This window comes from Streptomyces sp. BK340 (assembly GCF_007827595.1).
Taxonomy (GTDB): Bacteria; Actinomycetota; Actinomycetes; order Streptomycetales; family Streptomycetaceae; genus Streptomyces.
This window is the reverse complement of the sequence record NZ_VISR01000030.1, coordinates 1-115,343: the sequence shown is the minus strand read 5'-3', so window position 1 is coordinate 115,343 and position 115,343 is coordinate 1. Positions and strand designations below refer to the sequence as shown.

The window sequence follows — 115,343 nt, the reverse complement described above, 5'->3', positions numbered from 1 at the left end:
CGACGCGGAGCGCGACAAGGCGCTGCAGGTGCTGCGAGACGGCGTCGCCATGGGCCGTCTGTCGCACGACACGTTCGTACGCCGCATGGAACTCGCGCTCGCCGCGCGCCGCGCCGACGAACTCGAAGCCCTCACCGCGGACCTGCCCCGCGAGAAGCGCCTCTCCCGCGCGGTCTTCGGCACCGTCGAGGCCGTCTCCGGCTTCACCGTACGACTGCGCCGGGCCTGGCAGGCCGAGCGGCTGCCCAAGCTGCGGCTGCCGAACCCGGCGAACGGCCATCCGCTGCGCATCGGCCGCGACCCCGCGAACGGGCTGCGCCTGAACCACGAGACCGTCTCCCGCGTGCACGCCGAACTCCGCCGCCAGGGCGACATGTGGGTCCTCAGGGACCTCGGCTCCACCAACGGCACCACGGTCAACGGCCGCCGCGTGGTGGGCGCCGTCGTGGTCCGCGAGGGCGACCAGGTCGGCTTCGGGCGGATAGCCTTCCGGCTCTCTGCGGACTGAGACACCGTCCCGCATTCGAACTGACGCACCGCTGTGCGCCCGTACGGTCCCGTTCGGGCGAGTCGGGCTGCAGAACGCGGGCCGCCGCGCCGATGCTTCGGGAATGACGTACATCACCCGAGCGACAGCGGCCGCAGGCGCCCTGCTGGCGTCCGTCGGCCTGCTCGCCGCGGGCCCGGCCCAGGCGGCACCGCGCCCCATGCTCACCGGCAACTGGCTCGACCTCACCGTCACCCGCGGTGACGCCCGGACCGGTTACACACGCCACGCACTGCTGCTCTGCGACCCGCCCCTCGGCCACGCGCACGCGGCCGAGGCCTGTGCCGAACTCTCGGCCGCCGACGGCGACATCGACCGCATCCCGCCCAAGAAGATCTTCTGCACGATGATCTTCGCGCCCGTCACCGTCCACGCGCGCGGGCGGTGGCACGGACGGTCGGTCGACTTCCGGGAGACGTACTCCAGCAAGTGCGTCATGAGCGGGCGGACGGGAGAGGTGTTCGCTCTGGACGACTGAGTCCGGCCCGCGCGGCGGGTACGGCGGACGGCGGGCGCGGGAGGCTTCGCGGAGGCCTCACGCCGCCCGTTCCCGGGCCTGCTGGGCCGCCACCAGCACCGTCCGGGACTGGTGCTCCACCTGGTTCTCCAAAGGCACCCAGCGGGCCCGGAAACGCTCCGCGAACGCCTCGCACCAGGAGGCGACCAGCTGTTCGAGCAGGGGCGCCGCCCGGTCGTCCGTCTCCCGCAGCACCCGCAGCAGCATCGCCGCCGCCCGCAGCGGCAGCCGCCGCCCGAAGGCGTCCACACTGCCGACGTACGCCATCGTCGTGCCGGCCGGCGGTGTGTGCATCCAGTCCTGCGCCAGGCCCGGTATCAGCTCCAGCGCCCACCGCGCGGCCCGCAGCAACGGCCCGTCCGCATCCTCCAGCCGGGGCAGCACCTCGGCGAGCACCCGCTCCACCTCCAGCGAGTCCCGCAGCAGCCGCTGGGCCAGGCGGCGTATCGCCGCCGCCGGTGCCGGGTGCGGCGCCGGGTCGTCCACCAGGTCGCTGGCCCACATCGGCACCTCCACCACGGCCGTCAGACCGCCGTAGCGGTGCGCGTGGTACCAGGTGCTGTGCCGCGCGTCGTCCGGCAGGCTCGGGTAGGCGACGCCCGTCTCCGGTCCGGGCATCACATGCACCCCGGGCCCGGAGGCGGGCCAGCCCGCGGCGTCCGAGGCACCTGTCTCGACCGGGATGTGCAGCTCGGCGGCCGACTTGGCGAACGGCTCCGCCAGGCCCGGCACGTCCTTCGTCAACTGCACCCAGCTGCCGCCGAGATCGGTGCCGTGCAGGGTCACCTGGAGATAGGGGCGCAGTTCGTCGATCACCCCGGTCAGGGCCCGAGTCTCGGGCGGCAGGCGGTCCGGCGGGAGCACCGCGGGGGACCACTCCGGCTGCTCGGCGCCGGTCGGCCGGTAGAAGCCGAGGTGGTAGTCGAGCAGACTGCGCGGCGCCGGGGTGACATGCAGGCTCGCGCCGTCCGGGTCGGCGCACAGCAGGAAGTGCCAGGAGGTGTCGGCCCGCAACTCCCGCTCGGCCAGCACCCGTTCGGCCAGCACCCGGAGGGTGGAGCCGCCCGTCGGCTCGTTGGCGTGGGCGCCCGCGACGACCAGTACGGCGCGGCGGGCGTGTCCCACCGACAGCAGGTGCAGTGGCCGGCCGGCTCGCGAGAGGCCCACCTGCCTGAGCGCACACAGCCCGGGCTCCTGAGCGGCCAACGCTCGCGCGGAGGCGACCAGTTCGGGAACGCTGGGGTAGCGCAGCTCCGGCAGGAGACTCACCCCCGACTTGTCCGCCCGGCTTCGCCCTCCCAGTGCCGCACGGCGTGGGTGAACTGTCAAGCACACGGTCAGGAGGCTCCAGGGGGCGCCCGGACGCATTCACGGGCGGTGCCGGACCGCCGCGCCCCCGGGGTCTCACTGCTGGTGCAGTCCGCGTCCGGCGAGCGTCAGGAACACCTCGCCCACCGCCTCCGACAGCGTGGGGTGCGCGTGCACGTGCCGGGCCACGTCCGAGGGCTGGGCGTCCCAGCCGACGATCAGCTGGCTCTCGGCGATCATCTCCGACACGTTCGGTCCGACCAGGTGCACACCGAGCACCTGCCCGCCGCCGGCCTCGGCGACGACTTTCACCATGCCGCCCTGCCCATGCACCATCCCCTTGGCGACGGCGGTCAGCGGCATCGTGCCGACGTCGACCTCGTGGCCGCGCGCGCGTGCCTCCGCCTCGCCGAGCCCCACGGAGGCGGTCTGCGGCGACGAGTACGTCACCCGGGGCACGGCCGCGTAGTCCACCGGAGCCGACGGCAGCCCGGCCAGTGTCTCGGCCACCAGCAGGCCCTCCGCGAAGGAGGCGTGGGCCAGACCGAGCGAGGGCGGCGGCAGCAGGTCGCCCACCACATGGATCCCCGGTACGGCCGTCTCCAGCCGGCTCCAGTCCGCCGGTTCGACGAACCCCCGCTCGTCCGTCGTCAGCCCGGCGGCGGCCAGGTCCAGGCCCTCGGTGACCGGCGCGCGGCCGACGGCGACCAGCAGCCGCTCCGCCTCCACGGTCCGGGTCTCCCCGCGGGCGGTGCGCACCCGCGCGCGTACGCCGTTCTCCAGCACCTCCGCGTCCAGCAGCCGCGCGCCCGCCTGCACGTCGACGCCCCGCTTCCTCAGGCCGCGGGTCAGATGCCGGCTCACGTCCGCGTCCTCCAGCGGCATGATCCGGTCGGCGGCCTCCACCAGAGTGACCTCCGCGCCCATCGACCGGTGGAAGGAGGCGTACTCCGCCCCGATCGCACCCCCGCCCAGCACCAGGACGGACCCCGGCAGCCCCGGCGCGAACAAGGCGTCGTCACTGGTCACCACGCGCCGCCCGTCGGGCACGAGCCCCAGGAGCGTGCGCGGTCGCGAGCCGGTCGCGAGGACGATTCCGCGGCGTGCGGTGAAGTCGAGCGCATCGCGCACGGATTCGGCGTGCACGGCATCCGCGTGCGCGAGCGTGGAGTCGGCTTGCACGCTTTCCACGCGCACCGTGCGGGCTCCCGTCAGCCGCGCACTCCCCCGCACCACTCGTACACCCGCGTGTGCCAGATGCGCCTCCACCCCCTTGTGGTTGCGCGCCACGATGTCGTCCCGCGTGGCCACCAGCGCCGGCCAGTCGACGGACTCCAGCGTGGCCTTCACACCCCACCGTTCGCGGGCCTCGACGATGCCGTCGACGAGCTCGGCGGCGTGCAGCATCGCCTTGCTGGGGATACAGCCGCGGTGCAGACAGGTCCCGCCGACCTTGTCGCGTTCGACGAGGACGACGTCGAGACCCAGGGCGGCGGCGCGCAGGGCGGTGCTGTACCCGCCCGTGCCGCCGCCGATGACGACGACGTCCGGCGTGTGCGTTGCTTCTGTGCTCATGACCTCCACCCTCCGTCCCTCCCTTGCCATGAGTCCAAGGCAATGTTTTTGTGGAACCGATGCAGGATCCTCATGGGAAGGCTGGGAAGGCGGCACGGTGAGCCTGCGACAGATGGAGTACTTCCTGACGGTCGTCGAGGAGGCGTCCTTCACCCGCGCGGCGGAGCTGCTGCATGTCACCCAGCCCGCGCTCTCGCACCAGATCAAGGCCCTGGAGAAGACGGTCGGCGGCGACCTGCTGGAGCGCATGCCGCGCGGAGTGCGCCTCACCCCGATGGGCCGTGCCTTCCTGCCGCACGCGGAGCTGGCCGTCCGCAGCGCCGCGCAGGCCCGCCGGGCGGCCCGCGCCGCCGCCGGCGCCGAGGGCGGCGAGCTGCACATCGCGGCCCTGCACTCCATCGCCGTCGGCGCCCTCCCCGACGTCTTCGCCCGTTGGCGTGCGGCCCACCCCGGAGTCCTGCTGCGCCTGCGCGAGTACGCCACCTCCGAGGCCCTGGAGGAAGCGGTCCAGCGCGGCACCGCGGACCTCGCGATCGGTCCCGAGCCCGTCGGCGCGCCCGGCACCGTCGTACCGGTCGGCGAGGAGGAAGTCGTTCTCGTCGTGCCTTTCGACGACCGGCTCGCGGGGCGTACGAGGGTGACGCTGCCGGAACTCGCCGACCGCGCCTGGATCCGCTGCGCCATGGAACCCGTCGTCCACGGCGAGCGCTTCCTCGACTGGGCGTGCGGACAGGCCGGATACCGCCCCCGGACCGCCGTGTGGACCGAGCACACCTCCACGGCCGTGCGCATGGCCGCCGCCGGGGTCGGGGTGTGCGTGGCGCCCGCCCACGTCGTGCGGGGCGCCGTCGGCGAGGACTGCGTCGTCCTCACCCCGGACCCGGCGTGGAGACGCGCCCTGACGGTCTACACGCGCGTGCCGCCCACCGGAGCGGCCGAGGCCTTCGTGAACCTCCTGTGCACCACCTGGCCCTCGCTCGGAGGAGCCGCCCCCCGGGAGCACGAGGACCACACCCTGCCCGCCGCACACACCGGCTGACCGGGCCCGTCCCCGCGGCCCCCAACGGTCCGCTCCGGAGGAGTGCGAGGTCTGCGCCGTGCCCGGCGCGCGAGCGGGCGGCGTCCGCCTCTCGGCCCTGCGGGCGTCAGTCCCTCAGTCCTCGGCCTGCCGCTCCAGCAGTGCCACCGGCAGCCGCTCGAAGAGGTCCGCCACGCGCGCGTGCCCGGTGAACTCCCGCCCTGGGGTCAGGATGTCCGCCCAGCTGCCCGGCGGGAGCTCCAGCCGTGTCTCGCGCCAGCCGCCCGACTCGGCCAGCCGCAGGGACAGGCGGGTCACCGCCGTGACCACCGTGCCGGAGCGCGTGAACGCCACGCAGTGCTCCGCGGCCGGTCCGTCCGCGGTGAGCGGGGCGTACGCGGCCGCCGTGCCGAAGGCGTCGGGCCGCCGCGCGCGCAGCCGCAGGGCCGCCGCAGTCAGCGCGTCCTTCTCACCGGGTGCCGCGGGGGGAAACGACACCGGCCGTCGGTTGTCCGGGTCCACCAGGGCCCGGTACTCGCCCTCCGTGCCCTGGTACAGGTCGGGCACCCCCGGCATCGTCAGATGGACCAGCGCGGTGCCCAGGACGTTCGCCCGGACGTGCGGCTCCAGTGCCTTGCGGAACGCCACCACACGCTCTCCCGGAGGCCCGCACGGCCCGGCCGTGACGAAGGCCGCCGCCGCGTCCTCGTAGGGCGGCTCCTGCTCCGTCCAGCTCGTGTACATGCCGGCCTCGCGCACATGCTTCAGCAGCGCCCCCTGGACCCGCTCCTCCTCCGCCGAGCCCAGCCCGAAGACCGTCTGCCAGGCCGCCCAGGCCAGCTGCCCGTCGGGCACGCCCTCCTCGGCCAGGGTCACCTCGGCCAGCAACTCCGCCCAGCGGTCCGGGCACTCGGTGAGCACGGCCATGGCGGCGCGCACATCGGCGCTGCGCTTGGTGTCATGGGTGGACACGACCGTACCGGTGCCGGGCCAGTCGCGCTGTACGCGCGCGCAGTACGCGTGGAAGTCCTCCGGGGACACGCCGGGCGCGCCGGGGTCGCCGCCCACCTCCGCCGCGGACAGCAGCGGCACGTACCGGTAGAACGCCGTGTCCTCCACGGCCTTGGCGCGCAGTGCCGACGCGGTCTGCGCGAACCGGGAGCGGAACTCCGCCCGGTCGCCGTGGTCCGGCGCCGACGGGTCACCGGGCGCCTCGACCAGCAGCCGGCGCACGATGCCCACGGCCTCGGCCTCCTCGGGCACCACGAAGGCCAGCCGGGCCTCCTCGGCGGCCTCCTCGGTGACGACGGCGGCCGCGTCACCGGAGGCGTACGGGCGGTACACCCGCAGCCGGACCAGCAGTTCCTCCAGGGCCGTGCGCAGCGCCCAGGGCGCCCGGTCGCGCAGCGAGAGGTCCGGGGAGGCGGCGCACAGCCGGGCGGCCACCCGGGTGAGCCGGTCGGTCTCGGCGGCCAGCTCGTGCGTGATCACCTTGTAGGCGGCCCGCCGCGCCGTGGCCTCCCAGTTGCCGCCCCGGTCCGTCTGCGGCGCCGCGAACGCCCGGTACCGCCCCAGCAGTTGATACGCCCCCGTGCGGTCCGTGAACAGGCCGTCGACGTGGCGCAGGGCGTCGTAGCCCGTGGTGCCCGCGACGGGCCAGGAGGCGGGCAGCCGCTCACCGTCGGCGAGGATCTTCTCCACGACCGTCCAGCGCCCGCCGGTCGCCTCGTGCAGCCGCTCCAGGTAGCCGTCCGGGTCCGCGAGGCCGTCGGGATGGTCGATCCGCAGTCCGTCGACCACGCCCTCCGCGAGCAGCTGCAGGATCTTGGCGTGGGTGGCGTCGAACACCTCCGGGTCCTCGACCCGCAGCCCGATCAGCTCCGAGATGCTGAAGAAGCGCCGGTAGTTCAGCTCGGTGCGGGCCAGCCGCCACCACCCCGGGCGGTACCACTGTGCGTCCAGGAGCTGCGCCAGGGGCAGTTCCTCGGTGCCCTCGCGGAGCGGGAACGCGTGGTCGTGGTAGCGCAGGACACCGGCGTCGACCACCAGGTGGTCCAGCTCCGTCCCGAGCGGACCGCCGAGCACGGGCAGCAGCAGGCGTCCGCCCTGCGCCTTCCAGTCGATGTCGAACCAGCGCGCGTACGGTGACCCGGGTCCCTCGCGCAGCACCTCCCACAGGGCGTGGTTGTGCCGGGGGGCCATGGCCATGTGGTTCGGCACGATGTCCACCACCAGACCGAGGCCGTGCTCCCGCGCGGTGTCCGAGAGCGCGCGCAGCCCCTCCTCGCCGCCCAGTTCCTCGCGCACGCGCGCGTGGTCCACGACGTCGTAGCCGTGCGTGGAGCCGGGGACGGCCTCCAGGACGGGGGACAGATGCACGTGCGAGACGCCGAGCGAGGCCAGGTACGGTACGGCCGCCGCGGCGGCGGCGAACGGGAACGCGGGCTGGAGTTGCAGCCGGTAGGTGGCCGTGGGCACCCCCGGTCCGGGTCGCGCAGAAGTCATGGAAACCTACGTACCCAGCCCGCCGGCTTTCGTGTCATCGCCTCTGCACGCACCCACGCGCGCTGCTCGTCGCCCGTACGAGCGGTTCGCTGACCGCCGCGGGACCGGCCGGCGGCGCGCTCGCCCTCGGCCAGGTGGCCTGCGGGCCGCTGGTGGGCCGGCTCGCGGGCCCCGGAACGGGCAGCGGACGGTCGTGCTCGCGTTCTCGCTCGCCAACGCGCTGGCCGTGGCAGCTCTGGTCGCCGGCGCCCTGACCGGCCTGTCCGCGCCCGTCCTGGCCCTCCTGGGGGCGGTGGCGGGCGCCACCGTGCCGCTCGTCGGCCCGCTGGCCCGCACCCGGCTGCTCGCCCTCGCCCGCCGCGCGGGCGCCCCCGAGCCCACCGTCGGCGCCGCGCTCTCCTTCGAGGGCACCCTGGACGAACTGTCCTTCGTCCTCGGCCCGGCCCTGGTCGGTCTGGCCGCGGTCCTCGCCCACCCGGCCTACGCACTGGCCGGCGCGGCCCTCCTGGTGGCCACCTGCGGCACCGGCTTCGCCCTGCACCCGACCGCCCGTGCCGTCCGTCCCGGTCCGCAGCGCGCGCGTGCCGCGACCGCGGCCCGCGCCCCCATGCCCCGCTCCGCCCGCGCCCTGTGCGCCGCCCTCGCCCTCCAGGGCGCCATGTTCGGTGCCTGCCAGGCGGGGATCGACCAGCGCCCTGGTCGGCGGCCAGGCCCTCGCGGTCGCCGGCACCGGCCGCCTCGCCGAGTCGTACGGCCTCCCGGCGGCGAGCACGGCGGCCGCGCTCGCCTTCGCCATCGCTCTGACGGCCCGTCCGGCGGCCTGCCCGGGGCAGCCCGAAGGCGCCCCGCACACACGCGTGCACGACGAGCTGACGGACGGGGCGCCGGATGCGGCACCGCCCGCGGGAGCGCCGCTGTCCGCTCCGCCGGCCGCCGCAGGCGCAGCGGATGCCGAGGCCCGCCGCGGGGCTCCGCCGCGTCGGTGACGAACGGCGGGGCCCGGTCCGGTTCCCTGCCGCGGTGGAGCAGGGTCCGTCGCCGCCCGGCGCCGAGACGGCCGCCGGCCGCCGGGCGGACACGCACCCTGCAACGACCGCGGAGCCCCTTCCTCAGGCGGGCCGCTGCAGCACCGTCAGACTCCGGTCCGGCAGGGTGATGCGGTCGCCGGCCGCGACCTTCGCGCCGGTCCCCGGCGGCACCCCCTCCGTGCGGGCCGTGTCGACGACGACCTGCCACTGCCGGCCGTGGTCGACCGGCACCAGGAAGTCCAGCGGCCCGGGCGAGGCGTTGAACATCAGGAGGAAGGAGTCGTCGGCGATCCGCTCCCCGCGCGGACCCGGCTCGGAGATCGCGTTGCCGTTGAGGAACACCGTCAGCGCGGACGCCTGCGCCGAGTCCCAGTCCCGCTGGGTCATCTCGGCGCCCTCGGGGGTGAACCAGGCGATGTCGGACAGATCGTCGTGGGTGCCCTCCACCGGCCGCCCGTGGAAGAAGCGCCGCCTGCGGAACACCGGGTGGTCCCGGCGCAGCCAGACCATCGCGCGGACGAACTCCAGCAGGTCGCCGTCGACCTCGCCCCCGCCCTCGCCCCCCTCCTCGGGCCACTCCACCCAGGACAGCTCGTTGTCCTGGCAGTAGGCGTTGTTGTTGCCGCGCTGGGTGCGGGCGAACTCGTCGCCGTGGCTCACCATGGGCACGCCCTGGGAGAGCATCAGCGTGGCGAAGAAGTTGCGCATCTGGCGGGCGCGCAGCCCGAGCACGGCCGGGTCGTCGGTCTCGCCCTCCGCACCGCAGTTCCAGGACCGGTTGTGGCTCTCGCCGTCCCGGTCGTCCTCGCCGTTGGCCTTGTTGTGCTTGCCGTTGTAGGAGACGAGGTCGTGCAGCGTGAAACCGTCGTGGCAGGTGACGAAGTTGATGGAGGCGAGCGGGCGGCGGCCGTCGTCCTGGTAGAGGTCCGAGGAGCCGGTCAGCCGGGAGGCGAACTCGGCGAGCGCCCGCGGCTCGCCCCGCCACAGGTCCCGGACGGTGTCGCGGTACTTGCCGTTCCACTCGGTCCACAGCGGCGGGAAGTTGCCCACCTGGTAGCCGCCCTCGCCCACGTCCCACGGTTCGGCGATCAGCTTCACCTGGGAGACCACCGGGTCCTGCTGCACCAGGTCGAAGAACGACGACAGCCGGTCCACCTCGTGGAACTGCCGGGCCAGGGTCGCCGCGAGGTCGAAGCGGAAGCCGTCGACGTGCATCTCGGTGACCCAGTAGCGCAGCGAGTCCATGATCAGCTGGAGGACGTGCGGGGACCGCATGAGCAGCGAGTTCCCGGTGCCCGTGGTGTCCGTGTAGTAACGGGGGTCGTTCGCGAGACGGTAGTACGACGGGTTGTCGAGGCCCTTGAAGGACAGCGTCGGGCCCAGGTGGTTGCCCTCGGCGGTGTGGTTGTAGACGACGTCCAGGATGACTTCGATGCCCGCCTCGTGCAGCGCGCGGACCGCCGACTTGAACTCCAGGACCTGCTGGCCGCGGTCGCCCCAGGAGGCGTAGGCGTTGTGCGGGGCGAAGAAGCCGATGGTGTTGTAGCCCCAGTAGTTGCTCAGCCCCAGATCGGCCAGCCGGTGGTCGTTCACGAACTGGTGTACGGGCATCAGCTCCAGCGCCGTCACGCCCAGCTTGGTCAGGTGCTCGATGATCGCCGGGTGCGCGAGCGCCGCGTACGTGCCGCGCAGTTCCTCGGGCAGGCCCGGGTGGCGCATGGTCAGGCCCTTCACGTGGGCCTCGTAGATCACCGTGTGGTGGTACTCGGTGCGCGGGAGCCGGTCGTCTCCCCAGTCGAAGTACGGGTTGATCACCACCGAGGTCATGGTGTGCGGCGCCGAGTCCAGGTCGTTGCGCCGCTCGGGGGCGCCGAAGTGGTAGCCGTACACCTCCTCGCCCCACTCGACGGCACCGCTGATCGCCTTCGCGTACGGGTCGAGCAGCAGCTTCGCCGAGTTGCAGCGCAGTCCGCGCTCGGGGGCGTACGGGCCGTGCACCCGGAACCCGTACCGCTGTCCCGGCATGACGCCCGGCAGGTACGCGTGCCGCACGAACGCGTCGCTCTCGCGCAGTTCCACCGCCGTCTCCGAGCCGTCGTCGTGCAGCAGACACAGCTCTACTCGGTCCGCGGCCTCCGTGAAGACCGCGAAGTTGGTTCCGGCGCCGTCATAGGTGGCGCCGAGCGGATACGCCTCGCCAGGCCAGACCTGCATGGACACGACTCTTTCAGGTGGGCCGCCCCGCCGGGGCCGCGTTGACTCCGAGTCTGCCCGAAAGTGAGGGAACCACCTGTGACTTACGCCCCTCTTACCGGCCGACCAGTGCATGCGGCGAACGCACTACCTGCCGTGTGCCGAACCAGTGGGGCAGACACGTACTCCCGGGGACCTTGGGGGAGTAGGGGGAAGATGTGCGCGAGATAGTGCACCGCCATCTGGGCAAGGTGGTGGCGGGTGCGGCCCTGGCAGTGGCCGGGACCGCGGTGATGGTGGGGATCACCCTGCCGGGCACGGCAGGGGCCGACGAGTCGGGAGGACCGAACGGCACGCAGGCCGCGCAGCAGGCGGGACAGGGCCCGGACGCGGTCCAGCCGGGTGTCGTGGAACAGGCGCCCGCCGAGGGGAAGAAGGGCACCGGCCGTGACCCGCTGACCGACGACGAGATCAACCGCGTCGCGAAGCTCGCCATGAACCAGCAGCTGCTGAACACGGGTGAGAACGTCGACGGCGGCCACGGCCCGCAGCGGCTGAGCGTCGATCTGGCCGACCCGGAAGCGAACGAACTGGACGACCCGAACGCGCCGCGCCGGGCCGACGTGACCTTCTACGACTACAAGACCGACACGCTCGTCACCAAGACGGTCGACCTGGAGACCGGCAAGGTCGAGCGGACCGGCACCCAGCACGGCGTCCAGCCGCCGCTGAGCCGTGCCGAGAACGCCGAGGCGGCGAAGCTGCTGATCGCCGACCCGCTGGGCGCGGGCCTCAAGGCGGACTACAAGGACGCCACCGGCCACGAGCTGACCTCTCCGGACCAGCTGCTGCTCAACGGCGCCGTCTACCGGGCCACTCCGGGCGGCCGGCCCGCCGCGCTCGACAAGTGCGGCGAACACCGCTGTGTACGGCTGTTCCCGAAGGTCAAGAACGGCCCCTGGATCGACGCCCGGTGGCTGGTCGTCGACCTGAGCGCCCGCAAGGTCGCCAAGCTCGACCGTCGCTGAGCGACGGCAGCCCACCGTTCACTTTCCGACTTGCTCGTCCTGCAAGGGAGCCTCTTCGTCATGCCCGTCAACCGAATCAGCCGTGCCCGCGCGCGGGCGGCCGTCGGCGTCACCGTGGCGGCACTGGCCGCCGGTGCCGCCGCCGGTGCCGGACCGGCCGTCGCCCAGCCCGGGTCCGCGCCCGCGGCGGCCGCCGACTGCAGCACGGCCTACAAGATCGAGCAGAAACTCTCCAGCGGCACCACCTGGCGGATGTGCTGGCGCTACGACAGCAAGGCCGGCCTCGTCCTGGAGAACGTCTCGTACCAGCCCAAGGGCGAGACCAAGCCGATCAAGGTCCTCAACAGCGCCCGCCTCGCCCAGATCGACGTCCCCTACGACGACGGCAGCGTCGAGTACGACGACCTGACCGGCTTCGGCTTCGCCCAGGGCCTGGTCAACCTGGCGCCGGGCGAGTGTCCGGGCGGCACCATCAAGAGCGTCCGGGTCCCGGACGCCTGGGACCCGCAGCACCCGGACGTCAACGGGCTGTGCACGACCACGCGTTCGCGCGGCCACGCCTACCGCATGCAGGGTGACAGCGCCAACAAGGTCTTCCAGGCGCAGGGCAAGGACCTGCTCGTCTACACGGTCAACCAGGTCGGCTGGTACGAGTACATGACCGAGTGGCGCTTCCAGGACGACGGCACCGTCAACATGAACGTCGGCGCCACCGGCAGCCTCTCCTACGACGACTACGACGCCGGCGACGGACGCGGCTGGCCCATCGGCAAGGGCGCCAAGGCCTACGCCACCAGCCACAGCCACAACGTCTTCTGGCGGCTGGACTTCGGCCTCGACGGCTCCTCCAAGACGAAGGTCGAGCAGTACGACTCGGCCGTCACCGCCCCCGCGCACGGCCAGCAGGCGCCCACCAACAAGACCACCCGCACCAAGGTCACCAAGGAACTCGCGGGCGACTACAAGACCTACCGCTGGTGGCGGATGGTCAGCGCGACCGGAAAGAACCAGGACGGGCACGCCCGTTCGTACGAGATCGTCCCCGGCCCCACCACGAAGTACCCGGGCCGCAGCTTCACCAAGCACGACGTGTACTTCACCGAGTACAACAAGTGCGAGCAGTTCGCCAGCAACAACCCGGGCGCCTGCCCGGCCGGTGCGGGCAAGTCCGTCGACAAGTGGGTCAACGGCCAGACGCTCACTCACCCGGTGGTCTGGATGAACGTCGGCTTCCACCACATAGCCCGGGACGAGGACCAGCAGCCCATGCCGATCCACTGGCAGGGTTTCGCCATCTCCCCGAGGGACGTCACGGCTATGAATCCGCTCACTCCGGACGCGCTGGCGTGGCAGAACGGCCACTGGCGACCGCGTAGTTGAGAAACCGACCTGTCCATCCGGCTGCATCGCCGACCGCTCCCGGAGTACCCTTCCTTGATCGTTGAGACGGGGAAGGCCCGGGGTGGCGGAAGGCGGTGCACGGGTGGGCTCGGGAGGGCTGGAGCTGCCCCCTGGTGACGAGGGTCACGAGGGAAACTCCACAGACGTCCCGCCCGGCGCGGTGTCCCTGGCCCGCCCGATGGACGCTACGGGGTCCATCGGGCCGGAACTGGACTGGGACGCCGACGCCTGGCTCGAGGTGCGCACCCGCGCCCAGCGGGCGGGCCGGGCCTACATCTGGCTGAACCTCGTGGAACAGCGGCTGCGCGCGGTCGTGGCCGCCGTGCTGCGCCCCATCTACGAGCCCGTCCACGGCGACGAGTGGGTGGTGGCCGCGGCCGGGCCCGCCGGGCAGGAGTGGGTGCAGCGGGCGGTAGCCGTCCGCGAGGTCAGCCGCCGCAAGGGCTATCTGCTCGACCCGGCCGACGACAACGTGCTCAGCTTCCTCACGCTGCCGCAGCTGCGCGAGCTGATGGTGCAGCACTGGCCGTGCTTCGAGCCGTACTTCGACGAGCGCCGCGACCTCGAACTCGCCCTGGACGAGCTGGAGGTGACCCGTAACGTCGTCTCCCGCAACCGGGCGCTGTCCGGCGCGGTCCTGGACCAGGCCGAGCGGGCCTCGGCCCGGCTGCTGGAGACGCTGGGCGCGGGCGGCGACGTGCCCTCCGCGCGCCGGCTGCCCGTCGACGCGGTCGAGGACCTGGTCGGCGACCGGTACGCGGACGTCGTCGCCGTCCATCCCGACCGGGTGCGCCTGATGCGCCGGTTCCCGGCCGAGGACATCTTCGGGGGCGCCCGCCGCCTCGACGCCATCGGCATCGGCCTCAACCTGCTGGTGCAGAACTTCTCCGGACGCCGTCTGGTCCGGCTCGCCGAGTCCGGCTGCCGCGTGCGGCTGCTCTTCCTCAACCCGGCCTCCAGCGCGGTGAAGCGCCGCGAGCGCGAACTCGGGATGAAACGGGGCGAACTGAGCCGGTCGGTCGAGATGAACATCCTGCACATGCGCCGGGTGCGGTCCCGGCTGCGCGACCCCGGCGCCTTCGAGATCCAGGTCTACGACGAGACGCCCCGTTTCACCGCCTACCTCGTGGACGGCGACGGCGCCGACGGCATCGCCGTGGTGCAGTCCTATCTGCGTGGGGCGCGCGGGATGGAGTCGCCGGTGCTGGTGCTGCGCAACGGCAGCCGGCTGGTCAAGTCGAACGATGTGGTCGAAACCGGACTCTTCCCGATATATCGCGAGGAATTCGAGATGGCTTGGGCGGATTCGCGCCCGGTGTCCTGAACCGTCCACCCCGGCAAGCGGAACGCGGTCCTCGGATTGTCAGTGCCGCGTGCGATGGTGGAGGCCACTGGGGGAAAGCACCACCAAGAAGGGGGGCCGCCGATGGGCTGGCACCGGGAGCTGCTGATCGGCTTCGACCTGGAGACGACCGGGACCGATCCGCGCGAGGCGCGCATCGTCACCGGCTCGGTGATCGAAGTCAGGGCCGGTGAGCCCCTGGGGCGCCGGGAATGGCTGGCGGATCCGGGCGTGGAGATCCCGGCCGACGCGGTCGCGGTCCACGGCATCAGCAACGAACGCGCGGCGGCCGAGGGCAGCCCCGCCGACCAGGTGGCCGACGCCATCGCGGACGTCCTGGTCTCCTACTGGAAGACGGGCGTCCCGGTCGTCGCCTACAACGCGGCCTTCGACCTCAGCCTGCTCTCCGCGGAGCTGCGCAGGCACGGCCTGCCCTCGCTCTCCGACCGGCTCGGCGGCCGCGCCCCGGCCCCGGTCGTCGACCCCTACACCATCGACCGCCGGGTCGACCGCTACCGCCGCGGCAAGCGGAACCTGGAAGCGGTCTGCGCCGAGTACGGCATAGTCCTCGACGCGGCCCACAACGCCTCGGCCGACGCCCTTGCCGCGGCCCGGCTCGCCTCCGCGATAGCCGACCGCCATCCGAAGATCGCGTCCCTGGGGCCGGCCGAACTGCACCGCAGACAGATCGACTGGTACGCCGAGTGGGCGGCGGACTTCCAGGCGTTCCTGCGCCGCAAGGGGGACGCGGACGCGGTGGTCGACGGGGTGTGGCCGCTGCGGGAGCCGGCGGACCTGGCGGACGAGAAGGTCTGAGGCGGGCAGGTCACGCGGGGGCGGGGCTCGCGATGCGGGCCACCCGCGGGCCGGCGAGCCGCGCGTAGTCGGTGCCGGCGAGACACAGCGAGCGGTCGAGCCGGGCGGCGTTGAAGTACAGCCGCGGCCCGGCGACGACGTCCGGATCGGCGACGAGTTCCAGTTCGGGATCGAAGCTGAACGGCAGCACGGTGCCGGGCACCGAGCGGGCGAGCCGCTCGGCTGTCTCGGCGTCGCTGAAGCCGACGTACCGTGCCTCGAACAGCGCCTTCACGGCGTCCAGATCCACCCGCCGGTCCCCGGGGACGACCGCGAGGACGTGGCGCGTGGTGCGGCGGTCGACCTTGACCCGCAGCACGATGCACTTCGCGGCCTCGCTCATCGGATGGCCGCGCAGCGCGCTGACGGTCTCGGTGGCGCCCTCGGGCGCGTGGTCGATGAGGCGGTAGTCGACGCGGGATGCGTCGAGCAGGGAGATCAGCTGCTGATAGGTGTCGTGGTCCGGCATGGGGCTTCTGCTCCGGTCCTCTCGGGGGACGTGGCCGGCGCGGATGCGCCGGCGGTGTCGGTGGTACCGGGACCGAGGGCGGTCTCGGCGGTCCGGTGGGCGCGTTCCACGGCCTGGCCCCAGTATGTGCCGGTGACCATCAGGGCCGCGCCCAAACCGGTGAGCGGGGTGAGATGTTCGCCGCCGAGGGCGATGCCCACCGCCGCGGCCCAGACGGGCTCGGTGCCGAGCAGCAGACTGGCCCGGCTGGCGGAGGTGCGCTGCACCGCCCAGGTCTGGACGAGGAAGGCGAACACGCTGCAGAAGAGGGCGAGATAGACCAGCTGGGTCCAGGTCGCTCCGTCGGCTCGGGCCAGCGCCGGCAGATCGCGGGCGGCGGGCACGAGGAACAGCGCGGTGCCGACCAGGGTCTGCACCGTCGTCAGGTGCAGCGGGCGGATCGCCCGGCCCGCGGTGAGCCGGCCCACGAGGGCCACGTGCACCGCCCGGACGCAGGCTGCGGCGAGCATCAGCAGGTCCCCGAGGCGCGGCGCGTGGAAGCCGTTTCCGGACATGAGCAGACCGACGGCCAGGACACAGACGCCGGCCGCGGCGAAGAAGGCGGGAGGCGGACCGGCGCGGCGCCCGGCGCGGTCGAGGAGCGGGGTGAGCACGATGGTGAGGCTGATGATCAGACCCGCGTTGGCGGCCGTGGTGTGGGCGACGCCGTACGTCTCCACGACCAGGACGGAGGCCTGGGTGACCCCGAGCGGCAGGCCCACGCGCACCTCGTCGCGGGTCCACCCGCGCAGACCGCCCCGCGCGGCGACGAGACCGAGGCAGGGGATCGCGGCGAGGGCGTAGCGCGCGAACAGGACGAGGAGGACGGGCAGGGCACTCGCGGCCGTCTGGGCGGACAGATAGCTGGAACCCCAGACGAGCGCGACGAGCAGGAGTACCGCGTCGGTACGGCGTGCGTCGGTCACCCGCCCACGGTGCACCGCCGGGGTATCTGAAGCCCAGAGCCACTTCCTTAAACGATCTTTTAGCGAACCTACATCGTCGCCCTACACTGACGGCGTGGACGAACGGCAGCTGAGGATCCTGCGGGAGCTGGGCGAGCTGGGCAGCGTCACCGCGGTCGCCGAGGCGCTGCTGGTGACGCCGTCGGCGATCTCGCAGCAGCTGCGGCTGCTGCAGCGCTCGATCCCCGTGCCGCTCACCGAACGGCAGGGGCGGCGCCTGGTGCTCACCGACGCCGGCCAGGCGCTGGCGGACGCGGCCGTCGAGGTGGAGTCGGCGCTGGCCCGGGCCCGGCACGCGGTCGAGGAGTTCGCCGGCAGACCGGACGGCGAGGTGTCGGTGGCGGCGTTCCACAGCGCGGGCGCGGCGTTCTTCCCGCTGCTGCTGCGCGGCCTCGCCGGGCCGGGCACGCCGACGGTGGCGCTCGCCGACGAGGACGTACCGCAGGAGGACTTCCCCCGGCTGACCCGTGCCTACGACCTCGTCCTCGCCCACCGCCTGGACCACGCCCCGCCCTGGCCGCGCACGGTGACCGTGACCACCCTGCTGCACGAGCCGCTCGACGTGGCGATGCCCGCCGGGCATCCGCTCGCCGCCAAGCGGCGGGTGACACCGCGCGATGTCGCCGACCTCCCGTGGATCACCGTGCACGACGGGTTCCCGGTCATGGCCACCATCGAGGCCATCGCCGCGGTGGCCGGCCGACGGCTCCGACTGGCCCATCGCATCAACGAGTTCGCGGTGGTCGCCGAGGTCGTCGCCGCCGGAGGCGGGATCGCGCTGATGCCGCGCTGGACCATGCGCCCGCACCCGGCGCTGGTCCTCCGGCCGCTCAGCGGCGTCCGGGCGACACGGCACATCGACGTCCTGTGCCGCCCCGAGCGCACGGCCAGGAGAGCGGTGCGCACGGTCCTGACGGAACTGAGGCGGGTGGCGCGGACGATCCAGGGCGAGGGGACTGCCTGAGGGGTCCGGGCCGACCGGCACTCAGAAGGGATACCACCGCACCGTCTCGTCCCCCTCGCGCAGGGACGCCACCCGGCGCTCGAACTCGGCCAGTGCCTTGGGGTTGCTCGGCGCGTGCTGCGCCACCCACGCACAGCTGGCCGTCTCACGAGCGCCGCGGAGCACCCCGCAGCCCTCCCACTCCCGTACGTCCCAGCCGTAGGCCCCGGTGAAGGAGTCGTACGCCTCGGCGGGCAGTCCGTAGCGGTCGCGGGAGAGAGCCATGACGACCAGGTCGTGCTCGCGCAGGTCGGCGGAGAAGGTCTCCAGGTCGACCAGGACCGGGCCGTCGGGGCCGACGTGCACGTTGCGGGGCAGCGCGTCGCCGTGGATCGGCCCCGGCTCCAGACGGGGCGTCAGCGCGGCCGCGGCCGCGGCGAAGCCGTCCCGGCGGGCCCGCAGGTAGGCCGCGTCCTCGGGGTCGACCGCAGTGCCCGCGAGCCGCAGCCAGCGCTCCACGCCGCCCAGCAGGTCACGGGGCGGCAGCGCGAAGGGGGGTGAGGGGAGCGCGTGCACGATCCGCAGCAGCTGCGCGAGATCCCGGGGCTCGGCCGGCCGCACCGGCTCGGCCAGCCGGTGCCACACGGTCACCGGGTGCCCTTCCACCAGCAGCGGCTTCGGCTCGGCCGCCCGCACCGCGGGTACGTCCGCCTCCGCCAGCCAGCCCGCGATGTCCAGCTCGCGCCGGGCCCGCTCCAGCAGTTCGGCGTCCCGGCCCACCTTCACGACGAGGTCGCCGGCGGCGAACACCGCGTTCTCACCGAGGGCGAGGAGCCGCGCGTCCCGGGCCGGGCCCGGCAGCACCTGCGCCGCGGCCAGTACGTCCCGCGCCCGTGCCTCGTCCATCGTCCGCCTCCGTGCCGTTCGTCCCGTGCCGTGCGTGTCCGGCCCGCGGCAAGTCTCGCATTTGCACAGGTCGGACGGCGGGCCGGCGTCGGGACCGTGGCCGGCGGGATGCGCTCCGCCGTAATTGGATTGAACGAGACGGTTCGTCTCGTCTAGCCTCGGCGGCATGAACGCACCTGCCCACATCGCCATGTTCTCCATCGCCGCCCACGGACATGTGAACCCCAGCCTGGAGGTGATCCGTGAACTCGTCGCCCGGGGGCACCGGGTGACGTACGCGATTCCGCCCGCCTTCGCGGAGAAGGTGGCCGCGACCGGGGCCCGGCCCGTGCCGTACACCTCCACGCTGCCCGGGCCCGATGCCGATCCCGAAGCCTGGGGGAGCACGCTGCTGGACAACGTGGAGCCCTTCCTGGAGGACGCGATCCAGGCGCTGCCCCAGCTGATCCGGGCCTACGAGGGTGACGAGCCCGACCTCGTCCTGCACGACATCACCTCCTACCCGGCCCGTGTCCTGGCCCACCGCTGGGGCGTCCCCGCGATCTCCCTCTCGCCGAACCTCGTCGCCTGGGAGGGATACGAGGAGGAGGTCGCCGAGCCCATGTGGGCGGAGCCGAAGCGGACCGAGCGCGGGCAGGCCTACTACGCCCGCTTCGAGGCCTGGCTGGCGCAGAACGGGATCACCGAGCACCCGGACCCGTTCCTCGGCCGTCCCGCCCGCTCCCTGGTCCTGATCCCGAAGGTGCTCCAGCCGAACGCCGACCGGGTCGACGAGCGGGTGCACACCTTCGTCGGCGCCTGCCAGGGGGACCGTGCCGACCAGGGCGACTGGCAGCGGCCCGCCGGCGCCGAGAAGGTGGCCCTGGTCTCCCTCGGCTCGGCCTTCACCAAGCAGCCCGGCTTCTACCGCGAGTGCGTGCGCGCCTTCACGGACCTGCCCGGCTGGCACCTGGTCCTGCAGATCGGCCGGCACATCGATCCCGCCGAGCTGGGCGAGGTACCCGCGAACGTCGAAGTGCACAGCTGGGTCCCGCAGTTGGCGGTGCTGCGACAGGCCGACCTGTTCGTCACGCACGCCGGTGCGGGCGGCAGCCAGGAGGGGCTCGCCACGGCCACGCCGATGATCGCCGTACCGCAGGCCGTCGACCAGTTCGGCAACGCCGACATGCTCCGGTCCCTCGGCGTCGCCTGCCGCCTGGCCACCGAGGAGGCCACCGCCGAACGCCTGCGCGAAGCCGCCCTCGCCCTGTCCGGGGACCCGGAGGTGGCCCGGCGTCTGAAGGAGATCCGGGCGGGCATGGCCGGGGAGGGCGGCACCCGGCGGGCGGCCGGCCTGATCGAGGCCGAGCTGCGCCGGCAGAGGTAGCCGCAGTCGCCGGGGCGTGCCCCGTGGACGACCGGCCGGGAGCTGACCCGGTCGGGTTGCGACGCCGGAAGATGCCGGCGTGCCAGGGCCCGTTGGTTCCCCCGGAAACCAACGGGCCCTGTGTCAACGGGCGCGATCAGACACTCAGTCGCTCGCCCTCACCGCGCACCGGGGCCGTCGCGCCCGGCTCCGGCGACTCGTCGTGGGTGAGGTCGGGCAGCCGGTGCAGCCACTTGGGCAGATACCAGTTGCGCTCGCCGAGCAGCGCCATCACGGCCGGCAGCAGCACGCCGCGGATGATCGTCGCGTCGATGAGGACGGCGGCGGCCAGGCCCACGCCCATCTGCTTCATGGACTGCATGGACAGCGTGCCGAAGATGGCGAACACGGCGACCATGATGACCGCGGCGCTGGTGACGACACCGGCCGTGGTGACCACGCCGTGCTGGATGGCCTCCTTCGTCGTACGGCCGCGCATCCGTGCCTCGCGGATCCGGGAGACCACGAACACGTGGTAGTCCATGGACAGGCCGAACAGGATCACGAAGAGGAACAGCGGCAGCCAGGTGACGACCGCGCCCACGCCCTCCGCGCCCACCAGCGAGGCACCCCAGCCGTGCTGGAAGACGGCGACGAGGATGCCGTAGGCGGCGCCCACCGACAGCAGGTTGAGCACGATCGACGTGATCGCGACGGTCAGCGAGCGGAACGACAGCAGCATCAGCAGGAAGGCGAAGACGACCACGAACGCGAAGACCGGGACGACCGAGCCGAGCAACTGGTCGTTGAAGTCCTTGTTGCCCGCGACCTGACCGGTGACCGGCGCCTCGACGCCGGCGACCTTGCCGAGGGTGGCGGGCCGTACCTCGTCGCGCAGCCTGTCGAGGCTCTTGACCGCCTGGTCCATGTCGGAGCCGCCGACCAGCGGCACGGAGACCAGGGCGACGTTCTGCGCCTCGTGCACGTTGACGTCGACCGGACCGCGCGAGGCGCCCGAGGAGATCGCCTGCTGCTTGAAGTCGGCCAGCGCCCGCCGCACCTCGGGCGCGTTGATGTCCTTGGCCCTGACGACCACCTGGGCGGGCTCGGAGCCGCCCGGGAACGCGTCGTTGATGCGGTTGTAGGTCTGCACGATCGGCAGCGTGTCGCCGAACTCCTGGTCCAGCGTGAGCTGCTGGGTCTTCATGCCCAGCGCGGGCGCGGCCACCGCGAGCAGCGCGCCGGCCGCGACGACGACGGAGACCAGGGGCCTGGCGAGCACGCCCCGCAGGACGGCCGTCCAGAACCGGCTCTCCGCGGGCGCGCCCTGCCGGCGCCGGCGCCGGCCCAGGAACGGTATACGGCCCTTCTCGACCCGCTCGCCCAGCAGCGACAGCAGCGCGGGGAGCACCGTCACCGAGCCGACCATGGCCACGGCCACCACCATCAGCGAGGCCAGACCCATCGCCTCGAACGTGGCGAGACCGGTGAACAGCATGCCTGCCATGGCCACGCACACCGTGACACCGGAGACGATGACCGCGCGGCCACTGGTGGCGGCGGCGATCCTGAGCGCGGTGCCCGGGTCACGCCCGGCGTCCCGCTCCTCGCGCTCGCGGCGCAGGTAGAACAGGCAGTAGTCGACACCGACGGCCATACCGACCAGCAGCATCACGGAGTTGGCGGTGTCGCTCATCGGCTGCACATGGCTGACCAGGCCCATCAGACCCATCGTCGCCATGATCGCGGTGATCGCCAGCCCCACCGGCAGCAGCGCGGCCACCAGCGCGCCGAAGGCGATCAGCAGGATGCCGAGGGCCACCGGCACGGCCGAGTACTCGGCCTGCTGGAAGTCGTTGCCGAACGCGTCGTCGTACTGCTTCTTCATACTGGCGCCGCCGATCTCCTCGATCCGCAGCGAGCCGTGTTCCTTCTGGACCCCGGCAACGGCCTTCAGCACCGGCTCGACCCGGTCGGCGGCGGTGTCCGCGTCGCCGCGCATGTCGAACTGCACCAGCGCACTGCGGCCGTCCCGGGAGATGGTGCGGGTGTCGTACGGCGACGTCACGTCGATGACCTTGCCGGTGGCGCCGACGGCCTTGACGACATCGGTGACGGCGGCCCGGAACTCGCCGCTCGTGGCCTTCACGGCGCCGTCCCCGGACTGGATCAGCACGGTCTCCCCGGCCGGCTGCTTGATGCCCGCGTCGTCGATGATGCGTGCGGCGGTGTGCGTCTCGCCCTTGAGCTGGTCGCTCTCGTCCACGTCGACCCGGCCTGCCGCCGAGCCGAGTCCCATGGCCAGGACGACGAACAACACCCATATGCCGACGGCGGCCCAGCGGTGCCGGGCGCTCCAGCCGCCGGCGCGGGCGGCCAGGCCCCGCACGCGCACGTCCGTGTTCCCCATGACGGGATGTCCCCCTCGTGTGCGGTGACGGCCCCCTGCCGCCACGTCTTCACTTGCTCGACTTCGACGGTATGGGCCGGACAAGGACGTCTCGTCGTGCTGCCCGGTGAAGTGCCGGGAGCCCGGGTCACCGCTGGGGAGGACAACGGCCCCTTACATCTATCGGGGTTGTCGCGGCCGGTTCTCGGGGGCGGGGCTCAGGGATGTCCGATCCGCCGACAGAGATCCACTTTGTGATTACGAAAGGTTGTTGAACAAGTCACAGCTGTGTTCAGGAGTTGATCCGCACCCTCCGGATCGGACAGAGTTTCGCGCAGCCCGGCGTACGCACGGGTACGGCCGCCGTGCCCACCCCCACGGGGCACGGCGGCCGCTCTAGGCTGGCCGGATGACGACCTATGCGGCGCTGCTGCGCGGAATCAACGTCGGCGGCAGCAAGAAGCTCTCGATGGCCGATCTGCGCACCCTCCTGACCGGCCTCGGCCACGACGGCGTACGGACCCATCTGCAGAGCGGGCAGGCCGTCTTCACCACCGGCCGGGGTGATGAGGAGTCCCTGGCGGCCGAGTTGGCCCGCGCGATCGAGGAGCGGTTCGGCTTCCCGGTCGACGTGATCGTGCGCGACCACACCTATCTGCGGGCGGTGGCCGAGGCCTGCCCGTTCCCGGCCGCCGAACTGGAGGCCAGGCAGCTGCACGTCACGTACTTCTCCGCACCGGTCACCGCGGAGCGCTTCGCGGAGATCGACCCCGCCGCCCATATCCCCGAGGAGTTCCGCCTCGGCGACCGGTGCCTGTACCTGTACGCCCCGGACGGCCTCGGCCGCTCCAAGCTCGGCGAGGCCCTGTCCCGACCGCGGATCACCAAGGGCGTGATCGCCACCAGCCGCAACTGGAACACCGTGCTCAAGCTGGTCGAGCTGACCGCTCCGCAAGCGTGACGGGAGCCCCGGACCGGGGGCGTCGGCCGGTGTGCGAGGCTCTGCCCCATGCGCTACGTCATCATCGGGGCAGGGGCGGTCGGCGGCACCGTCGGCGGGCGGCTGGCCCAGGCCGGACGTGAGGTCGTGCTCGTCGCGCGCGGCCGGCACCTGGCGGCACTCGCCGGGCGGGGGCTGAGGCTGCGGGTACCGGAGGGCGAGTCGACATACCGGCTGCCCGCCGTCGACGGACCGGACCAGCTCGGTGAACTGCGCACCGACGACGTCCTCGTCCTGGCCGTGAAGACACAGGACACCGTGGCCGCCCTGGAGACCTGGGGCGAGGCCCCGGTCGCGGGCGGCGGGACGGCGGCGGAGAAGCTGCCGCTGGTCTGCCTGCAGAACGGTGTGGAGAGCCCGCGCCTGGCGCTGCGCCGCTTCCGGCACGTGTACGGCGTCTGCGTCTGGCTGCCCTCGACCTTCGTGGAACCCGGAGTCGTCTCGGCCGCCGGCACCCCGCTCACCGGCATCCTGCACCTGGGCCGGTATCCGCACGGCACCGACGACACCGCCCGGCGCATCGCCGCCGACCTGGCGGCCGCCCGCCTCGAGGCGCCGGTCGTGCCGGACGTGGCCCGCTGGCAGTACGCCAAGCTGCTCGGCAACCTCGGCAACGCCCTGGAGGCCGTCAGCGGTCCCGTCGACAGCGAGCAGGCCAGGACCCTGTACGCGAGCGTGCGGGCCGAGGGGGAGGCCGTGCTCGACGCCGCCGGGATCGGGTACGCCAGCGCCGAGGAACAGAAGGAGGCGCGCGGGGACAAGGTCACCCTGGTCCCGCTCGACGGCGCCCCGCGCGGCGGCGGCTCCTCCTGGCAGTCCCTCGTCCGCGGCACCGGCACCATCGAGGCGGACCACCTCAACGGCGAGATCGTCCTTCTCGGCCGCCTGCACGGCGTACCGACCCCGCTGAACGAACTGCTGCAGCGCCTCGCCAACCGGTTCGCCCGGGAACACCGGCCGGCGGGCTCCCTGCCGGTCGCGGAGCTGGCACGTCTGGCCGAAGAGGCGCAGCGGGCGGACGGCTTGTGAGCTGCCGGCCGGTGAGCTGATCGGCCGGTGTGCCACTGACCGCGAAGGCGGTTGATCTTCCGGCCGGGTTGGCGTTTCGTGTGCCTGGGGCTCGCGACGCGCGGGCGCGAAGGAAGGGCGGGGCCACGGTGGACGGCGTCACGGGGGACAGCGCACGGCTTGCGGCACGGTTCGAGGCGGACCGGCCGCATCTCGCGGCCGTGGCGTACCGGCTGCTCGGCTCGGCCGCCGAGGCGGACGACGCTCTGCAGGACGCCTGGCTGCGCGTGCAGCAGGCCGACCTCGGCGAGGTCGAGAACCTCACCGGCTGGCTGACCACCGTGGTGACCCGGGTGTGCCTGAACCAGCTGCGCACGCGCCGCAACCGCCGGGAGGACCCCCTCGACCACCGGGATCCGGACGCGGCCCAGGGCGGTGCTGCGGGCGACCCGGCCCGCGAGGCGCTGCTGGCCGACGAGGTCGGTGTCGCCCTGCTCGTCGTCCTGGACGCCCTGGCCCCCGCCGAGCGGGTCGCCTTCGTCCTGCACGACCTGTTCGCCGTGCCCTTCGACGACATCGCCCCGCTGCTGGAGAAGACCCCGGCCGCCACCCGGCAGCTGGCCAGCCGGGCCCGCCGCCGGGTCCGGGGCCGGACCCCTGCGCCCACCGCGGACGCGAGCCGCCGCCGGGAGGCCGTCGAGGCCTTCCTGGCCGCGACCCGGGGCGGCGACTTCGCGGCCCTGGTCGCCCTGCTCGCCCCGGACGTGGTGCTGCACGCCGACGCCCGGGTCGTCCCCACGCCCGAACCGATCACGGTCCACGGCGCCGAGCCGGTCGCCCGGGGCGCCATGGCCGCCGTGGCCCGCGCCCGGTTCACCGGTCTCGCCCTGCTGGACGGCCGGTTCGGCCTCGTCATGGCGCCGTACGGCCGGCCGCGGGTGGTCCTGGCCTTCACCTTCGGTGACGACGGCCGGATCACCCGGGTCGAGGTCGTGGCCGAGCCGGACCGGCTGCGGGAGATCGAGATCACCGCACCGGGGGAGTGGAAAATGGACCACTGAAAGCGGATCGGATTGGGTCGGGATTCTGCGCCATTGGCCGACTAGCGTCGACCCCATGACGCGCAGCGAGAACAGCCGTACGACGAACCCCGACCCGACCCGTGTCGACTTCTACTTCGACCCCGCCTGCCCCTTCGCCTGGATCACCTCGCGCTGGCTGCTGGAGGTCGAGCGCACCCGGCCGCTCGACCTCCGTTTCCACGCCATGAGCCTGTATCTGCACAACATCGGCAACGAACTCCCGGACTGGTACCGGGACTTGGTCGACCGTTCGATCGGGCCCGTCCGGGTCGCGGTGGCCGCCGCCGAGCGGCACGGCGAGAAGGTGCTGCGCGACCTGTACACCGCGTTCGGCACCCGGATCCACGAGCGGGGGAACAAGGACTTCGACGCCGTGATCACCGAGTCGCTGGCCGAACTCGGCCTCCCCACGGACCTGTCGGCCGCCGCGCACGACCCGTCCAACGACGACGCCGTGCGCCGCAGCCATGAGGCGGGCGCCGAAGCGGACTCGGGTGCCTACGTGGGCACGCCCACGATCCACGTCGACGGCACGGTGTGGTTCGGCCCCGTCCTGCGCGCCGTTCCGCGCGGCGCCGAAGCGGCCGAACTCTTCGACAGCTTCCGGGTGCTGGCCCGTCACCCCGACTTCTTCGAACTCAAGCGCACCCGCACGGGAGGCCTCCGCTTCGACTGACCGGACCGGCGCGGCAACTGCTCGGCGGAGAGCGAGGGTTGGCTGATAAACACCCCTCCGGTGCGCTGGATTCTCCTTGCCGGTGACACATCCGGCCCAGACGACGCAGAACCAAGAGCCGACCGCGGTCCGACGTCACAGGGGAGCGCCGGACCGCGGCGGCCCGGCTCCCCGGAACCCCGCGACAAACCCCACGGGTTGTCCCTAGGGTGAAGCGCGCGGAACGGCCGAGGGGGGGCGGATGAGGGTGTCGGGAAGACCATTACCCACGCTGCCGCAGTACCGGAAGGACTCGGTGACCCGGCGCCTGTGCGCCTCGGTGCACCTCGACGACGACTTCGCCCTGTACGTGGACCGGGCGCTCACCGGGGACCGGCTGGACGCCCTGGGGCTGAGCCTCGGCATCAACTTCGTCGCCCTCGCCCGGCACGCACGCGTGGCCACCCGCCGCCGAGCCGCCCTCGACCGCCGCCTCGCGTGTCTCGCGGTCCTCGTGCCGGTCGCCGTTCTGGCGGGAGTGTGGGCTCTGGTCAACGGGCACGGATCGCTCGGATGGGTGGCGATTTTCGGCCCTCTCGGTGCGTACGTGATCGCCTGGACCCTGGTCCACCACAAGGAGTCCGTGGGACGTGACACGGCACGCGAGGTGTTCCACTCCGCCGAGAAGCCCGAACGGACGGCGCCGCCCGTGGAGGCCGCGGCGGAGGACTGGCTGAACGAGCTGAAACGCGCCAACGTCCTGCCGTACACGGACGCGTCCGCCCAGACCAAGCCGTTCGTCGGCAGCGGCGAGAAGATCAAGGAGCTGGTCTGGCAGCCCATCGACGTCAGCACACCCGCCGACGACCCCGCCGGCGGCAAGCTCCCGCTGCTGCCCTTCGACGCCGTCGACCTGCACACCTACGTGGCCCGTCACCTGGAGACCATCTCCGGGCTGCCGGACCTGCGGGCGCAGAACCGGCTCTACGTCATCGGGAGCAACGCCTGCTACCTGCCCGAACTGGTCCCCGACAGCACCCGCAGACCCCGCGCCCGGATACCCAAGCAGCTGGTGCAGGCGGGGCTGCAGAGCCCCGGCGCGGGCATGCGCACCCACCTCTGCCTGGAACGCATCGGCGAGGGCGGCCGGATGATCGTCTCCATGTACCTGCGGGCGATCCTGCAGCCGCCCAGCCTGACCTGGGAGGTCGCCGCCTACGCGATACCCCCGCTGGACGGCCGCTTCCACCGCGTGGACCGCCTTCCGGTGGCTCCTCGCGAGCGCTGGTGGGATCTCGTCAGGTACGCCACCTCCCACACCGGCCCGCAACTGCGCGCAGCCCTGGGCCGGTTGACCGCGCACCGCCGCTGGCGGCGTGACCAGGACCGATGGCTGACCAGGCAGCGCAAGGCGATCACCAGGCAGTACGTCCGCCACGACTACGGAGCCAGGGGCAGCCTGCGCGAGGACCTGGGCGCCTGGGACGAGGCCGGCTACACCGAGCGGACCGACGCGCAGGACTTCCTGTTCCGGCTCCAGCAGGGCGTCCTCGTCGCCACGGAGCGCTTCCTCCGGGACCACCATGTCGACACCAGCTCGTACGACAAGGCATTACAGGTCATCAGCACACAGACCTACAACATCGGTAACGTCAGCGGTCCCAGCATCTTCGGCAACAACGGCACGATCGCCATGGGCGGTCAGCAGGGTCCCGGGCCGCACGGCGGACCGGGACCCCAGGGCGGACCGGGACCCGCCGGCGCCGGCCCGCCCACGTCATAACCCCAGCCCCGCCGGCCCTCACGAAGCAGGAGTCAGGACAGGACGATGAGCACATACAACTTCGGGAACATCAACGGTCCCGCCAACATCGGCGATCACGGCCGTATCGAGATCAACCCGTACGCGCCGGCCTCGGAGGCCCTGGTCCGGCTCTCGGACGGACTGCTCGAGCAACTGCACGCCGAGTACCCGGGCCTCGTGCGGCACGGAGAGACCATCCGGGGCGCGATGATGGAGTCCGTCGGGGACGGCGGTCCGCCGAACCGCGGCCGCATCCGCTCCGCACTGGAGGCCATCAGCATCGGCGCCGCCGCCGGCACCGGCAGCCTCACGTTCACCCAGCAGCTCATGCATGTCATGGGCCTGTGAGCGGACGGGACCCCGCCGCCGTCACGGGGTCCCGTCCACACCTCACTCGGCCCGCACCACCGCCCGTACCCCGTCACCGAGGTCCAGTTCCAGGCCCGCCCTGAGCGGCACGGTCTGACCGGGCTCGACCTTCTGCGCGGTGCCGTCGGAGCGGGTGCCCGTCCAGGTCTGCCGCGACCGGTTCGCGATGCCGAACCGGCCCGGCTTCTTGGGGTGTTCGACCAGCTCCGCGACCAGCGCGGCATCCGAGCAGTCGTGCCGCGCCGGCTCGGGCAGCAGATGATGCTCCTGCACCCGGGCACCCCGGCGCAGCCGGACGTGGTGCTCGGTGCGGGGCGGGGGAGTGGTCACCGTCAGCCGCGGCGGGAGCACCAGCAGCGCCCCACAGCCCCAACAGGGCCGGGGTGGCGGATTCTCGCCCGGCTCGGTCATGTTCTGCCGCCCGCAGGAGGCGCACTCGACCACCGAGTCCAGCACCGCGCGCAGCGCGTTGCGCCACTCGGTCTCCCGCACCCGCGCCGCCGGGTCGCGCAGCCCGACCGTGAAGGACCGCCGGAACAGCTCCTGCAGCGTCCCCGCCGCCGCGTCCCAGGTGGCCAGCACGGTCGTATGTTCCATCGGGTCCGGCGCGTTGGAGTCGTCCGCCGGGTCGAACACGAACAGCGGGCTCCTGCCGTACAGCTTGCGCTCGGCCGCCTCGTCCAGGCAGCGAATGCCCAACTCCCGTCTGCCCTTGAGTGGATGATGGTTCATCAGGAACATGAACAGCAGTACGGCGAGCGAGTGCAGATCGGACTGGGTGCCGGGGCGCGCCCCCGGGTCGCCGCGCACCAGCTCCGGCGCCATGAATTCCATGGTCCCCGAGATGCCGCTGGCGTCCCCCTCCACCACCGCGTTGTCGTTGTCGCAGACCAGCACGTCACCGGTTGCCGGATCGAAGAAGATGTTGCCCCAGGAGATGTCCCGGTAGGCGATGCCCCGCGAGTGCAGCGCCTGGTAGGCCTCCACCGTGTACAGGCAGGCCGTCAGCAGCGCACGCGGGCTGGTGCGCAACTGCCGCCGGAACAGCGCCGGAAGACCCTTGTAGCGGTCCGGGCGCAGCCCCATCAGATAGCCGAACGAGCCACGGTGCGCGGGCACGTACGCCTCCGGCCACAGGAACCGGTCGTCGGCGAAGTCCCGGTCGACCAACTCCCTCACGACCGCCTGCTGTTCGTCGGTGGCGCAGTTCGGGTAGTACCACTTCAGCGCCCGCTCCCCGTCCGGAGTGCGTACCCGGTACACCTCGCCCTGGCCGCCCGCGCCGAGGAAGTCGACGATCTCGACCCCGTCACCGTTCTCCGCCGCGAGGCGCGTCCCGCCATCGAGCATGCCGCTCATCTACGTCTCCGTCTTCCGTTCTTCCGTGTCCACCGCACCACCCGCGTCCGCGGCCCGCTCGGCCTCGTCCACGCCGGCGCCCTGCGCCGAGCGCAGCGCCGCCGCCAGCGTCGTGTCGTCACCCGAGTAGCGCGCGGCCTGTGCCAGCCACTCGGGCAGCACCTTCCGCACCCCCGTACCGCCCTCCGCGGCCAGCCGGCCGGCCAGGCCCGCGACGAACTCGCGGTACCCGTCGGCCGACGCGAAGCTCTTCGACAGCCCGTCCGTGGAGAGCACCACCAACCGCGGGGCGCGCGCCTCCTCGAACACCGGTGCCCAGTGCATCCGCACCGACCGCCAGGCCTCACGCCCGCACAGCGACTCCGTCTCGTCGCCCAGGTCCTCCTCGGCGGGCGCGAGCGGCCGGCTCAGCGTGCCGTCGTGCTCCACCACCGCGAGGTCCCCGTCACCGAGCTGCCAGGCGACGAACAGCCAGGGCGTGAGCACGGCACCGATCAGCGTCGTGCCGTACAGCACCAGCTTCTCCTCCGGACCCGGCTCCCGGGACGCCTCCTCGACGACCGGACGGTTGCGGTCCCAGTGCCCGAGGGCCGCCTGCCGCCACTCGTGCACCAGGGCGCGCGGGAAGTCGTCCCGGGCGTACGTCATGAGCCGGGCCAGCCGCCCCGGCTCGTGGTAGTCGAGCGCGGCCCGGCCGAAGCGGGCGGCGAGACCCACGAACCGGTCCACGGCGAACCGCGCGCCCAGCTCGCTGCGGGCGTGCACCGCCGAGCCGTGTCCGTCGGCCACGGCGAGGACCAGCGGATCCTCACCTGATCCGGTGCCCCGGCACTCGTACCAGTCCTGGTTGCGCCGCTTGTTGACCCCCTGGACGCTGTCCGCGAGCGTCTCCCACCGTCGCACCCCGAGCGTCACCACACGTCGTCGTCATCGTCATCGTCGTCGTCCAGCACCGGCGGTGCGTACGGCTTGGCCATGGTCAGGGTCCTGTCCGAGCCGTCGCCCAGGACCGGCTGGGAGGCCGCCTTCACGGCCGCCGTGGACGCCCACCGGATCGCGGCGGCCAGCTGCTTGGGGCTGTTGGCGTCCAGCGGCTGCAGCTCGGGGTTGCCGAGGAACTCCTGGAGCACCCCGCGGTCCGCGTCCGCACCGACCGCGACGGCGACCCGTACCGCCTTGCGGCCCCAGGGAGTCGCGTCGACGGCCTTCAGACCCGCCCGCCAGTCGTCGGTGGGCACCCCGTCCGAGACCAGTGCCAGCACCGGCTTCAGCGCCCGCTGCGGCATCGGCGGGGTCTGCAGCTCCCGCGCCACCAGGTGCAGCGCCTCACCGAGGTTGGTCATGCCGTCGACCTGTACGTCCTGCCAGGTGAAGTCGTCGACCGGGATCGGGTTCTGGTGGTGCCACTGGGCGGTGGTGGAGAAGGTGACGGTGCGCAGCAGCAGTTGGGCCGCCGGATTGTCGTGGGCCACCGACCGCATCTCCGGGATGGCCTCTCTGATCGCGTAGTTGAGCCGTGCGATCTTCTCGCCCTGCATCGAGTACGAGCAGTCGAGCACCCAGATGAAGTGGACCGGCCGGTTGGCCATGGGCCCGCCGGGAATGTCGCTCACGCCGTGATTCCTTTCAGGTGAAGGGGAGTTCGGTTCGGTCAGGTGGGCAGCAGCCGTACGCCGTAGGCGAGCGCGGCCACCGCAAGCACCAGGGCGGTGACGAACAGGCCCGCCAGCGCCCGCCGGGCCCGGGAGACGGAAGGGGTGACCTGGTTCATGCCGGGCTGTACCTTCCCGCCTCGGCGTCGTCCGGCCGCCGCCGCCGCTGCCGGGACGGCCGGCCGCCGCTGCCGCCGGAGCCGGTGAGCGCTCCGGTGCGCAGCCCCGAGGCCGCGAGCAGCCACAGCACCGGCTCGGCGGCCCGGCGCTGCTCGCTCTCCAGCGGCCCGGTGCCGGTGGCCGCGTGGGCGCTGACCGCCCAGTAGCGGGCCGCCCCGAAGTCATGACCGAGGGCGCGGACCAGCGCGCCGAGACCGACATCGGCGAGCCAGTCGTCGATGCGCGGGCCGGGCGCCGGAAGCGAGGTCAGCCGGTCCAGCACGTCCCGCTTGGTGACCACGGTGGCCACGGACATCCGGGACCGACGGCCGGTGAGCGCCGCCAGTTCCCCGGTGAGCCGCTGGTACGTCTCCCAGGGGCCCTGCGCCGACGGCCGCGCACGGTCCGTCCGCTCGGTGTCCGCGGGGCCGAGCCGGCCGCGGACCCTGGGGTCGGCCAGTACGTCGGCGACCAGGACCAGTCCGTCCGCGTGCGCCAGGTACTGCTGGGCACGCACCCGTTCGGCGTCGCTCACCTGCTCGCCCATCGGGTCGTACAGGTACAGCAGGCGGCGCCGGCGGCCCCGGGCCACGGTCAGCATCATGGCGCGCGGCTGGCCGCCGGTGGTGGCGTGGGCCCAACCGGTCCGGTTCAGCTCCTGGTTGAGGCCGGTCTGGGTGCGCTGGTCGTCGACGGTGGCGTACTCGACACGCAGTTCGCCCTGCCGGGACCACGAGTGCAGCCCCTCGACCATGGCGGCCATCAGCATCGTCTTGCCCGACGAGGTGCCGCCGACCAGCGGGGTGTGCACCACGCGCATGGTGCCCGCCGCCGGGGGCAGGAACTGCTCGCAGCGCGGACACAGCGCCGTGAGCTTCCCGCGCCCCAGCAGCCGGGAGGCCGGCAGCCGGTGCCCGCACCGGCACACGTGCCACAGCACCCCGTACCGGCCTGGCCGCAACTCGGCATGCAGGGAACGGCAGTCGGGGCAGCGGTGCAGCGCCAGCGGGACCGGTGCGTAGCAGCCGGGGTGCGGGCACTTGACGCGGATGCCGCGCAGCAGCAGCCGGCCGCGCTCCACCCCGCGCAGCACGGGCACACCCGCGGCCCAGCCCAGCCACACCACGGCCAGCAGCAGCGCGAACAGCAGCAGCACCGCGCCGAGCAGCAGCGTGGCCAGCGCGGCGCCGACCAGCGCGCCCGCGGCGGTGCCCGGTGCGATCAGCACGGCCAGCAGGAGCCGGTACAGCGGCGCCCTGGCGCGCACACCCGAGGGGCGGCGTCCCCGGAACAGGTTCCGCACGGTCCGGTTCAGCCACGGACCGGTGAAGGCGGACCGGACGGCCCGCATCCCGGCGAGCCCCGCGGACACCGCGTCCGCCCACGACTGCCGCCGCCAGTAGGCCAGATGCGCGGGCTCACCGCTCCCGACCGGGGCGAGCCGCGGGTCGCTGCGGCCCGCCTGCCAGGGCCCGAGCCCCTGCCACACGGCCTGCACCCCGCGCCCGGTGAATTCCCACAGCGTGCGGAACACGCACACCGCGACGGCCACGACCCCGGCCCAGCCGAACAGGGCCAGCAGCACCAGCACCAGCACCAGCGCCTCGGCGTCGCCGTCCCCGCCCCCCTTCACCGGCGGCCTTCCTCGCCCGGCGGTCGCACGTCGCCGTTCCAGGTCGCCTGCCGCTCCTCGCGCCGCCCCCGCCCGGTCAGCCGGCCCGCGAGCCGGCCCAGGGCACCGGGGCGGTTCCAGGCGTGGTAGGCGTCCAGCCGGCCCCGGCCGGTGCGGCGCAGCGCCTCCTCGACCGCGCCCCGGTCCTCGTCGGGCAGCGCTCGCACGACGGGCCGCAGCACCTTGGCCAGCAGGGTCGTGCGCACCGCCTCCCACGCCGGATGCGTCTGCGGGTACGCGCTCCAGTCGCCGAAGCAGGCGGCCACGTACGACGGCACGGTGCGCAGCCGCTCGCCCACCCGGTCGCCGCGTGCCACCCGCTCGTACGCGGCCAGCAGTCCCGGATCGCCCGAACGGGCCAGCGCGTACAACTCGCTCTCGGACGCCGTGGGGCGGGGCCCGGCACAGGCCTCGCTCCCCGGTGCCGGGACGGCCAGCAGCCGCCGGGCGACGGCGTCGTACACCCGCTGCGTCACCGGCTCGGGGGCGGGCCCGGCCGCTCCGTCCCGCAGCCGCCGCACCTGTTCCACCCAGCCCTCGACGTCCTGGTCGGCGTCGAGCAGCCCCGCGTACTCCAGCAGGAGCAGCGGTGCCCGGTGCGCGGGCCGCAGCTCCGTGGTGAAGCAACGCAGCAGGTCGGCGGCGAGGACCGGTACGGCGGGGTCGTCGGCCGGGGCGGCGAGGGCGGCCCGGACCAGCAGGTCCCGGGTGCCGGCCAGCCGGTGCGCGTCCGAGCCCAGCTCGCTCAGCAGCAGGCTCGCCTCCTCCCCGGTGGGCAGGCCGTCCGGCCACATCAGGAGGAACGCGGTGCGCAGGACGGCCGGTTCGGCGTGCGGCGAGACCCCGGCGGTGCGCAGCACCTCGTGGAACCGGCGCCGCCGGTCGCCGCCCGCCCGCCGTGCCCCGTCGGCCTGGACGCACATCCGCAGGTGCGGAAACCCGGAGTCGAGCGAGACGGGCAGTCCGGACCCGGCCAACCGGTCCGCGGCCCCCGGGGGATCGGCGGCGGCGAGCGCGTCCAGCGCGCCGAACAGGGCGGTGCGCAGCGCGGGGTGACCGTGCACGGCGTCGAGGAGGGCGGGGGGAACGCCCTGACCGTCGCGGGGCGACTCCTCGGCCGTCGGTTTCACGACCGCCTGGCCCTCAGCCGCCCGCCCCTCGACCGCTGGTTCCTCGGCCCCGGGTTCCCCGGCCGTCGGCTCCCCGGTCCGTTCGTTCACCAGGTCCCGGGCGATGCGCCCCGCGAACTCCGGGAGCGCCTCCGTGCAGTCCACGTCGAGCAGGTCGGCGACGCGCAGCAGGGCGAGGGGCCGGCCGGCGGCCGGTTCGGCCGGGTCGGCGATGCCCTGCCGCAGGGCCGGGGCCAGGTCCCGGGCCAGCTCGGCGCGGAGCGCGGGGGTCAGCGAGCCCGCGACCAGCGGGGGCACCGGGCCCCTGCCGAGCACCGCGGTGGCCAGCACCCGGGCGGCGAGCGGCGCCGACACGGCAGTGGGCACCTGGCCGTCCAGCCGGACCGCCAGGGCCGTCAGCGCGGCCGGTTCGTCGTCCAGGGGGGTACCGGTGGGGCTGTACCGCGTCCCCTGTCCGCCCGGGTCCTCGGCGTTCCTGCCGGCCAGGGCCGCGATCAATGCGGGCAGCGTCTCCGGGGGCAGTGTGAACGCGTGGTCCGCCGCCCAACGGGCCGCCGCCGCACGCGCGTCACCGCGCAGCCCGATGCCCTGGACGAGCGCGGCCACCGCGAGCGGGCCCAGCTCGCCCGAGCTGTCGCGGAACAGCTCGGGCCGGCCGGCCGCCCAGACCCGCGCGCACACCTCGGCCCAGGGGTCCTGGAGTGGCTCCCCGTCCGCCCCGGCGGTGCAGTCGTGCACCCGGAACCGGTGGTCGTGGCCGACCGGCTCGGAGGACGGCAGCGCCCCGACGATCTGCTGGCGGGCCTGCTGCGGTCGGCGTGTGTACGTGGTGAAGGTGAGCCGGTGCGCCCGCTCGCGCGGCAGGACGGTGCAGGCCAGCGCGATCCACTGGGCGACGTCGGCGCTGTCGTGCTCCACGAGGACGATCTGCCGGGTGTCCGTCTCCTCGGTCAGGGCGCGCAGGTCCGCGAAGAACGCGGCGAGCCGGTCCCCGCGGGACCGGGCGAAGGCGACCAGCCCGTCCCGGCGCAGCAGACCCGACGGCTCGAACCGGTCCACCGGCACCGGCCGCCCCTCCGGGGGAGTGGCGTCGGCCCAGCGCGGCGACTCCCAGGCCGTGATGGGCAGCGCCCCGTCCGGCAGCCGTACACCGGGCGGCAGATGCAGCGCATGGGCATGGAAGTTGCCCCACCGCCCGCTGTAGTCCGCTCCGGTGTACACCGACCGGCTCAACAGCCTTCCGCCGTCGGACAGCTCGCTGCAGCTGAACGCCTTCGGGAAGCTCTTCAGCTGCTCGGCGTCCGGGCGGGCGGGCAGATCGCGCGGCGGTTCGTACCCGATGAGCTGTTCCGCCTCCCGCAGCAGCGTCTGCGGCACGCCGGGGCTGACCGCGGTGAACCGGAAGCCGGACCCGTCCGGACCGGGCGGCGCCGAGGTGTAGTGCAGCTGGGCGAGGCTCACCTGGCACGCCCCTTCCCCGCGGCCCGCGCGGGCAGCAGTCCGCGCCGGGACAGCAGCCACAGCAGCGGATCCTCCACCCGCACCGGCTGCGGACCCGACTTGGGTACGTCCGCCGGGGCGTCCGCGGGCGGCGGCGCTCCCAGCGCGGACAGCCCGAACAGCGACAACTCGCCGAAGTCGAGCTCCAGTTGCCGCAGCAGCGCGCCGGAGTCCCAGTCGGTCAGCAGGGAGCGGAGTTCCTCGTGCACGGCCAGCCGGTCCTCGCCGTCGTAGGTGCCCGCGCTGTGCGGGGCGTTGCGCAGCAGCGGGGAGTGCGGGTCCAGCAGGGGTCTGAGCATGTCGGCCTTGGTGACGGCCACCGCGATCGGCGTGGACACCCGTCCCCGTGAACTCCCCTTGCCGTGGGCCCGCAGCTGGGCCGCCAGGTCCGCGGCGATCTGCTGCGGCGGGGTCTCCACCACCGGCAGCGGCGGACCCTCGTGCACCGGCAACCGGTCGCGCACCGAGCCGAGCTGGAGCGGGTCGACGAGCAGGATGATCCCGTCGGCGGCACCGAGGTAGCGGGTGTAGCGGTCCATCGCCTCGGTGCCCGCGAGGTCCTCACCGGCCGCGTCGAAGAACACCAGCGTGGTGTGCCGGGTTCCGGTGCCGCCGAGCAGGCTCCTGCGGGGCAGGCTCAGCCGGTACAGCAGCGGGTCGTTGAAGCCGAGCGCGGCCGGCCGGGTGGCGTCCGGCAGCCGCAGCCGCTCGTACAGGTCCTCGGCCATCTCCCTGTCCCGCGTCTGTGTGCTCTGCCCCATCGCCGCGAGCGAGGCGTGATAGGCCTGCCCCACCCGGTGGTTCAACTCGTTGACCAGTACGGACACATAGGTGCTCTTGCCGGAGGCCTTCGCGCCGACCAGCGCGATGATCCGGCTGTCCTGGTCGCAGTAGTCGCTCGGCAGATCGCTGTGGCAGGACCCGCACACCCGCACCGGTGTGGGCACGCCGCACTGCGGGCAGGGCACGCTGCTGCCCCCGCCGCCGAGCCCGGCGACCTTGCGCGCCGGGGTGAACAGGGGCCCGCGCATCCGGGCCGCCGGAGGCACGCCGGGGCCCATGAACCCGGCCCAGGCGTCATCGCTCTCGGGCCCGCACGGCGCACCACCGCGCACCCCGCTCGGGGTCATCAGACAGCGGTACGGCAGCTTGGCCGCCGACGCGCGGGCGAAGCAGTAGGGGCAGATCACGGTCGTCATGGCTCAGCGCACCACCAGGCTGGCGAGAGAGGGTTCTTCGAGGCGTACCGAGGCCGCGTGCTCCCCGAGCAGGAAGCCGCGCAGGGTGTAGGGGGCCGGGCAGGGGGAGGCCGGCAGCTCCTGTTCGACGGTCCCCTGCCGAGCCAGGTCGGGCCCGGGTATCCGCAGGACCGTCGTGCCGTCGGCGGCGCTGCGCGGACGCAGGGTGCCGCTGCGGGCGACGCACACGAACTCCGGTACGTCCCCGGGCGCGCCCGGCGCGGCCAGGGTGACCCGGAGCAGGGTGCGGCCGCCCCGGCCCAGGAACCGCCGTTGTGCGCGCACCAGTTGGTACCTGATGGCGGCGTCGGACGGCAGTAGTGCTTCGGCCGCGTCCGGCACCACCACGACCGCGCCCGGCACCCGGGGCACGGTCACCGCCCGGATCCGCACGGCCCCCGCGCCGACGGGCAGCCGCAGCCCGCCGCGCCGGTAGGCGTGCGCGGTCAGGATCCGCTCCCCGCCGCTCCCTGCTCCGTCCAGAGCCGTCCAGCCGACCACGAGGTGCCCGACGCCCTCGGGCCACTCCAGAGTGATCCGCGCCTGCCCGTCCGGCAGCCGTTCGACGGTGAGCCCCGGCACGGCGCGCACGGCCTCCACGCCGACGGCCGGTCCGGCCACCGCCCGCGCACCGAGTACGGCGACGGCGGCGACCTCGGCGTACGTGCCCGGCGGAGGGCACGGGGCGCCCGCCTTCTCGGGCCAGTCCAGCGCGTCCGGCAGTTCCTGCGCACGCAACTCGGTGCCCGGCGCCGGTGCCGGCCCGGGCCACACCACCAGCCGCACCTCGGCACCTTCTGCACCGCTCCACTCGAACCGCACGGCCCCGCCGTCGGCCCGCGCGTCGAGGCTGCGCACGGGCTCCGGCCAGGGATGGACGGTCCCGGTCACCCGCAGGCCCGGGGAGGCGACCAGGCTGCCGTCGGGCGCCCGGTACCGGCAGACGATCCGGAAGGAGTGCGGGCCGGCCGCCAGCCCGGTGGCCGTGAACCCGTCGGGCCGCTGAACGAGCCGGACGACGCCAGCGTCCGGCCCCGTGGGCTCGGCGGTGACGTCGCTGCCGGCCGTGGACCGCGGTTCGGGCCGGCTGACGGTCTCGTCCGGAGCGGGCGCGTCCGCCGGGCGCCGGGCGGGGCGGAGGGGGGTCCTGTCCTGGAGCGTGGGCCCGGCGGTGCTGCCGGTGGGGCCCGTCGATCTCCGCGTGCGGCGGGCGGCGGCCTCGTCCGCACGCGTGGGCTCGGCGGTGACGTCGCTGCCGGCCGCGGACCGCGGGTCGGGCCGGCTGACAGCCTCGTCCGGACCCGTGTGCTCGATCGTGATGTCGCTCGCGCCCGCCGGCCGCTGCCAGGTGCAGTGGATGCGGCCCGGGCCGTCCGTCAGTACCGGGCGGCCCACCTCCGGGGCGACCAGCAGCCGGCGCGACACCAGTGGCGGGCCCGCCACCCGGCCGTCCCGCAACGGCAGGGCCGCGTACCGCACCCCGGATCCCAGTGGTGCCTCCTTGTCCCGTGCGGTCCCGGCCGCCGTCGGGTCCGCGCCGGGCACACTCCGTACGGCGGGTCTGCCCCGCGCCGTGCGGTACAGCCGCAGCAGCCGCCACTCGCCGGGGACGTCGTGCCGGTCCTGCCAGCTCAACTCGACGTGGTCCGGGCGCAGTTCGGCGCGCAGCAGGGGGCGGTGTCCGGATTCGGGCCGGTGCAGGCGGACCAGACCGCGCAGGGCGCGCCGGTCGTCGGCCGCCCCGCACAGCGCCTGCAGGTACGCGCCGCCGGCGCCGTCCCGGTCGCCCTGCTCCTCGGCCCGCCGGGCGGTCCGCAACAGGTCCTCGACCAGACCCGTCCGCTCGGCCACTTCCGATCGCAGCGCGGCCAGCGCCGGGTCACCGCCGCCGGTGGGCAGCCGGTCGAGCAGGCCCCGCAGCCGGTGCAGCTTCCGTCGTTCCAGGGCGTCGGCGAGCGACTCGGCGGCATCGCGCTGGCGCCGGTCGAGGGCGGGGCGCAGCCGGGCGGCCGCCACCAGCCCTTCGATCTCGTCGGCGTGCACTCCCAGCTCGGCGGCGATCCGCGGGCGTCGGGACGCCGGATGGTCCTGCAGCAGACCTATCAGCTGGTAGAGGACGACCCGGCGCAGGGCCTGCGGATCGCGCCGGTGCAGCTCGGCCAGCCGTGGGGCGAGCGGGGCGCCCGGTCCCGGCCCCTGCGCGAGACCGTCCAGGTACGGCCCGTCCACCCGGCGCCGGCCCCACGGCCCCGAGGGCACGAACAGCCCGTCCAGGACCCTCAACCCCGCGGGGGAGGCGCCCAGGACCTCGCCGAGATGACGTAACCCCGCCGCGTGCTGGGCCGCGGCCAGGCTGCCGTAACCGGGTACGAGGGGGCTCAGCGGCAGACCCGACAGAGCCCTGGGCAGCCCCAGGTGATGCCCGAACTCCTGACCGGCCACGCGAACCGTTCTCCCCCGAGATAGTGCCTCGAGGGACCATCCCAGCAGATCCGGACGTGACCAGGAAGGGGATTCGGGGAAACCGGGAAGGCCGGGACGGGAACGACCGGACGAGCCGCCGTCGGGCCGCCGGGCAGTCAGGCGCCGAGCGCCGCCGGCAGCGGCAGACGTGCCTCGTCGTACCGCTCCAGCAGCAGCCGTGCCACCTCCGGCGCCGGGCCCAGTACGTCCGCCAGGACGTCCGCCCCGGCCGCGCCGCGTGCGATGCGGTCCGGCAGGAAGCCGGGGGCCAGCACGTACGGCGCCACGGCCACCCGCTCGCAGCCGAGGACGCGCAGCTCCCGCACGGCGTCCTCGGTGCGGGGAAGGGATGCGGAGGCGAACGCAGGTCGCACGGCGCACCAACCGGTGTGCCACCACTCCCGCGCGATGTCGGCGATCACTGCGATCGCCTCCGGGTCGGAGGACCCCGCCGAGGCCAGCACGACCCCGGTCGAGGACTTGTCGGCGGGCGTGAGACCCGCCTCGAACAGCCGTCGCTCCAGCGCCGACAGCAGCAGCGGGGACGGGCCCAGCACCTCCGCCTGGCGGATGCGCAGCTGCGGCGGCGCGTCCCGCAGGACGGCGGGGATGTCGGCCTTCGCGTGGAAGGCGCGGGTCAGCAGCAGCGGCAGCGCCACGACGTCGCGCACGCCCTTTGCCGCGAGCGACTCCAGCACCCCGTGCACGGACGGGATGTTGAAGTCCAGGAAGCCGGTCTCCACGCGCAGCCCCGGCCGCAGCGACCGTACGCGCTGCACGAGCGCGTGCACGGTCGCGGCGTGCCGCGGGTCGCGGCTGCCGTGGGCGACGACGAGGAGAACCGGCTTGTCACGCATGGGACGTCAGCTCTTCACCAGCAGGCCGCGGCTGCGCAGCACCCACCGCTCCAGCGGGCTGAAGATCAGCAGGTCGATGGCGATGCCGACGAACAGGATGAGCAGGATGGCGAGGAAGACCGTCGCCATGCTGCTGTTCGTACGGCCCACCTCGAGCAGCTGGCCCAGACCCATGCCCATGTCCGGCGACTGGGCGATGATCTCGGCGGCCATCAGCGAACGCCAGGAGAACGCCCAGCCCTGCTTCAGACCGGCCACATAGCCGGGCAGCGCCGCCGGCATCACGATGTGCCACGTCCCACGCAGTCCCGTCGCACCCAGGGTGCGGCCCGCGCGCAGGAACAGCGGGGGCACCTGGTCGACGCCCGACACCAGGCCGTTGGCGATCGAGGGGACGGCGCCGAGCAGGATCACCGTGAACATCACCGAGTTGTCCAGGCCCAGCCAGATCACCGCCGGCGCGACCCAGGCGACCGAGGGCAGCGACTGCAGACCCGACAGGATCGGTCCGAACGCCGCGCGCACGAACTTCACCCGCGCCACCAGCAGACCCAACGGCGTACCGATGGCCAGGGCGAGCACGAAGCCCAGCAGGCCGCGGGACACGCTGCCCCAAATGTATTCGAGCAGGGTCCCCTTGAGCCACTGGTCCTCGACCTCGCCCCAGACATCGGAAGGGGAGGGCAGCTTCGACGGGTTGTCGACGACCGGGTAGAGCAGGCTCCAGGCCACCAGCACCACGGCGATGGCGATGACGGGCGGCAGGATCTTGTTCTTGAAGGTCTGGCTGAAGGGCGTCCGGCCGGTGGCCGTGGTCTCCAGCGCGTCGAGGCCCGCCTCGACGCTTCCGGCGTCCTGGGCCGGCGTGGTCTCAGTGCTGGCCATGACGGCGGATCTCCCCACGCAGTACGTCAGTGATCTCTAGGGACAGTTCGGCGACCGGCGCGTCCTCGATGCGACGCGGCTGCGGGATGTCGACCGTCCACTCGCGCGCGATCCGGCCCGGCCGGGACGACAGCAGGACGACGCGCTGCGCGAGCCGCACCGCCTCGCGCACGTTGTGCGTGACGAAGAGGACGGACAGGCCGGTCTCCGCCCAGATCCGGGTCAGCTCGTCGTGCAGCACGTCCCGCGTGATGGCGTCCAGCGCCGCGAACGGCTCGTCCATCAGCAGCAGATTGCTCTCCTGGGCGAGCGCGCGGGCCAGTGCCACGCGCTGGCGCATACCGCCCGAGAGCTCGTGCACGCGCTTGCCGTAGGCGCCCTTGAGCCGGACGAGTCCGAGCAGCTCCTCGGTCTTGTCGCGCCGGTCGTTCTTCGGAACTCCCCTGAGCTTGAGGGCGAGTTCGATGTTCTTGCCCGCGGTCAGCCACGGGAAGAGCGCGTGTTCCTGGAACATCAGGGCCGGGCGGCCGTCCGTCGCGATGTCGCCGACGGTCGGCCGGTCCAGGCCCGCCACCAGGTTCAGCAGGGTGGACTTGCCGCAGCCCGAGGCCCCCAGGAGAGTGACGAACTCGCCGGGCGCGACATCGAGGCTGATGTCGTCCAGGACGAGCTGCTGCCCGCCCGGTCCTGCGAAGGACTTCGAGACATGCTCAAGGCGAGCCGCGTACTCCACCGACTCTTCGGCCTTGACGAGGGTCGTTGCCATGGTCGTCACCTCCTGGGAACTCGGGTCGGGGATCAGCTGGCGCCGAGACCGGCGTCGTCCACCGTGCTCGCGCCCTCACCCTTGAGGACCTGGTTGAGGAGCGTGAGGTCGTAGATGCCCTTCAGGTTCGGCTTCTCCAGCAGGCCGGCCTTGACCGCGTGCTCCGCCTCGGTGTTGAGGGTGGAGGCCAGCGGGTCGTCGGTGAACTGGATCGACTTCCAGGCCGGGTCGAGGACGCCGGCCGGGAGCGCCTTGCCCGAATCCGCCTCCAGCTGCTTGTTCGCCACCGCCTTCGCCTTGTCGGAGTTGGCGTTGATCCACTTGTTGGCCTCGACGGAGGCCTTCAGCACGGCCTCGACGGCCTTCGGGTGGTCCTTGAGGAAGCCCTGCCGCACGATGATGTTCGTGATCACGAACTTCTTGTCCGGCCACAGCGACGCCTCGTCGAGCAGCACCTTGCCGCCCTCCGCGACCAGCTTGGACGCGGTCGGCTCCGGCACCCAGGCACCGTCGATGGCGCCGGACGCGTAGGCGTCCGGGGTGATCTTGTTGTCGGTGCGGAGCACCGACACATCGCCCTTGCCGGTGGTCGCGTCGACCTTCCAGCCCTGGTCGGCGACCCAGTTGAGGAACGCCACGTCCTGCGTGTTGCCGAGCTGCGGGGTCGCGATCTTCTTGCCCTTGACGTCCTTCAGGGACTTGATCTTCTTCGGGTTGACGACGAGCTTCACGCCGCCGGAGGCCGAACCGCCGATGATGCGCAGGTTGGTGCCGTTGGCCTTGGTGTAGCCGTTGATCGCCGGGGAGGGGCCGATCCAGCCGATGTCGATGGAGCCGGAGTTGAGGGCCTCGATCTCCGAGGGACCGGCGTTGAAGATCTGGTAGTTCGCCTTGGTGGCGCCCAGTTCCTTCTGGAACAGGCCCTGCTGACGGGCGACGAGCGCGGTGCCGTGGGTCAGGTTGCCGAAGTAGCCGATCTTGACGGAGGAAAGGCCGTCGATCTTCGAGGAGCCGGCGGCGACCTTCTCCTTCGCGTTGTCGGCCGTGGACTTGGACCCGTAGCCGCAAGCGGCGAGCGTGAGAAGGGGGAGCGCGGCCATGACCGCGAAGGTACGGCGAAGAGCAGGTGTAGCAGGCACGGGAGGTGTTCCTCTCGGAGGCCCGGCGGTCACGGTCTTTCAGGTCGTGGCCGGGAGGTCGGCAGGTCTTCGTCTACAGCGGTGGGGGGTGAGGGCGCGCAAGCAGTGCGCGTACGTCAGCGCACACATCGCGCCACTCCGCCCTGCCCGCTGCCGAGGTCGCCGCTGCCGACGCGGCCGCCCTCCTTCGCGAACGTGGAGTAGTAATCGGTGGAGTTCACGTCAGAAGTCCCACCCGTCGCTCTCGGCCTCGTCCTTGACCGGCTCCGGGGAGGCGAACGACTCGCCGACCATGCCCGCGGTGAGCGTGGTGCCGTCGTCCGGGTCGATCAGGATGAACGAGCCCGTGCGCCGCGAGTCGGCGTACGAGTCCACCGGCAGCGGTTCCGCGGTGCGGATCTTGACGCGGCCGATGTCGTTGGCGACGAGCTGTCCCGGGTGCGGGTGCAGGGACAGGTCGTCGAGCGTGAGGCGGGACGGGATGTCCTTGACGATGGCCTTGACCGTGCGGGTGCCGTGCTTGAGCAGCACCCGGTGCCCGACGGCCAGCGGCTGGTCGGCGACGTGGCAGACGGTCGCCTCCACGTCCTGCGTGGTGGCCGGCGCGTCCTTGGTCGGCACGATCAGGTCGCCGCGCGAGACGTCGACGTCGTCCGTCAGCAGGACGGTCACCGACTGCGTCGTCCAGGCCGCGTCGACCGGCTCGCCGAGCAGGTCGATGCCGGAGATCGTCGTCGTACGGCCGGAGGGCAGGATCGTGACCGGCTCGCCGACGCGGAAGGTACCGGCCGCGATCTGGCCCGCGTAGCCCCGGTAGTCCGGGTGCTCGGCGGTCTGCGGACGGATCACGTACTGCACGGGCAGCCGGGCGTGGCAGTGCGCCAGGTCGTGGCTGACCGGGACGGTCTCCAGGTGCTCCAGGACGGTCGGGCCGCCGTACCAGTCCATGTTGGCGGAGGGTTCCACCACGTTGTCGCCGGCGAGCGCCGAGATCGGGATCGCGGTGACCTCCGGGACGCCCAGCTCGGTCGCGTACGCCGTGAACTCCTCGGCGATCGCGGCGAACACGGACTCCTGGTAGTCCACCAGGTCCATCTTGTTGACGGCGAGGACCACGTGCGGCACGCGCAGCAGCGCGGCGATCGCCGCGTGCCGGCGGGTCTGCTCGACCACACCGTTGCGGGCGTCGACCAGGACCACCGTCAGCTCGGCCGTGGAGGCACCGGTGACCATGTTGCGGGTGTACTGCACATGGCCGGGCGTGTCGGCGAGGATGAACCGGCGGCGGGGCGTGGCGAAGTAGCGGTAGGCCACGTCGATGGTGATGCCCTGCTCGCGCTCGGCGCGCAGGCCGTCGGTGAGCAGCGCGAGGTCGGGTCCGTCCTGGCCCCGGCTCGCGGACGCGCGCTCCACGGCCTCCAGCTGGTCGGTGAGGACCGACTTGGAGTCGTGCAGCAGCCGTCCGACGAGCGTGGACTTGCCGTCGTCGACGGAGCCGGCGGTGGCGAACCGCAGCAGGGTGGTGGCCGAGAGCGCCTCGGTCGTGGTCGTGCTCATGCTTAGAAGTACCCCTCGCGCTTGCGGTCTTCCATCGCGGCCTCGGAGAGCTTGTCGTCGGCGCGGGTGGCGCCGCGCTCGGTGAGCCGGGAGGCGGCGATCTCGGCGATGACGTCGTCCAGCGTGGTCGCGTCGGAGTCGACGGCGCCCGTGCAGGACATGTCACCGACGGTCCGGTAGCGGACCAGGCGCTTCACGACGGTCTCGGACTCCTTCGGCCCGCCCCACTCGCCGGCGGTCAGCCACATGCCGGCCCGCTGGAACACCTCGCGCTCGTGCGCGAAGTAGATCTGCGGCAGCTCGATGCCCTCGCGGGCGATGTACTGCCAGACGTCCAGCTCGGTCCAGTTGCTGAGCGGGAACACGCGGACGTGTTCGCCGGGCGCGTGGCGGCCGTTGTACAGGTTCCACAGCTCGGGCCGCTGGCGGCGCGGGTCCCACTGGGAGAACTCGTCCCGCAGCGAGAAGACGCGCTCCTTGGCCCGGGCCTTCTCCTCGTCACGGCGGCCGCCGCCGAAGACGGCGTCGAACTTCTCGCTCTGGATGCGCTCCGTCAGCGGAAGCGTCTGCAGCGGGTTGCGGGTGCCGTCGGGACGCTCCTTCAGCACACCGCGGTCGATGTAGTCCTGTACGGAGGCCACATGGAGGCGCAGCCCATGTGCGGCGACCACACGGTCCCGGTACTCCAGCACCTCGGGGAAGTTGTGCCCCGTGTCCACATGGAGCAGCGAGAAGGGGATCGCCGCCGGGGCGAACGCCTTCAGCGCGAGGTGCAGCATGACGATGGAGTCCTTGCCACCGGAGAACAGGATCACCGGGTTCTCGAACTCACCCGCCACCTCGCGGAAGATGTGCACCGCCTCGGACTCGAGGGCGTCCAGGTGGGAGAGGGCGTACGGGCTGGCCGTACCCTCCTCGACCGTGGCGACGGTCGTCATGCCAGTCCCCTTTCGGTGAGCAGCGCGTGGACCGCGGCCGCGGACTCCTGCACGGTCTGGTGCTGCGACTCGATCCGCAGATCGGGCGTCTCGGGCTCCTCGTAGGGGTCGTCGACCCCCGTGAGCCCCGACAGCTCGCCCGCGGCCTGCTTGGCGTACAGCCCCTTCACGTCCCGCACCGAGCACACCTCGACCGGCGTCGCCACATGGATCTCCAGGTACGAGGTCCCGTTCTCCGTGTGCCGCTCGCGCACCGCCCGGCGGCTGTCCGCGTACGGGGCGATCACCGGGACGAGCGCCTTCACGCCGTTGCGGGCCAGCAGTTCGGCGACGTAGCCGATGCGCTGCACGTTGGTGTGCCGGTCCTCGCGGCTGAAGCCGAGGCCCGCCGAGATGAACTCGCGGATCTCGTCGCCGTCGAGCACCTCGACGCGGTGGCCCTCGGCACGCAGCCGCCCGGCAAGTTCGTACGCGATGGTGGTCTTGCCGGCGCTCGGCAGACCCGTGAGCCAGACGGTGGCTCCGGTGGTCACGTAATTCTCCTGGGTCGCAGTGGTCGCTTCGGTATCAGCAGTGACAGCCCGGACTGTGGGCGAGGTGTCGGTTGCCGCGGGCGCCGTCATCCGTGCAGCCCGCACTCGGTCTTGGCCCGGCCCGCCCAGCGGCCGGCGCGCGTGTCCTCGCCCTCCAGGACCCTGCGGGTGCACGGGGCGCAGCCGACGGAGGCGTAGCCGTCCATCAGCAGCGGGTTGGTCAGCACGCCGTGCTCGGTGACGTAGGCGTCCACGTCGTCCTGGGTCCAGCGGGCGATCGGGGAGACCTTGACCTTCTGCCGCTTCTCGTCCCAGCCGACCACCGGGGTGTTCGCCCGGGTCGGGGACTCGTCGCGGCGCAGGCCCGTCGCCCACGCCGCGTATCCCTTCAGGCCCTCCTCCAGCGGCCGGACCTTGCGCAGCGCGCAGCACAGGTCGGGATCGCGGTCGTGCAGCTTCGGGCCGTACTCCGCGTCCTGCTCGGCGACCGTCTGCCGCGGCGTGAGGGTGATGACGTTGACGTCCATCACGGCCTCGACCGCGTCCCGGGTGCCGATGGTCTCCGGGAAGTGGTAGCCGGTGTCGAGGAAGACGACGTCGACGCCCTTCAGTACCCGGGACGCCAGATGGGCGACCACCGCGTCCTCCATGGAGGAGGTGACGCAGAACCGCTTGCCGAAGGTGTCCACCGCCCACTGGAGGATCTCCAGCGCCGAGGAGTCCTCCAGGTCACGGCCCGCCTGCTCGGCGAGCTGCTTCAACTCCTCGGTCGTACGCTCTTCCTGAGCCGTCGTCATATCCGGTCGTCCCCTCCGTTGTCGGCTCGCCGAAGACCCCGGGAGAGCAGCCCGAGGAACTTCAGCTGGAATGCGCGGTTGCATGCCCCGCACTCCCAGGCGCCATGGCCCTGCTCGCTCGGACGCAGGTCCTCGTCGCCGCAGTAGGGGCAGTGGAAAGGTGCGGCCCGCTCGCTCACGACAGGGCCTCCTCGGACGCCCGGGCCGCCCAGGTGGCGAACCGCTCGCCGTCCTCGCGCTCCGCCTGGTAGCGCTTCAGGACCCGCTCGACGTAGTCGGGCAGCTCCTCCGAAGTGACCTTCAGGCCGCGGACCTTGCGGCCGAAGCCCGCCTCCAGGCCCAGCGCGCCGCCGAGGTGCACCTGGAAGCCCTCCACCTGCTCACCGTTGTCGTCGAGGACCAGCTGGCCCTTGAGACCGATGTCCGCCACCTGGATACGGGCGCAGGCGTTCGGGCAGCCGTTGATGTTGATCGTGATCGGCTCGTCGAACTCCGGGAGGCGGCGCTCCAGTTCGTCGATCAGCGAGATCCCGCGCGCCTTGGTCTCCACGATGGCGAGCTTGCAGAACTCGATGCCGGTGCAGGCCATGGTGCCGCGCCGGAACGGGGACGGGCTGACACTGAGATCCAGCGCCTCGAGCCCCGCCACCAGCGACTCGACCTGCGCCTCCTCGACGTCCAGCACGATCATCTTCTGCTCGACGGTGGTACGCACCCGGCCCGAGCCGTGCGCCTCGGCGACGGCGGCGATCTTCGCCAGCGTCGTGCCGTCGACGCGTCCGACGCGCGGGGCGAAACCGACGTAGAAGCGCCCGTCCTGCTGCCGGTGCACACCGACGTGGTCGCGCCAGCGCTCCACGGGCTGCGCGGGCGCCGGGCCGTCGACCAGCCCCCGCTGCAGGTACTCGTCCTCCAGCACCTGCCGGAACTTCTCCGCACCCCAGTCGGCGACCAGGAACTTCAGCCGCGCACGGGTGCGCAGGCGCCGGTAGCCGTAGTCGCGGAAGATCGAGATGACGCCCTCGTAGACGTCCGGGACCTCGTCCAGCGGCACCCAGGCGCCGAGCCGTACACCGATCTTCGGGTTGGTGGACAGGCCGCCGCCGACCCACAGGTCGAACCCGGGCCCGTGCTCGGGGTGGACCACGCCGACGAACGCGACGTCGTTGATCTCGTGCGCCACGTCCAGCAGCGGCGAGCCGGAGACCGCGGACTTGAACTTGCGGGGCAGGTTCGAGAACGCCTTGTTGCCGACGATCCGGCGGTTGATCTCCTCGACGGCCGGGGTGCCGTCGATGATCTCGTCCGCGGCGATGCCGGCGACCGGCGAACCGAGGATCACGCGGGGCGTGTCACCGCAGGCCTCGGTGGTGGACAGCCCGACGGCCTCGAGGCGCTCCCAGATCTCCGGGACGTCCTCGATCCGGATCCAGTGGAACTGCACGTTCTGCCGGTCGGTGATGTCCGCGGTGCCCCGCGCGAACTCCTGCGAGATCTCACCGATCACCCGCAGCTGCTGCGTCGACAGCCGCCCGCCGTCGATCCGCACCCGCAGCATGAAGTACTCGTCGTCCAGCTCCTCCGGCTCCAGGATCGCGGTCTTGCCGCCGTCGATCCCGGGTCGACGCTGGGTGTACAGCCCCCACCAGCGCATCCGCCCGCGCAGGTCGTTGGGGTCGATGGAGTCGAAGCCGCGCTTGGAGTAGATCGTCTCAATGCGTGTCCGCACATTGAGACCGTCGTCGTCCTTCTTGAACTGCTCGTTGCCGTTGAGCGGGGTGAAGTGCCCCGCGGCCCACTGACCCTCGCCGCGGTGACGGCTCACCTTGCGGCCGGGCGCGGACGCGGCGGGGTTCTGCGGGTTGGCGGCCATGGTTCTACGTCCTTCGGACAGGCGGGAAGCGGCTCTGGCCTGCGTATATGCGCACGCGGACAGGCGTGCGCGGCCTCGCGCAGGCAGGAATCAGATGTGCGGGGAGATCGGCGGTGCTGGGGCGGTCAGCTCGCCGGACAGATGGCGCTGGACATGCGGCCGAGGTCGACGTGCCGCCGACTCACCAAGGCAATTCCAGTTCCAGACATGACGGAAGCGTGTCACGGGGATCTCTGGGCAGTCCACTGTTATCCAAATAATGGACATGCATGTCTCGAATACCGGGACACTGTGATGTGGGTCTCGTACATGGCGTCAGAACGGTCTCGCGGCCTGTGTCCGAACCTGGGACACCCGGACATCTCCGCCCCTATCCTGCCGATCCAGGGACTGGGACGGCGAACGGGGGACGGCCGTGGGGGACCAGGTGCGGCAGTGGCTGCCGGCGGTGGGCGCCTTCGTCCTCGGGGTTCTGGTCCTCAAACTCAAGGACTGGTTCAAACGACTGGTGGACAAGGCGGCCGCCGCACTCTACCGCCGCCTGGCCGGCAGTGCCCTGCTCCGCCGCACGGCACTGCGCCGCTACACGGTCAAGACACACGAACGGAACCGGAGCTTCTTCGTCTCCTTCCGGCCGGACGAGAACCAGGCCATGGACATGGCGTCCGTCTACGTCCCGCTGCGCACCGCCACCGGCTTCGGCACCGATCAGCGGGAGGCCGCGGCCTCGCTGCGCGAGTCCCGCCAGGCGGTGGTGCTCGGCGTACCCGGCGCGGGCAAGACGATGCTCCTGCGGCACACCGCGCTGGCCTGGGCGCGCGACCGCTACCGCCCCGACCTCCGACACAAGTGCCCCCCGGGACTCCTCCTCCTGATCACCCAGCAGCCGCGTCCACCGGTCGGGCGATGGGCCGGGCCGGCGCACTGCCTGTCTGGCGTGCCCGGCTGATCGAGTGGATGCCGGTCATGGAGGCCCGGAAGACACTCCATGCCCTGCTGACCTCCGGCTATCTCACGAAGGTCATGTGGGAGCGGTCCTCGGACGAACTGGTCGAGCGCCGCAAGTCGGAGTGGACCAACACCGGCATGTGGGGGCTCGTGCTGTATGCGGTCACTACATTGGGAGTGATCGCCAGGTCCTGCGCCGCGCTGCTCGGATGGCAGCCTTGGCTCCTCACCCCCCACTGGATCGTCCCCGCAGTCGGCCTGCTGGTGGTCCTGGGGGGTCTTACCGGGTGCCTCGTGATCGCGGGGAGCGAGGAGGAGCCGGGACTGCGCGCCTCGTACGGGGTGGTGACATGGGTATTGGTCAGTGTGCCCGTCAATACGGCGTTGGGTCTTTCGGCACTGCTCCAGGCCTCGATCGTCGCAGCCGTGGTCTGCCTTCTGGTCGCGATCGTGGGCCTCTGTCTGCGTCCCACCTACCGCAACCAGGTGACCGCCGGCCTCACCTGGGATGTGCTGCGCTTCGTCGAGGACCTGGCCGCCCCCTACGCCCCCGGCCAGAACCCCGGCGTAGCCACCTCCGCCTCCAGCTCCACCATCGTGTCGAACAGCCTGAACCCCCGCCGCTGATAGTTGTCCATCGCGAACTCCCCGTCCTTGCTGCATGTGTGCAGCCAGACCCGCTTGGTGGGCGTCCGCTCGGGCCACCGTTCCGCCAGGTCCCACGCACGAGCCGCCCCGTACGACAGCAGGTGGCCCCCGATGCGGCGGCCGCGGAACGCGGGGATCAGGCCGAAGAGGATGATCTCGACGACGCCGTCGTCCTGCGGGTTCAGCTCGACGTACCCGGCGGGCGTGCCGCGGTCGTAGGCCACCCAGGTCTCCGCGCCGGGACGGTCCAGCTGCTCCTGCCACCGGGCGTAGTTCCAGCCGAGGCGGTCGGTCCAGCGGATGTCGCCGCCGACCGCGGTGTACAGGAAGCGGCTGAACTCGGGGGAGGGGACCTCGGCGCGGACGATGCGGACGTCGCCCTCGGGGGCGGCGGCCGGCAGGAGGTCGGCGGGCGAGGTCTGTTCCAGGGACCAGGTGGTGACAGGGATGTTGCTCATGCGGGCCAGGGAATCATCCCGCCCGGCGATCTGTCGATCGACCAGGTCACCCAGGTCACCCCAGGTCAGCTCACCGAACGGTCGAGCGCCGCCAGCGGCACCGCGAACAGCATCCGGTCCGAGACGGACCACACCTCGCCCGTCTCCTGCCAGTAGGACAGGGATCCCGCGGACTCGGCCCAGCAGCGGTGGGAGGAGTCCGAGCCGCAGTGAGCCGCCTTCGCCCCCTTCGCGTCCTGGCGCCACAGTCCGCCGTGCCCGTCCCCGGAGCTGGACAGCTGTCCCACATACCAGGACGGACCGGCCGATCCGGCCTGCCGGTAGGACAGGACACCCCGGATCCCGGCCGCCCTGGTGCGGTAGGCCTCGACCGCGTCCACCCGCCCGGCGGCGTCGGTGGCGAGCAGTCCGCTGCGCGCGGGGTCCGTGCTGAAGACGTAGCGCCACAGCCTGGCGTGCCGCTCGCTGCCGGGGGCCGTCCACTCACCGGCGACCAGGCTGTCGGGTGCGGTGCCGCGGTCCAGGGAGAGGGTCGCGGGGCAGGGCGGGCCGGAGGCGGTGCAGCGGCCGGCGAGGTAGCGGTAGGAGCCGACGGCGGGCATCACGTACTCGTAGCCGTCCCCGGACCAGCCGCCGGGCACCCGGCCGATCGCGGGCGTGTCGACCGTGGTGCGCTGGATGCGGTCGAGGTCGTAGACGTAGAGCGCGTCGGCGTCGCCGGCCGTGGTGGTGACCAGGAGCTTGTCCTGGTACCAGACCATGCCGGAGACGTGGGAGACGAGGCCCCGGTAGTCGCGGCCGCCGTCGACGGGGACCACCAGCAGCACCCAGCGGTAGACGGGGTGGTCGGGGTCGTCGGCGTCGACGAAGGCGACCCTGGCGAGGCCTCGCTCGGCGGTGGTCCCGGTGGTGGTGCTGTGGGTCCAGCCGGTGAGGATCGCCCGGTGGGTGCCCCAGACGCCGTCGTCGTCGGCGTCGCCGGAGGTGGTCACCGAGACCGGGTGCCAGGCGGTGGTGGCGGTGTCGGCCGGGTCCCAGCAGTAGGCGCGGGTGGCGGCCGGGGCGACGGGCAGGGTCGCCTGGTCCTCGGAGGTGCAGTCGGTGCTCGTGGTGAGGGTGCGGTCGGCGCTCCGCAGAACGGTGTCCACGCCGACCGGGCGGCCCATGGACGCGGCGAGTCGGTTCAGGGTGCGGGCCGGCACCAGGCGCTCCTGCAGGCGCAGCGGGGCGGTGTCGGCCTGGGCGGTCAGGGGCTTGAGCGGGCCGGGGTTCTTGGCGACCGTCGCCTGTGAGGCGCTGATCAGAGTGGCGGCCGCGGTGAGTGCGAGCGCGGTTCCGGCGAGGAACGCGCGCACGGCTGCGCCCCGTCTGCGCCGGCGGTGTCTGCCGCGATGTCTCATGTCTCCTCCCGAGGCGGGCCAACTGCGCCTGGTGGTCCGTACGTTGACCGAGGAGCAGGTGGGGAGGCCCGTAGGGATGCTACGGCAGCGGCGGCCGTCACAGGGGCAAGACCCGCAAATATGCGGAAGATGCCCGCATCGAACCCACCTGTCACCCCACCGTCCGGCCGGCGGTCCGGCCTCGTGCCACCGCCGGTGCCGTCGACTGGGGCAGCAGGTCACGGGGGTTGTCGGGCAGGAGCACCTCGATCTCCGTGTTCTCGCAGAAACGATACGGCCGGTGTCGCAGAAGATCCCCAAGATATCGGCGAATTCTGGACATTTCAGCCCTAACGGTTACTGTCCTGGATGAATCACCGAACAGGTCTTCGGCCAGACCCGCCGCGCCGCGCCCCGAAGGGTGTTCGGCGAGCAGGTAGAGCAACTCGGCGTGCCGGGGACTCAGTTCCCGGGACCAGGAGCCCATCGCCCGGGCCACGGTCACCGAGCTGCGGCCCGGCCGGCTCAGGTCCAGCAGGATCCGGGTGGCGCCGGACGGCAGCGGCTCCTCGGCCACCCGCAGCAGCCAGCCCCCGGCCAGCGGCTCCACCGTGCAGGTGCCGAGCGCGGCCAGCCATCGGTGGCCCGGCGTCAGGGACTTGGGCAGCGTCACGCGCCGCAGGTACGGCATCCCGGTCACGGCCGCAGTCCAGCCGTCCCGGTCCACCGCCAGGGCCCGCCCGTCCAGCCGGGCCAGCACCGGCGCCGCGACCGCGCGCAGCCGCTCCAGCGAGGCAAGGTGCAGCTCCCGCAGCCGGGCCTCGGCGAGTTTGGCCACCGAATCCACCCAGGCGAGGGTCGCCGGATGCATGGTCTCCAGCGGGCCGCTCACGTCCACCACCCCGATGAGCCGGCCGTCCCTGGGGTCGGTGATCGGGGCTCCGGTACACGTCCAGGAGGCGTGCGAGCGGACGAAGTGCTCGGCGGCGAAGACCTGTACGGGCCGCCGTACGACGGCGGGGGTGCCCACGCCGTTGGTGCCGACGACGTCTTCCCGCCAGTCCGCGCCCAGTTCGAAGCCGAGTCCGTCGGCCTTGCGCAGCACCGGCGGGGATCCCTCCCGCCACAGGACACGGCCCTCGGCGTCAGCCACCACCATGATGTGCTGGGCGACGTCCGCGACCGAAAGCAACCCCTGGCGCAGCACCGGAAGAATGTGCCTGAGCGGTGACTCCTCGCGTCTGCGCCGCACTTCGTCGGCGGGCAGCAGCCGGGATCTGAAGTCGTGGTCGGGGTCGACGCCGCTGCGCAGCATCCGCCCCCAGGACTGCTCGATCACCGGCCGGGGTGTGATTCGGGCATGTTGCCCGGCGAGCGTGGCCTCGCGCAGCTCGCTCAGCACCCGCGCCGCCTGCGCCGCGTCCACGGCGACCAGACGCGCCACGTTCATCGGCGGGTTCGCCACTGGGGTCCTCCCGGAAAAGTCCTCGAACACACTTGTCAAGCCGTCCGGGCGGCGGTTTCCGGTCCGACTCCTCCTCCCATACTGCCGCCCGGCGCATGCCGGAGGCACAGAGTCCGCGCACAGTCACCATCAAGTTGCAACCCCTTGCAACCCTGGTGAATGGCACGAGGCTGGCCGAGACTTGACCCGGCGCCGCCTTCGTGCGGCGTTTTGTGGCCTTCAACGGGCCCGGTAGGCGGGGGTGGTGCCGTGTCGGCGCAGCACCACCCCCGTGCCGAATTCCCGTGAAGGCGCAGGTCGGCGGGGTCAGAGCAGCGGCCGGGCCCGCTCCACCACCGAGGACAGGTCCAGGCCGGTCGGCAGGGTGCCGAAGGACGCGCCGCGGTCGCCGCCGAGCCGGGAGGCGCAGAACGCGTCGGCGACCTCCGGCGGCGCGTGCCGCACCAGGAGTGAACCCTGGAGCGCCAGTGCGAGGCGCTCGACCAGCCTGCGGGCGCGGCCCTCGATGCCGTCCAGATCGGCGAGTTCGGTGAACAGGTCCTTCACCGCCCGGTCCAGCCGGTGGTCGGCGCCGTGCGCCCTGCCGATCTCGGTGAGGCAGGCGTCCAGCGCGCCCGGCTCGCGCTGCAGCGCCCGCAGCACGTCCAGGGCCTGAACGTTTCCGGCGCCCTCCCAGACGGAGTTCAGCGGCGACTCGCGCACCAGCCGGGGCAGCCCCGACTCCTCGACGTACCCGTTGCCGCCCAGGCACTCGGCGGCCTCCACCGCCAACGGCGCGCAGCGCTTGGTGATCCAGTACTTGGCGGCCGGCACCGCCAGCCGCAGGAAGGCGCGTTCGCGCTCGCTCCCGTCGTCGTAGGCGGCCGCGAGCCGGAGCGTGAGCGCGGTCGCGGCCTCGGACTCCAGCACGAGGTCGGCCAGCACGTTGCGCATCAGCGGCTTGTCGATCAGCTTCCCGCCGAACGCCTCCCGGTGGGCGCAGTGGTGGACGGCCTGCGCCACCGCCTGCCGCATCAGGCCGGCCGAGCCGAGCGCGCAGTCCAGCCGGGTCGCCGCCACCATCTCGATGATGGTGCGTACCCCGCGCCCCTCCTCGCCGACCCGGCGCGCCCAGGTGCCGTCGAACTCGACCTCGGCGGAGGCGTTGGACCGGTTGCCCAGTTTGTCCTTGAGGCGCTGGATGAGGAACACGTTGCGGGTGCCGTCCGCGAGGACGCGCGGGACGAGGAAGCAGGTGATCCCGCCGGGAGCCTGGGCGAGCACCAGGAAGCCGTCGGACATGGGTGCCGAGCAGAACCACTTGTGCCCGGTCAGGACGTACGTCCCTTCCTCGGCGAGCGGCCGGGCCTCGGTGGTGTTCGCCCGTACGTCGCTGCCGCCCTGCTTCTCGGTCATGCCCATGCCGAAGAGGGCGCCGGGCTTCCGCCCGGCGGGCCGCAGTTCACGGTCGTAGATCGTGGACGTCAGCCGCGGCTCCCACTCGGCGGCCAGCGCGGGATCGGCCCGCAGCGCCGGCACGGCCGCGTGGGTCATGGACAGCGGGCAGCAGTTGCCCGCCTCGACCTGGGTCCAGACGAGGAATCCGGCCGCCCTGCGCACATGTCCGGCAGGGCGTGTCCAGGCGCCGGTCAGCCCCGCTCCGACCCCCTTGCCGAGCAGCCGGTGCCAGGCCGGGTGGAACTCGACCTCGTCGACCCGGTGGCCGTACCGGTCGTGCGTGCGCAGCCGCGGCGGATGTTCGTTCGCCTGTACGCCCCACTCCTGCACCTGTGCCGAACCCGAGGCCCGGCCCAGCACGGACAGCTCGTCGCGCACCTCGTCCAGCACCTCGGGATCCGTGTGCCGCTCGACCGCCTCGACGAGGGCCCGGTCGGCGCTGAAGACGTCGTATCCCACCAGCGGAGGGGGCTGGTTCGTCACGGTATGGGTGGAGTTGCCTGCCATGATTGCGAACCTATCCGGGATCACGGCGATACTGGACTCCAGAGTCGCACAGCACCGCCCGCGGGCGCGTCCGGCCCGTCACCTGCCCCGGAAGGTGAGGACGGTCCCGCACGGCGGATACCGTTAGGTCGTGCAGCCAGGAAGTGAAACCCCCCAGCGGCCCCCCGGCCGGCTCCACCGGGCCCGAGTCCTCTACCGGAACGTATCCAAACGCAGGACCGCCTGGCTGCTGCTCAAGGACACCGTCAACTCCTGCATGGAGTACCGCATCCTGGGCCTGGCCGCCGAGGCGGCGTTCTTCACGCTGCTGTCCGTGCCGCCGCTGCTGCTGAGCCTCATCGGCCTCCTCGGCTACGTCGACGCCTGGACCGGCGCCGACACCATCAAGAGCCTGGAGAACAACCTCCTGGAGGCCTCCCGTACGGTCCTGTCCGACAAGGGCGTGAAGGAGATCGCCGAGCCGATCCTGCACGACGTGATGAGGGGCGGCCGGCCCGACGTCATCTCCATCGGTTTCCTGTTCGCCCTGTGGTCGGGCTCCCGCGCGGTGAACGTCTTCATCGACACGATCACCGTCATGTACGGCCTCGACGGCGTCCGCGGCATCGTCAAGACCCGCATGATGTCGTTCCTGCTGTTCATCGTGGCGCTGCTGATCGGCTCGGTCGCGCTGCCGCTGATGGTGGCCGGGCCGGACGCGGTGGTGGGGGTCGTGCCCTGGTCGGAGACGGTCGTCCAGGTCCTGTACTGGCCGGTCGTCATCGTCCTGTCCATCGTCTTCCTGACGACCCTGTACCACGTGTCCGTGCCCGTCCGCTCCCCCTGGATCGAGGACGTACCCGGCTCCCTGGTCGCCCTGGCCATGTGGGTCCTGGGCAGCTTCCTCCTGCGCATCTACCTCACCAGCACCATCGAGGGCGCCACGATCTACGGCTCCCTCGCCGCCTCCGTCGCCGTCCTCCTCTGGATCGGCGTGTCGGCCTTCGCCGTGCTCGTCGGCGCCGCGGTGAACGCCGCCATCGACCGGGTCTGGCCGGCCGCCGCCACGGCCGCGGCCCGCGCCGCCAACGAGCGGCTGATCGAGGCGGAGGTCGTCGAGTACGTCGCCCGCGTCGCCGCCGCCCGCGAGGCGGACCCCGACGACCCCGACATGCCGTCCGAGTTCCCCGAACGCTGGTCCCGCTTCCTCCCTCCGGAGGACGTCACGGCCCGCCTGCGCACCCACGCGAAGAACCCCCACCACCACGCCCACAAGAGCCACGAGGTGAAGGGCGCGAACGGAACGCACGGGAGCACACCGCCACACGGCGAGTGACGGGCGGACCGCCGGCCGGCGCCCGGGTCACGGCTTCCAGGTGCCCGCCGCCGCGGTCTCCCGCACGAAGCCGGCGAAGTCCCGCGGCTCGCGGCCCAGGACCTGGCGTACCCCGTCCGACAGGTGGGCGTTGCGGCCGTCGAGGAGGCTCTCGAAGAGGCCGACCAGGAAGTCCGCCTCCTCGGGCGGCACCCCGAAGCCGGCCAGTCGCCCGCCGTACTCCCGGGCCGGCACCGCCCGGTACGACAGCCGGCGCCCGGTCACCGCCGCGATCTCGGCGACCGCCTCGCCGAAGGTCAGCAGCCGAGGCCCCGAGACCTCCACCACCTCTGCGACGTACCGCTCGCCCGCGGTCAGCGCCGCCACGACCACGTCCGCGATGTCCCTCGCGTCGACGAACGGCTCCCGCACCGACCCGGCCGGGAACACCAGCTCCCCGCACTCCCGCAGCTCCGCCGCCAACGGACCCTCGCTGAAGTTCTGCGCGAACCACGCGGCCCGGACGACCGTCCAGTGCGCCCCCGAGGCCCGCAGCGCGTCCTCCGTGGGCCGTGCCTGCTTCTCGCCCCGCGCCGACAGCAGCACCAGCCGCCGCACCCCCAGACGGACGGCCTCGCGGGCCAGGCGCCCGACCGCCTCCGCCGCGTCCGGCGCCCCCACGTCCGACGGGTACACCAGGTAGGCCGCGTCCGCGCCGGTCAGCACCCGCTCCCACGTCGACCGGTCGTGCCAGTCGAAGCCCCGTGCCCGTGAGGCCGCCCGGACCGTCAGCCCGGCCGCCCGCGCGGCCTCGGCGACCCGGCTGCCCGTACGACCGGACGCGCCGGTCACCACCACCGTCGAACCCTGTGTCCCACTCATGTTCTGCGTCATGTCCGCCAGTCAACTGCCGCCCCGGCCAAGGGACCATCGCCGATCGGCTCACCCGCATACGCGCGCGTCTACGCTGTGCCCATGGACGCTCCCCCACGCTCGAACATGCTCACGCGGGGGACCCCCTCGCAGGCCTGCTGGACGGCCCCCGCGCGCACGGCGCGTTCATGATCCGCGCCTGCCTCGAGCCGCCCTGGGCGGTCCGCGTGGCGGACCGCGCACCGCTGACGGTGATGGTGATGGCGCGCGGCGAGGCCTGGGTCACCCCCGACGGCGGCGAGCAGGTCCGGCTGCGTCCCGGCGACCTGGCCATCGCGCGCGGACCCGACCCGTACACCTGCGCCGACGCCCCCGGCACCGCCCCGCAGGCGCTGATCCTGCCCGGCGGCGAGTGCAGCTACCCCGACGGCAGCCCGCTGAACGGCTCCATGGACCTCGGCGTGCGCACCTGGGGCGACCGCCCGGACGCCCCGACCGTGATGCTGATCGGCACCTACCTGATGCAGGGCGAGATCAGCGGCCGCCTGCTGGACGCCCTGCCCCCGCTGCTGACCCTCCCCGCCGAGGTGTGGCCGTGCCCGCTCACCCCGCTGCTCATGGAGGAGATCGTCCGCGACGAACCCGGCCAGGAGGTGGTCCTGGACCGTCTGCTCGACCTGCTGGTCATCAGCGCGCTGCGGGCCTGGTTCTCCCGCCCCGAGGCGGCCGCGCCCGCCTGGTACCAGGCCCTCGGCGACCCGGTCGTCGGCCGCGCCCTGCGCCTGATCCAGGGCGACCCGGCCCACCCCTGGACGGTGTCCTCGCTCGCCGCCGAGGCCGGGGTGTCCCGCGCGGCCCTGGCCCGCCGCTTCACCGAACTGGTCGGCGAACCCCCGATGGCCCACCTCACCGCCTGGCGTCTCGCCCTGGCCGCCGACCGGCTCCGCGACACCGAGGACACCCTCGCCGCCATCGCCCGCCGGGTCGGCTACGGCAGCGCCTTCGCCCTGTCCAGCGCCTTCAAGCGGGTGTACGGGGTCAGCCCCCAGGAGCACCGCACCCGGGCGGCGTAACCTGGCGTACGTGTACGAGGAGCGGCCGTCCCGGCTGACCGGCGCGGTGGTGTGGCAACGCACCCCGGAGCACCCGGAGGGTGTCCGCCCGGTGCTGCCCGACGGCTGCATGGACCTCCTGTTCAGCGAGGGCCGGCTGCTGGTCGCCGGACCCGACACCCGCCCGTACGTCCCCGGGGGCCGGCCCCGCGCCTGGGCGGGCGTCCGCTTCTTCCCCGGCACCGGGCCCGCCCTGCTCGGCGTTCCGGCCCACGAACTGCGCGACAGGCGCGTCGAGTTGACGGATCTGTGGCCCGCGGCCCGGGTGCGACGGCTGCGTGGCCGCATCGAGGCGGCCCCCGATCCGGCGACGGCCCTGGAGGACGTCGCTCTGGACCGGGCCGCACAGGCGCCGCCCCCCGACCCGCTCCTGCGACGGCTGGTGGAGTGCCTGGACGCGGGCCGCCCGGTGGCGGCGACGGCCGGTGAACTCGGCATCGGTGCGCGCCAGTTGCACCGCCGCTGCCTGACCGCGTTCGGCTACGGACCCAAGACCCTCGCCCGGGTCCTGCGCCTGCAGCGCGCCCTGGCCCTCGCCCGCTCCGGCATCCCGTACGCCGAGACGGCGGCCCGCGCCGGTTATGCGGACCAGCCCCATCTCGCCCGGGACGTACGCCAGTTGGCCGGCCTGCCGCTCGGAGAGCTACTCGGCGGCCAGCGGTGCGAACAGGTCGACGCCGTTGCCGTCGGGGTCGTGCACGGTGGCGTACCGCTGCCCCCAGAACGCGTCCCACGGCTTCAGCTCCCCGTGGTACCCGGCGCCCACCAGGTCCTCGTACACGGCGTCGACCTCGGCCGGTGAGCCGCACCGGAAGGCGAGCCCGACCCGGCCCCCGCCGGCGGGCGGCCGCCACCCGGAGTGGAACGAGCGGACGGTCTCCTCGGTGTCCAGCGCGAGCACCAGCCCACCGGGCAGCTCGGCCTCGACATGCGGCTGGTCCTCGGCCCCTTCGGGGAAGACCAGCCCGAGGCGACGGTAGAACGCGAGCGAGGCGGCCAGGTCGGAGGCCACCACGCCGATCACGGCGAATCGTGGAGTCATGGGTTCACCGTAGGCAGCTGCCCGGTGCCCGGTCTTGAAGGAATCGGACACGGCGGCAGCGGCGGATAAACGGTTGCCCCTGTCTCCCACCGCCGGAATGATCCATCCGTTCGGTTCGATCGTGGGGGAGTGGCTGTTGGCCGACGTGTTCGCGTGTGATCGGTGCGGTACCGAACTCACCGTTCCTGTGTCGAGGGTGGCGCTTCCCGTACGGGCCCGGCACAACTTCGGGCACGAGATGCTCCCCGCGCTGATGGAGTCGGGAACGTACGCCGTCGACCCGGATCCCCGGGGAGGGCCCTGGATTCCCTGGGACGAGGTGGGCGAGGAGGCAGCGGCGGCCCTGGGGGTGTTCGCTCCCGTGTACTCCCTCTTCTCCGGTCCGCCGGGCGCGGTCGTCGTCGCACCGGGTGACGTCCGGGGCACCGTGCTCATCCCGGGCCACGACGGCTACTGCCTGGGCCTGGACGGCAGGGACGGCCCCAACCTGGCCTGCGAGGAGTGCGGCCGGCCGGTGGCGACCAGGCTCGACGACTGCTCGATCTGGCAGGCGGTGTGGCTGAACCCCGCCGCCGTACGCCGCGTTCCGGGCCCCGCTCCCCGGATCACCGACTGGGAGACCGTCGTCGAGGAGGGACGCAGTGCCCCGCCCGTCGAGCAGCCCGGGTACTGGAGCCCGCAGTGGCAGGCGGCCGCCGGTGTGGCCCTGGCCCATCTGCTGGTGGCTTCGGCCGGCGCCCGCGTGGCCCTGCCCCGCGGACTCGTCACGGACATGTTCGGCCGGGCACTCGACGCCCTCCTCCCGCCCGGCCGGCCGGCCCGCACACTGGCCCTGACCGGCCCGGGGCTGCCCGCGTCGGGCGCGTCGGGTGCGGACATCGCCCTCGTCCCGGTGCACCCGCAGACGGGCGGGACATGGCAGCCGCCCGGCAGCCCGGCGACCGTACCGCTGCCCGCCGACGTGTGGCTCGGCCTGGCCTTCCCCGAGGAGCTGCCCCGCCTGCCGGTGACCGGCGGACTGCCCCGCGGCGTCGAGCGCGACGACCCGCTGCCACTGCGCCCGGGATGGACGTTCCGCCCCGACCGCCAGCTGTTCCTGTACACGCTGGCCAGACTGCCCGCCGTACGCGAGCCGTGGCTGCGCGAGCTCTACCTCCACCTGCAGGACCACAGGAACTTCGGCGTGTTCTAGGTCCTGTCGTCAAATTCCCGTCGTCGCCCGAAGGGCGGCCTCGGGGCGTCTGGTGCGTGCTCTCGGCGTGCCGGGCGGAAGTCCTCGTACTGGACGTACTTGGGCTTTCGCCCGGTGCGGCGAGAGTGCGTGCCAGGCGTCGTGGGGCAGACGGGAATTTGACGACAGGGCCTAGCCCGGATCACTCACCGGACGGATCCCGCTGCCGCAGCACCCGACGGGCCGACCGCTCGGCCTGTTCCGCGTGGGACATGATGCGCGCCTGCCTCCGGGGCCACCACGTCAGCTCCACCAGGAAGAACAGCACGAACAGCCACGACACCCAGGCCTGCCGTGCCGATCCGGAGATGGTGTCGGTCAGGGCGAGAGCCACGGCCAGCCCGGCGAAGACCAGAACCACCCAGAGGAGGAGGCGATCGTGCTCCCGTGCAGTCCGCAGGCCGTCGCAGTAGTCGACGACGGCAGGTGCCAGCCGGGGGTCACCGATGTCCTCACCACGACGGGCGGCGCGCACGACCGCCTGCCGGTCCGCGGGATCCAGGTCCCCGGCCCCGGGCCAGACCCGGCTCATCCGCCGGGACACCCTGATCCCGTAGAAAGGGCCGAGCACGAGAACCGCCGCGACCGCACCCACCCATGAGCCCGATTCGGCCAGCACGAAGGCGCCGAAGGAGACGCCGGCCGAAAGTCCGATGATCATCGCCCTGCGAACCGGACCGCCTCGCCACACCCAGCCGGGGAGGACCATCACCACGGCGTCATGCTGGCAGCCGCCGGTGTGGCGGGCAATCACCCCGGGGCCACGACACGCGGGGGCACCCGGGGCCGTCAGCCGAAGGTCACCGGCCCCTTCGGCGTCCCGACGGTGAAGGAGATCATGAACGGCCCCTCGCGAAGGGCGAGTTCGGTGCCCAGCGCCGACAGCAGGGGCCGGAACTCGTCGGGCTCGGGCACCGTCGCGCTCACCTCCACCAGCGGGGTGACGGGCAGTCCGGAGGCCGCCGGGTGCGTCGACTCGCCCCAGTCGATGAGGAACGGCACCAGTCCTGAGGGATGCCCGCTGCCGCTGTCGGTCAGCCGCCACCGCAGCAGGGTGCCGTCGGGGGTACGCCGGCTCATCGGGTGGACGGGCCCGGGGTCGTAGCCCCGCTCACGGGCGGCCGCGATCGCCGTCTCCAGATCGGGCGGGCTGATCGCCCAGGTCACCGTGGCCGGCCCGGCCAGCCGGTCGACCCCGAACGGCCGCAGCTCCACCGGCTCCGGCTGCTCCGGATCCGGCCCGATGATCTCCAGGTAGCTCCGGCCGCCCAGGCCGACCAGATAGTTCCGCGTACCCAGCTCGACGTGCACCCCACCGGGCGCGGGCGTCACCCCGGTCCGCGACGCGAACTCGGCCACGGTCGCGGCGAGATCGGGCGTGGCGAGAACGAGATGGTCCAGCAGCGGAGGAATGGGCTTCATTCCGGGGGAGGGTACGGGACCCACACCCCTGTGCGGAACACCCGCGCCGCGGCTGCAGGGCGCGTGACTCGAGTCCCGCGGGCGTGCACGCGGCCGCGTGCGCCCGGTGCCGCCGTCAGGGGGACGGACGGGCGTTCCGAACGGCCCTCGGGAACCGTCGCCGAGGCCTGTCGGGATCAGGGCTTCCTGACCCACCTGAGCGGCGGTATCGCCTGGGCGGGACGGCTCCGTGAGTGACGTTTCTGCGGTGAACCCGTTCCGCCATTGGGGTGAGTAAAGCTGGCGTATTGGACGGGTCACATGCGTATCTAGAGATGCTCTTGTCTTGGCAAAGGGCGTCGAGACGCGGTGACCCGACCCAACCGGTCCCGCGTCACCCACCCACCGGAGGAGCCGGACCTTGACTTACGGGACAAAGCTGCGCGAGCGGATCGCCGGGCCCGGGACCACACCGCTGATCGGCGTGTACGACATGTACTCCGCCTCGATCGCGGCCAACCACTACGACGGCATGTTCGTCTCGGGCTTCGGCTTCGCGGCGTCGTACTACGGACTGCCGGACATCGGATTCATCGCGTGGCCGGACATGGTCGCGTTCGTCCAGCGCCTGCGGGGCGCGTTCCCGCACCATCACCTGCTCGTGGACATCGACGACGGGTACGTCGACCCCGAGGTCGCCTGCCACGTCGTCGAGGGGCTGGAGCGGATCGGTGCCTCCGGGGTGATCCTGGAGGACCAGAAGCGGCCCCGCCGCTGCGGGCACGCCGACGGCAAGCAGGTGCTGCCGCTGGACGAGTACCTGGAGAAGCTGGACAGGGTTCTGGCCACCCGTCAGGACCTGGTGGTCGTCGCCCGCACGGACGCCACCGACGAGCACGACATCCTGCACCGGGCCGAGCGGCTCGCCGCGACCGACGCCGACGTGGTGCTGGTCGACGGGGTGCGCAGCATCGAGTGGATCAAGCGCATCCGCGAGGTCGCCGGGGACAAGCCGCTGCTGTTCAACCAGATCGCCGGCGGCAAGTCGCCCCGGCTGTCGCTGACCGAGCTGTCCGACCTCGGTGTCGACGTCGCGATCTACAGCACCCCCTGTCTGTTCGCGGCGCACGAGGCGATGGACTCCGCGCTCGGCGAGCTGAAGGCGGCCGACGGACGGTTGCCGCAGGTGGATCCGGCGAGCGGGGTCGGCGTGAAGGCGTCGACCACGCTGTTGGAACGGAACATCGACCCCGAGCGGCTGCAGCCCGAGGGCGTGGGCGTGTGACGGGTGGCGCCGGGCCCCGGCTCGGGGCGGCCACGGTGATCGCGGCGGCGCTCCTCGCCACCGGTGCCGCGCCCGCGGTGGCCGACGGGAGCAGCCTGATCACCGTCATCGACAACTCCCGGGCGGACTCGATCCTGGAGGTCGACCGGACGGCCAACGTGCAGACCGGAAAGGGCACCGCGGGCAGCGACCACGACGGCAGCGCGGTGGACGCCATCCAGGCCCTGCTCGGTGACCTGGACAAGGACGACGAGGACTGAGACGGGCCGAGCGCGAAGGGCCGGGCGCCCCGTGCGGGGGATGCGCGGCCCTTTCTGCGTCGCAGGGCGGGCGCGGCCTCGCGGACGCCCCTCGGGGCGCGCTCGCCGGGTGGGTACGGGTCAGGCGACCCAGCCGTTGGTGATGCCGAGGACCGCGGAGCCGTCCAGGTCGGTGAGTTTGGTGCCGACGAAGCCGCGGGCCCAGTCGGAGGTCTGGAGGCGGAAGGCGGGCTCGTCCGCGGTCAGAGCCTCGATCACCGACTCGGCGGCGCCCTCGGCGGTCTGCGCGCCGTCGAGGAACTGCGCGATCGTGCGGTTCAGGTAGGTGTTCAGCTGGGGCGCGTACACCCCGGCAGCGGCCACGGCCTCTTCCAGGTCGACGCCGACGTTGGCGACGAATTCGGTGGCGACGGCACCGGGTTCGATCACGGTGACGGACACGCCGTGCGCCGCGGCCACCGGGGCCAGGCTCTCCATGTATCCCTCGACGGCGAACTTGGCCGCGCAGTAGGCCTCGTTGAAGGGCTGTCCGACGACGCCGCCGACGCTGGTCACGGTGATCAGCCGGCCGCCGGAGGCGCGCAGGTGGGGCATGGCCGCCTTCGAGACGTTGAGCACGCCGAAGAAGTTGACCTCCATGACCTTGCGGACCTCGGCCACGGACTCGTTCTCCAGGGTGCCGAGGTGCCCGGCGCCCGCGTTGTTGACGACGGCGTCCAGGCGGCCGTGGTCGGCGAGCACGCCGTCGATCGCGGACGTGATCGAGGCCTCGTCGGTGACGTCGAGCCGGCGGATGTCGACCTCCACGCCCGCCTCGGCGGCGGCCTTGCGCAGGGCGTCGGCGCGGCTGGGGTCGCGCAGTGTGGCGACCGTCGTCCAGCCGGCGCGTGCGGCGGAGACGGCGGCGGCGAGGCCGATGCCGGAGGAGGTGCCGGTGATGAGGACGACCTTGGGGGACCGGGAAGACATGGGAGGCCTTTCGGGCAGGGGGAGCTCGGCACATTTGAGTGCGTGTACACACACCATAATGCATTTACGTGCGTGTACACGCAACCGGTAAGCTCACAGCATGCCGAAGAAGAAGATTGCGCAGGCGGAGATGCCGGTGGCGGACCACGCCTTCTACGGGCTCGTCTGGGCCGGGACCGTCCTGACGGACCGCGTGGACCGCGCCCTGAGCAAGGCGCACGATCTTCCGGTCTCCTGGTTCGAGGTCCTGCTCTGGCTGGCCTCCAGCCCCGACCCCGTTCCGGCCTCCGTCCTGGGCAACAGCACCATGCTCAGCCGCAGCCAGGTCTCGCGCGTCGTCGACGCCCTCCAGGGCCGCGGTCTCGTCACCCGTACCCCCTCGGCCCGCGACGCCCGCTCCGTCGAGGTCTCGCTCACACCCGAGGGCCATCGGCTCTTCGATGCGGCCGACGCCACCCGCCGCGAGTGCCTCGCCCCCGTCTTCACGGACCTCCTGGACGAGGGCGACCTGCAGGCGCTCAGCAGGGTGTGGCAGAAGCTCAAGGCCAACAAGGACGCCTAGGGGGTTTCGGCGCCTTCACCGGTCGCCCGCGACCGCGGAAGACGTCGGGCTCACTCATTCAGGTCCGGGCGGCCGTTCTCGTCGAGTTCGACGCCCTCCTCGGGGTCGTGTTCGTCGTCGCCCGGCGCGGTCACGGCGGTGCGGTGCTGGGCGGGGGCGAGGGTGCGGCCGACGGCCTGGGCGGAGCCGTAGGCGGTGACCAGGGCGACGCCGGCCGCGGCGAGGGCCGCCGCGGTGCGCGTGGTGCGATTCATGCCCGGTAAACACCCCTGGGTCCGGCGCGGTCACCGCGGTGCGCCCGAACGGGCGGCGGGCGGTGCGGCCGTACTCGCCCGCCGCACCAACCGGGTCGACAGTTCCGTCCGTGTCCCCTCCGGGCGCTCGCCCTGCATCATCCGCACCAGCAGCCGCAGCGCGGTGGCCGCCATCTCCGCGAGGGGCTGGCGGACCGTGGTGAGCGCCGGGGTGGCCCAGCGGGCCTCGGGCAGGTCGTCGAAACCGACCACGCTGACGTCGTCCGGCACCCTCAGCCCCCGCTCGGCCAGGGCGGTGTACACGCCGAGCGCCATCCGGTCGGAGCACACGAACACCGCCGTCGGCGGCTGTGGAAGGTCCAGCAGCTCGTGCATGCGCAGCCGGGCGGCCGGCTCCTCGAACCCGGCGTGCCGCACGTACTCGGCGCGCTGCCGCACCCCGGCCGAGGCGAGGGCCGAGCGGTAGCCCGCCACGCGGGCGCTGTCGCGCATCTCGCGCCGCGGACCGGCGATGACGGCGATCCGCTCGTGCCCGAGGGCCAGCAGATGCTCGGTCGCGCTCACTCCGCCCTGCCGGTCGGCGGCCCCCACGGACGCCACCCCGGCCGGCGGTTCGTGCACGGGGTCGATCATCACGAACGGGATGCGGTGGTGGTCCAGCCGGGCGTACTGGGCCGGCGACAGCTCGGCCAGGTTGAACAGCGCGCCCGAGGAACCACGCGCGGTCAGCCTGTCCAGCCAGCCGTGCCCGGGGCGGTCGCGCCGGCCACGGTCCAGGCCCGCCGAGACCACCAGCTCGAGGCCCGCCTCGTACGCGGCCTCCTCCACTCCGTGCAGTACGGCACCCGACCGGGAGCTGTCGAGCGAATGCACCACCAGGTCCACCAGGGCGGGCGTCCTCGTCGCGTCGAAACGGGGTCTGCGCACGTACCCGAGCCGGTCGAGCGCCTCGGTGACCCGCCTCCGGGTCTCGGGAGCGACGTCGTCGCGTCCATTGACGACCTTCGAAGCCGTCGGCACCGACACCCCGGCCGCACGGGCGACCACCGCCAGCGTCGGCCCGGCCGCCGCGCTCGCACTCCCCGCACGGACCATGAGGAACCCGCCTCTCCGACCCGCCCCGGGTCACCGAACGTTGCGACCAACGCTGCTTCCGCGGCCTGCCCGTCGGGCGTGCAGAAAGCGCTTCCTACGATAGGTGTGCGTCAACTCGGCGTGAAGACATGGGAATTCGCGGGATGGCGGGCGGGGGGACTTTCGAAACTTCGAACCGGGTGGGGTGGTTGTGGCGCGGTGGACACGACCGGCCCGGCTTCGGCACCCTCACCTACGCCACATGCGCCGACGTAGCCCGAACGGCCCAGTGCGGGGTCTGTGCACCGGAATACATCCCGGTGATGTGGTGCTCTGAAGTGAACGGTGCAGGAGCACGGCGAAGGGCTGGTGGGCGATGACGGCAGACCCGACGGGCCCGGTGGTCGCCACGCCCCACGGGGCCGTACGCGGCCGGTACGAGCATGGCGTCGCGGTGTTCCGGGGCATCCCGTACGCCGCCCCGCCCTTCGGCCCCCGGCGGTTCCGCCCGCCCGCGCCGCCCGAGCCCTGGGACGGGACACGCGACGCGGGAACCTTCGGGCCGACGGCGCCGAAACCCCCGTACTCCGAGGCCTTCGCCCAGTACCTGTCGGACCCCGTCGTCCCCGGCGACGACTGCCTCAACCTCAACGTGTGGACCCCCGAGCCGGGCCCCGGCGCCCGGCTCCCGGTCCTGGTCTGGCTGCACGGCGGCGCCCTGACCAGGGGATCCTCGGCCGTTCCCGTCTACGACGGCCGCGCCTTCGCCCGCGACGGAGTCGTCTGTGTCTCGGTCAACTACCGGCTGGGAGTCGAGGGCTACGGGCTGTTCCCGGACGCGCCGCCCAACCCCGGCCTGCGCGACCAGCTGGCCGCCCTGCGCTGGGTGCACGAGAGCATCGCGGCCTTCGGCGGCGACCCGGGCAACGTGACCCTCTGCGGGCAGTCGGCCGGCGCCATCAGCGCCGGAGCCCTGGTCGCCGCACCCCAGGCCCAGGGCCTGATACGCCGGGCGGTCCTGCAGAGCGGGTCGCCGGAGGTCTCCGAACGCGGCAAGGTACGGCGCATGGTGCGCCGCATGGCCGCCCGGCTGAAGATCCCCGCCACCGCCGAGGCCTTCGCCACCGTCGACCGTGACCTGCTGCTGCGCACCCAGGCCGAGGTGGGGCGGCTGAGCAGCCCCGTCCTGGGTGGCCCCGCCTTCGGCATCGTGGTCGACGGCGACCTAGTGCCCGGCGATCCGCTCCAGGCCCTCATCGACGGCGAGGCCGCCCGGGGCGTCGACCTCCTCATGGGCTGGACCCGGGACGAGTACCGGCTGTGGCTGGTGCCCGGCGGACTCCTGGAGCGCGTCGACCGGCTCGGCCCGGTCGCCCTGGCCGGCGCCATGGCCCGCTGCCGCGTCGGCCACGAGGTCCCGCGCGGCTACCGCGTCCTGCACCCCGGCGCCGGCACCGCCGAGATCGTCGGTCAGATGGTCACCGACCACCTGCTGCGCGTCCCGCTGCACCGGCTGGCCGACGCCCGTCCGGGCACCTCGTACCTCTACGAGTTCGCCTGGCCGTCCCGCCTCCCCGGCCTCGCCGCCTGCCACGCCCTGGAACTCGGGTTCGTCTTCGACACCGGTGACGTCCCGGAGTCCGCCAAACTGGCCGGCGAGGGAGCCCCGCCGCAGCTGAGCACCGCGATGCACGCGGCCTGGGTGCGGTTCGCCGCGACCGGTGATCCGGGCTGGCAGCCCTGGGACGCCTCCCATCCGGTACGGATCTTCGACGAAGGTGTCCCGCGCACCGCGTACGGCCCCCGGGACCCGGAACTCGCCCTCTGGGCGGCCGCCCCCACGGTCCCGGAACCGGCCTCCGCCTCCGACGCCCGGGTCACCGGAGCCGAACTCGCCTCAGCGGTGAGGCGGTTGCGTCACTCGGTGGGGGCGCGGCGCCGCTGAGCGGTACGCGGCCGTCCTCGCCTACCGGGTCGGACCGATGTCCGGGGCCGCCCGGAGCAGGGTTCCGTCCACGGCCGACTCGCGTTCGGCCACCGCCCGGAAGCTGTGCGGCGGGCGGCCGGTGACGCGCTGGACGGTGTCGGTGGTGCGGTCCTCGGCCCCCTGCGCGATGGCGCGGCCGCTGTCGCCTGGTCGCTGCGGAACCGGCCGCGGCGGAGCGGTGCTTCCGCACGGCCGTCGCCGCCGGGAACCGCCATGCCGCGTTCGAAGCGGCCCGTATGCGGCTGGTGCCCGGACGCGACGTGCGCGGTACCGCCGCGGCGGCGGGACGGGCGGCCGAGAAGGGCGACTTCTTCGCCCTGGGGTCATGGCCCGGCTCGTGACGGAGGCCGATCCGGCGGAGGCGGAGCGCATGGCCCGGGCGGGTCCTGGCGGGGCCCGGCGCCGAGGCTGCCCCCGCGCAGGCGGCGGCCCGCTCGCCCTACGCGGTGAGCGCTCCGGCGATCCCCGCGATCGCCTCCGGACCCACCCGGCAGCATCCTCCGACCAGCCGGGCCCCCGCGTCCCGCCAGCCCTTCACCTGTTCGGTGCCGAACGTGGTCCGCCCCTTCCAGGCGCGCGCCTGAGCGTCCCAGGCCTCCCCGCTGTTGGGGTAGACGACGACCGGCTTGCCGGTGACCCGGGCCGCGGTCTCGACGGCGTACTCCACATCCTCCGGGGCGCAGCAGTTCACGCCGACCGCGATCACCTCGTCGACGTCGGCGGCCAGGGCGAAGGCCTCTTCCAGCGGCTGCCCGGCCCGGGTGCGCGGACCGTCGACGGTGTACGACAGCCAGGCCGGCACCCCGAGTCCGCGCAGCGCCCGCAGCAATGCCGTCGCCTCGTCGGTGTCCGGGACCGTCTCCAGTGCCAGCACGTCCGGAGCGGCGGCGGCCAGCACTTCCAGGCGCGGCCGGTGGAAGGCCGCCAGCTCGTCCACGCTCAGCCCGTACCGCCCCCGGTACTCGGAGCCGTCCGCGAGCATCGCCCCGTACGGGCCGGCCGACGCGGCCACCCACAGCGGCCGTGCGACCCCGGCGCCCCGGGCCCGCCGTACCGCCTCCCGGGCCAGTTCCACGCTCAGCCCGAGCAGCCGGGACGCCTCCGCGTGGTCGATCCCGCGCTTGGCGAAGCCCTCGAAGGTGGCCTGGTAGCTGGCGGTGATCGCCACGTTCGCGCCCGCGGCGAAGTAGGCGAGGTGCGCCTCCGTGACCGCCTCGGGCCGCTCGACCAGCAGACGGGCCGACCACAGCTCGTCGCTCAGGTCGTGCCCCGCGGACGCGAGCTGGTTGGACATGCCGCCGTCGAGCACGACCGTCCCGGCGGCGAGGGCTTCGGCGAGGCTGGAGGAGATGTTGCTGCTCATGACACGACGCTAGTCGATGGGGTCACGGGACCCGGATCGCGTCCTGAGCTGCAGGCGTTGCATGAAAATGCGCGGTGATGCATAATCTTGCTATGTCCAAGGTCCTGACCTCCCTCCCCACCGGCGAGCGCGTCGGTATCGCCTTCTCCGGCGGCCTCGACACCTCGGTCGCCGTCGCCTGGATGCGCGACAAGGGTGCCGTCCCGTGCACCTACACCGCCGACATCGGCCAGTACGACGAACTCGACATCGAGTCGGTGCCCGGCCGCGCCTTCGCGTACGGAGCCGAGATCGCCCGGCTCGTGGACTGCCGTGCGGCGCTGGTCGAGGAAGGGCTCGCGGCGCTCGCCTGCGGCGCGTTCCACATCCGGTCGGGCGGGCGCCCGTACTTCAACACCACGCCGCTGGGCCGTGCCGTGACGGGCACGCTGCTGGTGCGGGCGATGCTCGAGGACGGGGTGCAGATCTGGGGCGACGGCTCCACCTTCAAGGGCAACGACATCGAGCGGTTCTACCGCTACGGGCTGCTCGCCAACCCGCACCTGCGGATCTACAAGCCCTGGCTGGACGCGGACTTCGTCACGGAGCTGGGCGGCCGCAAGGAGATGTCGGAGTGGCTGCTCGCGCACGGGCTGCCGTACCGGGACTCGACGGAGAAGGCGTACTCCACGGACGCCAACATCTGGGGCGCCACGCACGAGGCCAAGACCCTGGAGCACCTCGACACCGGCATCGAGACCGTCGACCCGATCATGGGCGTACGGTTCTGGGACCCGTCGGTGGAGATCGCCACGGAGGACGTGACGGTCGGATTCGACCAGGGCCGCCCGGTCACCATCAACGGCAAGGAGTTCGCCTCCCCGGTCGACCTCGTCATGGAGGCCAACGCGATCGGCGGCCGGCACGGGCTCGGCATGTCCGACCAGATCGAGAACCGGATCATCGAGGCGAAGAGCCGCGGCATCTACGAGGCGCCCGGCATGGCGCTGCTGCACATCGTCTACGAGCGACTGGTCAACGCGATCCACAACGAGGACACCGTCGCCGCGTACCACAACGAGGGCCGGCGGCTGGGCCGGCTGCTCTACGAGGGCCGCTGGCTGGACCCGCAGGCGCTGATGGTGCGCGAGTCGCTGCAGCGCTGGGTCGGCGCGGCGATCACCGGCGAGGTGACCCTGCGGCTGCGGCGCGGCGAGGACTACTCGGTCCTCGACACCCGGGGCCCGGCGCTCAGCTACCACCCGGACAAGCTCTCCATGGAGCGGACCGAGGACTCGGCGTTCGGCCCGGTGGACCGGATCGGCCAGCTCACCATGCGGAACCTGGACATCGCCGACTCGCGCGCGCGGCTGGAGCAGTACGCGACCCTGGGCCTGGTCGGCACCGACCACCCGGCCCCGATCGGCGCGGCCCAGGCGGCCTCGACCGGTCTGATCGGCGCCATGGACCAGGGCGGCGCCGAGGCGATCGCCTCGCGCGGCGAGGCCGCGGACGAGGAGACGATGCTCGACCGCGCCGCGATGGAGTCCGGCACGGACTGAGCCCGCGGGCACATACGCGCTCGGACGGCGGGCCCCGGCGGATCTCGGTCCGCCGGGGCCCGCCGCCGTACGCCCCCCTACCCCTGTGCCGAGTGCCGGCCGCCACCGCGCCGGCCCCTGCCCCGGGTGCGCAGGGTCGCCGGGAACACCAGGCCGCCGAGCAGGCCGAGCGCGAGGACGTACGGCCACCAGCCGAAGCGGCCGGCCGCGGTGTTCGCGGTCCGGGGGCTCACGGCACCCGCGTCGGCGGCGGGCTCGGCGTGGACGCCGGAGGCGAGGCCGCGGCCGGTCGCGGTCAGCACGACGTCGTTGCCGTCGCCGCCGTTGTAACCGATCCGGTAGTGCGTGTCGGCGAGTTCGAGCCGGGCGCCGTCCGGCAGGCCGCCGAAGGCACCCGTGGTCCGGGAGCGGCCGCCGTGCTCGATGACGGTGATCTCGGGCGCCGGATGAGCGCCGACGGCGGACAGGTCGAAGGACCCGGCGAGCCGCAGTCTGCCCGCCACCTTCAACGGCCGCTCCCGCAGCATCAGTTCGCCCCGCGCGTGCTGCGTGTAGTCCCCGGTCACCGTCAGACCGCTCGCCACCAGGCCGTCGTTCGTCACGGCGCCCTGCACCGTGCCCGTGCCGGTGAGTGACGTGGTCACCCGCAGCCCGGAGGCGCCCGCGTCGAGCAGTGCGCCCGCCGACGTGAGTCTGATCGCCCTGCTGCGCAGCAGAGTCGCCCCGGAACGCAGGGCCAGCGTGCCCTGCGCGACGGTCGTCGTCCCGGTGTACGTCACCGCGTCTCCCGTGAGCATGGTCGTCGCGGCGCCCGACTGGACCAGCGCGCCGCCTCCGCCGACGTGGGTCAGCCGCACAGGGGTCGAGACGTTCCGCAGGTACAGCGTCCCGTCGTTCACGATCCGCCGGCGCACCGTCCCCGTCAGCAGGGAGCCGTCGCCGCCCCGTGCGCCCGAGCCCAGCCGCAGCACCGCGCCCTTCCCGACGGTCGTCGAGGCGTCGTAGTACTGCGCGGCCGCGAAGGTCACGTCGTTCCCGTGCGTCCCCGCGATCACCACGTCGCCGGCACCGGGCGCGGCCAGCGTGTCGTGGTACCTGCCGCCGCCGATGGGGGCGCCCAGCGTCACCGGACCGTCGTAGTCGAGGGTCAGCCGGGACCGTCGGCCACCGACGGCGTGCAGATTGACGTACACGGTGTCCCGCGTGCCCGGCATGAAGATCCGGTGCGTGGTCCCGTCGCCCCACTGCACGTCGGCACCCTCGATGTTCGTGCCCCGCTTGTTCGACCGGTGCGGAGCGGACCGCCAGTTCAGGGACGCAGTGCTCAGCGAGGGGCGGGAGTCGCCGCCCCGGTCGCTGTAGCTGTACTGCCCGGTGAGCACCACCTTGCTGCCCGGCCGGGTGTGCACGTCGATGTCGCTGCCGTACTCCCGCTGGTAGAAGTCCTGCCGCAGGGTGATCGTCCGGCCGAGCGGGGTGTCGATGATCCACGAGCCCCGGTTGAGGATCGCGCGGGCACGGGGCAGCGCCACCGGGTACCCGGGTCGGCCCGCGGCCGTCCTGGTGCCGTTGTCGACGACCCCGGAGAAGGGGTGGGTACCGGCGAGGTCGAGGGTGCCCCGCAGGCGGCGGGGCTGGGTGACCAGGCCCGAGCCGCTGATGGTGCCGATGTTGAAGGTGCGGGTCAGGGACAGGCGGAGAGTGCCGTCGACCCGGACGTTGAGCTGGTTCAACCGGTAGCCGGGGGTGTCGTACGGGAAGTGGCCGATCAAGCCGGTCGCGCCGCCGGTGCCGTACTGCAGGGTGGCTCCGCGTTCGACCGTGATCGCGGGCGGGTCAGGGTTGGTCACGGTGGTGAACGGGTGGTTGCCGCCCTGCGTGCGCACGACCTGCCGCTGCCGGGACTCGGGCAGGGTGAAGTCGCTGTCCCTGGTGAGGATCAGCGTGCCGGTGCCGCGCACGGTGAGCGTGCCCCGGCCGCGGAAGACACCGGTGTACGTGGTCGTCCCGGACGGGGCGGTGACGACCGCCGCCGAGGTGAGAGTGACGTCCCGCCCGGCGAGGACGTCGGCGGTGACGTCCCGGGTGCCGGCCGCGACGGATGGCGAGGGGGCGCCGATCGTGAGGGCGACGGCCGCGAGGGCGCCTGCGGCCGCTGCTGTTCTGTGGGTGTGGGTGCGCACGTCTGGGAGACGCGAGAACCCGGGGGCGGATAACAGAAATTCGCACACTCGCGGAAATCGCTTACCCCTCCGTCCGACCGGACCGTTGACCTCCTGGTTGCTCACCCTTACCTTTTCGGCGTTCGGAATTACAGATGACGTTCGGAATATCGAACTTGCTCGAACTCCTCCCCGCTCGCCCCACCGAGAGGCAGCCCGCATGAGCCGCGACCCCCGCCCTGCCCACCTCCCCACCCGCCGCCTGCTGTTGAAGGGCGCCGCGGCCGCCGGCGCCCTGGCGGCCACCACTGCCACGTCTGCGACCCCCGCACTCGCGTCCCCGCTCGCCTCCCACGAGGCAGCCCCGTTCGTGAACCCCCTCGTCCTCCAGCGCGCCGATCCCCACATCACCCGCCACACCGACGGCCGGTACTACTTCACCGCGACCGTCCCCGAGTACGACCGCATCGTCCTGCGCCGCTCCCGCACCCTGAACGGGCTGGCCACCGCAGCCGAGTCGGTCATCTGGCGGGCGCACGCCACCGGTCCGATGGGTGCACACATCTGGGCGCCGGAACTGCACCGGATCGGCGGCAAGTGGTACATCTACTTCGCCTCCGCGCCCGCCGAGGACGTGTGGGCGATCCGCATCTGGGTGCTGGAGAACGCCGACCCCGACCCCTTCCGGGGAACCTGGGTGGAGCGGGGGCAGGTCAGAACGGCCTGGGAGACCTTCTCCCTGGACGCCACCACCTTCGAGCACCGCGGCACCCGCTACCTCGTCTGGGCCCAGCACGAGCCCGGCATGGACAACAACACCGCGCTGTGGATATCCGGGATGGCCAACCCCTGGACGCTGGCTGGACCACAAGTCAGGCTTTCCACACCGGAGTTCGACTGGGAGTGCGTCGGCTACAAGGTCAACGAGGGCCCGTACGCCCTCCAGCGCCACGGCCGCGTCTTCCTCACCTACTCGGCGAGCGCCACCGACCACCACTACTGCATGGGCCTGCTCACCGCCGACGCCGACAGCGACCTCATGGACGCGGCCAGCTGGTCGAAGTCCCCGACCCCGGTCTTCACCAGCAACGACACGACGAAGCAGTACGGGCCGGGCCACAACTGCTTCACCGTCGCCGAGGACGGGCACAGCGACGTCCTCGTCTACCACGCCCGCCAGTACAAGGAGATCACCGGCGACCCGCTGCACGACCCCAACCGCCACACCCGGATACAGCGGCTCGGCTGGAAGCCGGACGGCACCCCGGACTTCGGCGTCCCCGTCGCCGACACCGTGAAGGAGAGTGCCTGAGATGAGACGCGCGTACGCCCTCCTGCTCGCCCTGTGCTGCGCCCTCGCCGCCACCCCGGCGACCGCCGGGCCCGCCCAGGCGGCGCCGCAGACGATCACCAACGGCACCCGGTTCACGGACACTTCCGGCAACCCGTTGCACGCTCACGGCGGCGGGGTCATCAAGGTCGGCTCCTTCTACTACTGGTTCGGCGAGGACCGCAACGCCGACAACACCTTCCGCTACGTGGACGCCTACCGCTCCACCGACCTGAAGAGCTGGGAGTTCCGCGGCCACGTCCTGTCCCAGTCCTCCGCCACGGAGCTGGCCACCGCCTACATCGAGCGCCCCAAGGTCATCTACAACGCGTCCACCGGCAAGTTCGTCATGTGGATGCACAAGGAGAACGGCGTCGACTACAGCGAGGCCCGTGCCGCCGTCGCCGTCTCCGACACCGTCGACGGCACCTACACCTACCAGGGCAGTCTCCGCCCGCTCGGCCAGTACATGTCCCGCGACCTGACCACCTACGTCGACAGCGACGGCACCGCCTACCTGGTCTCGGCCGCCAACAACAACTACGACCTGAACATCTACCGGCTGACCGCCGACTACACCGGCATCGAGAGCCTGCTCGCCGATCCCTGGCCCGGCGGCCACCGTGAGGCACCGGCGCTGTTCAGGCGGAACGGCGTGTACTTCATGCTGACGTCGGGCGCCACCGGCTGGAACCCCAACCAGCAGCAGTACGCCACCGCCACCTCCCTGACCGGCCCCTGGACCGCGTGGGCGAACGTGGGCGACTCCACCGCCTACGGCTCCCAGACCGCGTACGTCCTGCCCGTGCAGGGCAGTTCGGGCACGGCGTACCTGTACATGGGAGACCGCTGGGGCAACTCCTTCGGCGGCACGGTCAACGACTCCCGGTACGTGTGGCTGCCGCTCGTCTTCCCGGCCTCCACCTCGATGTCCCTGTCCTGGTCCCCGGAGGTCACGGCCGACACCGCCACCGGCACGGTCACCGGCACCAGCGCCACGTACAACACCCTTGTCGCCAGGCACAGTTCCAAGTGCGCCGACGTGCCGGGCCAGTCCCTCTGGCAGGGGGCCGCCATCAGTCAGTACACCTGCAACGGCGGCGCCAACCAGAAGTGGTGGTTCAAGGACCTGGGCAACGGCTACTACGAGCTGCCGGGCCGCGGCAGCTCCCTGTGCCTGCAGGAGAACGCCTCCGACGTCACCCAGGAGGACTGCACCGGCGCGACCGCCCAGCAGTGGTCGATCGTGACCTCCGGCTCCCACGTGAACATCAAGGCCCGCGCGAGCGGCAAGTGCCTGGACGTGTCGGGGGCGTCCACCGCCAACTCTGCGGCGGTCATCACGTACGCCTGTAACGGGGGGACGAACCAGCAGTGGACACGCAGTAGTTGACCACAAGGACCGATCTGCACGGCACTGTCCGCTCCGGTGGGCCACCCGAACCGCCCCCTCCATCTGCCGTGCGGATCGTACGATCGACATGAGGTGAGGGGGCCCGTGGACATATCCCAGTTGCGTAATCCGTACGACTTCCGAAACCCGGTGCGTGATGCCGCCGTCTTCGCCGGGCGAGGCGAGGAGGTCACGACGATCGAGTACGAGCTCGCCCAAGCGGCCGTCGACCGGCCGTCGGTCTGCATCGCACTGCACGGGCCGCGGGCCGCCGGGAAGACGAGCCTGCTCTACGCCACGGAACGGATGGCGGCGGCGCGCGGCCTGACCACCGCGTGGGTGGAGTTGATCGAGGGCGACGGGGACCCGATCACCTTCTTCCGCAAGTTGTACGACGAGTTGGTCCCGGCGGTCGTGGCCGAGGTCAGGCGGAGCGGTAGGGAGCTCTCATTCGACGGGCCGGCCGTGCGGCGGGTCATGGCTGGGGCCGGCGGCGCGGCAGCCGTGTCCCCGCTGGAGTTTCCAGAGGCGGTGGCCCTCGCGGAGGCCGGGGGGCGGGTGCCGGAGGCGGCACTGCGGGCCGACCTCTCCTTCTTCAGACAGTTGCTCGGGCATCCCATTGCCCTGCTGGTCGACGAAGCACAGCTGATCGCCCAGGACGTCCGCGCGCTGTCGGTCCTGCGTTCCCTCACCACACGTGTCGACGGGCTGGTGCTGGTGCTCGCGGGTACGGCCGGCCTCGTCGAGCGGATCAAGGACGTGCACTCACCGATCCTCCGGCAGTTCAAGGAGATCGAGGTCAGGGGGTTTGCTGCGCGCGACGACGTGGAGGACTGCATCGTGCGCCCCCTCCACAACGCCGGAATCTACGGCCTGGGCGGGCGCGATCTCGTGACCTCTCTGAGGCAGCTGACAGATGGCAATCCGTACGAGATCCAGTTGTACTGCCACGAGATGTTCGCCCGCCTCCAGCGCGGCCTCGCAGACAACTTGGTACTCACACCCGAAGTACTCGAAGGCATCCGCCGTCGCATGGAGTCGGGCGGCCGCGACGTCCTGGACCGGCCGCTGATCCGTGCCGTGCGCGCGATGAACCCGCGCGAGCTGATCGCCTTCAACGTTCTGACGTCGGCGCTGGGTCACGCGACACCGGACGAGGCCTGGTTCGCCTACTGCATGACCGGGCCGCCGGAGATCACGCGTGACGAGTGCGACGAGTTCAGGAAGAAGCTGGTCGCGCAGGAGATCCTTGCGCCGGAGGACATCCTCCGCTTCGCCACCGACACTGAACTCTTCGACGAGGTCTACGCACGGCTCTGGACCGCCAGCACCATCGGCAAGGCGCCCCACGCCCGGGCCATCACCAGCCGGACCGACGTCCGGGGCATGCTGATCGGCCAACTGAACGGACTGTTGCTCGACTTCGCCCAGGGACCCCTGCAGTTCTACGTGACATTCGGTTCCCAGATGAACGTGGAGGATGTCGAAGAGAGCTTCCGGGCGCTGGAGACACTGCCCGCAGCCGGGCCGGACAGCGTCCCGCCGGTCGACTACCTTCACTACGCGATCCTCAAAGCGGGCGAACCCGCGGCCCTCGACCTCACCACCGTCACCTGTACTTACCTCAACCACACGGTCGAACGTTGGCTGTTCGCGGCCGACTCGGACGATGTCTCGCTGGCCGACACCGACGGTTTCAAGGCAACTGCCGACCGGATCGCGACACTCGGCGGCCGACTCGTCGCTGACCGCGTTCGCCTGCCCCTGCGGTCCTGGCCGGCCGAGGCGTGGTTCCAGAAGGCCACGGGGCACCTCCGGGCAGAACTGGCGAAGAACCACCTTCTCGCCGCGTTCGACGCGTACACATGTGGTGACGTCGAACGTGCCCAGGCCCGCTTCCAGTCGTCCTTCGCCCTGAATCCCGGCTGGGAGCAGGCCAATTGTCTGACCTACCTCAGCCTTGCCACCGGCCGCGGGGCCGACGCGCTCGAGTTGGCCGATCGCGCCCTCGGACTGGCCGACGAGCCGTGGGACCGCGCGCTGGGTCATTACAACACCGCGATGGCTCACCTCCTGACCGGCAACCAGGACCTCGCCGCCGAGCAAATCGCCAAGTCCGCCGCGGAGTTGAACAACATCTCGATGCCCACTTTCCTGGTCCGGTTCCTGCTGCTGCCGGATCCCGACGACGTCACCACACTGCGCCAGGAAACCGACGTCGATCTCGTCCAGGCAGTGCAGCGCGCCCGCTGCGCACTCGGCGTCGTTCCCGCGGCGACGGCGCAGGCCACGCACCCGCAGGCGGACACCCCCAGTACGACGGCACCCGTCGGCCGTCCTCCGGTCGTCCTGTCCGTGGCCACCGAGTGGGCCTCCTCCCACGGCGGGCTCAGTACGTTCAACCGTGAACTGTGCCGGGCGCTGGCCGCCGCCGGAGCACAGGTGTTCTGTGTGGTGCTCGACGCGAGCGACGCCGAGGAAGCCTCCGCCAAGGAAGCCGATGTCACCCTGCTTCCTACTTCCCCCAGGCCCGGTGCCTCCGAGGATGTGCGCCTGACGAGCCGACCGAAACTGCCCCCGGGTACCGAGCCCGATCTGGTCCTGGGCCACGGCCGGATCACCGGACCCGCGGCCGAGAAACTGGTCGAAGACTTCTTTCCCACCGCTCGGCGCCTGCACTTCGTGCACATGGCTCCGGACGACATCGAGTGGTACAAGCCGGACCGGGCCAACGACGCGGGCTTGCGGGCCGAGGAACGCACTGGCATCGAGCGGGCGCTCGGCAAGACCGCCCATCGCTTGGTCGCTGTGGGACCCCGGCTCCACCAGCAGTTCCTTGCCGAGGTCAAAAGCCCGGCCGGACTACTCCCCGCGCGCCTCGATCCGGGGTTCGACTCCGCCGTGCCGAATGCGGGGGACCGTAATCCACCCGAGGGAGAGCCGCTGCGGGTCGTCTTGCTGGGCCGCGCCGAGGACGCCCACCTCAAGGGCGTCGACGTCGCCGCGGCGGCCTGCGGTCAGGTCGCGGAATGGCAGCACCAGGATGGTCTTGAGGATGTCCGGCTGATCGTGCGCGGAGCCCCGGAGGCCGATGTGGACATGGCGAGGTCGGACATCGTGCGCTGGGCCGCGAGTCCGGGGCTGGAGGTCGTGGTCCGCCCCTATACGTCGGAGCAGGCTCGTATCGACGACGATCTGGACACCGCCAGCCTGGTGATCATGCCCTCCAGGAAGGAGGGGTTCGGCCTGGTCGGGCTTGAGGCCATCACCCAGGGAATTCCGGTTCTGGTGGGCTCGCAGAGCGGACTCGCCGATCTGCTGCGGGAGACACTCGGGCGTGAGCAGGCAAGCAGGTTCGTCGTCGAACTTACACGGGACGACGAGAAGGACACGGCCAACTGGGCGCGGGCCATCGACCGGAAGCTACGGGACCGCGACGCCGCTTTCGGGCATGCAGCGGAACTCCGGAACGAACTCGCCCAGCGGGTGACATGGGGGCGGGCAGCCGCCGTTGTGCTCGGTGAGGTCCCGGAACGGTGAGTGCCGTCAATGCGCGAACGCGGCCGCGGTGACATCCCGTTCCAGCTCTGCGCGATGAAACTCGTAGGTTCCGATGTCAGAGATCTTGATCAGGATGCAGAAGCGCTCCAGCGAGGACAACTCCGTGGCCACCCGCGCATACGCGCGACGGAGGAAGTGAATCGCTGCCAGGTTGGCCATGGATGTCTGTCCGCAGACCAGGAAGACCGGACGGCTCGACTCCGTGGGCGTGAACTTCGCCACCAGGGCGTACTCCTGCGTGCCCCGGTCGAGCAGGAACTTCTCGCCGCCGACCTCTATGGCTACCGAGTCCTGACGGCTGCCGAGGTAGGGGCGGATGGTGACTCCGGGCAGATGGGCGGCGAGATGGCCGCCGGTGCGGATGTTGGAGTCGCCGGCGGGGCCGCCTACGCAGAACTCGGTTCGATCGCCGTTGCTGCCGCGGAAGCCACCGGCCTCCACCGCGACCTCGCAGCCCAACTCTCCTGCGAGCAGGGTCAGTTCCACGACCGCCCGCACATCCCGGTAATGCGCGGTGCCAGGTGCGTTGTACTTGCTGCCCAGCACGATCAGGCACGTCTGCCCCGGCAGGACGCCGAAGAAGGCCGCGCGCCTGTTCACCGCCCGCGTGCGCTTGGCTCGTTCCCACAACCAGACGAACCCGCCGCCGAGCAGGCTGGTCACCAGCCCGATCACGATGTTCGCGACGACCGACAGAATCGCGTCCCCCTCTCCCCGCCCGGCATCGTGCCACGGCCGGGCGCAGTCGCACTACTGGAACTGTCGACGAGGAGCCGAACCGGCCTGTTCGCTCAAGCGCTGTGGCGCCCTGGCCGCGGCACCAGGATGAGCCAGAGATCCTTGACGGCGTCGGAGTCGAACACACCTGCGGATGGCAGACGAGGTGCTGCACTGTGGACCGAGTCGGAGACCCGGTGGAGGTCTCCAGGGTACGCGTCGCCCAACTGCGGCGCGTGCAGGGCGCCGGCATCCGGGGCACTCTGAGCCGCCGTGCGACCTCCCGGCCGCCGGTCCCGGCTTCGTTCAGGTCAGCGGCTGCGAGCCGGACTTCATCTCCAGCCGGTGGCGGTCGAGGACGGCCACATTGCCGGGATCAGGCCAGCAGATCGATCGCGTCGACAGCCGTGCCCGCGCTGAGATAACCCGTCGTCCCCGAACCGCTCACCACGTCGATCTTCAGCACGTTGTACTGGCCGGTGTCCGTGCGCCAGGCGCTCGCCGGGATGCTGTAGGTGAACGTGTGGTTGTTGCCCCGGTAGGAGCCCACGGTCAGGGAGCGGGTGCTCGGCTGGGCGGGCGGGGAGGGGATCGCCGAGGTCCAGGTGTCGTTCACGGTGATCTGCGGCCGGCCGTTGGCGTAGGCCGTCGTCACGCCGATCCGCAGGGTGTGCGCGGCGGCGGCCTGGGCCGCGGTCAGCTTGAAGTAGACCAGCAGGCCGCTGTTGACGTCCTTCCAGAGGTAGCAGGGGAAGGCGGACGTCTCGCTGCCACTGCCGATCACCACGTTGCCGGTCCAGGAGGCGGCGCGTACGTCCGACGGGTGCGCGTACGTCATCAGGTCGGCGTTCTTGAAGCCGCCCGGGCTGCCGTTCCAGTCGCCGATGCGCCAGATCGCACTCGCGTTGGAGGGGTCGTTGGACGACGGGACGGTGATCGTGTCGAGGGTGGTGGTTGCGCCGGCCGTGACCGTCACCGAGGTGGCGCAGACAGCGAGTTCGCCCTTGTGGACGGTGAGGGTGTACGTCCCCGGCAGTACCCCCGCGATGGAGAAGTAGCCGTCCGAGGAGCGCGCCGAACCCCAGTACTGTGCCGAGGAGTTGGCCAGCCGGACCGTGTACGCGTATGCCGTGTTCCGCCCGGAGATCCCGACGCCCGCCACCCGGCCCCGGCCGCTCGCGCCGACGTATCCGGAGATGCCGAGCGAGTCCGCCCACGAGGTGGTGAGGTTCGCGTGGTGCAGCGACGAGGAGGGGGCACCGCCGTCCGTGAACGCGATGACGTACGGGCCCTGGAGGCCGAACCGCTGGTCCTCCGTCTGGTTCTCGCCGTAGTACAGGATCTCGTACAGGCCGCCGCCGTCCGCGCTCTGGTGGCGCAGCAGCGAGCGGTAGAACGGGCCGCCGGAGGCCTTCTCGTGGTTGCTGCGAACGATCCACAGGCCGACGCTGCCGGTCGTCCAGCCCATGTAGTCGTAGTCGATGACCCGCAGCTTGGAGTAGTGCTTGGACCGTGTCTGCCCGTCGGACTTCGCGAACACGTCCGAGGCCTCGATCGTGCTGTTCGTGTACGTGTAGGAATCCGGTTCGTCGTTCAGGAACAGTCCCGCCCTGACGCGCACGATGTAGCGGGTGGCGCTCACCGAGGTGTCCGCCTTGCTGGTCCACAGGTAGACGTTGTTCTCGCCGCCGCGGGCCGCGTAGTAGTGCTTGAGGGTGCCGTAGGTGACGGATATCAGGATCGTCGCCCCGGACTGGGTGATCGTCACCGTCGAGGTGCCGAGGCCGGATTCGACGTGTGAGTTCCTGCCGCCGTAGCCCTGGTACTCGGTGCCCTTGTAGGCCAGCGAGGTCAGGTCGCCGTTGGTCTTGCTGACCTTGAACACGAGGCTCGCGCCGGTGTCGACGACGTAGTTCGAGCCGTCGTCGCTCCAGCCGAAGCCGGCGGCCGGGGCGGCCGGGGCGGCCGGGGCGGCCGGGGCGGCCGGGGCGAGCGGGCCGGCTAGGGCCGCGGACCCGGCGGCGGTCGCGGCGCCGAGCACGAAGGTACGGCGTGCGACCGAACTGCTCTCCGTTGCGGGCATGGGGTGGCTCCTTGGGAAGCGGGTGGGGTGGGGGTGCGGGTGCGGGTGTTGGCAGGGTGACAGTCGAATCGAATTCGCGAAAGGGCTTTCAGCGCCCGAGGGTTGGCAGTCTTGAGAAAATGCTTCAGGGACTAGGAAGCGCTTGCCGATGGCGGTACGGTCCAGCCGCCACCTTGTCGGCGTGACGGAGGAGCCCCGAGTGAGACGTATCGGCATCGCCCTGCTGGCGGCGGTCACCCTGAGTGGCGCACTGTCGGCCGCACCCGCCCAGGCGCACGGCCGGCAGCGAGTCCTCGGTATCGACCACTGCACCGCGACCGTCTGCCACTTCGACGTCCCGCCGGGCACGTACGACGTCCGGGTGACCCTCGGCGGCGAGGCCGCGTCGAGCACGAGTGTCGCCGGTGAGACCCGCCGCTCCCTGCTCCCGGAGACCACCGTCGCGGCCGGGGAGCGGGTGACGCGCAGCTTCACCGTGAACGTCCGTACCCCCGAGGGCGAACCCACCGGCCCCGCCGGCACCCCCGGCCTCGACCTCACCCTCGGCGGCTCCGCCCCCGCCCTCGCCGGCATCCGGGTCACCCCGGCCCGACACGCCCGGCAGGTCATCCTGATCGGCGACTCCACGGTCTGCGACCAGCCCGGCGACCCGTACTCCGGCTGGGGCCAGCAGCTCCCGCAGTACCTTCGCAAGGGCGTCTCCGTCGCCAACTACGCGGACTCCGGGGAGAGTACGGTCACCTACCTGCATAATCCGCAGCTGTGGGCCACCGTCCAGCCGCTGATCCGCCCCGGCGACCTCGTCCTCGTGCAGCTCGCCCACAACGACAAGACCACCGACGGGGCGACCTACCGGGCGAACCTGGAAAACCTGGTGGCCGGCATCCGGGACCGGGGCGGCGAACCGGTGCTCGTGACCCCGATCGTGCGCCGCTGGTTCAACGCCGACGGCACCCTGAACAACAACACCGCCCTGCTGGTCAACGGCCTCGGCGTCGACCTCCCGGCCGTCATCCGCTCCGTCGCCGCCGCCGAGGACGTCCCGCTGATCGACCTCACGGCGAAGACCAAGGCGCTGGTCGAGTCCCTCGGCGTCGAGGGCTCCAAGGCGCTCTACCTCTACTACGAGAAGCGGGACAACACGCACACCTCCGTGCACGGCGCCACCGTCTACGCCGGACTGGTCCGCGACGAACTCCTCGCCCTGCGTCTGGTGCCCGAGGGCAGGGTGCGGATGGGATGAACTCCTGGGGCGCCCCGGCCGGAACCGGAGCGTCCCAGGACCGCCGGAGCCCGGGCGCTCCGGGCCCCGAATCCCGGGCACTGAAGGCCCGCCAGGAAGGACAGCCACCGCCGTGATCGAACTGCCCGCCGACGACCGCTCCGCGAGCCCGTACACCGGCTACACCCGCGCCCATTGGGAAGCCGCCGCCGACGCCCTGCTCGCCGCCGTCGAGCCGTACGCCACCGCCGACCGCGCCCTCTACCACCTCCCCGGCGACCGTGTGAGCCACGCGGGCCACCTCTCCGACGGCCTGGAGGGATACGCCCGGACCCTGCTGCTGGCCGCCTTCCGCCGGGACGAGACCGTGCTCGGCCGGTACGCCGAGGGCCTCGCGGCCGGTCCCGGCGGCGTCTGGCCGCAGGTCGCCGACCGCAGCCAGCCGCTGGTCGAGGCCGCCTCGATCGCCCTCGCCCTGCGGCTGACCCGGCCCCTGCTGTGGGACCGCCTGGACCAGTCCGTGCGCGAGCGGACGGCGGCCTGGCTCACGGACGCGCTCACCGCCGAACCCTGGCCCTGCAACTGGGAGTTGTTCCCGGTCACCGTCGGCGGCTTCCTCGCGGAGACCGGCCACGCACCCGAGGCGGCCCGCAAGGCGATCGACCGTGGTCTGGAGCGCATCGAGGACTGGTACGTCGGCGGCGGCTGGTACACCGACGGCGACGGCCGCAAGTACGACTACTACAACGGCTGGGCCATGCACCTGTATCCGGTGCTGCACGCCTGGCTGGCCGACGACCCCGAGCTGCTGGACCTGTACGGCGGCCGCCTCGAACGCCATCTCGCCGACTACGCCCGTCTGTTCGGCGGCGACGGCGCACCCATGCACCAGGGCCGCTCGCTGACGTACCGGTTCGCGACCGCGGCCCCGCTGTGGCTGGGCGCGCTCACGGGCCGTACGCCACTGGCGGCGGGCGAGACACGGCGGCTGGCTTCCGGGGCGCTGAAGTACTTTCTGGACCGGGGAGCCGTGGACGCGGACGGTCTGCTGACGCTCGGCTGGCACGGCCCGGACGAGGCCGTCCTGCAGACCTACTCGGGGCCCGCGTCCCCGTACTGGGCGAGCAAGGGATTCCTGGGGCTGCTGCTGCCTTCCGATCACGAAGTCTGGACAGCGGCCGAGGAGCCGGGGCCGGCGGAGCGGGCGGACGCCGTGACGCCGATCGGCGGTCCCAACTGGCTTCTGCAGTCGACCCGTTCGGACGGCGTGTTCCGCCTCCACAACCACGGCAGCGAGGACATCCGCTACGACCCGTACTACACGCGGTTCGCGTACTCCACGGTCACGCAGCCCCTCGGGTCCCCGCCCGACAACATCGTCATGGTCGGCGGCGACCCGACCCGCACGGGAATCGTGCCCCTGGGCGTGGGGGAGGACTGGGCGGCCTCCCGGTGCGAGGCGGGCTCCGGGGCGGAGGTGACCAGCCTCGTCGTCGCCAAGGGCGCGGTGGAGGTGCGGGCCCATCTGGTGGCGGGAGCGGACCCCGGAACCGAGGTGCACGTCACCGGATGGGTGCCCTGGGAGGACGAGCAGACCGAACTCGTCCCGGTCCACGGCCTGTCGGACGGCTTCGCCCTCTCCGGCACGACCGGCGACACCCCCACCCTGTTCGTCGCCCTCGCCCGGCTCACCGCGGAGCCCCACCCCCTGCCCCTGCGGGACCTGGCGGCCGTGGAGGTGCTGGGGGACCACGGCCTGAGCGTCCGCTGGGCGTCCTCGGGCGAGGTCAGGAACTTCCGGTTCACGGAGTCAGACGGGCGATCCGCAGCGTCGTCGTGGTCGGTGACGCCCTGCTGAGCCCGGTCGCGTAGGACGGAGGTGACGGTGAGGTCGGGCGGAGTGGTCGTCGCCGCCCCGGCGGTGGCGTACCACGCACCGGCGAGCGGTCCGGCCGCCGAGAGGGCGCCGACGGTGGGCTTGCGCGCCACGCGGACGCGGCGGTGACGTGTCGTGCGTCGTGCAGATGCCATGCCCTTCGGTGGCCGCCGGGCCGCGAAAGGTTGCCGAACTCGTTTTGTATTCCTGCGGGTGCCCAGCAGAATCCGAGGCATGACTTCCAAGATCCGCCATGTGACGATCGACTGCGCCGACGCCTACGCCCTCGGCAGCTTCTGGTCCCAGGCCCTGGGCCAGCCTCTGCACGAGGACGACAAGCCGGGGGATCCGATGGCTCTGATCGAGGCGGCCGGCGTCCTCTTCGTGACCGTGCCGGAGCCCAAGACCGTCAAGAACCGTGTCCACCTGGACCTCCAGCCGCAGGACCGTACCCGTGACGAGGAGGTCGAGCGGCTGCTCGCCCTCGGCGCCACCCTGGTCGACGACCACCGCAAGCCCGACGGCACCGGCTGGGCGCTCCTCGCCGACCCCGAGGGCAACGAGTTCTGCGTGGAGCGCAGCGAGGCCGAGCGCGGGGAGTAGGCGGCGCCCCGGCTTGTTTCGGCGAGTACCGAAACAAGCTGTGTCTAGCGTGGACGCATGACCGCTGAGCCTGCCGTGACGTCCTTCGCCGCACTCCACCACCGCCCCGGCGAGCCGCTGCTCCTGCCCAACGCCTGGGACCACGCCTCGGCCGCCGCCCTCGCGGCCCGTGGGTTCTCCGCGATCGGCACGACCAGTCTCGCCGTGGCGGCGGCCGTGGGACTGCCCGACGGTGAGGCCGCGACCCGGGAACACACCCTGCGCCTCGCCCTCACCCTCGGCTCGGAGCCCTACCTGCTCTCCGTCGACGCCGAGGACGGATTCTCCGACGACCCCGGCGAAGTCGTCGAGCTGGCACGCCAGTTGTGGGCCGTCGGGGTCGTCGGCATCAACCTGGAGGACGGGCTCGGGGCGACCGAGCCGCACGCCGCGAAGATCGCCGCGGTGAAGAACGCCGTGCCCGGCCTGTTCGTCAACGCCCGTACGGACACGTACTGGCTGGGCGACGGCGACGAGGCGGACACCCTGCGTCGGCTGGCCGCCTACCGGCAGGCGGGCGCCGACGGGGTGTTCGTGCCCGGCCTGACCGACCCCGGGCGCATCGAGACCCTCGTCCGGCACATCGACGCCCCGCTCAACCTCCTCTACTCGCCCGCCGGGCCCACCGTGCCCCAGCTCGCCGGCCTCGGCGTCCGCCGCGTCAGCCTCGGCTCGCTGCTGTACCGGCGGGCGCTCGGGGCGGCCCTGGACGCCGTTGCCGACATCGCCGCCGGGCGGGCGCCGGGCGGTACGACACCCTCCTACGACGAGGTGCGCGCGCTGGAGAGGAGCGTCTCGGCGAGCAGGTCGGCGAACTCCTCGGCGTGATCCAGGGTGCCGAGATGCCCGCCGGGGAACTCCACCGCGGGACAGCCGAACCGCTCCGCAAGCAACTCACCGGTACGGTAAAGGAGTTGGCCACGCGAGTCGGTGCCTACGGCCAGGGTGAGGCGGTCCCCGGCAGCGGTGATCGCGGGGACGTGGGCGGAGAACGGGCGCAGGACATGGGTGAGGAAGACACCCATCGGGGTCGCGTCAGCGCCCTCGGCCGGTGGCCGTCCGGGTCCGTCCAGCTGACCGATCAGCTCCTCCCGCCGCTCCCGGCCGTCCGGCAGCACCGTCACGCACGGCGGCTCGTGCGCCACCACGTGCGCCAGCCGCCGCGGGTGCCGGGCGAGCAGCTCGAGGACGGCGATGCCGCCGGAGCTGGTCCCGAACACGTACGCCTGCTCGTCCGGGGGCAGTACCGCCTCCAGTACCCGGTGCGCCCCCTCGCTCCAGTCCGCCGGGCGCTGGTCCGGGACCGGCAGGCCGAGCCGGCCGTGGGCGAGGCCCAGCGGGTCGTACGTCACCACGGTGAAGCGGTGCGCCAGCCGCTCGGTGAACGGGCCGAGCCCCATGGGGTGCCCGGCACCGCCCGGCACGAGCAGGAGCACGGGACCGCTGCCCGTGACGTCGTAGGACAGGCGCTCAGTCATCGTTCTTCCCCTCCCGGGGCCAGTGCGTGAGGGCGAGGTGCAGGGCGTCGACCGCCTTGTCCCAGGAGGCCTGGACGTCCCGGGCCGCGCCGAAGCCGCCCGCTGACTCCAGGGCGCAGTAGCCGTGGAAGGTACTGCGCAGCAGGCGTACGGCGTCCGTGAGATCCGGCTCGTCGAGGCCGTAGGCCCGGAGCATGCCGTAGGTGATCTCGGCCGTGCGGCGCATGGCGGGGGAGTCGGCGATCAGGGCCTGGTCGATGCGGATCTGGGTGGCCGCGTACCGGCCCGGGTGGTCGAGCGCGTACGCCCGGTACGCGCCCGCGAACGCGGTCAGCGCGTCCTTCCCGGCCCGGCCCGCCACGGCCACCGCGATCCGGTCGATCAGTTCGCCGCCCGCGTGCAGGGCGAGCCGGGTGCGCAGGTCGTTCAGGTTGCGGACGTGCGAGTACAGACTCGCGTCCTTCACCCCGAAGTGCCGGGCCAGCGCGGACAGGCTGACGCTCTCGAAGCCCACCTCGTCGGCGAGGTCGGCGGCGGACGCGACCAGTCGGTCGACGGTGAGTCCCGCACGGGCCATCTGGCACCTCCTCCTTGGTCACCTAGGGGCAATCCTAGGGGATCTAGGTTCAGATGGTCACTCAGGCGCCGCAGTGGCTGCCGCCGGCGGCAGCCAACTGCACGTCCTCCGCCCTCACACGCAGCGCACGGCGGGACGTGTCCGCGCCCCGGGCCGGGTCCGGGTCCCACAGCCAGACGGTGTCACCGCTCGCCTGGAAGACGAGGACGGGGTGGGTCGTCGGTACCGGACCGTTGATGACGGGAATCTTCGGGTTGAGCGGTTCGACGCAGACGAGTTCGCCCCGGATGCCGAAGTAGGCGGCCGGGTAGCGCTTCCCGGCGGTGGCGTCCGCGATCGTTCTGTCGGCGGCATGGTCCACACCGGTCAGCGCCTCGATCGCCACGGACAGGACCGCGACCAGCACCATCAACGGCAGGACCCACCGGACGAGCCCGCTCGCCCCGGTCTGGAGGTTGAAGTGACGTGCCCAGCCGCCCAGCGCGACCAGCACCAGCGAACACGCCAAGGCCAGCCCGAGCGGCCTGAGCGCCACGGCGTACTGCCAGTAGAAGGCCACATGCACGGAGTCGGCCGGGATCCCGAAGCGCTCCTCCAGGTACATGGAGTGCAGATACGACCCGGCCCACGGCAGCACGAACGGCAACGGCGCCGCGAGTACGGGCAGGAACCACTGCATGTTGCGGCTGAACCAGGACTCGCTCAAGGCGTACCACAGGCCGAAGACCGTGAAGCCGAGGAGCAGGGTGAGGAGAATCCCGGCGAACTGTCCGGACAGCCCCGCCGGCTGGGAGTTCCCCCAGATGAACCCGAAGGCGGTCAGGCCCCAGACCAGGGCCACGCCGATGCCGAGCCGGACGAGCCACGGCCGGGGCTCGTTGGCGGACACCCACGTACCCACCGGCCAGCACATCCCGAGCGGCCAGGACAGTGCCAGGAACCGCCAGGGCGTGCTCGACGCCCCGAGGACGATGCCACACGCGAGACTGACGAGTACGACCACACCGATGACGGCGAACTGCAGCGCCTTACGGTGTCGATCGGCCGATCCGTCGCGGGGCCGGGGGCCGATCGCGCGACGGATGTCGTGCGCATCGGGGTCGAACGGGGCGCCGCCGAGATTCCGACCGCCCAACTCGGCCAGCGCGCGGTCGCGTTGTTCTTCGGTGTACTCGCCGCGCAGATGCAGCGTATGGCGCAGGTCCCACCCGCCGACGGCTATCCAGTGCTCGGCGAGCCACCGCAGAGCGGGGCTCGCCCCGTCCGGCACCTTGTGATGGACGTGGTACGTCGTGTTCGGCTCGGCGGGCTTGGGGCGTACGAGCTTGGCCTCGCGTACCCAGACGTCGAGCTTCCGCCTGGCGGCGAGTGTCGTCACCTGCTCGCAGGCCATCGACCTGGCGGTCAAGCGGGAGCCCCGGAGCGGGACTTCGACGATCAGCGCGGAGTATCCGGCGTCCGCGCTGACCGCGTCGCCGTCCCGTGCCGGGCGTACCCGCCATCCCTGAGCGGCGAACACGCTCTCCGCCAGCTCCAGTTCGTCATGGTCGTCGCGTACTTCGACGACCAGACGCACCCGGCGGTTGAAGGGCTCCGACCTCACCCGCGGTCGCGGGCGGCGAACGACACGAACTCCGTCCAGGAGGACGGGGTGAGGGCGAGCTGGGGGCCGGTGGTGTTCTTGGAGTCGCGGACGTGGATGGTGGTGGGGGCGGTGGCGACTTCTACACACTGGCCGGAGCTGTCGCCGCTGTAGCTGCTCTTGAACCAGTTGAGTTCAGTGGTGCTCATAGCGCTCCTCGAATCCGCTCCAGCAGGCTCCGGGTGTCGTCCGGGGTCAGAGCCTGTGAGCGAAGTTTCGCATACCGCATGTGGAGCATGCTGATCTTCTTCGGGTCAACGATGAACTGGCTGTTCTCCTGCCCCTCGGAGTAGGCGAACCACTCGTTCTCCGGGGTCTCCAGCAACTGGATTGGACCGTCCATGCTCGCGTGGGCGCCGCGCGAGGTCGGCATCACCTGGAGTTCCACGTTGCGTGGCCCCCTGGCCTCCAAGAGGTGCTCGATCTGCTCGCGCATGAAATCGGATCCTCCGGTCTCCCGGCGGAGTACGTGTTCCTCGACGATGAAGCTGAAGGCGGTGTTGGGCCGGTCATTCAGCAGGAACTGGCGATCGACGCGTGCCGTGACCATGGCCTCGATCTCGGAGTCGCTAAGCATTGGGACACGTTCGCCGAAGATCGCGCGCGCATACCCCTCCGTCTGCAACAACCCCGGCACCAGCCGGTTCTCGAACGTGTACAGACTGATCGCCTGCTCCTCCAGTTCCGCCCACTGCCGGAACCACGAAGCCAGCCCCTTCTCCCTGGTCGCGTGCTTGTACACCCCCTTCAACACACCGAACGCGTCCAGGACTTCCTCCGCCCGCTCCACGAACACCCGGGGCGGAAACCGCTGCCCCTGCTCGATCGAGGCGACGGTCCCCGGCTGGTACTGGACCAGCGGCGCGTACTGCTCCTGCGTGTAACCCGCCCGCCTGCGGAAGGCCTTGTGTGCCGCACCGAACGCCTTCAGGCTGTCGGACGGTTCGGGCTCGTTGGTGGTCTGCTCGGTGCTGATGGTGCTGTCGGTCATGTCGACCAAGGGTCACGGAAAGTCACCGCGACTGTCCAGAGCGTGAACTCGTACAGTGCGCAGCGTACGAGTTCTGTCGCTGGTCGACTCCCGTGTGAGGCGGGACGGTTGAGGCATGCAACGTACGTTCACCCAGCTCTTCAGCGCGACACCGCACGGCGCCCGGCGGGCGCGGCTGCTGGTCGCCGACCGGATGAATGTGTGGGGGTTCGCACACGGGAGCAGGGTGAGCGACACCGTCACTCTCGTCACTGCCGAACTCGCCGCGAACGCCGTGCGACACGGACGGGTCCGGGGACGCGGTTTCCGCGTGCGGTTGCTGATGGAGGGGGACGTCGTGCGCGTGGAGGTGCTGGACGCGCGCGTGGACCGGCTCCCCGTGCGGGCGCAGGGGGAGCCGGACGAGGGCGGGCGCGGGCTGCTGATGATCGAGGCGCTGGCGGAGAAGTGGGGCGTGGAACTCCGCCCGGACGGCGTGCACAAGACAGTCTGGGCGGACGTCCCGGTCAGCTGACCGGCGCGTACAGCACTCCCAGCTTGTCGATCTCGTCGCCGGAGCGGCCGGTGAAGCCGACGATCTGCCAGCCGGACGGCGCGGTGAAGGTGGCGGTGTCCGTGGTCGCCGTACCGGCGGACAGGGTGCGTCCCTTGTCCGTGCCGAAGGCGGCCGAGAAGATCCTGGTGCGGCCGTCCTTCTGACCCTCCGTCAGCTTCACCGAGGTGAGGTGCTCACCGGAGGCCAGGGTCAGGGAGGCCGCCGTACCGCCCGTGCCGCCGTGGCCGAGGACCGTGCCGCCGTCGTGGGTGAGGGAGACCGCGTCCAGGCGGGCGGCGCCGCGCAGGGTCAGTATGCGTGGGGCGAGGGCCGCCGGGAGGTCGTCGGCGTCGTCGAAGGCCGTGCCGTGCGGGCCGCCGAAGAAGTCGCTCGCACGGAGCTTCGGGCTGACGGTGTAGGAGAAGTCGACGGCGTGCGGGAAGTGGTCGGAGAGGTTCCCGCCACTGGAGTCCAGGAACTTGGCCCACTCGTCGTTGTAGCGGGTCGCGTTCAGGGAGACCAGGTCGCTGCTCCGGTAGAGGACCTTGTCGACGACCTCGCAGTCGTTCGGCGGGGCAGACGTCGGGCACAGCAGCGGGTCGGCGCCCTGCGTGGGTGCCGTACCGCCCTTCATCAGCCGCACCCACGCGTCGGTCAGGCCGTTGTCGTCGACGAGTGTGCGGATGTTGTCGCCTGCGCGGGTGTAGCGGGTGTTGGTGTCGCCCATGACGATCACCGCGTTGCCGGCCGAGTTGGCCTTGATGAACGCCGACACCTGGGCGATGTTGGCGCGGCGGGCGGCCAGGGCGTCGTCGGTGTCGTCGGCGTTGGGGTGCAGGTTGTACAGGTCGACGAAGACGCCCTCGGCCAGTCGCACCCGGGCCAGCGTGAAGCCCTTCGGGGTCAGGCAGTTGGTGCCGGTGCAGTCGTTCCACTTCACGCGCTCGAAGTCCTCGAAGGGGTACTTCGAGAGGGTGTTGAGGCCGTCGCCGATGCCTGCGCCGCCGCTGGTGGCCGTGCGGTACGGGTGGCTGTCGCCCGCGTACAGCGCCGCGTGGTAGTTGAAGTCCTCCTGGACGTTCACGATGTCGTAGCCCGCCAACCGGGGTGAGATCAGCGGGGTGTTGGTGGCCGGGTGGCTGGAGCTGAGGCCCTCGGGGAGGCCGGCCACGTTGTACGTCAGCACGTTGAACGTGCCGGAGGTCGCGGCCTGGGCCGGGCCGGTGGAGGCGGTGAGTCCGGCGAGCGTCAGGGCGCCGGCCGCGAGGGCGGTGAGGAGTCGTCTCATGGGTCGCATGGAAACCATGTTCATGCCAACATGTTCGATTTTGAAGGATAGTTGAGAAAAGTGTTCAACATCAGCGCGTGACGTGGGGCCGAATTCAGCGAGCGTGGAGACGACGAGACTTCGCGAATCCGGTCACCAGGCGTCGATGACCGGCGCGTCGGGTTCGTGCTGCCGCCAGGCCTCGTCGAGGCGCGCGAGTCGGCCCGCGGCGGCGATTCCGCGCAGGGACGCGACCTTGCCGTCGCTGACTTCGAACGCCACGGCGCCCACGACCCGGTCGTCGACCACGGCGATGACGGCCGGGGAGCCGTTGACCAGCGCGATGTGCATCGCGAGGGAGCCGCCGGCCAGCCGCCGCTTCGCCGGAGTGGGCTTGAAGCCGGCCCGCACGTAGGAGGCGACGCGCTCGCGCGTCGTGTACCGCAGCAGCCGCCTGGCCAGTCCGGCGCCGTCCGAGACCGCCGTCACGTCGTCGGTGAGCAGTGCCACCAGCCGTTCGGTGCGCCCCGACACCGCGGCGGCGAGGAACTCCTCGACTATCCGGCGCGCGGACGCGGGGTCCACCGTGCCGCCGCGGCGCTCGGCGGCGACCCGGCGTCGGGCCCGGTGTACATGCTGCTGGCTCGCGGACTCGGTGATGTCGAGGATTCCGGCGATCTCGGCGTGGGGGTACGAGAAGGCCTCGTGCAGGACGTAAGCGGCCCGCTCGACCGGCGAGAGGCGCTCCATGAGGGTCAGTACGGCCAAGGACACCGATTCGCGCTGCTCGAAGGTGTCGGCAGGGCCGAGCATCGGGTCGCCCTCGAGGAGTGGCTCGGGCAGCCAGGCTCCGACAGCGCGCTCATGGCGCGCCTGTGCCGAGCGGAGGCGGTCGAGGCAGAGATTGGTGACGACCTTGGTCAGCCAGGCCTCCGGCACCTCGATACGTTCCCGGTCCGCAGCCTGCCAGCGCAGGAACGCGTCCTGCACGGTGTCCTCGGCGTCGGCCGCCGAGCCGAGCAGACGGTACGCGAGCGAGGCCAGCCGGCCCCGGCCGGCCTCGAACCGATCGATGGCTGCGCTGTCCATGCGGAGCAGCCTATGCGGCGACCCTCACACCGGCTCGGTCGGGCGCGGTGGCCAGGCGGCGCCTGCGCTTCGGCATGCCGAAGGTCGGGTGCACGATGCTCCACCCGGCCCCCTTGAGCACCCCCGACTTGAGGCGCGCGGCGGTCCGGCCGCCCAGGTACCAGGACTTCGACCGTACGTCCCCGTCCACCATCTGGAAGATCGCGTCCCGCCGCCCGAGGCTGATGTGGTTGCCGTAGTACTTCAGCCCGGTGGCCGGGGCCTCGCTGCCCGTCAGGCGCGCGATGATCGCGGCGGTCGCCTGCATGCTGGTGTAGCCGGCCGAGGCGCAGGACATCGGCAGCGGCCGGCCGTTCTCGCCGATCGCGTAGGCGCTGTCGCCGGCGGCGTAGACGTCCGGGTGCGAGACCGAGCGCATGGTGCGGTCGACGACGATCTGGCCGGTCTCCGCGACCTCCAGGCCGCCGGCGGCCGCGATGGGGTGCACGGCGAACCCGGCCGACCAGACGATCACGTCGGCCGTGACGGACGTACCGTCGGCGGCGATCGCCCGTGTCGGCTCGACGGCTTCGATACCGGTGTGCTCGTGGACGGTGATGCCGAACCGGTCGAAGGCCTGGCGCAGGTGACGGCGGGCCTTGGGGGAGAGCCAGGCGCCCAGCTCGCCGCGGGCGGCGAGCGCGACCCTGAGGTCGGGCCGTGACTCGGCGAACTCGGTGGCGGTCTCGATGCCGGTCAGCCCCTCTCCGACGACCAGCACGGTGCCGCCCTCGCCCAGGCCGGCCAGGCGCTCGCGCAGACGCAGCGCCGAGGACCGGCCGGTCACGTCGAAGGCGTACTCGGCCACGCCGGGAACGCCGTGGTGGGCCACGGAGCTGCCGAGCGCGTGGAGAAGCGTGTCGTACGTGAGCTCGCCGTCGCCGTCCTCGCCGGTCACGGCGACGGTCCTGCGTTCGGGGTCGACGCCGGTGACGCGCGCCAGGCACAGCCGCACCCCGGTGCCCGCGAACACGTCGGTGAGCTTGCGGCCCGCGAGGTCCTGGCCGCTCGCGAGCTGGTGCAGCCGCATCCGTTCGACGAAGTCGGGCACGGCGTTGACGACGGTGATCTCGGTGTCGGCGGGGGAGAGCCGGCGGGCCAGGTTTCCGGCGGCGAAGGCCCCGGCGTATCCGGCGCCGAGTACGACGATGCGGTGCTTCATGGCATGGCTCCTGTCTCGTTCGCGTGCCCCTTGAACGAGACGGCGCCCCGATTGCTGACAGGATCCGGGTGTGACGCGGGTCACCGAACCAGGACGAGCGGCTGAGCCTCCGACAGCCACGCGGACGCGACCGCGGCCGGCCGGGCGAACAGGCGCCGGCCGGCCACGGGTGCGTCGGGACCCTGCAGTTCAACCCGTCTACGAGGAGGCAGCCTCGGAGAGGACGAACGAGAACTCCGCGGGCTCTGCGCGCAGGTGGTACTGGGGCAGCGGCCCGGGGCCGCAGGACTGGGAGCCGAGGCCGTGCTGGCCGTGGTCGAGGTTGACCCACACAGTCTCCCCCGGGGTGAGGCCGGTGCGGTGGGCCGCCGCGTCCAGCTGCTCGGTGGTCCAGCGGCGGGCGGTGAACCAGAACTCCGGGTCGCCCTCGACGCGCAGACCGCCGATCTCCGCCCAGCGGACGTCGGCCCGGGCGCCGTTCTCCTGCGGACGGACGTACGGCGTCTGCAGGTCGTCCACGGTCGACTCCCAGCGGCCGACGGCGGACGCCGTCCTGCTGTCCGGATACGCCTCACCGGGGCCGCCGCCGTACCATCGCACACGGTCGGCCGCGGACAGTCCGAAGCGGATGCCGAGCCGGGGCAGCGGCACGGTCCAGTCGCCCTCCGGCCCCACGGACACGGTCAGCCGCAGACGGGTTCCGTCCGACGTCCAGCGGTACACGGCCGACAGCCCGGCCTCCCGGGCCGCCGGCGCCACCCGGGTGCGGACCGTCAGGGCGTCGTCGCCCAGCTCCACCGCGTCGAGGCGGTGCCGCATACGGTGCAGGCCGAGCTTGCGCCACAGCAGGCCGTGGCGGATGTCGGTCTGCCAGGCCGCGCCGTCGTCGTTGTCGGTCGTCGCCCGCCACACGTCCAGGCGCAGCCCGGTGACGGCCACCCCGCCGACGGTGCGCAGCGCGCCGGTGCGGGCGTCGAAGGAGGCCGGGCCGAGGGTGATCAGCCCGTCGCCGGGCACCGGACCGTCGGTGGCCGCGACCGCCGGAGCCTGCCGTGCGGACACGGCGAACTGGCCCCAGGCGACGACATGGTCCCGAGACGCCCAGGGGGTGTCGGCGGCGAGCACCGCCCGTACCGTCCAGTGGGCCTCGCCCGCCGGGGCGGTGGCCGGCGGCTCGGGCAGCTTCACCTCGGCCGACTCGCCGGGCGCGAGCGGGGGCACCGTCAGGTCGCCGGAGCCGACCGTCTCGCCCTCCACCTGGTACGACCACGTGAACGCCAGCGCGGACAGGTCGGCGAAGTCGTACTTGTTGGTGACGCGCACGGTGCCGCCGCTGCCGTCGCCCTCGACGGCGACCGGCTCGATCACCTTCTTGAACTCGACCAGGCCGGGGGAGGGCTGCCGGTCCGGGAAGAGCAGGCCGTCGCAGACGAAGTTGCCGTCGTGCAGCTCCTCGCCGAAGTCGCCGCCGTACGCGTAGCCGTACCGCTCGTCCTTGATGCCGTGGTCGATCCACTCCCAGACGAAGCCGCCCTGGAGCCGGTCGTACGACTCGAAGAGCCGCTGGTAGTCGGCGAGTCCGCCGGGGCCGTTGCCCATGGCATGGGCGTACTCGCAGAGGATGAAGGGGAGTTCGCGGCGCCTGTGGGTGCCGCCGTCCAGACCGCGGCCGATCCGCTCGACCTCGGCGTGGCCCGCGTACATCCGCGAGTACATGTCCGTGTCACGGCAGCCCGGGTCGCCCTCGTAGTGCACGAGGCGCGAGGAGTCGCGGCCGCGGATCCACTCGGCCATGGCGGTCAGGCCGCGGCCGGTGCCGGCCTCGTTGCCGAGGGACCAGATGACGACCGAGGGGTGGTTCTTGTCCCGCTCGACCATACGGGCGGCGCGGTCGAGGAGCGCCGGGGTCCAGCGGTCGTCGTCGACGGGGTTGTCCCGCCAGGCCTGCTCGGTGAAGCCGTGGGTCTCCAGGTCGCACTCGTCGATGACCCACAAGCCCAGCTCGTCGCACAGGCCGAGGAAGGCGGGGTGCGGCGGGTAGTGGGAGGTGCGGACGGCGTTGATGTTGTGCCGCTTCATCAGCAGCACGTCCTCCCGCATGGTCTCCAGGTCGAGCGCGCGCCCCTTCTCCGGGTGCCACTCGTGCCGGTTGACCCCCTTGAAGAGCACCGCCCTGCCGTTGACCTTGATCAGGCCGTCCGACAGTTCCACCGTGCGGAAGCCGATGCGCAGCGGCACCCGCTCGCCCTCGGTGGCCAGCACGCCGTCGTACAGCTTCGGACGCTCCGCCGTCCATGGTTCGACCGGCACCGTCACCGGCTCGCCGGTCGAGGTGTCGATGCCCAGGCCGGGGACGGTCACCCGGCCGTCCACGTCGGAGTCGACGCGCAGCGTGCCGGTGCCGGTGACGTGGTCGTAGGAGGCGTGCACGAAGAAGTCGAGGGCGCTGCCGGCCGGGCGGTGCAGCAGCGTGACGTCACGGAAGATGCCGGGCAGCCACCACTGGTCCTGGTCCTCCAGGTACGAGCCCGCCGACCACTGGTGGACGCGGACCGCCAGGACGTTGCCCCCGGCCTTCAGCAGATGGCCGACCGCGAACTCGTGCGGCAGCCGGGAGCCCTTGAACACGCCGATGTCCGTGCCGTTCAGCCAGATCCGGGCACAGGACTCCACACCGTCGAAGCGGAGCACCGCCCCGCCGTCGGTCGGCCAGTCCTCCGGCAGGTCGAAGACGCGCAGGTGGTCGCCGGTCGGGTTCTCGGTGGGGACGCGGGGCGGGTCGACCGGGAACGGGTAGAGGTGGTTGGTGTAGACGGGGGAGCCGTGCCCCTGGAGGACCCAGTGGCCGGGCACCGACACCTCCGCCCAGCCACCGGCGTCGTACCCCTCCTGAGCGAAGGAGTCGTCCTCGGCGTCGGCCGTGTCCGACAGCCTGAATCGCCAGCTGCCGTTCAGGGAGAGGGACTTGGCGTCCGAGGACGCGTACCAGGCGCGGGGTGGCAGCGCCCCGGATCCCGGCGAGACGTCCTCGACGTAATCGGTGGTCGTGCGGAAGGACATCGGTCTCCTAGCTCAGCCCTTGATGCCGGTCTGCGCGATTCCCTGGACCAGCCAGCGCTGGAGGAAGAGGAAGACGAACAGCAGGGGCAGGATGGAAATGGCGGTAGCCATGAAGATCAGGTGGTAGTTGACGGTCTGGTTGGTCATGTACGACGACAGCGCGACCTGGACCGTCCAGGCGCTCGGGTCCTGGCCGATGACCAGCGGCCACAGGAACGAGTTCCAGCCGTTGATGAAGGTGATCGTGGCGATCGCAGCGAAGAAGTTCAGCGAGTTCGGCACCACGACACGCCAGTACGCGCCCCAGTGGCCGAGTCCGTCCACGCGCGCCGCCTCCTCCAGCTCCTTCGGGAACCCGAGGAAGTACTGCCGGAACAGGAAGCAGGTGAAACCGCTGAAGAGGCCCGGGATGATGAGGCCGCGGTAGCTGTCGACCCAGCCGAGGGACGACACGAGGACGAAGCTCGGGACGAAGGTGACGGCCGTGGGGACCATGAGGGTCACCAGGACGCCGTAGAAGATCTTGTTGGCGTGCCGGTAGGGGATTCGGGCCAAGGCGTAGCCCGCGAGGGAGCACACGAGCAGCGTGCCGACCGTGTGCAGGACGCCGACGACCAGTGAGTTCCACATCGACCGGCCGAAGTCGACCGTGGGGTCGTCGAACGGCTCGGTGATGTTGCCCCACTGGAGGTGGGTGGGGAAGAACTTCCAGTTCTCGCCGGTGATCTCCGGGTCCGTGGACAGGGCGTTGCGGACCAGCAGGTAGAAGGGGACGAGGAAGAGGAGCGCGGCGACGCCGGTGGCGAGCCAGAGGCCGGTGGAGCTCATCACGCCGCCGCGCCTGACGCGCTTGCGGGTCTCGGGCACGGTGCTGGTCACCTGGACTCGTCACCCCTTCCGAAACCCATGACCCTGCCCTGGAACAGGGTGACGACGCAGATCAGCACGGTCAGCACCATGGCGCCGGCGCTGCCCTTGCCGTAGTTCTGGTCCTGGCCGAGGGCGGTGTAGTACAGGTCGACGAGCGGCGGGCGGCCCCAGGTCGTCTTGGACAGCAGATTGAAGAACTCGTCGAAGGCCTGGTAGGCGGCGACGAGCAGCAGCAGGACCACGGCCGTGGACGTGGCCCGCAGCTGCGGCAGCGTGATGTACCGGAAGGTCTGCCAGCCGGGCCTGGCGCCGTCGATGGCGGCGGCCTCGTACAGCTCCTGCGGGATGTTCTGCAGCGCGGCCAGGAACAGGATCATGTAGAAGCCGGACTGCAGCCACAGCCGGGCGGTGACGATGACCAGCCAGTACCAGGGCGGGTCGGGGTTGGCGAGCCAGGCGATGTTGTCGACGCCGAACCAGCCGATGACGGTGTTCGCGAGACCGAAGCGCACGCCGTTGAAGAGGGACATCTTCCAGATCAGCGAGGCCGCGACATAGCTGCACGCCGTCGGCAGGAAGAACACCGAGCGGTAGAAGGCCCGCATGAACCTCAGGCGGTTCACCAGCAGGGCGAGGCCCAGGGAGACCGCCCAGGTGGTGGGCACGATGAAGGCGGCGAAGACGGTGAAGGTGACCAGCGAGCCGGTGAACTGGCTGTCCGAGAAGATGTCCCGGTAGTTGTCCAGGCCGACGAAGTCGCTGGGCGTGACGGTGAAGCGGGCCTCGAAGAAGCTGAGGTAGAGGCTCCAGAGGATGGGGATGTAGACGAAGACGATCAGCCCGATCAGGAACGGGCTGGTGAAGAGCCAGAAGTTGAAGGTGCGGCTGCCGCGCAGCCCCCGCCGCGGCCGGGCCTCGGTGGCCTCGGCCGGGGCGCTGCCCGCGACGCCGCGCGTGGTGGTCGTCGACATGTCGTGGTCCGCCCGGCGGCCTATCCGAACAACTTCTTCAGCTCGGCGTTCACCGTCCTGTCGCACTTGTCGAGCGCGGCCTGAGGGTCACCGCCCTTGCGGACGCAGTCGGCGAAGAGGTCCTCCGTGGCGGTGATCATCGCCTGGGTCCAGCCGATGTTGTCGAAGTGCCCGTACTCGTCGAAGAGCTTCACGCCCTCGGCCGGCAGGCCCGACTTCAGCTTGGTGGCGGACTGCGCGATGGAGGTGCGGGGCGGGATGTGGAAGCCGTACGAGGTCGCCCAGTCCTCCTGGTACTTCTTCTGGTCGATCCACAGCCACTTCACGTACTCCTTGGCCGCCTCGACGTTCCTGCCCTTGGCGTTGACGAACACCGACCAGCCGCCGTTGTAGACGGAGGGCCTGCCCGCGTCGGTGACCTTCGGGAACGGCATGATGCCGAGGTCGTCGCCGAGGGTCTGCTGGAACTGCGGCATGGCCCACATGCCGCAGAACTGGATCGCGCACAGGCCCTGGTTGAGCGCGGACGGGTCCCAGAAGTCGGCCGGGGCGTCGAGCAGGAGGTCGCCGCTGGTGAACAGCTTGCGCATCTTTTTCAGACCCTCGACCACGCCGTCCGTGTGGTAGGCGATCCGGTTCTTGTCGTCGAGGGTGTCCGCGCCGGCCGACCAGATCAGCGGGTTGATCACCGCGTGCAGGTCGTTGCCGAGGAAGAGGCCCTTGACCTTGCTCGTGGTGAGCTTGGCCGCCGCCTCGGTCAACTCGTCCAGGGTGGTGGGCGGCTGGATGCCCGCCTTCTCCAGCAGGGACTTGCGGTAGAAGAAGAACTGCGGGTCGTCGATCATCCGGACGCCGTAGATCTTGCCGTCGACCGTGTGCGACTTGATGTCGGCCTGGTTGAAGTCGTCCTTGACCGGGTCGATGACGTCGGTCAGGTCCGCCACCTGCCCGCTCTTGACGAGCTGGATCTGCGGGTGGAACTCGAACAGGTCCGGCGCCTGGTCGGTGAGCAGCGACGCGAACAGCTTGCTCTCGAAGTTCGAGCCGGTGATCCACTGCGTGGTCACGTCGGCCTTCGTGTATGCCTTCGCATAGCGCTTGACGGCCTGCGCGGTGCCGGCCTCGCCGTACGCGTGGAAGTACTGGGCGAGGCTCTTGCCCGAACCGGAGCTGCCGCCACGGCCGTTGTTGCCGCCGCACGCGGCGAGCGTACCGGCGGCGGCCAGGCCCGCTGCGGCCCGGAATATCGATCGGCGGTCCCAGTTGCTGCTCAGTGCCGACATGCTGACGTCCTTGTCTGTCGAGTGCTGCCGCGGCTCCGCACCTGAAAGCCAGTTGGCTCGAATTGCCTTGCGGAGCCGGGACGTTAATCTTCGACTAATGCTTCGGCAAGGGGTTGGACGAAGTCTGTTCGAAGTGTTGTGCCCGGTTCGGAATCCCGAACAGGGCTTCGGGGAACGGGAGATGAGGGCCGCCGGGTCAGGGATGTGGCCGGCGGCCCTCGGTCATGGGGGTGGCGCTGACTACTGCCTGGTCCAGGCCTCGTTGGTGCCGCCGTTGCAGCTGTAGAGGATCACCCTGCTGCCGTCGGCGGTCGCCTGGCCGCTGACGTCCAGGCACTCGCCCGAGGCCTCGTTGACGATCTGGCCGTTGGAGTTCAGCAGCCAGCGCTGTGTCGCGTCACCGGTGAAGGCCGCGGAGGTGGCAAGCCCCGGACTGCCCGCCGAAAGATAGCCGCTCGCGCCCTTCAGGCGCCCTCGGCATCGTACGACCACGACTGGTCGGCCCCGCCGGTGCAGGTGCTGATCGCGGCCCCGGAGGCGTCGGCGGTCAGGCACTTGCCCGACTGCTGCCCCTGCCAGGCACCGGCGAGGGCCGTACTGCCGTGGCCGCGCCGGTCGAGCACGTACGTCGTGACGGAACGCGCGGCGAGCGTCGTGGACAGCGTGCCGTGGCGCACGGACGGCTTGGCGACGTTCGCCCAGTTCTCCGTGGCCGACGTGCGCACGGCCTTGCTCGCGTGTACCGGCGTACCGCTGTTGAAGTGCAGGTTCAACGCCGTGCCGGTGGTGTTGTGGTTGTTGACCACGACCACCCACTGGCCGTTCCGGTCGTACGTCGACACCTCGACGCCGTTCGGCGCGCCGGTCACGTTGTGCGCCACCGAGCCCGGCCTCACGAACTTGCTGTACTGGCCGAGCGCGTAGTACCGCTTCGTGAAGTACAGCTTCTGGTTGCCGTCGGCCGCGTAGTCGGGGTCGTAGTAGATCAGACCGTCGTTCCAGCCCTCGTCGTTCCTCGTGCTCGGGTCACTCCCGTACCCGCTCGCCAGCGCCACCCACCACTGGAACGCCGAGTCGTGGGAACTCGCGAAGTCCTTGTAGATGATCCGGGACATCAGCAGGGCGTTGTCGATGGTCGGGTCGTACTCCTGGTTCCAACCCGTTGTGCCCTTGCCGAAGCAGCAGATCTCCGTCGCCCAGGACTTCTTGCCCACCGAGGCCGACGTCTCGTGGACCTTGCCCAGTTCCCCGTCGTCCGGGTCGTTGTACGTGTGGTGGGCGAGTCTGGAGACGTACCGGGCGGTGCCCGGCTGCGAGATCCACTGTGGCAGCTCGGAGTTGAACTGAGTCGTCCTGCTGGACTCGTCCGCGATGATGCCGGTCTTCCGGTGGCGTGCCCGCTGCTCGGCGCCCAGTGCGCGCACGATGTCGTCGCGCTGGTCGACCGGCACCGGCATGCCTTCCTGGCCGCAGTCGGCGAAGCTGTTGTCCGGCTCGTTGAAGGGGCTGATGTAGTCGAGCCGGACGCCCTGCCGGGCGAAGTGATCGGTCACGTCGGCGATGTACCCGGCGAAGTCGGCCTCGTTCTCCGCCTTCAGCAGGCCACCGCAGCTCTTCCCGTTCGTCGTCCACCGGGAGGGCGCGCTGTTGACGAAGCCGATCAGGTCCTTCACGCCGTACCGCGCGGCGTACTCGAGGAACGTCCGACCGCCTTCGTCCCTGCTCCAGTCGTAGGAGCCGTCGGGGTTGAGGAAGTCCTCGGCGGCGCGTGCCGGTGTGGTGACGGCGGTACCGCCGCCACCGATGTTGTAGCGGTACGAGCTGAGCTCCAGGCCGCCCTCGGAGAAGAGCAGCCTCGCCACCCGGGCCCGGACGGCGGGTGAGAAGTGCTGCAGGTCGTTGACCCACCAGGCGCCCGAGGCGCCGATGTCGTCGATGGTCTGGGCGGCGTGCGGCGAGACTTCGGCGGGGGCGGGTGAGTCGGCGGCTTTCGCGGGTGGGGAGGTGAGCAGGGCTCCAGTGACAGCCAGCGCGGCGGAGGCTGCGAGCAGGAGGGATCTCCTGGTGCGGGGGTGAGACACGTGCATCCCTTCGTCGTCATGAAGGCGGTGCGGTACGGCTCCTTGCGGGTGCGGCGGTGCGCTTCGTGCCGGTCGTGTTGATCCCTGCGCGCTGCCCGACGGACTGCAGGGCCCCCTCCAGCGCGAACGTGGCGGCGCCCAGGGACACCGGGTCGGTGGGGATCGGGGAGAGGACGATCTCGGTGGCGGCCAGCGGCCGCCGCAGCGCGTGCCGGGCGACGGCCGCGCGTACCTCGCCGAGCAGCGGCTCGCCCAGCCGGGACGCCACCCAGCTGCTGAGCACGACCACTTCGGGGTTGAGGAGGTTGATCAGGTCGGAGATCCCGGCGCCCAGGTAACGGGCGGTGTCCCGGACCACCTTGAGCGCCACCGGGTCGTCCACGGCGACCGCCCGGGCCAGCGCGTCGATGGTGGCCGTCTGGTCCTCGGGGTGCAACAGCGTGGACCGCGGGCTGAGTTCGCGCAGGTTCTGCATGATGCCGGGTGCGCCCACGTACGTCTCCACGCAGCCGTGGTTGCCGCAGTGGCACAACCGGCCGTCCAGCACGAGCGTGGTGTGCCCCCACTCGCCGGCGCTGTTGCTCACGCCCCGGTGCAGCCCGCCGCCGAGCGCCAGACCGGCGCCGACGCCCGTGCCGAGGTTGACCACCACGGCGTCCCCGCGGCCCCGCGCGGCCCCGAACCACAGCTCGGCGACCGCGCAGGCGCGCAGCGGATTGTCCAGGTACAGGGGATGGGCGATGTGCTCGGCGAGCAGATCGAGCAGCGGGACGTCGTGCCAGTTCCAGTTGGGCGCGTACTCGGCGATGCCGGTGTCCCGGTCCACCTGGCCCGGCACGCTCACCCCGACACCGAGCACCCGGGCGGCCTCGATCCCGGCCTGGGCGACCACCGAGCCGACGGCCGCGGCGACATGGCCGACCACCTGCTCGGGACGGCTCTCGCCGGGCCGCATGTCCTCGTCGGCGCGGGCCAGCACGTTCAGCGCAAGGTCGAACAGCTCGACGTGGACGTAGGTCTCCGCGATGTCCACGCCGATCAACGCGCCTCCCGACGCGTTGACGGCGACCAGGCCCCGGGGGCGGCCGCCGGCGGAGTCCTCGAAGCCGACCTCGGTGATCATGCGCAGGTCCAGCAGCTCGCCGACGAGCGTGGCGACCGTGGCGAGGCTCAGTCCGGTGGCCGCGGCCAGTTCCTGCCGGGAGGTGGGAGACTCGGCGATGATCTGGCGCAGCACCTCGTAGCGGTTCGCGGTGCGGATGTCGCGTGATGTGCGCTTCACGGAGCTGCCCCTCCCATCCTGTCGGACCGGGCCGGGGCGAGGTCGGCACCGGCGCGGCGTCAGGCTATGGGCTGGGAGGGACTTTCGACAAGGGGTTAGGAAAGGGGGTGGAGAAAGTCTGCCGTCCCTGGCTGTCCGTCAGTCTGCCAGGACGTCCCGGACGAAGGCGTTGGTGAACTTGCCCGTGGGGTCCAGGTCTTGGGCCAGGCCGCGGAAATCGGCCAGGCGTGCGTAGCGTCGGCGGAGCACGGCCGTGGGCACGGTGAAGACCTTCCCCCAGTGCGGGCGCGGGTCGAAGGCTTCCAGTGCCTCCTCCACCCTGCGGACCACCGGCAGCACGGCCGCCGTGTCCTCGACCCAGGTGAAGTGCAGGGCCACCGAGTCGCGGCCGTGGGCCGGGCTGAGCCACTGCGGGTCGGCGGCGACCGTACGCACCTCGCAGGTCTGCAGGACACCGGCGACCGCCTGCCGAATGCCGTCGATCGCGTCCAGCGCGTCCACGGCGGCCGACCGCGGCAGCAGATACTCCGACTGCAGCTCGTCACCGCTGCTCGGCGTGAACTCGGCCCGGAAGTGCGGCAGCCGCTCGTGCCACGGTCCCGGCACCCCGAACTGTTCGGTGCAGTTGCCGGCCGGCATCCCCGGCACCGGATGCAGCGCCTCGGTCGCGGGCGCGGCCCACGGGAAGTCCGCCGGCGGCTGGTCGGAGCGGCGCTTGACCCACACCTGCCGAAAGCCCGGCTCCCGCCAGTCGGTGAACAGGCTCACACTGTGGGCCGCGCCCGCCACCGCCCCGAAGTCCAGCCCCGACAACGGAAGTTCGGTGAACACGTACTGCTCCACCTCGTACGACGGCTCCAGGTCGAGCGTGAGCACGGTGACCACGCCGAGCGCGCCGAGGGAGGTCACGGCCCCGTCGAAGCGGGTGTCCCCACGCGGAATCGACACCGTCGAGCCGTCCGCGGTCACCAGCTCCACCTCCCGCACCGCCGCCGCGAGCGGTCCGTTGCCCACCCCCGAGCCGTGGGTGCCGGTCGCCACCGAACCGGCCACCGAAATGTGCGGCAGGGAAGCCATGTTGGGCAGCGCGAGACCGTGGGCGTGGACCGTGCGGGCCAGCTCGGCGTACCGGACGCCGCCCGAGACCCGTACCGCACGGGCCCCGGTGTCCACGTCGATCACCGGTGGCAGGTCGGCGATCGACAGCAGCACGCCGTCGGCGCCCGGGTCGGCGATCCCGTTGAAGGAGTGGCCGCTGCCCAGCACCCGCACCTTCGGGCTTTCGGCCACCAGGGTCCGGAGCGCGTCGAGGGAGCGGGGGCGGTGGAACTCCTTCGCCGTGTAGGTGATGTTGCGCGCCCAGTTGGTCACCGTGCCGGCCGTTCCCGTCATCCCGTCGTCCCTCCGGTCGAGTGCGTGTCCGTTGACCCTCTCATTCGCGGCGACCTACCGTAGAGAACGTTTGCTATGTGCGCGTCACCGAGCCGGAGGGTCACTTCCTTGCCCGAGCGTCCCCAGGCACTGTTCGCCATGACTGCCCAGAACGTGCCGCACGTCTTTCCGCCGGAGGTGCTCGCGCGGCTGCGCGCCTGCGTAGAAATCGATCCCACTCTGGTGGCGCACGACTTCACCGAGCCACGGGTCCGGGAGACCCTCGCCCGCACCGAGGTCCTCGTCACCGGCTGGGGCTGCCCCCGCCTCGACGCCGCCGTCCTGGACGCCGCCCCCAGGCTGCGCGCGGTGCTGCACGCGGCCGGCTCGGTCAAGGGGTTCACCACCCCCGAGGTCTGGCGGCGCGGCATCGCCGTCTCCTCGGCGGCCGCCGCCAACGCACTGCCCGTCGCCGAGTACACCCTCGCGATGATCCTGCTCGCCGGGAAGGACGTCTTCGCCTTCCGCGACCTGTTGCGCGCACGCCGCGCCTTCCCCTGCGGCGACATCGTCCCCGGCATCGGCAACCACGGTCGCCGGGTGGGTGTCGTCGGCGCCTCGCGCATCGGCCGCCGCCTGATCGAACTGCTCCGCCCCCACGACCTCCGGGTCGCCCTCGCCGACCCGTACGTCGGCGCGGCGGAGGCCGCACGGCTCGGCGTACCCCTGCTGCCCCTCGACGACCTGCTGCGCACCTCGGACATCGTCACTCTGCACGCCCCGCAGACCCCTGAGACCCTGCACCTCGTCGGACCCCGCGAACTGGCCCTGATGCCCACCGGATCGGTGCTGATCAACACCGCGCGTGGTGCCCTCGTCGACCACGACGCGCTGCTCGGGGAACTGCGCACCGGACGCCTGAACGCCGTCCTCGACGTCACCGACCCCGAGCCGCTGCCCGCCGACTCGCCCCTCTTCGAGCTGCCCAACGCGTTCGTCACCCCGCACCTCGCGGGCTCCCAGGGCAATGAGCTGGCCCGGCTCGGCCTGACCGTCGTGGAGGAGGCCGAACGCCTGCTGTCCGGGGGCGAGCTGGCCTGCGCCGTCGACCACACGGCGCTGGAGCGGACGGCGTGAGGGGCCGCCCTCGATCCGCAGGGCCGATTGGCTGTGGCCATCACTGCTGCGGATTTCGTCGCTTGTTTCTCATTTGATGATGGAATCGAAATATATCTAGCCTCAGATATGCGATATCGGTAACGTGCGCGGTATGGCCCCGAAACCGCTGCCGCCCCGGCTCCCCGAAACCGACCTCACCCGCCACCGCCGCCTCCGCGACCAGGGCAGCCTGGAGCGGGCCGAGCTGGAGGCGATCCTGGACGCCGGTTTCGTCTGCCATCTGGGGGTGGTGGTCGAGGGGCGGCCACTGGTCGTCCCGACCGTGTACGGGCGGGACGAACGGGAGCTGTACCTCCACGGGTCCGTGGCCAGCCGCAGTCTGGCCGGTGATCTCCCGGTCTGTGTGACCGTCACGCACATCGACGGGCTCGTGCTCGCCCGCTCCGTCTTCGAGCACGGGGTGAACTACCGCAGCGCCATGATCCACGGCATCGCCCGCAAGGTCACCGACCCCGAGGAGAAGCTGGAGGGACTGCGCCGGCTCACCGAGCACGCGACGCCCGGACAGTGGTCGTACGCCCGGCGGCCCAACCGGAAGGAACTCGCCGCCACCACCCTCCTCGCGCTCTCCCTCGAAGAGGCCTCCGTCAAGATACGCAGTGGCGCTCCCGACGACGGCGACGGGCCCGACGCGGAACTCGGCCTGTGGGCCGGGGTCCTGCCGCTCACCTCCGTCTGGGGCGAGCCCGTGGCCGACCCGGCGCTGCCGTCCGGCACCGCCGTACCGGGACACATCGCGCGCCGTGCGGGGACCCGGCACGCCTGACCGGGAGACGGGGGCATACGGTGAGAGGCGAACGCCTGAGCCGGGAGGAGATGCGGGATGGGCAGTCGCACCGCGCTGGTCGAGGATCTGATGGAGAGGTTCCCGCACGTACCGCGGGAAGCCGTCTTCAAGGAGGACCTGCTTCGGGGTGGCGTCGCCTTCGACCCATCCGCCCTCAGTGACAACGAGAGCGGCGAGGTCAAGCCGAAGTCGTACTTCATCTTCTCCTTCGACCACGGCACCCTGCCCGAGCTGGGCGAGGCCGCGCTGCGCCGGCCCCCGGAGGAGATCATCCTCACCGGCGGCCCGTACGACCTGCGCCGCACGGTGGTCTCCGTGCGGGTGAACCCGGCCTCGCCGTACCGGGTCGCCGCCGACGACGAGGGGCTGCTCGGGCTGTACCTGGACGGGAAGCGGATCGCCGACGTCGGCGTGCCCCCGATGCCCGAGTACTACCGGCACACCCTGTCCAACGGGAAGTCCGTCATGGAGGTCGCCCCGACCATCCAGTGGGGCTACCTGATCTACCTCACCGTCTTCCGGGTCTGCCAGTACTTCGGCGCCAAGGAGGAGTGCCAGTACTGCGACATCAACCACAACTGGCGCCAGCACAAGGCGGCCGGGCGGCCGTACACCGGGGTCAAGGACGTCGAGGAGGTGCTCGAAGCCCTCGAGATCATCGACCGGTACGACACCCAGAAGGCGTCCACCGCCTACACCCTCACCGGCGGCGCGATCACCAAGACGGTCGCCGGCCGGGACGAGGCCGACTTCTACGGTCACTACGCCAAGGCCATCGAGGAGCGCTTCCCGGGCCGCTGGATCGGCAAGGTCGTCGCGCAGGCGCTGCCCCGTGACGACGTGCAGCGGTTCAAGGACTACGGCGTGCAGATCTACCACCCCAACTTCGAGGTGTGGGACCGCCGGCTGTTCGAGCTGTACTGCCCCGGCAAGGAGCGGTACGTCGGCCGGGACGAATGGCACAAGCGGATCCTGGACTCGGCGGAGATCTTCGGCGCGCGCAACGTGATCCCCAACTTCGTGGCGGGGGTGGAGATGGCCGAGCCGTTCGGCTTCACCACCGTCGACGAGGCCATCGCATCCACCACCGAGGGCCTGCGCTTCTTCATGTCGCAGGGCATCACGCCCCGCTTCACCACCTGGTGCCCGGAGCCCACCACCCCGCTCGGCAAGGCCAATCCGCAGGGCGCGCCGCTGGAGTACCACATCCGGCTCCTGGAGGCCTACCGGGCCACCATGGACGAATTCGGCCTCTCCTCGCCCCCCGGCTACGGTCCGCCCGGACCCGGCCGCGCGGTGTTCTCCGTCAGCTCCTTCATGGACAGCCTGCCCGCCGCCGAGCGCGCCGAGGTGTGATCCGCACCGAAGAACCGGCGGGACGGTGAGTCGAACGGCGCCCGCATCCGTATCAGAGACCGGAGCTGCGGCCCTGCGCGGATGCGGTTACGTCACGCGACCTCCTGGTCACCCGAATTTGAATACGGCGCTTGTCAGTTGTGGCGAAGACGTGAAAGGCTCCTGCCGCCGCGAGGTTCCCCCCAACTCCATTTCCTCTATGGTGAGTTGACCTCGCGCGTGGATGCAGGAGTCTCATGCCCGACCTGCCGACCCCCCAGGACGCCACCGAGGCCGCGCTGTTCTCGGAGTGCTGGGACGCGGTGCTCTCGTACGCCGACCTGTGCACCTCCGGCTCCCTGACGGCACATCAGCTGGCGACCGAGGCGTTCACCCTCGGCATGCGCGAGGTGCGTGCCGCCGGCATCGTGCCCGCGCGCGGCCCCGGCCGGCGCGCCGGCCGGCTGCCGACGATCCCGGAGCTGCTGACCGCGGTGCGCAGCACGGCCGCGAGCTGGGAGGCCGACGGCGAGGGGCACAAGCTGGACCCCGACCTGAGGCTGTGGCTCAACTCCGGCCAGGCGGCCCGCTACACCGGTCCGCCGCTGCAGCGCCCGGTCGCACTGCGCGGCCTCAGGGACATGCAGGAGGCGGACGCCTCGCTGCTGTGGCTCGCCGAGGTGGAGGCGCTGCCCCTGCCGACGGTGGCCCGCCGGCTCGGTCTCGACGCGGCCACCGTCGCCGAGGAGCTCGACCAGGTCCGCGGCCTGTTCCGGGACCGCTGCCACCGCGCGCATGTCGACACCCCGATGGACGCGCAGTGCCGCAGCTACGCCCGCCTGCTGGACGCGGTCACCCGCTCGCCGGCCGCCGACACGCCGGGCGACCTCTCCCGGCACCTCGCCACCTGCGTCCAGTGCGCCGAGGCCGCCGCCTGTCTGCGGCTGCACGGGGGCGGGCTGCCCGCCGCGCTGGCCGGCGGGGTCATCGGCTGGGGCGGCCTCGCCTATCTGGAGCGCAGGCGCCGCGCCGCCGAGGTCCGGCTCGGGGTGGGCCGGCCGGGCGCGGCCGAGGCCGACGGCGGCGACTCCGAGGAGAAGGAGGGGCGCAACCGCGTCCTGCGCAACGGCCTGCTCGCCGCCGCCGTCCTGCTGTCGGTACTGGCCCTCGGCGTGTCGATGATGCCGTTCGACGGCTCGGGCGACTCGGGCGACGACCGGGCGGCCACCGCCCGCGACGACCGGCAGCCGGTCGCCGACCCTGCCGTCCCCGACACGACCACGACCACGACCACGGCCGCCGGCCCGACCGCCTCCCGCACGCCGTCCCGCACCCCTTCCCCGACCGCCTCCAGGAGCAGGTCCGACCGCAAGAACCCCGACCCCGAGCCCCAGGGCACCTCGGCCGCCACCACCAGCGCCGGCCCGGCCCGTACGACCCCGCCCGCGGCCGGCTGCCGGGCCGACTACCACCTGGACAGCCAGTGGTCCGACGGCTTCCAGGCCACCGTCACCGTCACCACCGACAAGGCCCTCGTCGGCTGGCAGGTCGCCTGGCGCTTCCGTGACGGCCAGCAGGTCGGCCAGATGTGGGACGCGACGGTCCACCAGGACGGCTCCCGCGTCACCGCCTCCGCCGCCGACTACAACAAGTCCGTCTCCGCGCACGGGACCCTGACGTTCGGGTTCCTGGGGTCCTGGCAGAGGGAGAACCGGGTGCCGTACGACTTCACGCTCAACGGGGCGGCCTGCGCGACGAACTGAGGTCGGGAGCCGGCGCGTTCGCGGCCGGAGCCGGAAAACAAATGCGTTGACGTGAGCCGCCGGAGGCGGGCTACAGTGATCACACGCGCCGAGGTGGCGTGTGCACGCACGAGCTGAACGAGGAGGTGTCGACCGATGGCTGTCACTGCGCTGGGCGCTGCCCTCATCCAGGAACTCCTCAAGTCCACCTCCGTGGTCACCGGCTGACCTACCTGCGCTGAACGCGCCCGCCGGGGCCACCCTTGTGAAGGGTCTCCCTTGACTTCCAGCTCTGCTGTTTTCACCGCGCTGGCTCCCTACGGCTGGGACGACGCCTGGGCCGACGCGTTCACCCCGTACGAGTCCGAGGGGCTGCTGCCCGGACGGGTGGTCCGGGTCGACCGCGGTCAGTGCGACGTGGTCACCGCGGGCGGTGTGCTGCGTGCCGACACCGCCTTCGTCACCCCGCACGACCCCCTGCGGGTCGTGTGCACCGGCGACTGGGTCGCCGTCGAACCCGGCGGCAACCCCCGCTATGTGCGCACGTATCTGCCGCGCCGCACCGCCTTCGTGCGTTCCACCTCGTCCAAGCGGTCCGAGGGGCAGATCCTCGCGGCCAACGTCGACCACGCAGTCGTCGCCGTGTCCCTCGCCGTCGAACTCGACCTCGGGCGGGTCGAACGGTTCCTGGCGCTGGCCTGGGAGTCCGGCGCACAGCCCGTGGTCGTGCTCACCAAGGCCGACCTCGTGCCGGACCCGGTGGTGCTGGCCCACCTCGTCCAGGACGTCGAGACGACCGCGCCCGGCGTGCCCGTGCTCACCGTCAGCGCCCTGCACGGCGACGGCCTGGACGTGCTCGTCTCCCTCGTCGGCTCGGGCACGTCCGTGCTGCTCGGGCAGTCCGGCGCGGGCAAGTCCACCCTCGCCAACGCCCTCGTCGGCGACGACGTCATGGACGTACGGGCCGCCCGTGACGTGGACGGAAAGGGCCGGCACACCACGACCACCCGCAACCTGCTGCCGCTGCCCTCCGGGGGAGTGCTCATCGACACCCCCGGGCTGCGGGGCGTCGGCCTGTTCGACGCCGAGAGCGGGGTCGGGCAGGTGTTCTCCGAGATCGAGGAACTGGCCGGGCAGTGCCGCTTCCACGACTGCGTCCACGAGAGCGAGCCCGGCTGCGCGGTCCGCGCCGCGGTGGACAGCGGTGACCTCCCGGTCCGCCGCCTGGACAGCTACCGCAAGCTGATGCGGGAGAACCAGTGGATCGTCGCCAAGACGGACGCCCGGCTCCGCTCCGAGATTCGCAAGGACTGGAAGCGGAAGGGGGCGGAGGGCAGGGCCGCGATGGAGGCCAAGCGGGGCCGGTGGAAGTAGGGGCCCCGGAGTGAGCGCGCGTTCCCGGCGGGTGGCTTCGGCACCCGCCGGGAGCCGCAGTGCTCCGGCGCGGGCGGCGCGTCCGTCTCTTGCCGGCGACGCAGCAAGCAGGTGCCGCGGGCCCCGCAGGGAAGCCCGGCCGAGGCGCGGGAACGCAGGCTCGCCGTTGCCGAGACCTTCGCGAACGCCCCGGGCGCGCTCGACGCGATGCGCCCAGCCCACCCCGGCGCGCCGCTGCAGCCCCGGGCCGATGCGGCCCGCAAGGGTTCCGGCGTGGGACGCCCCCGCCCATCAGTCCGGCGGCCACCGTCCAGCTGCGCGTCCGATTTCCGCCAGCCCGACCCGCCGCCACACCCCACACTGGAACACGTGATGGACGAGGACACCAGGTACGAGGCGGTACGCAGCCGGGACGGGCGGTTCGACGGAGCGTTCTTCTTCGCCGTCGAGACGACCGGGATCTACTGCCGGCCCAGCTGCCCGGCGATCACCCCGAAGCGGCGCAACGTGCGGTTCTTCCCGACGGCCGCCGCAGCGCAGGGCTCCGGCTTCCGGGCCTGCCGGCGGTGCCGGCCGGACGCCGTGCCCGGGTCCGCCGAATGGAACGTCCGTGCGGACGCCGTCGGCCGGGCCGTGCGCCTGATCGCCGACGGGGTCGTGGACCGAGAGGGCGTCGCGGGCCTCGCCTCCCGGCTCGGCTACAGCGCCCGCCAGGTGCAGCGGCAGCTCACCGCCGAACTCGGCGCCGGACCCGTGGCGCTCGCCCGCGCCCAGCGGGCGCACACCGCCCGGGTGCTGCTGCAGACCACCGAGCTGCCGATCACCGAGATCGCGTTCGCGTCCGGGTTCGCCAGCGTGCGGCAGTTCAACGACACCGTCCGCGAGGTGTACGACTCCACGCCGACCGAGGTGCGGGCCGCCGCGCCCCGGGGCCGGGGCGCCCGCCGGGCCACCCCGGGCGCGGGCATCCCGCTCCGCCTCGCCCACCGCGGCCCCTACCAGGCCACCGCCGTCTTCGATCAGCTGGCCCGGGAAGCCGTACCCGGCGTCGAGGAGATGAGCGGAGCCCCGGGCGACCGCACCTACCGGCGTACGCTGCGGCTGCCGTACGGCACCGCGCTCGTCGCCGTCGAGGAGCGCACCCAGGGGCCGAAGACGGGCGGTGGCACGCACCCGGGCGGCTGGCTCGAGGCGCGCCTGCACCTCACCGATCCGCGGGACCTGACCACGGCCGTGCAGCGGCTGCGGCGGCTGTTCGACCTCGACGCCGACCCGTACGCGGTGGACGAACGGCTCGGCGCCGACCCGAGGCTCGCCCCGCTGGTCGCCGCCCGGCCCGGACTGCGCTCACCCGGCGCCGTCGACCCGCTGGAGCCCGCCGTGCGGGCGCTGGTGGGCGTGGCCGGGGCGGCGGACCTGGTCCGCCGGTACGGCAAGGCACTCGACGCCCCCTGCGGCAGCCTCACCCACCTCTTCCCGGAGGCCGCCGCCCTCGCCGGGGCCGGCCTGGGCGGACCGCTGGGCGCGCTGACCGCCGCCCTCGCCGACGGCACCCTGCGCCTGGACCCCGGCGCCGACCGCGACGCCGCCCAGGAGGCGCTGCTCGCCCTGCCCGGCCTGGCCCGGTCCATCGTCGCCACCCTGCGTGCGCGCGCCCTCGGCGACCCCGACGTGGCTCCACCCGGAGTGGACGTACCCGACAGCTGGCGGCCGTGGCGTTCCTACGCCGCCCAACATCTGTGCATCACAGGAGAGTTGAGAGACTGATGGAAGCGACCTACTGGACCGACGTCGAAACGCCGCTCGGCCGGCTCCTGCTCACCGCCGACCCGGACGGCGCGCTCACCTCACTGTCCATGCCGGGCCAGAAGGGCGGACGCACCGTCCTGGACGGCTGGCGACACGACCCCGGCCCCTTCCGTGCGGCCGAGGAACAGCTCACCGCCTACTTCGCGGGCGAACTCAAGGAGTTCCACCTGCCGTTGCACACCGACGGCACCGAGTTCCGCGAGCGGGTCTGGGCCGCGCTCGACTCCGTGCCGTACGGCGGCACCACCACCTACGGCGAGATCGCCGCCCGCGTCGGCGCCCCACGCGCCGCTCTCCGTGCCGTCGGCGGAGCCATCGGCGCCAACCCCCTGCTCATCGTGCGCCCTTGCCACCGGGTGATCGGCGCGGACGGCTCGCTGACGGGGTACGCGGGCGGACTCGAGCGCAAGGTGCGGCTGCTCACGCTGGAGGGAGCGCTGCCCGCCTAGGCCCTGTCGTCAAATTCCCGTCTGCCCCACGACGCCTGGCACGCACTCTCGCCGCACCGGGCGAAAGCCCAAGTACGTCCAGTAC

Annotated in this window: 96 protein-coding genes and 2 pseudogenes (1 of these 98 running past the window's edge); 41 read left to right on the top strand and 57 right to left on the bottom strand. The window is 72.1% G+C overall.

The features are described 5' to 3' along the window. Both FB157_RS38235 and FB157_RS38230 read left to right on the top strand, forming a co-directional pair. Positions 1–508, top strand: the 3' portion of a protein-coding gene (locus FB157_RS38235; RefSeq protein ID WP_145885326.1) for a DUF1707 and FHA domain-containing protein. Its footprint begins 44 nt before the window's first position; the window shows 508 of its 552 coding nt (coding positions 45–552); the start codon falls outside the window, past its left edge; its stop codon occupies positions 506–508. Positions 509–611: 103 nt separating this feature from the next. Then, the gene (locus FB157_RS38230; RefSeq protein ID WP_145885325.1) at positions 612–1,025 is read left to right on the top strand and encodes an SSI family serine proteinase inhibitor; all 414 of its coding nucleotides are present in this window, start codon (positions 612–614) and stop codon (positions 1,023–1,025) included. Positions 1,026–1,082: 57 nt separating this feature from the next. On the opposite strand, the gene FB157_RS38225 is transcribed toward FB157_RS38230, so the two are convergent. Then, positions 1,083–2,333, bottom strand: coding sequence for a M14 family zinc carboxypeptidase (locus FB157_RS38225; RefSeq protein WP_145885324.1), 1,251 nt, complete (start codon positions 2,331–2,333; stop codon positions 1,083–1,085). A gap of 135 nt (positions 2,334–2,468) precedes the next feature. Beyond that, positions 2,469–3,947 (bottom strand): dihydrolipoyl dehydrogenase, encoded by a 1,479-nt coding sequence (gene lpdA / locus FB157_RS38220; RefSeq protein WP_145885323.1) that lies wholly within the window; start codon positions 3,945–3,947, stop codon positions 2,469–2,471. A gap of 97 nt (positions 3,948–4,044) precedes the next feature. Between lpdA and FB157_RS38215 the strand changes: the two genes are divergently transcribed. Then, positions 4,045–4,986 (top strand): LysR family transcriptional regulator, encoded by a 942-nt coding sequence (locus FB157_RS38215; protein ID WP_145885322.1) that lies wholly within the window; start codon positions 4,045–4,047, stop codon positions 4,984–4,986. Between the two features lie 114 nt (positions 4,987–5,100). Here the strand turns inward: FB157_RS38215 and treY are convergent, their stop codons facing one another. The 3 genes from treY to glgX form a co-directional block, all read right to left on the bottom strand. Continuing rightward, a complete protein-coding gene (treY, locus tag FB157_RS38210) occupies positions 5,101–7,470 on the bottom strand; it encodes a malto-oligosyltrehalose synthase (protein WP_186581873.1) in 2,370 nt (789 codons plus the stop codon). 34 nt (positions 7,471–7,504) lie between these two features. After that, positions 7,505–8,266 carry a hypothetical protein gene (locus FB157_RS49505; protein WP_186581872.1) on the bottom strand — a complete coding sequence of 254 codons (762 nt, stop codon included), beginning with the start codon at positions 8,264–8,266 and terminating at the stop codon, positions 7,505–7,507. 313 nt (positions 8,267–8,579) lie between these two features. Then, the gene (glgX, locus tag FB157_RS38200) at positions 8,580–10,712 is read right to left on the bottom strand and encodes a glycogen debranching protein GlgX (protein WP_145885321.1); all 2,133 of its coding nucleotides are present in this window, start codon (positions 10,710–10,712) and stop codon (positions 8,580–8,582) included. Positions 10,713–10,909: 197 nt separating this feature from the next. Between glgX and FB157_RS38190 the strand changes: the two genes are divergently transcribed. The 4 genes from FB157_RS38190 to FB157_RS38175 all read left to right on the top strand — a co-directional run bounded on the left by FB157_RS38190 (position 10,910) and on the right by FB157_RS38175 (position 15,278). Beyond that, entirely contained in the window at positions 10,910–11,719 is an 810-nt protein-coding gene (locus FB157_RS38190) for a Tat pathway signal sequence domain protein (RefSeq protein ID WP_145885320.1), read from the top strand. Positions 11,720–11,779: 60 nt separating this feature from the next. Then, on the top strand, positions 11,780–13,099 hold the full coding sequence (locus FB157_RS38185) for a copper amine oxidase (RefSeq protein ID WP_145885319.1): 1,320 nt from the start codon (positions 11,780–11,782) through the stop codon (positions 13,097–13,099). Positions 13,100–13,202: 103 nt separating this feature from the next. Then, the gene (locus tag FB157_RS38180; RefSeq protein ID WP_145885318.1) at positions 13,203–14,444 is read left to right on the top strand and encodes an SAV2148 family HEPN domain-containing protein; all 1,242 of its coding nucleotides are present in this window, start codon (positions 13,203–13,205) and stop codon (positions 14,442–14,444) included. Positions 14,445–14,546: 102 nt separating this feature from the next. Beyond that, positions 14,547–15,278 (top strand): 3'-5' exonuclease, encoded by a 732-nt coding sequence (locus tag FB157_RS38175; protein WP_145885317.1) that lies wholly within the window; start codon positions 14,547–14,549, stop codon positions 15,276–15,278. Between the two features lie 10 nt (positions 15,279–15,288). Here the strand turns inward: FB157_RS38175 and FB157_RS38170 are convergent, their stop codons facing one another. Together FB157_RS38170 and FB157_RS38165 are read right to left on the bottom strand one after the other, a co-directional pair. After that, positions 15,289–15,786 carry a YbaK/EbsC family protein gene (locus tag FB157_RS38170; protein WP_145885316.1) on the bottom strand — a complete coding sequence of 166 codons (498 nt, stop codon included), beginning with the start codon at positions 15,784–15,786 and terminating at the stop codon, positions 15,289–15,291. Continuing rightward, positions 15,756–16,751 carry a DMT family transporter gene (locus tag FB157_RS38165; RefSeq protein ID WP_145885315.1) on the bottom strand — a complete coding sequence of 332 codons (996 nt, stop codon included), beginning with the start codon at positions 16,749–16,751 and terminating at the stop codon, positions 15,756–15,758. Before FB157_RS38165 ends, FB157_RS38170 begins: the two co-directional genes overlap by 31 nt. Before the next feature lie 94 nt (positions 16,752–16,845). On the opposite strand from FB157_RS38165, the gene FB157_RS38160 reads away from it, so the two are divergent. Continuing rightward, on the top strand, positions 16,846–17,754 hold the full coding sequence (locus FB157_RS38160) for a LysR family transcriptional regulator (RefSeq protein ID WP_145885314.1): 909 nt from the start codon (positions 16,846–16,848) through the stop codon (positions 17,752–17,754). A 21-nt stretch (positions 17,755–17,775) separates the two neighbouring features. Here the strand turns inward: FB157_RS38160 and FB157_RS38155 are convergent, their stop codons facing one another. Beyond that, entirely contained in the window at positions 17,776–18,639 is an 864-nt protein-coding gene (locus tag FB157_RS38155) for a phosphotransferase enzyme family protein (protein WP_145885313.1), read from the bottom strand. Between the two features lie 166 nt (positions 18,640–18,805). On the opposite strand from FB157_RS38155, the gene mgt reads away from it, so the two are divergent. Next, positions 18,806–20,005, top strand: a complete 1,200-nt coding sequence (gene mgt / locus FB157_RS38150) for a macrolide-inactivating glycosyltransferase (RefSeq protein WP_145885312.1) — start codon at positions 18,806–18,808, stop codon at positions 20,003–20,005. Between the two features lie 136 nt (positions 20,006–20,141). Here mgt and FB157_RS38145 read toward each other — a convergent pair whose 3' ends face one another. Continuing rightward, on the bottom strand, positions 20,142–22,394 hold the full coding sequence (locus FB157_RS38145) for an MMPL family transporter (RefSeq protein ID WP_145885311.1): 2,253 nt from the start codon (positions 22,392–22,394) through the stop codon (positions 20,142–20,144). Positions 22,395–22,782: 388 nt separating this feature from the next. Here FB157_RS38145 and FB157_RS38140 point away from each other — a divergent pair, with 388 nt between their 5' ends. From FB157_RS38140 to FB157_RS38115, 6 genes are all read left to right on the top strand, one after another. Then, positions 22,783–23,334 (top strand): DUF1697 domain-containing protein, encoded by a 552-nt coding sequence (locus FB157_RS38140; protein ID WP_145885310.1) that lies wholly within the window; start codon positions 22,783–22,785, stop codon positions 23,332–23,334. Between the two features lie 48 nt (positions 23,335–23,382). Continuing rightward, positions 23,383–24,402: a ketopantoate reductase family protein gene (locus FB157_RS38135; RefSeq protein WP_145885309.1), complete on the top strand. Its 1,020-nt coding sequence runs from the start codon at positions 23,383–23,385 to the stop codon at positions 24,400–24,402. A 128-nt stretch (positions 24,403–24,530) separates the two neighbouring features. After that, positions 24,531–25,442: a sigma-70 family RNA polymerase sigma factor gene (locus tag FB157_RS38130; protein WP_145885308.1), complete on the top strand. Its 912-nt coding sequence runs from the start codon at positions 24,531–24,533 to the stop codon at positions 25,440–25,442. Between the two features lie 55 nt (positions 25,443–25,497). After that, positions 25,498–26,139: a DsbA family protein gene (locus tag FB157_RS38125; protein WP_145885307.1), complete on the top strand. Its 642-nt coding sequence runs from the start codon at positions 25,498–25,500 to the stop codon at positions 26,137–26,139. Between the two features lie 241 nt (positions 26,140–26,380). Next, positions 26,381–27,901 (top strand): hypothetical protein, encoded by a 1,521-nt coding sequence (locus FB157_RS38120; RefSeq protein ID WP_145885306.1) that lies wholly within the window; start codon positions 26,381–26,383, stop codon positions 27,899–27,901. 45 nt (positions 27,902–27,946) lie between these two features. Next, positions 27,947–28,270 (top strand): hypothetical protein, encoded by a 324-nt coding sequence (locus tag FB157_RS38115; protein WP_145885305.1) that lies wholly within the window; start codon positions 27,947–27,949, stop codon positions 28,268–28,270. A gap of 42 nt (positions 28,271–28,312) precedes the next feature. Here FB157_RS38115 and FB157_RS38110 read toward each other — a convergent pair whose 3' ends face one another. The 18 genes from FB157_RS38110 to FB157_RS49500 form a co-directional block, all read right to left on the bottom strand. After that, on the bottom strand, positions 28,313–29,650 hold the full coding sequence (locus tag FB157_RS38110; RefSeq protein WP_145885304.1) for a protein kinase domain-containing protein: 1,338 nt from the start codon (positions 29,648–29,650) through the stop codon (positions 28,313–28,315). Continuing rightward, positions 29,651–30,568, bottom strand: a complete 918-nt coding sequence (locus FB157_RS38105; protein ID WP_145885303.1) for a protein phosphatase 2C domain-containing protein — start codon at positions 30,566–30,568, stop codon at positions 29,651–29,653. Continuing rightward, positions 30,562–31,239 (bottom strand): tellurium resistance protein, encoded by a 678-nt coding sequence (locus FB157_RS38100; protein WP_145885364.1) that lies wholly within the window; start codon positions 31,237–31,239, stop codon positions 30,562–30,564. Before FB157_RS38100 ends, FB157_RS38105 begins: the two co-directional genes overlap by 7 nt. Positions 31,240–31,417: 178 nt before the next feature. Continuing rightward, complete coding sequence (locus tag FB157_RS38095; RefSeq protein ID WP_261386805.1) at positions 31,418–33,094, bottom strand: TRAFAC clade GTPase domain-containing protein; 1,677 nt, start codon at positions 33,092–33,094, stop codon at positions 31,418–31,420. Continuing rightward, a complete protein-coding gene (locus FB157_RS38090; protein ID WP_145885302.1) occupies positions 33,091–35,724 on the bottom strand; it encodes a GTPase-associated protein 1-related protein in 2,634 nt (877 codons plus the stop codon). Before FB157_RS38090 ends, FB157_RS38095 begins: the two co-directional genes overlap by 4 nt. After that, a complete protein-coding gene (locus tag FB157_RS38085) occupies positions 35,721–36,962 on the bottom strand; it encodes a TRAFAC clade GTPase domain-containing protein (RefSeq protein WP_145885301.1) in 1,242 nt (413 codons plus the stop codon). The genes FB157_RS38090 and FB157_RS38085 overlap by 4 nt, the downstream gene beginning before the upstream one ends. A 3-nt stretch (positions 36,963–36,965) precedes the next feature. Further along, the gene (locus FB157_RS38080; RefSeq protein ID WP_145885300.1) at positions 36,966–39,443 is read right to left on the bottom strand and encodes a hypothetical protein; all 2,478 of its coding nucleotides are present in this window, start codon (positions 39,441–39,443) and stop codon (positions 36,966–36,968) included. Between the two features lie 137 nt (positions 39,444–39,580). Further along, on the bottom strand, positions 39,581–40,321 hold the full coding sequence (locus FB157_RS38075; RefSeq protein WP_145885299.1) for a sirohydrochlorin chelatase: 741 nt from the start codon (positions 40,319–40,321) through the stop codon (positions 39,581–39,583). A gap of 6 nt (positions 40,322–40,327) precedes the next feature. Further along, on the bottom strand, positions 40,328–41,206 hold the full coding sequence (locus FB157_RS38070; protein ID WP_145885298.1) for an ABC transporter permease: 879 nt from the start codon (positions 41,204–41,206) through the stop codon (positions 40,328–40,330). Further along, a complete protein-coding gene (locus FB157_RS38065) occupies positions 41,193–41,972 on the bottom strand; it encodes an ABC transporter ATP-binding protein (RefSeq protein WP_145885297.1) in 780 nt (259 codons plus the stop codon). Before FB157_RS38065 ends, FB157_RS38070 begins: the two co-directional genes overlap by 14 nt. Positions 41,973–42,004: 32 nt before the next feature. Next, on the bottom strand, positions 42,005–43,072 hold the full coding sequence (locus tag FB157_RS38060) for an aliphatic sulfonate ABC transporter substrate-binding protein (RefSeq protein ID WP_145885296.1): 1,068 nt from the start codon (positions 43,070–43,072) through the stop codon (positions 42,005–42,007). Between the two features lie 261 nt (positions 43,073–43,333). Next, positions 43,334–44,668, bottom strand: a complete 1,335-nt coding sequence (locus FB157_RS38050; protein WP_145885294.1) for a sulfate adenylyltransferase subunit 1 — start codon at positions 44,666–44,668, stop codon at positions 43,334–43,336. Between the two features lie 2 nt (positions 44,669–44,670). Further along, entirely contained in the window at positions 44,671–45,606 is a 936-nt protein-coding gene (cysD, locus tag FB157_RS38045) for a sulfate adenylyltransferase subunit CysD (protein WP_145885293.1), read from the bottom strand. After that, positions 45,603–46,139, bottom strand: coding sequence for an adenylyl-sulfate kinase (cysC, locus tag FB157_RS38040; protein WP_145885292.1), 537 nt, complete (start codon positions 46,137–46,139; stop codon positions 45,603–45,605). The genes cysD and cysC overlap by 4 nt, the downstream gene beginning before the upstream one ends. A gap of 86 nt (positions 46,140–46,225) precedes the next feature. Next, on the bottom strand, positions 46,226–46,936 hold the full coding sequence (locus FB157_RS38035; RefSeq protein ID WP_145885291.1) for a phosphoadenylyl-sulfate reductase: 711 nt from the start codon (positions 46,934–46,936) through the stop codon (positions 46,226–46,228). Then, positions 46,933–47,115 (bottom strand): hypothetical protein, encoded by a 183-nt coding sequence (locus tag FB157_RS38030; RefSeq protein ID WP_145885290.1) that lies wholly within the window; start codon positions 47,113–47,115, stop codon positions 46,933–46,935. The genes FB157_RS38035 and FB157_RS38030 overlap by 4 nt, the downstream gene beginning before the upstream one ends. Beyond that, positions 47,112–48,809 carry a nitrite/sulfite reductase gene (locus FB157_RS38025; protein WP_145885289.1) on the bottom strand — a complete coding sequence of 566 codons (1,698 nt, stop codon included), beginning with the start codon at positions 48,807–48,809 and terminating at the stop codon, positions 47,112–47,114. Before FB157_RS38025 ends, FB157_RS38030 begins: the two co-directional genes overlap by 4 nt. Before the next feature lie 125 nt (positions 48,810–48,934). Then, complete coding sequence (locus tag FB157_RS49500) at positions 48,935–49,018, bottom strand: putative leader peptide (RefSeq protein WP_309486338.1); 84 nt, start codon at positions 49,016–49,018, stop codon at positions 48,935–48,937. A 206-nt stretch (positions 49,019–49,224) separates the two neighbouring features. Between FB157_RS49500 and FB157_RS38020 the strand changes: the two genes are divergently transcribed. Together FB157_RS38020 and FB157_RS38015 are read left to right on the top strand one after the other, a co-directional pair. Beyond that, on the top strand, positions 49,225–49,758 hold the full coding sequence (locus FB157_RS38020; RefSeq protein ID WP_145885288.1) for a hypothetical protein: 534 nt from the start codon (positions 49,225–49,227) through the stop codon (positions 49,756–49,758). A 17-nt stretch (positions 49,759–49,775) separates the two neighbouring features. Then, positions 49,776–50,384, top strand: coding sequence for a hypothetical protein (locus tag FB157_RS38015; protein WP_145885287.1), 609 nt, complete (start codon positions 49,776–49,778; stop codon positions 50,382–50,384). Here FB157_RS38015 and FB157_RS38010 read toward each other — a convergent pair. The 4 genes from FB157_RS38010 to FB157_RS37995 all read right to left on the bottom strand — a co-directional run bounded on the left by FB157_RS38010 (position 50,300) and on the right by FB157_RS37995 (position 55,651). Continuing rightward, positions 50,300–50,863, bottom strand: coding sequence for a GNAT family N-acetyltransferase (locus tag FB157_RS38010; RefSeq protein ID WP_145885286.1), 564 nt, complete (start codon positions 50,861–50,863; stop codon positions 50,300–50,302). The genes FB157_RS38015 and FB157_RS38010 overlap by 85 nt on opposite strands. 65 nt (positions 50,864–50,928) lie before the next feature. Beyond that, a complete protein-coding gene (locus FB157_RS38005; protein ID WP_145885285.1) occupies positions 50,929–52,263 on the bottom strand; it encodes a hypothetical protein in 1,335 nt (444 codons plus the stop codon). Positions 52,264–52,414: 151 nt separating this feature from the next. Then, positions 52,415–53,692 carry a helix-turn-helix domain-containing protein gene (locus FB157_RS38000; RefSeq protein ID WP_186581878.1) on the bottom strand — a complete coding sequence of 426 codons (1,278 nt, stop codon included), beginning with the start codon at positions 53,690–53,692 and terminating at the stop codon, positions 52,415–52,417. 321 nt (positions 53,693–54,013) lie between these two features. Next, positions 54,014–55,651, bottom strand: coding sequence for an acyl-CoA dehydrogenase family protein (locus tag FB157_RS37995; protein ID WP_145885283.1), 1,638 nt, complete (start codon positions 55,649–55,651; stop codon positions 54,014–54,016). A 130-nt stretch (positions 55,652–55,781) separates the two neighbouring features. Between FB157_RS37995 and FB157_RS37990 the strand changes: the two genes are divergently transcribed. Continuing rightward, the gene (locus FB157_RS37990; protein WP_261386804.1) at positions 55,782–56,966 is read left to right on the top strand and encodes a YihY/virulence factor BrkB family protein; all 1,185 of its coding nucleotides are present in this window, start codon (positions 55,782–55,784) and stop codon (positions 56,964–56,966) included. Positions 56,967–56,993: 27 nt separating this feature from the next. Here the strand turns inward: FB157_RS37990 and FB157_RS37985 are convergent, their stop codons facing one another. After that, positions 56,994–57,839 (bottom strand): NmrA family NAD(P)-binding protein, encoded by an 846-nt coding sequence (locus FB157_RS37985; RefSeq protein ID WP_145885282.1) that lies wholly within the window; start codon positions 57,837–57,839, stop codon positions 56,994–56,996. Positions 57,840–57,874: 35 nt separating this feature from the next. Here FB157_RS37985 and FB157_RS37980 point away from each other — a divergent pair, with 35 nt between their 5' ends. Together FB157_RS37980 and FB157_RS37975 are read left to right on the top strand one after the other, a co-directional pair. Beyond that, positions 57,875–58,891 carry an AraC family transcriptional regulator gene (locus FB157_RS37980; protein WP_398947925.1) on the top strand — a complete coding sequence of 339 codons (1,017 nt, stop codon included), beginning with the start codon at positions 57,875–57,877 and terminating at the stop codon, positions 58,889–58,891. Positions 58,892–58,901: 10 nt separating this feature from the next. Next, positions 58,902–59,582, top strand: a pseudogene (locus FB157_RS37975) (helix-turn-helix domain-containing protein); the annotation flags it as partial. On the opposite strand, the gene FB157_RS37970 reads toward FB157_RS37975, so the two are convergent. Then, complete coding sequence (locus FB157_RS37970; RefSeq protein WP_145885281.1) at positions 59,574–59,972, bottom strand: VOC family protein; 399 nt, start codon at positions 59,970–59,972, stop codon at positions 59,574–59,576. The pseudogene FB157_RS37975 and the gene FB157_RS37970 overlap by 9 nt on opposite strands. A gap of 196 nt (positions 59,973–60,168) precedes the next feature. Here FB157_RS37970 and FB157_RS37965 point away from each other — a divergent pair, with 196 nt between their 5' ends. Next, positions 60,169–61,164 (top strand): hypothetical protein, encoded by a 996-nt coding sequence (locus tag FB157_RS37965; protein WP_261386803.1) that lies wholly within the window; start codon positions 60,169–60,171, stop codon positions 61,162–61,164. 181 nt (positions 61,165–61,345) lie between these two features. Here FB157_RS37965 and FB157_RS37960 read toward each other — a convergent pair whose 3' ends face one another. Then, a complete protein-coding gene (locus FB157_RS37960) occupies positions 61,346–61,918 on the bottom strand; it encodes a hypothetical protein (protein ID WP_145885279.1) in 573 nt (190 codons plus the stop codon). A 74-nt stretch (positions 61,919–61,992) separates the two neighbouring features. Then, positions 61,993–62,625, bottom strand: a complete 633-nt coding sequence (locus FB157_RS37955) for a VOC family protein (RefSeq protein WP_145885278.1) — start codon at positions 62,623–62,625, stop codon at positions 61,993–61,995. A 400-nt stretch (positions 62,626–63,025) separates the two neighbouring features. Between FB157_RS37955 and FB157_RS37950 the strand changes: the two genes are divergently transcribed. After that, a complete protein-coding gene (locus FB157_RS37950) occupies positions 63,026–63,889 on the top strand; it encodes an oxaloacetate decarboxylase (RefSeq protein WP_145885277.1) in 864 nt (287 codons plus the stop codon). Beyond that, positions 63,886–64,149, top strand: a complete 264-nt coding sequence (locus FB157_RS37945; protein WP_145885276.1) for a hypothetical protein — start codon at positions 63,886–63,888, stop codon at positions 64,147–64,149. Before FB157_RS37950 ends, FB157_RS37945 begins: the two co-directional genes overlap by 4 nt. 120 nt (positions 64,150–64,269) lie before the next feature. On the opposite strand, the gene FB157_RS37940 is transcribed toward FB157_RS37945, so the two are convergent. After that, complete coding sequence (locus FB157_RS37940; protein WP_145885275.1) at positions 64,270–65,118, bottom strand: SDR family oxidoreductase; 849 nt, start codon at positions 65,116–65,118, stop codon at positions 64,270–64,272. A gap of 100 nt (positions 65,119–65,218) precedes the next feature. Between FB157_RS37940 and FB157_RS37935 the strand changes: the two genes are divergently transcribed. Further along, complete coding sequence (locus FB157_RS37935) at positions 65,219–65,680, top strand: MarR family winged helix-turn-helix transcriptional regulator (protein ID WP_145885274.1); 462 nt, start codon at positions 65,219–65,221, stop codon at positions 65,678–65,680. A 50-nt stretch (positions 65,681–65,730) separates the two neighbouring features. On the opposite strand, the gene FB157_RS37930 is transcribed toward FB157_RS37935, so the two are convergent. Next, a complete protein-coding gene (locus tag FB157_RS37930) occupies positions 65,731–65,934 on the bottom strand; it encodes a hypothetical protein (protein WP_145885273.1) in 204 nt (67 codons plus the stop codon). A 30-nt stretch (positions 65,935–65,964) separates the two neighbouring features. Beyond that, on the bottom strand, positions 65,965–67,029 hold the full coding sequence (locus FB157_RS37925; protein WP_145885272.1) for a LacI family DNA-binding transcriptional regulator: 1,065 nt from the start codon (positions 67,027–67,029) through the stop codon (positions 65,965–65,967). Between the two features lie 355 nt (positions 67,030–67,384). Between FB157_RS37925 and FB157_RS37920 the strand changes: the two genes are divergently transcribed. Beyond that, entirely contained in the window at positions 67,385–68,953 is a 1,569-nt protein-coding gene (locus FB157_RS37920) for a carboxylesterase/lipase family protein (RefSeq protein ID WP_186581871.1), read from the top strand. A gap of 481 nt (positions 68,954–69,434) precedes the next feature. On the opposite strand, the gene mmuM is transcribed toward FB157_RS37920, so the two are convergent. Further along, complete coding sequence (gene mmuM / locus FB157_RS37910) at positions 69,435–70,358, bottom strand: homocysteine S-methyltransferase (RefSeq protein WP_145885270.1); 924 nt, start codon at positions 70,356–70,358, stop codon at positions 69,435–69,437. Positions 70,359–70,450: 92 nt separating this feature from the next. On the opposite strand from mmuM, the gene argG reads away from it, so the two are divergent. Continuing rightward, positions 70,451–71,899 (top strand): argininosuccinate synthase, encoded by a 1,449-nt coding sequence (gene argG / locus FB157_RS37905; protein WP_145885269.1) that lies wholly within the window; start codon positions 70,451–70,453, stop codon positions 71,897–71,899. A gap of 77 nt (positions 71,900–71,976) precedes the next feature. Here argG and FB157_RS37900 read toward each other — a convergent pair whose 3' ends face one another. Continuing rightward, positions 71,977–74,082 carry an autotransporter gene (locus FB157_RS37900; protein ID WP_145885268.1) on the bottom strand — a complete coding sequence of 702 codons (2,106 nt, stop codon included), beginning with the start codon at positions 74,080–74,082 and terminating at the stop codon, positions 71,977–71,979. A gap of 199 nt (positions 74,083–74,281) precedes the next feature. On the opposite strand from FB157_RS37900, the gene FB157_RS37895 reads away from it, so the two are divergent. From FB157_RS37895 to FB157_RS37885, 3 genes are all read left to right on the top strand, one after another. Continuing rightward, a complete protein-coding gene (locus FB157_RS37895) occupies positions 74,282–75,373 on the top strand; it encodes a family 43 glycosylhydrolase (RefSeq protein ID WP_145885267.1) in 1,092 nt (363 codons plus the stop codon). Between the two features lies 1 nt (position 75,374). After that, the gene (locus tag FB157_RS37890; protein ID WP_145885266.1) at positions 75,375–76,784 is read left to right on the top strand and encodes an RICIN domain-containing protein; all 1,410 of its coding nucleotides are present in this window, start codon (positions 75,375–75,377) and stop codon (positions 76,782–76,784) included. A gap of 105 nt (positions 76,785–76,889) precedes the next feature. Further along, positions 76,890–80,324: a glycosyltransferase gene (locus FB157_RS37885; RefSeq protein WP_145885265.1), complete on the top strand. Its 3,435-nt coding sequence runs from the start codon at positions 76,890–76,892 to the stop codon at positions 80,322–80,324. Positions 80,325–80,330: 6 nt separating this feature from the next. On the opposite strand, the gene FB157_RS37880 is transcribed toward FB157_RS37885, so the two are convergent. Both FB157_RS37880 and FB157_RS37875 read right to left on the bottom strand, forming a co-directional pair. Beyond that, positions 80,331–81,008 carry a hypothetical protein gene (locus tag FB157_RS37880; RefSeq protein ID WP_261386800.1) on the bottom strand — a complete coding sequence of 226 codons (678 nt, stop codon included), beginning with the start codon at positions 81,006–81,008 and terminating at the stop codon, positions 80,331–80,333. A gap of 430 nt (positions 81,009–81,438) precedes the next feature. Continuing rightward, positions 81,439–83,145, bottom strand: coding sequence for a rhamnogalacturonan lyase B N-terminal domain-containing protein (locus tag FB157_RS37875; RefSeq protein WP_145885263.1), 1,707 nt, complete (start codon positions 83,143–83,145; stop codon positions 81,439–81,441). 199 nt (positions 83,146–83,344) lie between these two features. Here FB157_RS37875 and FB157_RS37870 point away from each other — a divergent pair, with 199 nt between their 5' ends. The 4 genes from FB157_RS37870 (at position 83,345) to FB157_RS37855 (ending at position 87,713) form a co-directional block, all read left to right on the top strand. Continuing rightward, positions 83,345–84,388 carry a rhamnogalacturonan acetylesterase gene (locus FB157_RS37870; protein ID WP_145885262.1) on the top strand — a complete coding sequence of 348 codons (1,044 nt, stop codon included), beginning with the start codon at positions 83,345–83,347 and terminating at the stop codon, positions 84,386–84,388. Positions 84,389–84,503: 115 nt separating this feature from the next. Beyond that, on the top strand, positions 84,504–86,225 hold the full coding sequence (locus FB157_RS37865; protein ID WP_186581877.1) for a DUF2264 domain-containing protein: 1,722 nt from the start codon (positions 84,504–84,506) through the stop codon (positions 86,223–86,225). A 252-nt stretch (positions 86,226–86,477) separates the two neighbouring features. Beyond that, the gene (locus tag FB157_RS37860) at positions 86,478–86,846 is read left to right on the top strand and encodes a VOC family protein (RefSeq protein WP_145885260.1); all 369 of its coding nucleotides are present in this window, start codon (positions 86,478–86,480) and stop codon (positions 86,844–86,846) included. A 57-nt stretch (positions 86,847–86,903) separates the two neighbouring features. Beyond that, positions 86,904–87,713, top strand: coding sequence for an isocitrate lyase/phosphoenolpyruvate mutase family protein (locus tag FB157_RS37855; RefSeq protein ID WP_145885259.1), 810 nt, complete (start codon positions 86,904–86,906; stop codon positions 87,711–87,713). On the opposite strand, the gene FB157_RS37850 is transcribed toward FB157_RS37855, so the two are convergent. From FB157_RS37850 to FB157_RS37820, 5 genes are all read right to left on the bottom strand, one after another. Then, a complete protein-coding gene (locus tag FB157_RS37850) occupies positions 87,647–88,363 on the bottom strand; it encodes an alpha/beta fold hydrolase (protein WP_145885258.1) in 717 nt (238 codons plus the stop codon). The genes FB157_RS37855 and FB157_RS37850 overlap by 67 nt on opposite strands. Continuing rightward, positions 88,356–88,940: a TetR/AcrR family transcriptional regulator gene (locus tag FB157_RS37845; protein ID WP_145885257.1), complete on the bottom strand. Its 585-nt coding sequence runs from the start codon at positions 88,938–88,940 to the stop codon at positions 88,356–88,358. Before FB157_RS37845 ends, FB157_RS37850 begins: the two co-directional genes overlap by 8 nt. A 61-nt stretch (positions 88,941–89,001) precedes the next feature. Further along, a complete protein-coding gene (locus tag FB157_RS47710; RefSeq protein WP_222441003.1) occupies positions 89,002–90,543 on the bottom strand; it encodes a hypothetical protein in 1,542 nt (513 codons plus the stop codon). Then, entirely contained in the window at positions 90,540–90,731 is a 192-nt protein-coding gene (locus FB157_RS37825) for a DUF397 domain-containing protein (protein WP_145885254.1), read from the bottom strand. The genes FB157_RS47710 and FB157_RS37825 overlap by 4 nt, the downstream gene beginning before the upstream one ends. Further along, positions 90,728–91,573, bottom strand: a complete 846-nt coding sequence (locus FB157_RS37820) for a helix-turn-helix transcriptional regulator (RefSeq protein WP_145885253.1) — start codon at positions 91,571–91,573, stop codon at positions 90,728–90,730. Before FB157_RS37820 ends, FB157_RS37825 begins: the two co-directional genes overlap by 4 nt. A 115-nt stretch (positions 91,574–91,688) precedes the next feature. On the opposite strand from FB157_RS37820, the gene FB157_RS37815 reads away from it, so the two are divergent. Beyond that, positions 91,689–92,087: an ATP-binding protein gene (locus tag FB157_RS37815; RefSeq protein ID WP_145885252.1), complete on the top strand. Its 399-nt coding sequence runs from the start codon at positions 91,689–91,691 to the stop codon at positions 92,085–92,087. Here FB157_RS37815 and FB157_RS37810 read toward each other — a convergent pair. The 10 genes and pseudogenes from FB157_RS37810 to FB157_RS37765 form a co-directional block, all read right to left on the bottom strand. Beyond that, positions 92,080–93,396: a jacalin-like lectin gene (locus FB157_RS37810; protein WP_145885251.1), complete on the bottom strand. Its 1,317-nt coding sequence runs from the start codon at positions 93,394–93,396 to the stop codon at positions 92,080–92,082. The genes FB157_RS37815 and FB157_RS37810 overlap by 8 nt on opposite strands. Positions 93,397–93,528: 132 nt before the next feature. Beyond that, complete coding sequence (locus FB157_RS37805) at positions 93,529–94,464, bottom strand: sigma-70 family RNA polymerase sigma factor (protein ID WP_145885250.1); 936 nt, start codon at positions 94,462–94,464, stop codon at positions 93,529–93,531. Between the two features lie 10 nt (positions 94,465–94,474). Continuing rightward, complete coding sequence (locus FB157_RS37800) at positions 94,475–95,665, bottom strand: NAD(P)/FAD-dependent oxidoreductase (RefSeq protein WP_145885249.1); 1,191 nt, start codon at positions 95,663–95,665, stop codon at positions 94,475–94,477. Between the two features lie 198 nt (positions 95,666–95,863). Next, positions 95,864–98,725, bottom strand: coding sequence for a glycoside hydrolase family 2 TIM barrel-domain containing protein (locus FB157_RS37795; protein ID WP_145885248.1), 2,862 nt, complete (start codon positions 98,723–98,725; stop codon positions 95,864–95,866). 12 nt (positions 98,726–98,737) lie between these two features. After that, positions 98,738–99,604 (bottom strand): carbohydrate ABC transporter permease, encoded by an 867-nt coding sequence (locus tag FB157_RS37790; RefSeq protein ID WP_145885247.1) that lies wholly within the window; start codon positions 99,602–99,604, stop codon positions 98,738–98,740. Next, entirely contained in the window at positions 99,601–100,566 is a 966-nt protein-coding gene (locus tag FB157_RS37785) for a carbohydrate ABC transporter permease (RefSeq protein ID WP_145885246.1), read from the bottom strand. Before FB157_RS37785 ends, FB157_RS37790 begins: the two co-directional genes overlap by 4 nt. A 20-nt stretch (positions 100,567–100,586) precedes the next feature. Next, entirely contained in the window at positions 100,587–101,849 is a 1,263-nt protein-coding gene (locus FB157_RS37780) for an ABC transporter substrate-binding protein (RefSeq protein WP_145885245.1), read from the bottom strand. A 240-nt stretch (positions 101,850–102,089) separates the two neighbouring features. Next, positions 102,090–103,936: pseudogene (locus FB157_RS37775) on the bottom strand (glycoside hydrolase). A gap of 10 nt (positions 103,937–103,946) precedes the next feature. Further along, on the bottom strand, positions 103,947–105,212 hold the full coding sequence (locus FB157_RS37770; protein ID WP_145885244.1) for an ROK family transcriptional regulator: 1,266 nt from the start codon (positions 105,210–105,212) through the stop codon (positions 103,947–103,949). A gap of 138 nt (positions 105,213–105,350) precedes the next feature. Further along, positions 105,351–106,604, bottom strand: coding sequence for an FAD-binding protein (locus FB157_RS37765; RefSeq protein WP_145885243.1), 1,254 nt, complete (start codon positions 106,602–106,604; stop codon positions 105,351–105,353). A 108-nt stretch (positions 106,605–106,712) separates the two neighbouring features. On the opposite strand from FB157_RS37765, the gene FB157_RS37760 reads away from it, so the two are divergent. The 7 genes from FB157_RS37760 to FB157_RS37730 all read left to right on the top strand — a co-directional run bounded on the left by FB157_RS37760 (position 106,713) and on the right by FB157_RS37730 (position 115,258). After that, positions 106,713–107,720, top strand: coding sequence for a hydroxyacid dehydrogenase (locus FB157_RS37760; protein ID WP_145885242.1), 1,008 nt, complete (start codon positions 106,713–106,715; stop codon positions 107,718–107,720). Between the two features lie 133 nt (positions 107,721–107,853). Further along, positions 107,854–108,528, top strand: a complete 675-nt coding sequence (locus FB157_RS37755; RefSeq protein ID WP_145885241.1) for a pyridoxamine 5'-phosphate oxidase family protein — start codon at positions 107,854–107,856, stop codon at positions 108,526–108,528. Between the two features lie 57 nt (positions 108,529–108,585). Next, positions 108,586–109,905 (top strand): radical SAM protein, encoded by a 1,320-nt coding sequence (locus FB157_RS37750; RefSeq protein ID WP_145885240.1) that lies wholly within the window; start codon positions 108,586–108,588, stop codon positions 109,903–109,905. Between the two features lie 236 nt (positions 109,906–110,141). After that, complete coding sequence (locus tag FB157_RS37745) at positions 110,142–111,647, top strand: cellulose-binding domain-containing protein (protein ID WP_145885239.1); 1,506 nt, start codon at positions 110,142–110,144, stop codon at positions 111,645–111,647. Between the two features lie 258 nt (positions 111,648–111,905). Continuing rightward, entirely contained in the window at positions 111,906–113,000 is a 1,095-nt protein-coding gene (gene rsgA, locus FB157_RS37740) for a ribosome small subunit-dependent GTPase A (protein ID WP_145885238.1), read from the top strand. 372 nt (positions 113,001–113,372) lie between these two features. Beyond that, a complete protein-coding gene (locus FB157_RS37735) occupies positions 113,373–114,767 on the top strand; it encodes a bifunctional transcriptional activator/DNA repair enzyme AdaA (RefSeq protein ID WP_186581876.1) in 1,395 nt (464 codons plus the stop codon). Next, positions 114,767–115,258, top strand: coding sequence for a methylated-DNA--[protein]-cysteine S-methyltransferase (locus FB157_RS37730; protein WP_145885236.1), 492 nt, complete (start codon positions 114,767–114,769; stop codon positions 115,256–115,258). The genes FB157_RS37735 and FB157_RS37730 overlap by 1 nt, the downstream gene beginning before the upstream one ends. The last annotated feature ends 85 nt before the right edge of the window (positions 115,259–115,343 follow it).

Excerpts from the sequence above, each read along its gene's own strand:
- FB157_RS37755 (WP_145885241.1), top strand. The coding sequence starts at position 107,854 with ATGGCCCCGAAACCGCTGCCGCCCCGGCTCCCCGAAACCGACCTCACC.
- FB157_RS37825 (WP_145885254.1), bottom strand. The coding sequence starts at position 90,731 with ATGAGCACCACTGAACTCAACTGGTTCAAGAGCAGCTACAGCGGCGAC.
- FB157_RS38035 (WP_145885291.1), bottom strand. The coding sequence starts at position 46,936 with ATGACGACGGCTCAGGAAGAGCGTACGACCGAGGAGTTGAAGCAGCTC.
- FB157_RS37805 (WP_145885250.1), bottom strand. The coding sequence starts at position 94,464 with ATGGACAGCGCAGCCATCGATCGGTTCGAGGCCGGCCGGGGCCGGCTG.
- FB157_RS49500 (WP_309486338.1), bottom strand. The coding sequence starts at position 49,018 with ATGTCTGGAACTGGAATTGCCTTGGTGAGTCGGCGGCACGTCGACCTC.
- FB157_RS38175 (WP_145885317.1), top strand. The coding sequence starts at position 14,547 with ATGGGCTGGCACCGGGAGCTGCTGATCGGCTTCGACCTGGAGACGACC.
- FB157_RS38125 (WP_145885307.1), top strand. The coding sequence starts at position 25,498 with ATGACGCGCAGCGAGAACAGCCGTACGACGAACCCCGACCCGACCCGT.
- FB157_RS37745 (WP_145885239.1), top strand. The coding sequence starts at position 110,142 with ATGCCCGACCTGCCGACCCCCCAGGACGCCACCGAGGCCGCGCTGTTC.
- FB157_RS38060 (WP_145885296.1), bottom strand. The coding sequence starts at position 43,072 with ATGGCCGCGCTCCCCCTTCTCACGCTCGCCGCTTGCGGCTACGGGTCC.
- argG (WP_145885269.1), top strand. The coding sequence starts at position 70,451 with ATGTCCAAGGTCCTGACCTCCCTCCCCACCGGCGAGCGCGTCGGTATC.
- FB157_RS38000 (WP_186581878.1), bottom strand. The coding sequence starts at position 53,692 with ATGAACGTGGCGCGTCTGGTCGCCGTGGACGCGGCGCAGGCGGCGCGG.
- FB157_RS38050 (WP_145885294.1), bottom strand. The coding sequence starts at position 44,668 with ATGAGCACGACCACGACCGAGGCGCTCTCGGCCACCACCCTGCTGCGG.
- FB157_RS37955 (WP_145885278.1), bottom strand. The coding sequence starts at position 62,625 with ATGAAGCCCATTCCTCCGCTGCTGGACCATCTCGTTCTCGCCACGCCC.
- FB157_RS37785 (WP_145885246.1), bottom strand. The coding sequence starts at position 100,566 with ATGTCGACGACCACCACGCGCGGCGTCGCGGGCAGCGCCCCGGCCGAG.
- FB157_RS38185 (WP_145885319.1), top strand. The coding sequence starts at position 11,780 with ATGCCCGTCAACCGAATCAGCCGTGCCCGCGCGCGGGCGGCCGTCGGC.
- FB157_RS37970 (WP_145885281.1), bottom strand. The coding sequence starts at position 59,972 with ATGACTCCACGATTCGCCGTGATCGGCGTGGTGGCCTCCGACCTGGCC.
- FB157_RS38145 (WP_145885311.1), bottom strand. The coding sequence starts at position 22,394 with ATGGGGAACACGGACGTGCGCGTGCGGGGCCTGGCCGCCCGCGCCGGC.
- treY (WP_186581873.1), bottom strand. The coding sequence starts at position 7,470 with ATGACTTCTGCGCGACCCGGACCGGGGGTGCCCACGGCCACCTACCGG.
- FB157_RS38010 (WP_145885286.1), bottom strand. The coding sequence starts at position 50,863 with ATGAGCAACATCCCTGTCACCACCTGGTCCCTGGAACAGACCTCGCCC.
- FB157_RS38100 (WP_145885364.1), bottom strand. The coding sequence starts at position 31,239 with ATGGCCAACCGGCCGGTCCACTTCATCTGGGTGCTCGACTGCTCGTAC.
- FB157_RS37940 (WP_145885275.1), bottom strand. The coding sequence starts at position 65,118 with ATGTCTTCCCGGTCCCCCAAGGTCGTCCTCATCACCGGCACCTCCTCC.
- FB157_RS38170 (WP_145885316.1), bottom strand. The coding sequence starts at position 15,786 with ATGCCGGACCACGACACCTATCAGCAGCTGATCTCCCTGCTCGACGCA.
- FB157_RS37800 (WP_145885249.1), bottom strand. The coding sequence starts at position 95,665 with ATGAAGCACCGCATCGTCGTACTCGGCGCCGGATACGCCGGGGCCTTC.
- FB157_RS38120 (WP_145885306.1), top strand. The coding sequence starts at position 26,381 with ATGAGGGTGTCGGGAAGACCATTACCCACGCTGCCGCAGTACCGGAAG.
- FB157_RS37855 (WP_145885259.1), top strand. The coding sequence starts at position 86,904 with ATGACCGCTGAGCCTGCCGTGACGTCCTTCGCCGCACTCCACCACCGC.
- FB157_RS37860 (WP_145885260.1), top strand. The coding sequence starts at position 86,478 with ATGACTTCCAAGATCCGCCATGTGACGATCGACTGCGCCGACGCCTAC.
- FB157_RS37750 (WP_145885240.1), top strand. The coding sequence starts at position 108,586 with ATGGGCAGTCGCACCGCGCTGGTCGAGGATCTGATGGAGAGGTTCCCG.
- FB157_RS37820 (WP_145885253.1), bottom strand. The coding sequence starts at position 91,573 with ATGACCGACAGCACCATCAGCACCGAGCAGACCACCAACGAGCCCGAA.
- FB157_RS38075 (WP_145885299.1), bottom strand. The coding sequence starts at position 40,321 with ATGCGTGACAAGCCGGTTCTCCTCGTCGTCGCCCACGGCAGCCGCGAC.
- FB157_RS38115 (WP_145885305.1), top strand. The coding sequence starts at position 27,947 with ATGAGCACATACAACTTCGGGAACATCAACGGTCCCGCCAACATCGGC.
- FB157_RS37765 (WP_145885243.1), bottom strand. The coding sequence starts at position 106,604 with ATGACGGGAACGGCCGGCACGGTGACCAACTGGGCGCGCAACATCACC.
- mgt (WP_145885312.1), top strand. The coding sequence starts at position 18,806 with ATGAACGCACCTGCCCACATCGCCATGTTCTCCATCGCCGCCCACGGA.
- FB157_RS38140 (WP_145885310.1), top strand. The coding sequence starts at position 22,783 with ATGACGACCTATGCGGCGCTGCTGCGCGGAATCAACGTCGGCGGCAGC.
- FB157_RS38025 (WP_145885289.1), bottom strand. The coding sequence starts at position 48,809 with ATGGCCGCCAACCCGCAGAACCCCGCCGCGTCCGCGCCCGGCCGCAAG.
- FB157_RS49505 (WP_186581872.1), bottom strand. The coding sequence starts at position 8,266 with ATGGCGAAGGCGAGCGCGGCCGCCGTGCTCGCCGCCGGGAGGCCGTAC.
- FB157_RS37895 (WP_145885267.1), top strand. The coding sequence starts at position 74,282 with ATGAGCCGCGACCCCCGCCCTGCCCACCTCCCCACCCGCCGCCTGCTG.
- FB157_RS38085 (WP_145885301.1), bottom strand. The coding sequence starts at position 36,962 with ATGACGACCGTGATCTGCCCCTACTGCTTCGCCCGCGCGTCGGCGGCC.
- FB157_RS37815 (WP_145885252.1), top strand. The coding sequence starts at position 91,689 with ATGCAACGTACGTTCACCCAGCTCTTCAGCGCGACACCGCACGGCGCC.
- FB157_RS37845 (WP_145885257.1), bottom strand. The coding sequence starts at position 88,940 with ATGGCCCGTGCGGGACTCACCGTCGACCGACTGGTCGCGTCCGCCGCC.
- FB157_RS37985 (WP_145885282.1), bottom strand. The coding sequence starts at position 57,839 with ATGACGCAGAACATGAGTGGGACACAGGGTTCGACGGTGGTGGTGACC.
- FB157_RS37935 (WP_145885274.1), top strand. The coding sequence starts at position 65,219 with ATGCCGAAGAAGAAGATTGCGCAGGCGGAGATGCCGGTGGCGGACCAC.
- FB157_RS38135 (WP_145885309.1), top strand. The coding sequence starts at position 23,383 with ATGCGCTACGTCATCATCGGGGCAGGGGCGGTCGGCGGCACCGTCGGC.
- FB157_RS38015 (WP_145885287.1), top strand. The coding sequence starts at position 49,776 with ATGGAGGCCCGGAAGACACTCCATGCCCTGCTGACCTCCGGCTATCTC.
- FB157_RS38230 (WP_145885325.1), top strand. The coding sequence starts at position 612 with ATGACGTACATCACCCGAGCGACAGCGGCCGCAGGCGCCCTGCTGGCG.
- FB157_RS37850 (WP_145885258.1), bottom strand. The coding sequence starts at position 88,363 with ATGACTGAGCGCCTGTCCTACGACGTCACGGGCAGCGGTCCCGTGCTC.
- FB157_RS38110 (WP_145885304.1), bottom strand. The coding sequence starts at position 29,650 with ATGAGCGGCATGCTCGATGGCGGGACGCGCCTCGCGGCGGAGAACGGT.
- FB157_RS37780 (WP_145885245.1), bottom strand. The coding sequence starts at position 101,849 with ATGTCGGCACTGAGCAGCAACTGGGACCGCCGATCGATATTCCGGGCC.
- mmuM (WP_145885270.1), bottom strand. The coding sequence starts at position 70,358 with ATGAGCAGCAACATCTCCTCCAGCCTCGCCGAAGCCCTCGCCGCCGGG.
- lpdA (WP_145885323.1), bottom strand. The coding sequence starts at position 3,947 with ATGAGCACAGAAGCAACGCACACGCCGGACGTCGTCGTCATCGGCGGC.
- FB157_RS38070 (WP_145885298.1), bottom strand. The coding sequence starts at position 41,206 with ATGGCCAGCACTGAGACCACGCCGGCCCAGGACGCCGGAAGCGTCGAG.
- FB157_RS37995 (WP_145885283.1), bottom strand. The coding sequence starts at position 55,651 with ATGGCAGGCAACTCCACCCATACCGTGACGAACCAGCCCCCTCCGCTG.
- FB157_RS37795 (WP_145885248.1), bottom strand. The coding sequence starts at position 98,725 with ATGTCCTTCCGCACGACCACCGATTACGTCGAGGACGTCTCGCCGGGA.
- FB157_RS37810 (WP_145885251.1), bottom strand. The coding sequence starts at position 93,396 with ATGAGACGACTCCTCACCGCCCTCGCGGCCGGCGCCCTGACGCTCGCC.
- cysD (WP_145885293.1), bottom strand. The coding sequence starts at position 45,606 with ATGACGACCGTCGCCACGGTCGAGGAGGGTACGGCCAGCCCGTACGCC.
- FB157_RS37735 (WP_186581876.1), top strand. The coding sequence starts at position 113,373 with ATGGACGAGGACACCAGGTACGAGGCGGTACGCAGCCGGGACGGGCGG.
- FB157_RS37925 (WP_145885272.1), bottom strand. The coding sequence starts at position 67,029 with ATGGTCCGTGCGGGGAGTGCGAGCGCGGCGGCCGGGCCGACGCTGGCG.
- FB157_RS37930 (WP_145885273.1), bottom strand. The coding sequence starts at position 65,934 with ATGAATCGCACCACGCGCACCGCGGCGGCCCTCGCCGCGGCCGGCGTC.
- FB157_RS38005 (WP_145885285.1), bottom strand. The coding sequence starts at position 52,263 with ATGAGACATCGCGGCAGACACCGCCGGCGCAGACGGGGCGCAGCCGTG.
- FB157_RS37920 (WP_186581871.1), top strand. The coding sequence starts at position 67,385 with ATGACGGCAGACCCGACGGGCCCGGTGGTCGCCACGCCCCACGGGGCC.
- glgX (WP_145885321.1), bottom strand. The coding sequence starts at position 10,712 with ATGCAGGTCTGGCCTGGCGAGGCGTATCCGCTCGGCGCCACCTATGAC.
- FB157_RS37875 (WP_145885263.1), bottom strand. The coding sequence starts at position 83,145 with ATGCCCGCAACGGAGAGCAGTTCGGTCGCACGCCGTACCTTCGTGCTC.
- FB157_RS37890 (WP_145885266.1), top strand. The coding sequence starts at position 75,375 with ATGAGACGCGCGTACGCCCTCCTGCTCGCCCTGTGCTGCGCCCTCGCC.
- FB157_RS38155 (WP_145885313.1), bottom strand. The coding sequence starts at position 18,639 with ATGGACGAGGCACGGGCGCGGGACGTACTGGCCGCGGCGCAGGTGCTG.
- FB157_RS38065 (WP_145885297.1), bottom strand. The coding sequence starts at position 41,972 with ATGGCAACGACCCTCGTCAAGGCCGAAGAGTCGGTGGAGTACGCGGCT.
- FB157_RS37730 (WP_145885236.1), top strand. The coding sequence starts at position 114,767 with ATGGAAGCGACCTACTGGACCGACGTCGAAACGCCGCTCGGCCGGCTC.